Source organism: Ruminococcus sp. 1001713B170207_170306_F1, assembly GCF_015668065.1.
In the GTDB taxonomy this organism is placed as follows: Bacteria; Bacillota; Clostridia; order Lachnospirales; family Lachnospiraceae; genus Blautia_A; species Blautia_A faecis.
The window spans coordinates 1-106,723 of the sequence record NZ_JADPEX010000012.1; the positions used below are offsets into that span (position 1 = coordinate 1).

A 106,723-nucleotide genomic window follows, 5' to 3' on the forward strand; every position below is an offset into this window, starting at 1 on the left:
CTGTTGATGGAAGCATTATACTACATTGGGACATTTTCCTTTATGGTATATTAGGACATTATCATAAATGGTTCATAGCTTTATTGCAAAGATACACTTAGGGGTTGCATAATTTGTAATAATACTGTATATTAATTGTAACGATTCGCGAAATGAGTCTGTTTTTGTAATATTATATGAAAAGAAGATGAATCAATTCAAAGCACCATTGCTTTGTAAAGGAGGAACTATATTATGAAAAAAGCAGCATTAGCCGTTTTGCTTCTGGGCGCAGCACTTTGCATCCCTGGATGTGGATTTGAGGAAGGTGCAGGAGCAAGCGTTACAGTTATACAGGCAACCCCGACCCCTATTCCAACACCAACCCCTGAGGCAACTCCTACACCAGAAGTTACTCCTACTCCAGAACCAGTTGTAGAGCAGACTGCAAGCGGTGTGAATGTAACCAAGCAGGATGGTACATATGTTGCGAATGCAGATATTAACCTTCGTGCAGATGCAAGTGCAGATGCTACCTGGATTGCAGGTGTAACAAGCGGTACACAGCTTACAAGTACAGGTGTATGCGACAATGGCTGGATTGAGGTTTCCTATGAGGGACAGACTGCTTATGTGTCCGGTGATTATGTAAGTGCAGTGGCAGCTGACGGTGCAGCCGCAGATGGAACTGCTGATCAGGCAGCTACAGAAGGAAGTGCAGATGCTGCAGCTGATGAGGCTGTCGCAGGCTGACAGGCTGGAAATTTAAGCGATGAAATGATGAGATGAAAGACGCTATGTAAATGGATGATATTATCGTTTGCATAGCGTTTTTTGAGTACTAAAGAAATTCCCTCCTGCCATGAAATGGTAAGAGGGAGATTTCTGAATATATCAAATCAAATTATTCCGGATAAACCAGTCTGTCTGGCTTGATGTCATACAGCACTTCATCCAGGAACTTCTTAGCCAGATATTTCGCCATTCCAAGGTTCATATCCAGATAATTTCCACAGTCTTTCGGGGAAGCACCAGGAACCTCGCCCTGGAAATCACGGATAAACTCAAAGGTTTCAACCATAAGCGGAACAATATCCTTAGATTCATAATCTCCGTTCAGCAGCAGATAATTGCCGGTACGGCAGCCCATTGGTCCCCAGTAGATCATCTTCGGTCCGAATTCCTTGTGGTTGCGAAGAAAAGTAGCAGCAAGATGCTCAATGGTGTGAAGCTCTGCTGTGTTCATAACAGGCTCCTCATTTGGGGAAGTCATACGAATGTCAAAAGTGGTGATCACACTATTTCCAACCGGATCTTTGCGGGAAACGTAAACGCCTGGCTGAAGTTTGATGTGATCTATTGTGAAACTGGTAATCTTTTCCATAAAAAAGACCTCGCTTTCTGATAAATTCTTTCTTGATTTTAGCAGACAATACAAGCTGTGGCAAGACAAAGAAAAAGAAATTGAACAATCTGTGAAAACAATTGTTTTTTACGTGATTTTCGTTATAATAGAAAAAGATGGCATCAAGAATTGGAGGCATAAAATCATGAAAAAAAGAAAAATTCTGGCAATGCTGATGGTGGCAGCTCTTTCCGCAGGAATGCTGGCAGGCTGTGGTTCAGATAATACGAAAGAGGAAAGCAAGAGCACAGAAGCAGCAGATACTAAAGAGAGCACAGAAGAAAATAAAGACACAGAAGAAACAAAAGAGGAAAGTACAGATGAGAGTGCTGACCAGTCAGAAGGAACGGAGGAAGAAGTTTCCGGCTTTACAGACGGTTCCGGGGATGGAGAAGATACAGATACAGCAGACGATACCAGCACTGTTCTGGATACTTCAGAGCATCTTACCGGTCTTCATCATGCAGAGATTGAGGTGAAGGACTACGGCACCATTAAGGTGGAACTGGATGCGGACACAGCACCTATCAGTGTAACCAACTTTGTGAAACTGGCACAGGAGCATTTCTATGACGGACTTACTTTCCACCGTATTATTGATGGATTTATGATCCAGGGCGGAGATCCGGAAGGAACCGGAAGAGGAGGCTCTGATGAGACTATTAAGGGCGAGTTTTCTGAGAATGGCGTAAAGAACGATATTTCCCATGAGAGAGGTGTGATCTCCATGGCAAGATCCTCAGACCCGGACAGTGCAAGCTCCCAGTTCTTTATCGTACAGTCTGACAGTACCTATCTGGATGGACAGTATGCCGCTTTCGGACATGTGACAGAAGGCATGGACATTGTTGACCAGATCTGCAAGGATGCAAAGCCTACAGATAACAATGGAACTATTTCTGCAGATGAGCAGCCGGTGATGACAAGCGTTACCATTATAGATTGATAAAGTACAGTTTGAGAATATCGAAGATAAAACACCCCTTTGGCAGACACAAATAATTGTAGTCTGTCTAAGGGGTGTTTTTTGAGTAAATACATGGGAAAAAGTTGTTGCTTTTTGTATACAAGTTACAGTTTGACTACAAGTACGGGCATAGGCGGATGATTAGGCCGGTTGTAATATTCTGTTTTAATAACCAGAAATTTCCTGGAATCCAGCACCTTCAGCCATTTCAGCAGTGCATCCCGTTCCTCAAACCCGGAATCTCCGCCGCTGTAGATACACAGCATCAGGATCCCGCCCTTTTTCAAAAGGGACAGGGATACGGTAAGTGCCTGAATACTGGATTCTGCCCTTGTGGCAAGAGTATGATCGCCCTTCGGCAGATAGCCGAAATTGAATACAATGCAGCTTACACTCACAGGCTCTGCGTATTTTCCCATATTTACGTGGGAATCCAGAAATAGTTCATAATTGTGGGGGGCATTTTCTTTTTCGAGCCGCTCTCTGGTATTGGCAAGTGCTATTTCCTGAATATCGAAAGCGAGTACATGCCCTTTTTCCCCACAAAGACGGGAAAGAAGCAGAGTGTCATTTCCGTTTCCCATGGTGGCATCAATGCAAAGGTCTCCTTCTTTTACATGCTCTGAGATAAAGTGGGCGCACCACTGTGTGATCTGGTAGTTCATAATGGTTCCTTTCTTTTGCAGTATCCTTATAATGAAAGTCGAAAACAGATGGCAAAATTTCCCGCAAAGTGGGGCATGCAGGTTGCGGGAAGGATTTTCAAACATGCTCTGGAATAGCTGTTAAAAGTCTAAGGCTATTATAACAGATAAAAAAACAAAGAAAAGATGCATATAAAGGTAAATTATGTATGAAAAGCCGAACATATAAAAAATACATTGCATTCATACGTCTCTTTGCATTATAATAAGCGGTACGGACAAAGATATAAAATAACAGATGAATTTTGTCCAAAAGATTTCAAAGAGAGATGAGGGAAGATAATGTTAGAGGGAAAGACAGTTCTTCTGGGAGTTACTGGAAGTATTGCAGCATATAAGATCGCATATCTTGCAAGTACGCTGAAGAAGCAGCAGGCAGACGTTCATGTGCTAATGACCAGAAATGCCACTAATTTTATTAATCCCATTACTTTTGAGACACTTACCGGGAATAAATGCCTTGTGGATACCTTTGACCGGAATTTTCAGTTCCAGGTAGAGCATGTGTCCATTGCGAAAAAGGCTGACGTTGTGATGATCGCACCGGCAAGTGCCAATGTGATAGGCAAGCTGGCTCATGGAATTGCAGACGATATGCTTACAACCACCATTATGGCATGCAGATGCAAGAAATTTATTTCTCCGGCGATGAACACCAATATGTTCGAGAACCCCATTGTCCAGGATAATCTAAAAACCTTGGAGCATTATGGATACGAAGTAATCGATCCTGCTGTAGGCTATCTTGCATGCGGCGATACCGGAGCGGGAAAAATGCCGGAGCCTGAGACTCTTTTAAACTATATTTTGAGAGAGTGTGCCTGTGAGAAGGATATGAAAGGGCTGAAGGTGCTGGTTACCGCCGGTCCTACCCAGGAGGCAATTGATCCTGTCCGTTATATTACCAACCATTCTTCCGGCAAGATGGGCTATGCCATTGCAAAAATGGCTATGCTGCGCGGAGCAGATGTCACACTGGTAAGTGGACGTACTGCACTTGCACCGCCACCATTTGTGAGAGTGGTTCCAGTGGTAACAGCCAGAGATATGTATGAGGCTGTAACCTCTGTCAGTCAGGAACAGGATATTATCATTAAAGCAGCAGCAGTGGCAGACTATCGTCCGGCCAGTGTGAGCGATGAAAAAATTAAAAAGAAAGACGATGACATGTCCATTGCCCTTGAGAGAACAGATGATATTCTGAAATATCTTGGAGAGCACAAACCGGATGGACAGTTTCTCTGTGGCTTTTCTATGGAAACAGAGAATATGATCGGTAATTCCAGAGTCAAACTTACCAGGAAAAATCTGGATATGGTAGCTGCCAACAATGTAAAAATGGCAGGCGCCGGATTCCAGGGGGACACCAATGTTCTGACTCTGATTACACAGGATGAGGAAGTATCACTCCCGCTAATGAGCAAGGAGGATGCAGCCGTTAAGATCCTGGATAAAATACTGCTTGAGAGAGTTCGCAGATAGTTATTTACAGGCTGTCATTCTGGCAGCATTTATAAATCTTTTGCGAAGCCGCAGGCAGTGGCACTGGTGTTATATTCGCAGATTGTATTTTATAAATCTGGACAGAGGATAACACATTTTTCAGAGTGGCGGGTAAATACCAAAAAAACATGCCCGCTGTTCCATACCGTATTGTATCCCTGAGTCTGAATAGGCTCTAATATAGGGAACGATAACAAGGAGGACAACATGAACAAAAAATTTGCAACATCTCAAATCACCTTACTGGGCCTTATGATCGCAATTCTTCTTCTTATGGCTTACACACCTCTTGGCTACCTGAATATCGGGCCTCTTGCAATCACCTTTAATATTATTCCGGTTGCCATCAGCGCAATTACAATGGGACCTGTAGGCGGAGCCATTGCAGGAGCCGTATTCGGACTTACCAGCTTTGGACAGTGTATCGGCATTGGCGGTACCAGCCTTATGGGTGTTACTTTGTTCGGAATTAATCCATTCCTGGCGTTTGTTCAGAGATTTATTCCAAGACTGGTTGACGGACTTCTTCTTGGATATATTTTCCAGGGAGTCCGCAGGAAATCAAAAAATATTTATCTTTCCTGTGCTGTAACAGGATTTCTTTCTGCATTTTTAAATACTCTGTTTTTTATGGGGTTATTAGTTGGTCTTTTTGGAAATACCGAGTATGTACAGGGACTTATGGGTGGAAAAAACGTGATTCTGTTCATCTGTACATTTGTAGGAATCAACGCAGTATGTGAAATGCTTTCCGCTACCGTTATCACAGGTGCTGTAGGAGCAGCCCTTTACAAGGCAAGGCTTCTTCCGGGAACAGAGAAGAAATCTGAGAAAGTGGTAAAAACAGCAGAAGTTTAAGAAAATTGAAAACAGACAGACTGTTTGCAAAAATGGCCGCTGATTGCGGCTGATGATAGAGAAACCATGGAGGAAAAAATGATTTTAGCAATTGATATTGGAAACACAAATATTGTGGTTGGCTGCATTGATTCAAAGCAAACTTATTTCATTGAGAGACTTTCCACTGTCCGTACAAAAACAGAACTGGAATACGCAGTTGACCTGAAGACAGTTTTGGATTTATATCATATTAAGCGGATTGATATTGAAGGCTGCATTATTTCCTCTGTAGTACCGCAGATTACCAATGCCGTGAAGCTTGCAGCTGAAAAGGTTCTGAAAAAAGAACCTATGGTATTGGGACCAGGTGTAAAAACAGGTCTGAATATCCTGATGGATAATCCCGGACAGCTTGGAGCAGATCTTGTAGCAAATGCAGTTGCAGGAATTCATGAATATTCTCTTCCACTGGCAATTATTGATATGGGAACTGCAAGTACGGTAAGCGTGGTAGATGAGAAGAAGCATTATGTGGGAGGCATGATTTTTCCCGGAATGGGAGTGTCCCTGGATGCCCTTACAGCCCGTGCTTCTCAGCTTAGCGGAATCAGTATTGAAGCACCGAAGCGCATCATTGGAAAAAATACCATTGAATGCATGAAAAGCGGTGTGATTTACAGCAATGCAGCAGCCCTTGACGGAATTGTTGACAGAATTGAAGAAGAGCTTGGTCAGAAAATTACAGTTGTTGCAACTGGTGGTCTTGCACGTAAGATTATCCCACATTGCAAGCGGGAGATTTTGTTGGATGAGGATCTTTTGTTAAAAGGTTTGCTCATTATATATGAGAAGAACAGAAAAGAATTATAAGCTTTCTGAGAAAAAATGAGACAGGTCAGAACTTCACGGTTATGAGGTTCTGGCCTGTTTTGCGGTATATTTTACACGAATTCGGTTGCCATTAGGAACGATGAAAGGCATCTGCAAAATCTTCTGGGACAGGGGCAGTAATACACATGTTTTCTCCTGTAACAGGGTGAGCAAATTCCAGCTGAAAGGAGTGCAGGGGCTGTCTTTTTATAATTCTGTAATCTGGATTGTAGAGAAAGTCTCCTGGCAGCGGATGTCCAATGTACTTCATATGCACACGGATCTGATGAGTGCGTCCGGTTTCCAGATGGAGCTCGATGAGAGAGTAGGAATGATAGGTGGCTAATCGCTCATAGTGTGTGACCGCACTTTCCCCATTTGCGAAATCCACCTGTCTTTCGATGGTGGAATCTGCTACACGCCCGATAGGCGCATCAATAGTTCCCTGCTCTAGTGTGAATCCCTGTACAATTGCCAGATAGGTACGCCGGATCTGACGCTGCTTCATCTGGGCAGAGAGAACTGCTGCGCTATAAGGGTTTTTCGCCAGAATCAGGGCTCCTGTGGTGTCTCTGTCCAGACGGTTGATGCAGCGGTAGACGAACTGCTGTCCTTTTTCTTTAAAATACCAGGCAACTCCATTCGCCAGTGTATTATCATAATTTCCAATGGAAGGGTGCACAGGCATGTCTGCCGCCTTATTTATGACTAAAATATCTTCATCTTCATATAGAATAGAAAGATCCATTTTCACAGGCAGGATATTCTCGGTGTTGTCCGCTTCCGGAATATGTATGTGAAGAGAATCCCCGGCCTGAAGAATTGATTTCCCAAATCCCCGTTCACTATTTAGCTGAATCGCATTTTTATCTGCCTTCATGGAAGATAAAATTCCCCGGGAAAAGCCCTTGCTCCTGAGAAAATCAAGAAGCTGCATTCCTTCCTGCTCTGGCTTTATAGTGTATGTAAGAATTCTGTCCAAGGTGTTCCTCCTAAAATTGTATTAAAATTATGTTGAAACATAAGGATTGTGCGTAATTAAATACTGTATTTTTTTCGCTCAAGGTGTATAATAGCACAGAAAATATTTGCATGGAAGTATCTGAAGCAGTTTTATGAGATATACATCCATGCGACAGGAACTATTTATACATTTAAGGAAAAAGAGAAAACATATGAAACAACAGCAACATCTTTTTACAAACAAAATGCTCCGGGCGCTTCTTGTTCCCATTATTATGGAGCAGCTATTAAATGCCTTGATGGGTACGGTAGATACTATGATGGTCAGCAATGTAGGTTCTGCGGCCATTTCCGCCGTTTCTCTTGTGGACTCTATCAATGTACTGATTATTCAGGCCTTTTCTGCACTGGCAGCAGGAGGTACCATTATCTGTACCCAGTATCTTGGACAGAAGAATCACGAGATGGCGAACAAATCAGCCAGGCAGGCACTTTTTATCATAACAGCCATTTCTGTCTTCATCGTTGTGCTTGGACTTGCTTTCCGTGCACCGCTTCTTAGCTTTATTTTCGGAAAAGTAGACGCGGATGTTATGGAGAATTCTATGGTGTATTTCTTTTATACTGTGCTGTCCTATCCTTTTATTGCACTTTATGATGCCGGAGCATCCATTTTCCGTGCACAGGAAAACACCAGAGGACCGATGGTAATTTCCATTATTTCCAATGTGATGAATATTGTGGGAAATGGAATCCTGATCTGGGTATTTCATATGGGAGTTGCCGGAGCAGCCATTTCCACACTGGTATCCAGAATTTTCTGTGCAGTAGTAGTGCTGTACCAGCTTAGAAAAGACAGGCAGCCAATTGTGGTACGTGATTATCTGAAAATCCGTCCGGATGGAAAAATGATTGGCAGGATTCTTGCCCTTGGCATTCCTTCTGGCATAGAGAACAGCATGTTCCAGCTTGGAAAGCTGGCAATCCAGTCTACAGTCTCTACACTTGGAACCACTGCAATTGCAGCCCAGGCTATGACAAATATGCTGGAGATGTTAAATGGAACAGCTGTAATTGGTGTTGGAATCGGACTTATGACAGTAGTGGGACAGAGTCTTGGAGCCGGAAAAAAAGACGAGGCAGTTTATTATATGAAGAAACTGATGATCTTTTCCGAAGTCTTTCTCATCGCCTGCTGTGCAGTGGTATATGTCCTTGCACGGCCGATTACCATGATTGGTGGAATGGAAGCTAAAAGCGCTGAAATGTGTCTTGATATGATGTTCTGGATCACCATTGTGAAACCAATCGTATGGATGTTTGCGTTTATTCCGGCTTACGGCATGCGTGCGGCAGGAGATGTGAAGTTTTCCATGATTACTTCCTGCATTACTATGTGGACTTTCCGCTTTTGCCTGTGCGTTTATCTGATCCGGGTATGTGGCATGGGACCGATGGCGGTCTGGATCGGAATGTTCACAGACTGGACGGTACGTGCGATCGTGTTCAGTCTGCGGTTTAAGAGTGGAAAATGGATGGAACATAAAGTTGTGTAAAAGGTAACTGCAAAAGATAAGGAAAGCGATCCCCTTTTATTGACTTTTAAATGGCAAAATTATATAATGTAACGGATAAAAACAGGGAAAAGCATGATCAGGAAGCCAGGTGTAATTCCTGCACAAGTCCGTTACTGTACAGTCAGATACTGGTTGCTTTTTCAGAAACAGGATTTCCTGCGGCAACCGGGATAAGACTGATAGGAAAGAAGCTTTGTTGTCAGGACAGGGCTTCTTTTATTTACGTAACAGATGGGGCGGACGTGAAGATTGCCGTCACAATCCCGGAAACCCGCATAGCGGGTTCCTCATAGCTTTGGAGGCAAGAAACATGGAACATAAGACAGGATTGGAAGATTATTATGTGATCCGCGGACAGAAGAAAATGCGTTTTGGCTATACCACAGGTTCCTGCGCGGCAGCAGCTTGCAAGGGCGCCTGCCTGATGCTTCTGGGAAAAGAAAAGTTAACATCTGTACCGCTTATGACTCCCAAGGGAATCCTCCTTGACCTGGAACTGCATGACATTCAGATCAGTGAAAATCAGGTTACCTGTGCAGTGAAAAAAGATGCCGGAGATGATCCAGACACAACAAATGGCATTCTTGTGTATGCTACAGTGTGGAAGACGGATACTGCCGGAATCGTCATAGATGGCGGAGTGGGCGTAGGCAGAGTTACAAGACCCGGGCTCTCCCAGAAAGTAGGAGAAGCGGCGATCAATCCTGTTCCTCGTGCCATGATCCTTCGAGAAGCAGAAGAAGCTGCAGTTTCCCATGACTATGAGGGAGGGCTGAAGGTTGTGATTTCTGTTCCGGAAGGTGTAGAGATCGGCAAGAAGACCTTTAATCCCAGGCTGGGAATCACAGGGGGAATTTCCATTCTTGGAACCTCCGGAATTGTGGAGCCTATGAGTGAAAAAGCTCTTGTAGAAAGCATTCATGTGGAAATGAAGCAGCACTTTACCCAGGGCGAGAAGTACCTTCTTGTGACTCCGGGAAACTATGGGGCAGATTATCTGCGTGAGCACATGACCTTACCTTTCGAACGAAATATTAAGTGCAGCAATTATGTGGGAGAAACCATTGATATGGCTGTGGATATGGGAGTGAAAGGAATCCTGTTTGTCGCCCATATTGGCAAGTTTGTAAAGGTAGCAGCAGGAATTATGAACACCCATTCCCACAGTGCAGATGCCCGTATGGAAGTGCTTGCAGCCAATGCCCTCAGAGTGGGAGCGGATGGAGATACTGCAAGAGATATCCTGAATTGCAATACCACAGATGATGCCCTTGATATTTTGCACGAAAAAGGCCTTTTAGAGCCTGCAATGCAAGAAATTATGGAAAGAATCCAGTTTTATCTGGATCACCGTTCTTATGAACAAATTAAGCTTGGTGCGGTTGTTTTTAACAATGTATATGGATATCTGGGAAAAACAAGAGATGCCGGTGAACTGATTCAGGAAATTCAAAAGCAGGATGAAATGCTTAAACTTCAAATGTAAGCGGGATGATAGAGTGTGCAAATTGCAGGCATGGACAGTATGTTGTAGGGCATTTTTACGAATAAAGATATGTTCAGTTTATGAGAGCAAAAAATAAAAACAGAGTAGTTATGTTTAAAAACTATTTCAGAAAGAGAGATCTATGACAGGAAAATTATATGGCGTAGGAGTTGGCCCAGGGGATCCGGAGCTGATCACTTTAAAGGCCTTAAGACTTACAAAGGAAGCAGATATACTGGCTTTTCCAGGGGAAAACCCAAAAGAATCTGTGGCATACAGGATCATGAAAGGAGCGTACCCGGAAATTGACAGCAAACAGATGATTTCCCTGCCAATGCCCATGATCAAAGACAGAGAAGAACTGAAACGTGTTCATGATGAAGGAGCAAAAATAATTGCAGAATGGCTTGAGAAAGGAAAAAATGTAGTATTTCTCACCCTGGGAGACCCGACCGTATATTCTACATATATTTATGTACACAAACGTGTGGAACAGCTGGGATATGCCACAGAAATCGTCAGCGGCATTACATCCTTTTGTGCAGTCAGTGCCAGATTTAATGAAGGACTGGTGGAAAAATCCCAGCAGCTTCATGTAATCCCTGCCTCCTATCAGATAGAAGAAGCATTGAAGCTTCCCGGAACGAAAGTTTTGATGAAAACCGGCAAAAAAATGCAGGAAGTAAAAGCACAGATCAAAGCATCTGGTAATAAGGCCGAGATGATTGAAAATTGCGGAATGCCAGATGAGAAAATTTATAGAAGTGTGGAAGAAATTCCAGATGATGCAGGTTATTATTCGTTGATCATTGTGAAGGAAAAATAAGATAATGTAAATAAAAAACCAATGTAGGCAAAGTGAAAATTTATTAAAGTAAGAATTATAAAACTTTGCTGCACAATAAAAATTATAGTGAAAAAGGAGAGAAAGCCATGATTCATTTCGTAGGAGCAGGTTCCGGAGCACCGGATCTGATCACCGTAAGGGGAAAGAAATATCTGGAAGAAGCAGACGTAGTTATTTATGCAGGATCTCTGGTAAATCCCAAACTTCTGGAGTATACAAAGGATATTTGTACTATTTATAACAGTGCAAAGATGACACTGGAAGAGGTGCTTTCTGTTATGGAAAAGGCAGAAGCGGCCGGCAAGACAACAGTAAGACTTCACACAGGTGATCCCTGTATTTATGGTGCCATCCGTGAGCAGATGGATGTGCTGGATGAGAAAGGGATTGCTTATGATTACTGTCCTGGTGTCAGTGCATTCTGCGGTGCGGCAAGTGCTTTAAATCTGGAATATACGCTGCCGGATATTTCCCAGAGCGTGATCATCACCCGTATGGAAGGCAGAACTCCGGTTCCGCCAAAGGAAAGCATTCAGTCCTTTGCTGCTCATCAGGCAACTATGGTTGTTTTTCTCAGCACAGGAATGCTGGAAGAACTGAGCAGAAGACTGATCGAAGGCGGTTATACGGCAGATACTCCTGCTGCGATTGTGTATAAGGCAACCTGGGAGGATGAGAAGAAATTTGTGTGCACAGTAGGAACCCTGGCGCAGACTGCGAAGGAGAATCATATTACGAAGACTGCACTTATGATCATTGGAGACTGCGTAAATGCCGCTCATTATGACCGTTCCAAGTTATACGATCCAGGATTTACAACAGAGTTCCGTGAAGCAACGAAATAAGAATAAGGTTATTTGATATGGCAGCTTAGGTTAGAGCCTGTTCCAGATGAAAGGAAAACGGATGAAAATTTCCATGATATGCTACACCCTGACAGGGCAGCAGACAGGAGAGAAACTAAAAAAGGGACTGGAAAAAGAAGGAAATATAGTTTCTCTTTTCACAAAGAGCAAATACATTCCAGATTCTATAAAGGGAAGCTGCGGGAAATGGACGGGAGAACAGTTCGAAAATGCAGACAGTATCATTTTCATTGGAGCAGCCGGAATTGCAGTGCGCAGCATCGCTCCTTTTATACAGAGCAAAAAGAAAGACCCGGCTGTGCTGGTAGTAGATGAATTGGGCAAATTCGTGATATCCCTGTTGTCCGGACATCTTGGCGGGGCAAATGAACTTGCCTGTCTGGCTGCAGACATTTTACAGGCAATCCCTGTAGTCACAACAGCCACAGATCTTGAGGGAAAATTTGCTGTGGATGTGTTTGCAAAGAAAAACAACTGTCACATTTTTCGAATGAAAGAGGCGAAAGAGGTTTCTGCCGCGCTGCTGGCAGGTGAAAAGGTTGGATTCTACAGCGAATTTCCCTGGGAGGGAGAACTGCCAAAGGGACTGATCTGGTGCCGAAAGACTGGCATATCACTTTCAGAAATACAGTATGAGACTGTGGACGGCACACCGCTTCCAGAGGTGGGGATTGCCGTGACCGTACATAAAAGCTGTCATCCCTTTGTCTCAACGACGCACGTAGTTCCACCGGCTGTCGTGCTTGGAATGGGCTGCCGGAAAAATAAAGAATCAGAAGCCGTGGAAAAAGCAGCATTCAGCCGCCTGAAAGAAAATGACATTTATCCGGAGGCAGTTGCAGCTCTTGCAAGCATTGATGTAAAAAAAGAAGAACCCGGGCTTCTGGCTCTTTCAGAAAAGCTGGGAGTTCCTTTCAAAACATTTTCCAGTGAGGAACTTCTGTCTGTGCAGGGTGAATTCACCTCATCCTCTTTTGTGAGTAAGACAGTAGGTGTGGATAATGTGTGTGAACGAAGCGCGGTGAAAGCCGCAGAGAATCATACTGGCATTCATTTTATACAGAGAAAACGGGGCGCAGAGGGCGTGACAACGGCTCTTGTCCTTGGAGATTGGAGGATACGTTTTGAGTAAAGAAAAGAAAATCTATGTGGTAGGAATCGGACCAGGTTCTTATGAAGGAATGACAGGAGCTGCAGCTACAGCTCTTGAAAAAAGTGATGTGATCGTTGGATACACTGTTTATATTGATCTTGTAAAAGACCATTTTCCGGGAAAATCTTTTCTCACTACACCTATGAGAAAGGAAGTAGACCGCTGTGTAATGGCTTTTGATGAGGCTATGAAAGACCAGACAGTTTCCATGATCTGCAGTGGTGATGCGGGAGTTTACGGAATGGCTGGTCTTATGTATGAAATCGGCGCAAACTATCCGGAGGTGGAGCTGGAAGTAGTTGCAGGTGTTACAGCAGCAACCGGAGGAGCAGCAGTGCTTGGTGCTCCATTGATCCATGATTTCTGTCTGATCAGTCTCAGTGATCTGCTCACACCATGGGAAAAGATCGAGAAGCGTCTTCTTCTGGCTTCGGAAGCTGATTTTGTGATTGTTCTTTACAATCCGTCCAGTCACAAGAGACACGATTATCTGAAAAAAGCCTGCGAACTTATGCTTCAACACAAATCTCCGGAAACAGTATGCGGTACCGTGCAGAACATTAACCGCGAGGGTGAAACTGCCAGGGTTATGACTCTGGCTGAATTGAAAGAAACACAGGTAGATATGTTTACCACTGTATTTATCGGAAATTCACAGACCAGAAATATTGATGGAAAAATGGTAACACCAAGAGGATATAAAAATGTCTGATGTTGTTGTTTTTGCAGGCACCACAGAAGGCTGTGAAATCTGCAGCTTTCTGGCAAAAAATAAAGTAAGTGTGCTTGCATGTGTCGCTACCGATTACGGAAGCAAATCATTAAAAGAGGACGAATATCTGAAAATCCACGCTGGCCGCCTGAATGGGACGGAGATGGAAAAGCTTCTGAAAAAACTCAGTCCCGGACTGGTGCTGGATGCTACCCATCCGTATGCTGCCGAGGTAACGGAGAACATTCGTGCTGCCTGCCAAAATACAGGTTTTTCTTACCAGCGAGTATTAAGAGAGGCCGGTGCTTATCAGGATAAGGCTGTTTATGTGGAGAATACAGAGGCAGCAGTGGAATTTCTGGAAGGTACAAAAGGAAATATCCTGCTTACCACAGGCAGCAAGGAGCTTGGAAAATTTACAGCTTTATCTGATGCAGGAGAACGCATTTATGCCCGTGTTCTGTCTTTGCCATCTGTGATGGAAACCTGCAAAGGTTACGGCTTTGAGGGCAAGCATCTGATCGGTATGCAGGGACCCTTTTCCATGGAATTAAACGCAGCCATGCTTCGACAGTATGACTGCAGATATCTTGTGACAAAGGATACAGGAAAAGCAGGTGGTTTTCAGGAGAAAATTGATGCTGCACTTATGTGCGATGTGATTCCTGTTATAATTGGAAGACCGTTGCAGGAAGAGGGCCTTTCTGTGGCAGAATGTAAACATATGCTAACGGAACATTTTGGACTCACCCTGAAACCTCACGTTACACTCCTGGGAATTGGGATGGGAAGTGAGAAAACCCTTACAATTCAGGGAAAAAGGGCAGTTCAAAGAGCTGATCTGATCATTGGGGCCAGGCGTATGGCAGATTCCATCCGGGAGCCGGGACAGCCGGTGGTGTATGAATACCGCAGCGATGTGATTGGAGCTTATATTAAGAGCCATCCGGAATATGAGAATATTGTGATAGCTTTGTCCGGGGATGTGGGATTCTACAGCGGAGCGAAGAAGCTGTTGGATGTGTTGAATGGAAGGAAACCAGAGGGGGGTTTAGCAGATGATTTTGAAGGGCAGGAGCACAGTGAAAAAGAGAATGGCTGTGTCTCCATTGAGATTATCTGCGGAATTTCTTCTGTGGTTTATTTTATGTCCCAGATCGGTTTATCCTGGGATGATGCGAAGATCACCAGCGCCCACGGGAAAAACTGCAATCTGACTTCTCTGATCCGGCACAACAGAAAGGTTTTTTCTATTTTGGGAACGGGAAGTGCGGTGGCAGAGCTGGCACAGAAACTGGTGAAATATCAGATGGGAGAAGTTCTTCTTTATGTGGGAGAGAATCTATCCTATCCGGAGGAACGGATATTTGCGGCAAAAGCCAGTGAACTGGCTTCTTATGAAGGACAGGCTCTGAGTGTGGTCTGTGCTTATAATGAAAACGCCACGCCTGCATTTTCTACCCATGGAATCAGAGATGAAGAATTTATCAGGGGAAAAGCGCCTATGACAAAGGAAGAGGTGCGAAGCGTTTCCCTTTCCAAATTGAAACTTCATCAGGATTCCATCTGTTACGATGTGGGAGCCGGAACCGGATCTGTTTCGGTGGAGATGGCCCTTCGGGCGGATCAGGGACAGGTATTTGCTGTTGAGAAAAAAGCGGATGCAGTGGAACTTCTTTACGAAAATAAACGGAAGTTTGCAGCAGATAATCTGGAAATCATAGAAGGAGAGGCTCCTGAGGTGCTTTGGCAACTGCCGGTTCCTACACATGCGTTTATTGGCGGTTCTTCTGGAAATCTGAAGGAAATCGTCGCCCTGCTTTTACATAAAAACAGGGAAGTGCGGATTGTGATCAATTGCATTACTCTGGAAACAATCAGTGAGGCATTGAATGTATTAAGAGAATATAATTTCCAGGAACAGGATGTAGTGCAGCTTGCAGTTTCCAGATCAAAGGAGCTTGGAAGGTATCACCTGATGATGGGAGAAAATCCTATTTATATCATTACCTGCCAGAGCCCCCGGGCGCAGATATGACAGGTGTGGTTTTCTTAAGAGTGCAGAAAAAGGTTGTTGGCGCGGAAAGAAGAGGAGGACTATCATGAAAAAAAGAATACCCAGGATCTTGCTTGCAGCAGGAGCCAGCGGAAGCGGGAAAACACTTCTCACCTGTGGTCTGCTGCAGGTACTGGTAAACAGAGGAATAAAGACAGTCTCCTTTAAATGCGGACCGGATTATATTGATCCCATGTTCCATACCCAGGTAATTGGTACAAAATCCCGAAATCTGGACACTTTTTTTACAGGAGAGGAGATTACCCGATCTCTTCTTGCAAAAAACAGTGCTGACTGTGAAATTGCAGTGATGGAAGGCGTTATGGGTTTTTACGATGGAGTGGCAGGAACCACTACTTTGGCAAGTGCTTATGATCTGGCGCGAGTTACGGATACGCCGGTTATTCTGATCGTGAACAGCAAGGGAATGAGTGTCTCTCTTGCTGCCTACATAAAAGGCTTTCTGGAATACAAAAAAGACAGCCGCATAAAAGGCGTGATTTTTAACCAGATGTCCCCTATGCTCTATCCCAGAATGAAGAAACTGGTGGAAGAGGAGCTTGGCATCAAAGTACTGGGCTATGTGCCAAGGGTGGAAGATTGTGTGATCGAGAGCCGACACCTGGGACTGATTTTGCCAGAAGAAATCCCGGAACTGAAGGGACGGCTTTTGAAGTTGGCAGAAGTGCTGGAGAACAGTCTGGAAATAGAAGAGATATTAAAACTGGCCAATGAGGCACCAGTGTTGGAATATCCATTGTTGGAAAAGACAGATGAGAGATCCCTATGTCAGCCATCTGGAACCAGTGCAATAGCTGAAAAGGTGAAAAGAGAAGTGGATGTATTGACTGAAATGAGTCAGGTGTGTACCTGGAAAAGCCCAAAGAAGCTTCGGATCGGTCTTGCGAAAGATGAGGCATTCTGCTTCTTTTATGAAGACAATCTGGATCTTCTTCGTTCCATGGGTGCCGAGCTGGTGGCCTTTTCGCCTGTACATGACGGACATTTACCAGAAAATCTGGACGGACTTCTTCTCTATGGTGGATATCCGGAATTAAATGGAAAAGCATTGGAGGAGAATCTTTCTATGCGGCAGGAAATTGCGGCAGCCATAAAGGATGGAATGCCCTGTCTTGCAGAATGCGGTGGGTTCATGTATCTCCACGAAAGCATGGAGGGAATGGATGGGAAATTCTATGAAATGGCAGGCGTTATTCCGGGTAAGGTATGGCGAACACCCAGACTGACCCGGTTTGGCTATATTACTTTGAGGCAGAATAAGGGGATTTCCGATGGAAAACAGGAAACAGCGATTCTTGGGGAGTCAGATCTTGGAGTAAGTCCGGCCCATGAATTTCATTATTTTGATTCGGATAATTGTGGAACTGCATTTCATGCTTCCAAACCGGAAAGCAAACGCGGGTGGGACTGCATGCACGGCTTTGATCATTTGTTAGCTGGCTTTCCTCATTTATATTATTACGCAAATCCGAAAATCCCACAGGCATTTTTAAAAAAGTGTCTGGAGTATAAGGAGTTACAAAAATGATACGATTATTAACTCTTCCAGCAGGTTTTATTCTTGACCTGCTTATAGGAGATCCAAGATGGCTATATCATCCGGTATGTCTTATAGGAAATCTGATCAGCATACTGGAAAAAGGAATACGAAAGGTGTTTCCGAAAACAGATAAGGGTGAGCGGGCAGGAGGCATTCTGGAAGTTGTTCTTGTCTGTTTTATTACCTTTTTTATTCCTTACGTTGTAATCCATCTGCTTTATAAATGGAATTTCTGGCTGGGCTTTGCACTGGAGACTTTCTGGTGCGGACAGCTGCTTGCAACAAAATCATTGAAAGTGGAAAGTATGAAAGTATATGACCGCCTGAAAAACGGAACCATTGAGGAAGCGCGTTATGCCGTTTCCATGATCGTGGGACGTGATACACAGGCACTTTCAGAAATCGGAGTGACGAAGGCAGCTGTGGAAACGGTTGCGGAAAATTCCTCTGACGGAATTATTGCCCCTATGTTTTATATGGCAATCGGTGGAATTCCCCTGATGTTTTTGTACAAGGGCATCAACACTATGGATTCTATGCTTGGATATAAAAACGATAAATATCTGTATTTTGGAAGATGTGCAGCCAGACTTGACGATGTGGCGAATTATATTCCAGCCAGAATTTCCGGTTGGTTGATGGCATTGTCCACAGTATTTGTTGGAATGGATACCAAAAATGCAGTAAAAATATACAGAAGAGACCGCCGCAATCATGCAAGCCCCAATTCTGCCCAGACAGAAGCGGCTATGGCAGGAGCACTGGATGTTCAGCTGGCAGGAAATGCTTATTATTTTGGTAAGCTATATGAAAAACCGACGATCGGGGATCCGATCCGCCCGGTTGAAATCGAGGATATTCCAAGAGCGAATAAGCTGCTTTATGCAACCTGTATTGTGGGAGCAATTTTATTCTTCGGGCTGAGTGTTCTTCTGAAAACTGTGTTATAGCGGATTTTGCTGAAAAAACAGCAACAAATAAAAGATTAAAGTATGTTTTAAAATTGTGACGCACATCTTACAGAAAGCCTTTTTCAAACACGCTTTAGATCATGTAATTACTTGAATGGAGACAACAATGGAAAAACACATACATGGCGGTGATGTGTATCATCATCAGGGGTGCATTGACTTTTCAGCAAACTGCAATCCTCTTGGTACCCCGGAGGGAATCAAAAAAGCGATCATTGAAAGTCTGGAGCATATAAATGACTACCCCCAGGTAGGCTGCACTCCCTTAAAAAAAGCCATTGCAGAATATGAGAATACGAAGCCGGATCAGGTGATCTGCGGAAACGGCGCTGCAGAGGTGATCTTTTCCCTTTGCCGGGCGGTGAATCCAAGACGGGCTCTGGTGCCGGCTCCGACTTTTGCAGAATACCAGCAGGCATTATATAGTGTAGATTGCCAGGTAGAGTTTTTTCTCCTGAATGGGAAAAAGAGGTTTGTGCTGGAGGAAAACTTCTTACAGGCATTGACAGAAGAGATTGACATTATTTTCCTGTGTAATCCCAATAATCCAACCGGGCTTCTGGTGGAAAAACCGTTGCTGGAAAAAATTCTGAAGCGTTGTCAGGAGCTTAATATTCTTATGGCAGTGGATGAATGCTTCCTGGATTTCGTTCCATCACCAGAAAAATATACGCTAAAAGAATATCTGGAAACCTATGACAATCTGTTTCTTCTGAAAGCTTTTACAAAGCGCTATGCTATGGCAGGTGTGAGACTTGGCTATGGTCTTTGCGGAAATAAAGGACTTCTGAGGAAAATGGAAGGTGTATGTCAGCCCTGGAATGTCTCTTCCATGGCACAGGCAGCAGGTCTGGCGGCTTTGCAGGAAAGAGAATATGTAGAAAAGGGAAGACAGGTGACCTTTCAGGAACTGGCATATCTGAAAGAAGAACTGACGGCGCTTGGCTATCCGGTTTATCCTTCTCAGGCGAATTACGTGTTTTTTATAGGTCCGGCGGATTTGTATGAGAAGCTGGAGCAGAAGAAGATCCTGATACGCGATTGCAGTAATTATACCGGGCTTTCCAAAGGATATTACAGGGTGGCGGTGAAGAAACATGAAGAAAATCAGCAGCTTGTCAGGGCATTGAAAGAAATAAATAGAACCAAAGTTGAAAATGTGATTTTATAAAAGGAGGAACACATTTTGGCAAAAGCAATCATGGTGCAGGGGACAATGTCTAATGCCGGAAAAAGCCTTCTGGCAGCAGGCCTTTGCAGAATTTTTAAACAGGACGGGTACCGTGTGGCACCTTTCAAGTCCCAGAATATGGCGTTGAATTCTTTTATCACAAAAGAAGGTCTGGAAATGGGACGTGCCCAGGTGATGCAGGCAGAAGCAGCCGGAATTGCTCCTTCTGTTCTGATGAATCCTGTTCTTTTAAAGCCTACAAACGATGTAGGCTCCCAGGTGATCGTAAACGGTGAGGTTCTGGGAAACATGAGCGCCAGGGATTATTTCAAATATAAGAAAAAACTGGTGCCGGATATTATGAAGGCTTACAATGCTCTTGCAGCAGAAAATGATATTATTGTTATAGAAGGAGCAGGAAGTCCGGCAGAAATCAATCTGAAAAGTGATGATATCGTAAATATGGGTATGGCGAAAATGGCGAAGGCTCCGGTGCTTTTGGTAGGGGATATTGACCGTGGCGGTGTTTTTGCCCAGCTGATCGGAACTGTTATGCTTCTGGAAGAAGACGAGAAGGAGATGGTAAAAGGTCTGATCATCAATAAATTCCGTGGAGACAAAACCATTCTGGATCCTGGGGTGGAAATGCTGGAGGAAAGAAGCGGCATTCCGGTTGTAGGCGTAGCTCCTTATCTGAATATTCAGGTGGAGGATGAGGACAGCCTTACGGAACGTTTTGAGACAAAGCGGACAGTAGACCTGATTGACATTGCGGTGATCCGAGTGCCCAGAATATCTAATTTCACAGATTTTAATCCGTTGGAGAGTATCCAGGGGGTTTCCCTTCGCTATGTGAAAAATCCATCAGAGCTTGGTAATCCGGATATGATCATTCTGCCGGGAACCAAAAATACAATGGAAGATCTTCTGTGGATGAGGGAAAATGGTCTGGAAGCGTTGATCCTGAAGGAGGCTGCGAAAGGAAAGCTGATTTTTGGAATCTGCGGTGGCTATCAGATGATGGGCGAGACTTTAAGCGATCCTCATGGAGTGGAAGCTGGCGGAACGATCAAAGGTATGGGTCTTCTTCCAATGGATACCGTTTTTGCAAAGAAAAAGACCAGAACCAGAGTGGAAGGCTCTTTCGGCCAGCTGACTGGTGCGTTTGCAAAGCTTAGTGATACTGCTCTGGAAGGATATGAGATCCATATGGGTGAGACTGCCCTGAAAGGAGATGCAAAGCCATCTACCAGTATTCAGGATAGCGTAACCGGAGAGAGAAAGTCGGATGGTGCTTATCTTGACAATGTATGTGGAACCTATGTACATGGTGTTTTTGATAAAGAGGCAGTAGCTGAGGCAATCGTACAGATCATTGGAGAAAAGAAAGGTCTGGATGTATCTGGAATGACTGGTATGGATTTCCAGGCGTTTAAGGAAACCCAGTATGATATTCTGGCAGCAGAGCTCCGGAAACATCTGGATATGAAGAAGATATATGAAATCCTGGAAGAGGGGGTACAAATATGAAGGTAGAACTGGAAAATGTAAAACCAATGGACATAGAGAAAAGAAGCTTTGAAATCATCACAGAGGAGCTTGGTGATACTCCTCTGCTCCCGGGAACAGAGCTGGTGGTAAAGAGATGTATTCACACAAGCGCTGATTTTGATTACGCGAAAAATCTTTGTTTTTCCGAAAACGCAGTGGAAAAAGCGATTCAGGCAATTAAAGATGGCGCCTGTATTGTAACCGACACCCAGATGGCAAAAGCAGGAATCAATAAACGCGCCCTTGCAAGGTATGGCGGTGAGGTTTACTGTTTTATGTCAGATGAGGATGTGGCGAAGATTGCGAAAGAAAATGGTTCCACCCGTGCCACAGCCAGCATGGACAAGGCGGCCGGGTTGGATAAAAAGCTGATCTTTGCTATTGGAAATGCACCTACAGCACTGGTTCGCCTTTATGAGCTGATCGAGGAGAAAAAGCTGGATCCGGAGCTGATCATCGGTGTGCCTGTGGGGTTTGTGAATGTAGTGCAGTCCAAGGAACTGATCATGCATACAGAGGTACCGTACATTGTAGCCCGCGGGCGTAAGGGTGGATCAAATATCGCAGCGTGCATCTGTAATGCCTTGCTGTATATGATTGACAACAACCGGGGATAAAAAAACGGCGTATACTCTGTCTGTGGTAAATGGCAAAGTATACGCTGCTTTTACTATAAAAGTCCCGGACGGCAGCTGTGGGAGCGCCATAGGCGCGGAACAGCTGACTTTCATATATGGTGATGTCGCCGAATAGGCGACATATCCGTTTAGTCCAAAACTACAGACTTCAGCAGTTCACAGGCCGGGATGAAATCCTGTACTGGCATGGAAGAGCAGGACATAAGTACCGTCACATCTTTTTCACTTTCTTTTAAAATTTGTAAATTCAGGCTTTTTTCAGAAGCCTGTTTTTTTAATTCATCCCCGCTTTTTTCATAAGGCAAAGTAAGAGCCAGACTGGTACCGGCTGCGCCTACCTGAATCTGACAGCCAGTGCCAAATACCTGACGGACTGAGCTGCGAAGCTGCTTTAATTTGGAGGAATAAAGTCGTTTCAGCCTTCTGGTCTGTGCAGCAAGATGACCGTCCCGGATAAACTGGCACAGTGCAATCTGTTCTGCCTTGGAAGCAGTCTGGTTATAAAATCCGGCTTTCTCTTTATAAGCATTGAGAAGCTCAGGAGGCAGGATCATAAAGCTGATACGGATAGAAGGCAGAAGCAATCTGGAAAATGAACCAATGTAAACTACGCCCTGTCCTCCGGAAAGTCCGAAAAGGGAAGGGGTAGGCTTCTGGAAATAGACAAATTCGTTTTCGAAATCATCTTCGATTACCAGATGATGGCGTTCATCTGCATATTTCAAAAGCTCCAGACGGCGCTTTACCGGCATGATTTCGCCCCACTTTGTCATGTGCGCAGGCGAAACATAGACCACATCACAGTCTTTGTCACGGTAACGGATCTCATATCCATAGTCTCCGAAAACTGTGCTTCCGTGAACGAAAGAAGGGGTTGGAAAGGATACCCGGTGAAATTCCGGATATACTTTATGGATAAGAGGACAGAGAATCTGCAGCAGGCTTTGGAAACTGGCACCTACTACAATGTCATCCGGTGAACAAAGAATGTTCCGCCTCTCACGGATATAATCGGACAAAGTTTCCCGGAAATCCGCTTCCCCCTGGGGTTCGCCGTAGGTCAGCATGCGTTCATTCTGTCGGAGGGCGCTTTTCATGTAACGGCTCCACAGGTCAAAACGAAAGCTTTCTTTATCCACGCCTGAAGATGCCAGGTCATAGCGGTAATGAGTTTCTTTGTGAGTACCCGGCTGGTTGTTTTTATGCTGGTGGGAGGCAATCTCTGTGACATAATAGCCGCTTTGGGCTTTTGCCATAATGTAGCCGTCTGCGGCAAGCTGAAGATAGGCAGTTTCAATAGTAGTGCGGGAAAGTTTCAGCTCCTGGGAACACTTGCGAAGAGAAGGCATTTTGCTTCCGGGTGTCATTTTCCCATCCAGGATCAGTTTCCGGTAGTATTCGTAAACTTCCATATAAAGATGTGTAGTGCGGTTTTGATTCTTTTCAATGTTTAACATAAAACTGTCCCCTCTAAAAAAGTTGAATTTGGATATTTCTGTACATACACTTAGGTGATATTTTATAATATAAACGAAAAATTTACAATAAAAATCAGGAGTGATATATTTGAAAAAAATAGCGGTAATTCAGGATCTGTCAGGGCTTGGAAAATGTTCCCTGACAGCGGCAATTCCGGTGATTTCGGTGATGGGCGTGCAGGCGGTACCGCTGCCAACAGCAGTACTCAGCAACCAGACTGGTTATCCTTCCTATTACTGTGACAATTATACAGAGCACATGGAACAGATCATGGATGAATGGGAGAAACGGGGATTTTCCCCGGATGGAATCTATACAGGATTTCTGGCTGACGAGGAGCAGGCTGATAAGATCCTGGATTTTCTCAGAAGGTTCCGGAAAGAGAAGACCATGGTACTGGTGGATCCGGTTATGGGAGATAATGGCAGTGCTTATGGAATTTATACAGAAGGTCTGCGGGAAAAGATGCTTCAGCTGGTGGGAAACGCCCATGTGATTACGCCCAATCTTACGGAAGCGCTGCTTCTTTTATATGGGAAAGAAGGGATGGAAAAAAGATATGCCAGCCTTTTGGAACTGGATGGAAGGAAAAGGCTGGAACAGATCGGAAAGATTGGGGAGCAGCTGAAAAAAGAATATGGCTTACAGGCAGCTGTGATTACAGGCGTGGAATCCAAGAGGAATGTTTTGGCAGTTCTTCAAGAGGTATCTGTAATTTCAACTCAGAAGTTAAGTAGAACTTCTGAGCAGACAGAAAATCTGGCAGGAAAACCAAATTCAAAGGAAACAAGTCTGCCGCAGATGGGAAACCTTGTGGTGGAAAATGGTCATTTGTCCTGGTGTTTTGCCCCAAAAATAGGCGGCAGTTATTCTGGAACAGGAGACCTGTTTGCCTCGGTGCTTAGTGCCGGTCTGGTGAAAGAGATGTCCATGATGCACTGCGTAGAACTGGCGGTGAATTTTCTGTCCAAGGCAATTGCCCAGACGGTACAGGAAGGAACAGACCGGAATGACGGAGTCTGCTTCGAGGCGTATCTTGGGGAATTATGTAAAAGTTGATAAGAGAATAACAATTGCTGTAAAAGGATAATATCCACTGGCAATGTTACGCAAGGTGCTTTGAGATAGCGAATGATTTCGGAAAAGAAAGTTATAGTGCCGCAAAGTAATGTCTGCGAACCGCAATATAGATGAGAAGGAGAGTGTAATAATGGCAGATATCGTATATTGTTATAATGATGAGGTATATTTTAATCTGACAAATAAGTGTCCTTGCAACTGTACCTTTTGCATCCGCAACAATGGGAATTCGGTAGGAGAGGCAAAAACTTTATGGTTTGACAAGGAAACCACAATGGAGGAGATTTATAAAGCAATTGATGCTTTTGATTTTTCAGGATACAAGGAAGCGGTTTTCTGTGGCTATGGAGAGCCTACTATGGCGCTGGATAAGCTGATCGCCGTCAGTGAGTATATGAGAAGCAAATATCCGGCACATTTGGACCGCGATGGGAAGCCCTGTCCGGGAATCAAGCTTCGTCTGAACACCAACGGTCTTGGAAATCTGATCAATAAGCGCTCTATAGCGAAAGAGGTCTGTCAGGCAGTTGATATTGTTTCCATCAGTTTAAATATGCCAGATGCCAAGTCCTACAACGAAGTGGTACGCCCGGCTTACGGCGAGAAAGCCTTTGATGCCATGCTGAAATTTGCGCAGGATTGCAAAAAATATACAGAAAATGTGAAATTCACGGTTGTAGACTGTATCGAGGAAGAAAACGTTGAGAAAAGCCGTAAAGTGGCAGAGAAGCTTGGAATTCCGCTGAGAGTACGGGAGTATACGGCGGAATAAAATTGAGGAAAAAAAGACATCAATGCAGATGCATCATAAAATCAGTTGGAGACACTTTCAAATGTGCGCTGGATTTATCTATGAGATTTTATGAAAAATGGAAAAATCTGCATTGGTGTCTTTTGATATCTGTAGGTTATTTTTCTGCATTTGCAAAGCATTTGAAATGCCAGGTCTTGGGTCAGACCTATTTTTTTATAAGGTGTTGTAAAATTTCCCGGAACTGGGGTACACAGGCCAGTATATCCGAATTCGCAAGATAAGGCGGCTCTTTATTTTCCCAGTCCGTGATGGTACCGCCTGCTTCTCTTAAAATAACGGTAGCCCCGCTGTAATCCCAGGGCTTCAGATTTTGTTCCAGATAAGCGTGTTGTCTGCCGCAGGCTACATAGCAAAGGTCAAGGGCAGCAGAGCCGGTGCGCCTGAAATCTGCACAGTTCATAAAAATATTGTAAAATACCGGGAACAGGTCCTTTGCCCTGTTTTTTTCATAAGGAGAGGAGCCGAAAGACACCACAGCATCTTTGAATTCCGGCTGGTCGGACGCATGGATAGGAGTTCCGTTCAGATAGGCACCTTCTCCTTTGGCACCGTAGAAGAGTTCCTCTGTAAAGGGATTATAGACCACTCCGAAAGTGATTTCCCCGTTTTCATAAAGTCCCAGAGAAACTGCGCTTAAATGATAATCCCGGATTAAATTGGTGGTTCCGTCAATGGGATCCAGAATCCAGTAAGATTTCCGGGAATTCAGTCCAAGGTTCTCTTTCTCTTCGGCAATCAACCGGATTTCAGGAAATTCTTTTTCAAGGGCTTCCTTCAGGTAATTTTGTACGGCAACATCTACGTTGGTAACGTAATCGGCAGCCCCTTTTTCGGTAACCTTTTCGTGAGTCATTTCCTGGAGAATCAAGGGTTTGGCCTGTTTGACCAGCTCTATGATTCTGGCTTGGTTTTCTTTATTCATGTAAAAATACCTCCTAACGCATGTTAAAAATTTCAACAATTTGTATGATTCAGAGAAAATTTACCATAAACGGAAAGGAAGGGCAAATGAAAAATTAAGCTGTAAAAAACGAAGATCACCTCTGGATATAAAAAGTCCCGCCGGGTTGCGCATTCTTGCCGAAACAAGACTAAGCGTGGCGGGTTCTATTACACATATTTTACTTGGAACGAACCAATCTGTCAATACTTTGAGACAGGTTTGCTAAGATATTTTTTGGCTGTGTCAAACATTGCTAAAGAAATATCTTTACTTTATTTAAAGCGTAAGTTATAATAATTCTGCTTAAAAGAATAAATGTGCCAAGTGCTGAAAAATATATAAAATTTGTACTATTTTCAGAAGAGGGAATCAGGTGAGAATCCTGAACGATCCGGTCACTGTATTCAGTTATGCCACATTCATATCCATTGCATTTTTATGTGAGAAGGGAATGGGGATTTAAGCTGTAAGCCAGGAAACCTGCTTGGTTCATAGAAAGAAACTTCCGTGTAAAGTGCTGTCTTTCGTATCATGTTTTTTTGTGATGCCCGCTTTTTCATGGAAGCGGACTTTTTTCTTTTAAAAACAAAAAAACAAAAGAAAAAATAAGGAGAAAAAGCATGAAAAACATGAAAACAGCAGCAGGAATGTTATGTCTGGCAGGAATTCTCAGCCTGGGAATGGGAACAACTGTATTTGCGGAGGATGGAGACAGCCATTATCCCGTAACAATCACAACCTACAATTATGAGAACGAACCGGTTGAAATGACTTTTGAGAAAGCTCCGGAGAAAGTATTTGCATATGCAAACTCCAATATCGAAGAGCTTCTGGCACTTGGTCTCGGTGATAAGATCGTAGCTGCTTGCGGTCTGGACGGTGATGTGCGTGAGGATTTAAAAGATGAATTTGACAAGATTCAGTATATGGATACCAAGCCATCCAAAGAGGAAGTTGTTGCAATGGAGCCTGATTTTATTGCGGCATGGTATTCTTCTTTCAGTGATGACTGGCTTTCTGATGTAAGCTTCTGGCAGGAGAGAGATGTAAATACATACATGTCCCTGAACAGTGCTGCAAAGGGACCGGCTTCTGAGTTCCCACGTACAATTGAAGACGAATATGAGGATATCCTGAACCTTGGCAAGATCTTTGATTGCGAAGACAAGGCAGAAGAAATCGTTGATCAGATGAAGGGTGAGATTGATAAAGTAAAAGAGCATGTAGAAGGAACAGACCCGTTATCTGTAGCAGTTCTTGAGGATGAGGGAGATTCCTTCCGTGTATATGGAACAGAGACACTTGGCGGAAATATTCCGGAGACACTTGGTGCAGAGCTGAAGCTTGGTGCAGAGAACTCTGAAAACGTTGGTGCAGAGGATCTGATTGCAGCTGATCCGGATGTATTATTCATGATCAACTATGATGGATTTATGACAGCTGATGAGGCAATCGCTGATATTACAGATAACCCTGCATATGCAAGCCTTTCTGCAGTTAAGAACAACAAAGTATTCTCTGTAAACCTGAACGAGGTATACTGCAGCGGTGTCAGAACCTATGATGGAATTATGACATTTGCAAAAGCATTATATCCGGATCTGTACGAATAAAATGAAAAGAAAACCGGATTTTAAAAATGGAATTTTTCATGGAAAGCCGATTTATGTGCTGGCGGTGATATTACTGGCTGTGTTTCTGGTGATATCCATTCTGACTGCAGTTACCATTGGTTCTGTAGATCTTTCCGTGAAAGATGTGTATAGTGTTATTCTGTATAAATTATTTGGAATCGGGGATCCGGAGGTTTATGGTGTAGGAGCCATGTCCGATATTGTATGGTTTATCCGCCTTCCCCGTATTCTTCTTGCAACAGCCGTTGGCATGGGTCTGGCAGTTGCAGGTGTGGTAATGCAGGCCATTGTGAAAAATCCGATTGCAGATCCGTATATTCTGGGTATTTCCTCTGGTGCATCTCTTGGTGCAACAGTGGCAATCTTTCTTGGAGTTGGAGCCGTATTTGGCTCCAACTCTATTGGAATCTGCGCATTTATCGGAGCCTTCCTTATTTCTGTACTGGTACAGATCACTGCAAATATAGGAGGCCGGGCAAATTCGGTCCGACTTCTGCTTGCAGGTACAGCACTTGGAAGTGTGTGCAGTGCATTTTCAAACTTTGTTGTCTATATTGCGGGCGACAGAGATGGAATCCAGACAGTTACTTTCTGGCTGATGGGAAGTCTGGCAGGTGCGAAATGGGAAAATCTGGCTGTGATTATTCCCTGCGTTTTTATAGCAACCCTGTTTTTCTGCACCCAGAGCCGTATTCTCAATATGATGCTGCTTGGAGATGAGGTATCCATCACATTAGGAACTGACCTGCACAGATATCGTCAGGTGTATCTTGTAGTGACAGCACTGTTGATCGGTTTTGTGGTATATTCCGCAGGTATCATTGGATTTGTAGGACTCATTATTCCTCATGTGGTACGAATGTTCTTTGGAACCGATCACAAGAAAATGCTTCCACTGTCAGCACTTAGCGGTTCCATTTTCCTGATCTGGGCAGATGTTGCTTCCAGGATCATTATTCCCAAGAGTGAAGTCCCAATCGGAATCCTGGTATCCATGATCGGAGCACCTTGCTTTATTTATCTGCTGGTACGCAGATCTTATGGATTCGGAGGTGAGAAATCATGAAACTGACAGCTTCTGATATCCATGTGGAGCTTGGCGGAAATGAGATTCTTAAGGGAATTGACGCAGCCATAAAGGAAAAGGAATTTGTAGGAATCATAGGACCAAACGGAAGTGGAAAAAGTACATTGCTGAAATGTATTTACCGTGTACTGAAGCCAGATACCGGTGTGATCATGTTGGATGGAAAACCGCTGAACGAATATAAGGTAAAGGATTCTGCAAAAGCACTGGCAGTGGTGTCCCAGCACAACTACTATAATTTTGAATTTTCCGTACAGGAAATTGTAATGATGGGAAGGGCGCCTCATAAGAAAACCATGGAACGGGATAATGCCGAGGATTATAAGATCGTGGAAGAGTGTCTGGAAAAAGTGGGAATGCTTCCCTATCGGCACCGTGTTTTTTCCAGTCTGTCTGGCGGTGAGCAGCAGCGAATCATTCTGGCAAGAGCTCTGGCGCAAAAAACTGACTGTCTGATCTTGGATGAGCCTACCAACCATCTTGACATCAAATACCAGCTTCAGCTTCTGGATATTGTAAAAAGTCTCGGGATTACCGTAATCGGTGCTTTGCATGATCTGAATATTGCAGCAGCATATTGCGACCGGATCTATGCCATGAAGAACGGTCGTCTGGTGGCTTGCGGAACTCCGGAAGAAGTCATTACAGAAGATTTTATACATATGTTGTATGAAGTAGATGCAACTGTAAAAAAGGATGAATACGGCATGCTGAATGTTACATACCATCCTTTGCATGTGAAAAAATAAAGGAAAAGTGGAGGAAAGCTGAATGAGCGATACAGCAAAAAAAGGAATTCTTGTAGTCAGCTTTGGTACCAGTCATGAAGATACCAGAGCAGTGACCATTGATGCGATTGAAAAAGAAATTGGAGCTGCTTTTACAGATTGTAAAATTTATCGCGCATGGACCAGCAAAATGATTCTCGCCAGAATTGAAAAGAGAGATCATATTCACTATGACAATGTGGCAGAAGCAATGGAGCGTATGAAAAAGGATGGAATTACAGATGTGATCATTCAGCCTACTCATGTAATGAACGGTGTGGAAAATGATCTTATGAAAAAGGATGTTCTGGCGTATGCAGATCATTTTCAGTCTGTGAAATTCGGAGCTCCTCTGCTTACAACAGAAGAAGATAATGAGTATGTGGTGAAAGCGGTTGCAGATGAGTTCCCTGTAATTAAGGATAAGGAAACGGCACTTGTGCTTATGGGGCATGGAACCGAGCACTACGCAAATGCCGTTTATGCCGCACTGGATTACAGGTTCGAGGATATGGGATATGAAAATGTGATCGTAGGAACTGTGGAAGGTTATCCCGAAATCAACCAGGTCATGAAACAGCTTGGAAAATGCGGGGCAAAAAAAGTGGTAATCGCGCCGTTTATGATTGTTGCCGGTGACCATGCGAAAAATGACATGGCAGGAGATAAAGAAGACTCCTGGAAAAATATCATCAGCAAAGCTGGCTATGAAGTGCAGACAGTTCTGAAAGGACTGGGGGAATATGAAAGTATTCGAAAACTCTTTGTGGAACATGCGAGGAAAGCAGTATGATTAAAATTGGGACACTGACCTGCCTTCACTCCAATAATGTGTGTGCCAGAGTGGGATGCCTGAAGGCCTTTCAGAATCGCAGTGACTTTTTTGAGGGATATTCTCCAGACACACTTCTGGGAGCAATGATGACCTGTAATGGATGCAAAAGTGCAAATCCCAAAGAACCGGATGTGGATGAGGGAATTCTGGAAAAAATAGACAGGCTGGTCAGTGAAGAAATTAAGGTGATGCATGTGGGAGCCTGTCGTCTGGACAGGGAGAAAAAAGAGTGCCCAAGAATTGCCAAAATCTGTGAGATGATAGAATCCAGGGGAATCCAGGTGGTAAGAGGAACTCACAGAGAATCCTGAAACAGGATAGAGAAATCGTATAGGAGAAACTTCCAGGCAGATTGTGGAAAATAGTCTGTTTGGAAGCTTTTTTATTGCTGTGTTTTGCCTGGCTTTATTGACAATATACGCAGGAATTAGTAAAATGAGCAGTGGCAGAAAATGATATTTAAGGAGAATTACATAAGATGAGTATTTCTATGATTGGAATAGACCATAGTATGGCTCCCGTAGATATACGAGCCTTGTTTGCATTTACCAGAAAAAATGCAGGGGAGGCTATGGAAAAATTAAAGGAACAGCCGGGAATAGACGGCTGTATTATTCTTTCTACATGCAATCGCCTGGAAGTATGGACAAGTGTGGATGATGGGGCAGAGCTTTCTTTATATAAAGAGCTTTGTAAACTGAAAAACATTAATGATGATCAGTACGAGATATATTTTACAAAGCGTGAAGGCCATGCTGCTGTGGAACATCTGTTTTACCTTGCATCAGGTCTGAAATCCCAGATACTTGGAGAAGATCAGATTCTTACTCAGGTAAAAGATGCATTGGGAATTGCCAGAGAGCATTTTACAACAGATGGAGCCCTTGAAGTGCTTTTCCGAATGGCTGTAACAGCAGGAAAAAAGATTAAAACGGAGGTACCATTTTCTCATGGGAATCCGTCTGTGATCCATCAGGCGATAGAAATGCTTGACAGACAGGGCTATTGCGTACAGGATAAGGTCTGCATGGTGATCGGAAATGGAGAAATGGGAAAGGTTGCAGCCCAGGCTCTTATGGAAGCCGGTGCAGATGTGACTGTAACCGTGCGTCAGTATCGCAGCGGAATGGTGAATATTCCATTTGGATGTAAACGAATTAATTATGGCGAAAGAATGGACTATCTGCCTAAGTGTGATCTTGTAGTCAGTGCTACGGCAAGTCCGAATTTTACTTTGCGTGAGGAACTGTTTGAAAATCTGGAACTGGAAAAAAGTATTGTTCTCATTGATCTGGCAGTTCCAAGAGATATTGAACCAGAGGTGGGCAGGTTTGAAGGTGTGACTTTATATGACATGGACAGCTTCAAAACGGATGAGAAGCCTGCCGAGCTTCAGGAACATCTGGAGGCAGCAGGAAAAATCGTCCGTGAGCAGATGGATGAATTTTTCAAATGGCTGGAAGGGAAAGATCTGATCCCGCGTATACAGGAAATTAAAGAAAACGCAGTAAATGATTTTAATTTAAGAATTATGAAGCCTCTGAAAAACACTCATATGGAAGAGCTGGAAAAAGAGCAGCTGTTGAGTGCAGTGGACCGTGCAATGGAAAAGGTAGTAAACAAAATGCTGTTTGGACTCAGGGACAGCATGAATGAACAGGCATTTCTGGAATGTGTAGCAGGACTGGAGAAAACATATGAAAAATAAGCGCTATTTCCCACTGTATGTGGATCTATCGGATAAGAACATTGTGGTAGTGGGTGGGGGAACCATTGCCACAAGAAGAGTGAAAGCATTATTATTATTTACCAGGAATATTACAGTAATTGCGCCGAAGATGACAGCAGATCTCTGGGAACTGGGCAAGCTGGGAAAAATTCAGATCCAGCCCCGTCCTGTGAAAAAATCGGATTTCTCTATGGCTTATATGGTGCTGGCTGTTACGAATAACAGTGAGCTAAATGAGGAAATTTACCGTACCTGTAAAGAAGAGGGAATTTATGTAAATGTTGCAAGTGATAAGAATTTGTGCGATTTTTACTTTCCCGGAATTTGTCTGAAGGATGATATTGTAGTGGGAATCACGGCCAGCGGTGTCAATCACAAAAAGGCTAAGGCAGTAAGAGAAAAAATGCAGGCACTTCTGGAAGAACTGGAAAAAGATGAGGATAGCTATGAATAAAAAAGTTGTGATCGGAAGCAGGGAAAGCAAGCTTGCCGTACTGCAAAGCCAGATGGTGAAGGATTATATTGTATGCAGGCATCCGCAAATGGATGTGGAAATCCTGACCATGAAGACTACAGGAGACAAAATACTGGACCGTACTCTGGATAAGATTGGAGGAAAAGGCCTTTTTGTAAAGGAACTGGATCGGGCGCTTTTAGAGGGCAGAAGTCAGCTTTCTGTTCATAGCCTGAAGGATATGCCTATGGAAGTCCCGGAGAAGCTCCCCATACTTGCTTTTTCAAAAAGGGAAGACGTAAGAGATGTGCTGGTTCTCCCAAAAGGCTGTGATGTTCTGGATCCTTTGAAGCCTATCGGTTGTTCCAGCCTTCGCAGAAAGCTGCAGCTGAAAGAAATTTACCCGGATATGCAGGTGAAAAGTATTCGTGGAAATCTTCAGACCAGACTGGAAAAGCTGGATAGTGGAGAATATTCTGCGTTAGTTCTTGCAGCCGCCGGTTTGAAACGTCTGGGGCTTGAAAACAGGATCAGCAGGTATTTTGATACAGAAGAAATGATTCCGGCAGCGGGACAGGGAATTCTTGCAGTTCAGGGAATTGATGGTCTGGATTATGAGTTTCTGAAAGGGTATGATGATCTGCAGGCCCATCAGGCTGCAACAGCAGAGAGAGCCTTTGTAAAATATTTAAATGGCGGATGTACCTCTCCGGTAGCTGCCTATGGAGAAATCAAAGATGGTCAGTTGAAACTTACCGGCCTTTACTATGAAGAAAAGACTGGACATTATCTGAAAGGATATAAAACAGGAAATCCTTCAGATGCAGAAAAACTGGGAACTTCTCTTGCAAAAGAACTGCAGGAGCGCTGCAAAGTGGAATACAAAGAGTCTGGCTTGCAGGAAGACAACAAAAAAGAACCGGGAAAAGTCTGGCTGGTGGGAGCTGGTCCTGGAGATGTGGGGCTTTTTACAATGAAAGGTGCCCAGGTTCTGGAACAGGCAGATGTGGTTGTTTATGACAGCCTGGTAGGACAGGGAATCCTGACCAGAATTCCTGCTTCTGCAAAACTGATCAATGTGGGAAAACGTGCCGGCCACCATACTATGTCCCAGGAGAAGATTAACCAGGTTCTTGCTGATGAGGCAAAAAAGGGCAACCGGGTAGTACGACTGAAAGGCGGCGATCCTTTCCTTTTTGGACGAGGAGGAGAGGAACTGGAGCTTCTCACAAAGGAGGGCATTCCTTATGAAGTAGTTCCTGGTGTGACTTCCCCGATTTCCGTACCTGCATACAATGGAATTCCTGTGACACATCGGGATTTCTGTTCGTCTGTTCATGTTATCACCGGACATAAGCGCAAGGGAATGGAGTACGACATTGATTTTGAGGCGCTGGTACATACGAAAGGAACTCTTGTTTTTCTCATGGGAATCACTGCCATGGAGGATATCTGCAGTGGCCTTATGAAAGCTGGAATGGATCCGGATATGCCGGCTGCTGTTTTATCCAAGGGTACTACGGCTGGTCAGCAAAGAGTCGTGGCAACTGTCGCTACATTAAAGACAGCCTCTGATCAGGCGAAAATCCAAACACCGGCCATTATTGTAGTAGGAAAGGTCTGCACTCTGGCAGATGATTTTGCCTGGTATGAGAAATTACCTCTGGCAGGCTGGAAGATTCTTGTCACCCGGCCAAAGGAGAATATTTCCAGAACTGCGGCCCTTCTTCGGGAGAAAGGTGCAGAAGTACTGGAACTTCCATCCATCAGTATTATCCCTCTGGAGGATCAGAGCAGACTGTACCAGGCCTTTTCTCATATCCGCAGCTATGACTGGCTGGTATTTACAAGTCCTGCAGGCGTGGAAGTTTTCTTTAGGCAAATGGAGAAAAAGAAGATCGACCTGCGTTCTCTTGGAAATGCAAAAATCGCGGTGATCGGTGAGGGTACAAAGAAGAAATTTCTGGAAAGAGGAATCTATCCGGATTTCATGCCTTCTGTTTATGATGGAAATACCCTTGGAAAAGAACTTGGCGCTCTTTTAAATGGAACAGAAAAGATTCTGATTCCAAGAGCCTCCCTTGGAAACAAGGAGCTGGCAGAAGAACTGAAAAAAACAGGTGCACAGGTGGATGATGTTCCGACTTATGAGACCGGATATGTAAGCTGTCCTCTTATTAATGAGAAAAAAGAATTTGAAGAGGGAGCCATTGACCTGGCTGTATTTACCAGCGCTTCCACAGTGAAAGGCTTTGTGGAGAGCACCAAAGGACTTGATTATTCCAGGGTTCGTGCTGCATGTATTGGAAAACAGACTCGTGCAGCGGCGGATTCTTATGGAATGCAGACATATATGTCAGAAAAAGCAACCATCGACAGTCTGATCGAACTGGTTGAGACACTGAAGAGGAGTGAAGAAAAATGGAACTGATTAAGAGACCTAGAAGATTAAGGGGCGGTGCGAATTTGCGTAAAATGGTGAGAGAGACCAGAATGGACAAATCTTCTCTTATCTATCCGCTGTTTGTAATGGAAGGAAATGGAATCCAGGAAGAGATCCCTTCCATGGAAGGGCAGTACCGTTACAGCCTGGATCGTCTTCCCTATAAGCTGGAACAGTTGGAAAAAGCAGGAGTAAACAGCATTATGCTTTTTGGAATCCCGGATCATAAGGATGAAGTCGGAAGCGGCGCTTACGCTCAGAATGGTATTGTACAGAAGGCACTTCGGGAAGCAAAGAGCAGATTTCCAGAGATGTATTATGTGACAGATGTGTGCATGTGTGAATATACCTCTCACGGTCACTGCGGCGTTCTTTGCGGCCATGATGTTGACAACGACAAGACATTGGAGCTTCTGGCAAAAACAGCTCTGTCTCATGCGCAGGCTGGCTCTGATATGATCGCGCCTTCCGATATGATGGACGGACGTGTAGCTGCCATCCGTAAAGAACTGGATCTGGGCGGTTATACCAATATTCCAATCATGTCTTATGCGGTGAAATACGCTTCTGCGTTCTATGGCCCGTTCCGTGATGCAGCCGGAAGTGCTCCTGCTTTTGGAGACCGCAAGAGCTATCAGATGGATTTCCACAATAGAAGAGAGGGAATGAAAGAAGCTCTTATGGATATTGAAGAAGGCGCTGATATTATTATGGTGAAGCCTGCCATGTCTTATCTTGATATGGTATCTGAGATCTCCAAGGCTGTGAATGTTCCGGTAGCTGCCTATAGTGTAAGTGGTGAGTATGCCATGGTGAAGGCGGCGGCAAAGATGGGCTGGATCGACGAAGAGCGGATCATTGGAGAAATGGCGGTGGGAGCTTATCGTGCAGGTGCCCAGATTTATATCACTTATTTTGCAGAAGAAATTGCAAAAATGATGGAGGAAGGGAGAATCGGATAATGACAAAGTCTGAGAAGCTTTTTGAGAGAGCGGTAAAAAGAATCCCCGGCGGTGTAAACAGTCCGGTGCGTGCATATGGCGCTATAGGAGAAGCACCGAGATTTATTGAACGTGCAGAAGGCTGCTATATTTATGATGTAGATGGCAACCGCTATATTGATTACATAGATTCCTGGGGACCAATGATCCTGGGACACAATTTTCCTGCAATACGGGAAAGTGTTCTGAAGGCCTGTGAAAAAGGTCTGAGCTTTGGATGCGCTACAGAGATCGAAGTGGAAATGGCTGAATTTATCTGTGACAGAATCCCGCATGTGGATATGATCCGAATGGTCAATTCTGGTACAGAAGCTGTTATGAGTGCAATCCGTGTTGCAAGAGGTTATACGGGGAAAAATAAGATCATCAAATTTGCAGGCTGCTATCATGGACACAGTGATGCCATGCTGGTAAGCGCAGGTTCCGGTGTGATGACAAGTGGTGTGCCGGACAGTGCCGGTGTTCCAAAAGGCTGTACAGAGGATACTATGCTGGCAGCTTACAACGATCTTGGCAGTGTGGAGACTCTTTTTCAGCAGGCAGATGGCCAGGTGGCAGCAGTGATCGTGGAAGCAGTTGGAGCCAACATGGGTGTAGTTCCGCCAAGGGAAGGATTTCTGCAGGGACTTCGCGCTCTTTGCGACCAATACCATGCCCTTCTTATTTTTGATGAGGTGATCACCGGATTCCGACTTGCATTTGGCGGCGCAGCACAGTATTTTGGTGTAACACCGGATCTGGTTACTTATGGAAAAATCATTGGTGCCGGAATGCCGGTAGGTGCATATGGCGGAAGAAGAGATGTGATGGAATTGGTTGCTCCGGCAGGAAAAGTATATCAGGCAGGTACTTTAAGCGGAAATCCGGTAGCTATGGCTGCCGGGCTTACCCAGCTGAAATATTTGTATGACCATCAGGAAATTTACACGGAACTGGAGAAAAAGGGAGAGCTTCTCTACGGTGGAATGGGAAAAATCGTGAAAGAAAAAGGTCTGAATTACCAGATGAATTATGTGGGCTCTCTTGGAAGCCTGTTCTTTACGGGACAGCCTGTTGTAGATTATGTTTCTGCAAAATCTTCTGACACAGTGGCATTTGCAGAATATTTCAAAAAAATGCTGAATATGGGAATTCATATGGCTCCGTCCCAGTTTGAAGCCATGTTCCTGTCAGCGGCTCATACAGATGAAATTATTATGGAAACTCTGGATGCAGTAAAGCTTGTTCTTTGAAAATGTGTGTGGTATAATTTAGACACAATTACATAAAAGAAACCAGAATACGAGTTGCTGTAATAAAATGCGGCTGTAATAAATGAACCGTGGCAGAGGATTTACTGATATAGAGAATGCAGTAATATTCAGAGCTGCACAGTGACCCGCTACGCTGTAAAAAAGATCGGAAGAACAGCGTGAACGGACGGTTTCCAGAAAGAGACTGTAGGAGGCTAGACAAATGGGTAAGAAATATGTGGCTTATGTAGGAACCTATACTCACGGAACCAGCAAGGGAATTCAGGTTTATGACGTGAACCTGGAAGAAGGTACTCTCACAGAGAGAAGTGAAGTGGAAGTAAGTAATGCGTCTTATACCGCGGTATCCAAGAATGGAAAATACCTTTATTCTATCGAGGATGAGGGCGTTGCGGTATTCAAGCGTGATCATAATGGCGATTTGGCACGTATCAACAGCGTGGATATTGATGGCATGAGAGGTTGTTTCCTTGCTACAGACGTAGATGGCAAATATCTTTACGTAGCAGGTTATCACGATGGAAAGGTAACCGTTGTACACACTCATAAGGATGGACGTCTTGGAAGTGTTATGGACGGTGTTTTCCACACTGGTCTTGGAAGTGTTGCAGAGCGTAACTTCCGTCCTCACGTAAACTGTGTACGTCCTACTCCGGATAATAAATATCTCTGCGCAGTAGATAATGGAATTGACCAGATCAAGGTTTACCGGATCAATAAGCGCACAGATAAGCTGGAGCTTGTTGATATTGTCCGCTGCCCGAGAGAGAGCGGACCGCGTATTATCCGTTTCAGCGCAGATGGACGTTATGCATATGTTCTGTTTGAGCTGAGCAATGAGATTAAAGTGTACAGCTACAATGGAGAGGGTGATACTCCGGAGTTTGAGCTGCTTCAAAGTGTTTCCACCCTTGCGAAGAAGGAAGACGGAAGCGTATCTCATAATGCCGCATCAGGTCTTGCTCTTGCACCGGATGGCAAGCATCTATTCTGCACTACAGCAGGTGAGAATACAGTAGGTATGTTTGAGGTAGATGGTGAGACTGGTCTTCTGGATCGTAAATTTGTTCTTCCTGTAAGTGGTGATTATCCGAAAGACCTTGTTATTTTCCCGGATAATCAGCACATTGCCGTTGCCAACCACTCCAGCAACAGCATTACAACCTTCAAGGTTGACTACGAGAAGAACATCATTATGATGAAGGGCAAACCACGTAAGATCGAGACCCCGAACTGTATCAATATCTGGCCGGTACCGGATGGAGAGGATATTGAGGATATAGAGGCCTGATAAATTCTGATTGACAAACAGGAAATGCTGTATTATACTTTTTTGATGTTGTGTTGAGAATTGAATAAAACGACCATTTTGGTGCCTGGTGGAAATTAAAATAAATTCTAGCAGGTCAAACGGGAAACAGGTGAAAATCCTGTGCTATGCCGTAGCTGTAACAGTTGAGTAAGCTTTCGAAACCACTGAATTTTTATCGGGAAGGGAAAGCATTATGATGACACTGGAGCCAGAATACCGGCCAGAATGAAGAACTTTTGCTGCGGGGCACGGTATAGGTTGGTTTTATATAACAGGATTATTATGTCATTAAGCCGCTGCGTTAGCAGCGGCTTTTTCACGCTTTTATTACATGAATTCCCTGATTTGGCAGAAGTTTATGCTATTGGAAAGGATAAACACAAATGGCAGAATTGTTAAAGAATATTCAGTCATATTGGGATATGAGAGCTGGAGGATTTTCAGATGCCAGTATGGAAGAAAGAAAAACAGAACCTGGAGAGAGATGGGAAAATATTTTCAAAAATTCTCTTAAAACGGGATGCCATGTATTAGATGATGGGTGTGGCGCTGGCTTTTTTACCACTTTGCTTGCTTCGATGGGATTTCAGGTGATTGCGGTAGATTATAGCACAAAAATGCTGGAAGAAGTCAGAAGAAATCTGGAGACAGAAGGACTTAAAGCAGAACTTCATCAGATGGATGTGCAAAGCTTAGAATTTGCTGATAATTCCTTCGACGCAGTGGTATCAAGAAACGTATTCTGGAACCTGGAGCATGCAGATAAAGCTTATGAGGAAGCGTACAGGGTTCTAAAAAAAGATGGAATTCTAATTCTGGAAGATGGAAATTATTATCGCCGTTTTTTTAGTGATAAGTATCAGAAAGCCTATGATGAGTTTCAGCGGGGACATGAAAAAGAAGAACAAGGGTGCCATGCGCGACATAATAAAGAAAATGTAGATTTTTCCATTATGGATGAAATTGCAAAGAAATTGCCAATGAGTCAGGTAGATCGACCTGCCTGGGATTTTAATAAACTTGTAGAAACAGGATTTCATAAAATACAGGTGGAAATAGCTGGCAGCCCTTTACCGATGAGTTTTTGTATTGTAGCACAGAAAGGCTGAAAAAGTGAAAAGAGAGATTATAAAACGACTGATTTCACTTGTGATTATTTTGTTTGGGCTGTCTCTGATGACCTTTGGACTTACATATATTTTGCCGTCAAATCCAGCTGAACAGCTGGCAGAATCTATGGGTGCAGGTCATGACCGGGAGGTAATCGCAAAGATTGAAGAAAAATACGGATTAGACAAATCTTTTGGAGAGCAGTATGTGAACTGGCTGAAGGGTGCGTTACATGGCGATTTCGGAATGTCGGTAAAATATGCACAGCCCGTTTCCCAGGTATTAGGAAGAAAACTCCCCAATACGGTTAAACTGGCAGTTGCATCGTTTATTCTGATGATATTAATTTCTTTTCCGTTAGGAATTTTATCAGCAGTATATAAGGATAAAAAGGCTGATTATATTATTCGGTTTATGTCTTTTATTGGAATTTCACTGCCTAGCTTCTGGGTTGGTATGATGATGATCTATTTTTTTGCAGTTAAGATGCACTGGCTGCCTGTGGGGGGATCAGATTCTTTTAAAAGTCTGATCATGCCGTCTGTAACACTTTCGTTAAGCATGAGTGCGTACTACATAAGACGGATCAGGGCGGTAATGGTCGAGCAGATGAATGAGGAATATATAAATGGCTGTCAAGCAAGGGGAATTGGAAGGTTTCGTACAATTTTCTTTCATGTGCTGCCAAATTCCCTGCTTACTGTAGTGACAATGCTCGGCATGTCATTTGGAGGATTACTTGGTGGAACAATGATCGTTGAAACGGTCTTTAGCTGGAATGGAATCGGCAGCGCAGCAGTGGCTGCGATTTCCGGCAGAGATTACCAGCTGATCCAGGGATATGTTATGTGGATGGGATGTATTTATGTACTGGTGAATCTTTTGGTAGATATATCTTACCAGTGGCTTGATCCAAGAATTAGAAGAGGAGCCCTGCAACATGAAGAGTAAGAAAAAATTATGGATTCGTTTTGTGATTATAATGGCATTTGCAGTGCTTTTCTTATTATTTGCATTGTTCGCGGGAAAATTTGCACCTTATGATCCGTTGGAAACACACTATACAGACCTTCTGAAAGCGCCATGCAAACAGTATCTCATGGGAACTGATCAGATGGGAAGGGATATATTTTCGAGAATTCTTTACGGAGGAAAAACATCACTTTTGATCGCATTTGTTGTGACAGCGATCATTTCCGTTGTAGGAATTCTTATCGGGACAATAGCAGGCTTCTGGGGAGGCGCTTTTGATGCTGTTTTAATGCGTTTATCTGACATGCTGATGGCCTTTCCTGGTTCCATTTTTACAATTGCACTTGTAAGCTTTCTTGGTACAGGACTTCCAAATCTGATTTTGGCAATGACCATAACAGGATGGACTTATTATGCAAGAATTAGCCGGTCATTAGTGCTTTCCATAAAAAATAATACATATATAGAGCAGGCAAGACTGGGAGGCGCTAATAATTTCCGGATTATGACAGGTTATATTATTCCAAATGTCATGCCTTCGCTGTTAGTAAATATTACGCAGGATATTGGAAGTAAACTTTTGACCATTGCAGGTCTTTCCCTGCTGGGGCTTGGTTCCCAGCCACCTACACCGGAGTGGGGATATATGCTGTCTGAGGGAAAAGACTATATGTATTCGGCACCCTGGATGCTTATGGCACCTGGTATTGTTATTTTAATAAATGTAATCATATTTAATTTACTTGGAGACAGTATTCAGGATCTGATGAATCCGAAAAGAAAAAATTAAGAATGTTTACTCTTTAAAATAAAGAGTTGAACATAGATTATAGTTTAACAACAGGAGGAGAAATAAAAAATGAGAAAACGGTTAGTATCTTTATTGTTTGCAGGAATTATGGCATGCAGCGTAATAGGAAGCGGTGTTACTACATTTGCAGCCGAAAATGACAGTCACATTAATCTGGCACTTTTCACCTACATCGAAGGCATGGATCCTGCAACAGACTGGTGCGGATGGAATCTTACACGCTGTGGTGTAGGAGAAACTCTTGTGACTGTAAATGAAAATATGGAAATTGTAGGACAGTTAGCTGATGAGTGGGAGCAGGTTGATGATACAACTTATCGTTTTCATATCCGCCAGGGAGTAAAATTCAGCAATGGTACCGAGCTGACACCAGAGATCGTAAAGGATTCTATCCAGAGATCTATTGATAATAACTCTCGTGGAGGAGATCTTAAAATTGCAAACATCGAAGTAGATGGAGAGAATGTAGTATTTACTACAGATGGTGCATACAGTGCTTTTGTTTCACAGCTTACAGAGCCGATGACAGTTATTGTAGACACCACAGCTGATACAAGCAATTATGATACTATGCCAATCTGTACAGGACCTTATGCAGTGTCTGAGTATGTATCTGAAGAGAAGATTGACCTTGTGGCAAATGAGAACTACTGGGATGGAGCACCGGAAATCAAGAGCATTACTGTAAAGAATATCGGAAGTGATACAAAGGTAGATGCAATGCTTTCCGGAGATATTGACCTTGCACAGGGACCGGATGCAACAGCTCTTAATCGTGTGGAAAATAATGACGATATCAACATTGTAAAAGTAACCGGAACAAGAGAGAATGATTTCGAATTAAACTGCCGCGAGGGAAATCCCCTTTCTGATAAGAACCTTCGTCTTGCACTGTCCTATGCAGTAGATCGTGATGTTGTAGCACAGGTAGCAGGAAATGGTTATTCTTCTCCAATCAGCACAGCATTCCCGCCATCTGTAGGATACGATTCTGAAGATGTAAACGGACAGGTTTATGATCTGGATAAGGCAAAAGAATGCCTTGAGGCAGCAGGCTACAGCGATTCTGACGGAGATGGAATTGTGGATAAGGATGGAGAGAATCTGTCCCTTACAATTTCTATTGCCAATGGTTCTTCAACAGCAGTAAGTGAGACTTTACAGGATATGTGGAAGCAGATCGGAGTTGATGTACAGATTGAAATGCTGGAGAATGTAAGTGACAAACGTGCTTCTGGTGATTTCGATATGCTGGTATCTCCAAACTGGCAGACTGTAAATGCTGGTGATGGTCAGAAATATCTTATGAACCGCTGGTCTGATGGAGGAAGTGACAATTACAGCGGATATCACAGTGATGAATTCCAGTCTGTTCTGGATAAACTGGATGCTGCATTTACTCAGGAGGACCGTGTAAGCGCATTTGTAGAAGCCCAGCAGATCCTGGCAGATGATGCCCCGGCAATCTGGATGTATGCAAATGATAACGTGACTCTTGTAAACAGTAAACTTGAGAATGTAACAGTATTCCCAATTGACTATTATCTTGTAACAAACAAGTGGACATTAGCTGAATAATTATGGATATTCTGAATATTGAGAACTGTACGATTCGCTATCAGGAGCAGGAAGCGGCAGTAGAGCATGTTTCTCTTTCTGTAGGAGAGCAGGAAATCGTCAGTATCGTAGGTGAAAGTGGAAGTGGAAAAACAACTTTAATTCGTGCTATTCTCGGAATTTTACCTCCTGGCGGGACAGTGACAGAGGGGAAAATCTTATTTCAGGGAAAAAATATTTTGGAATTAGATGAGACGTCTTTACAAAAGCTCCGGGGAACGGAAATTGCAATGATCTTTCAGGATGTTGGAGCATCATTGGATCCCATACGGATTGTAGAGTCTCAATATCGGGAATCTATTCTGGCGCACAGGAAAATGGCAAAGGCTGACTGTCGGTCACTGGAAAAAGAAATGCTGGCAAAAATGCATCTGACAGATCCGGAACGTGTAATGGTATCTTATCCTTTTGAGCTTTCCGGCGGGATGAAACAGCGTGTTGGAATTGCAATGTCAATGACTGCAAGACCAAGACTTCTTCTTGCAGATGAGCCTACTTCTGCATTGGATGTGACAATTCAGGCAGAAGTGGTACGAGAAATGAAGAAGCTTCGGGAGCAGTATGAAACTGCAATTATTCTTGTGACACATAACATGGGAGTTGCTTCTTACATTTCAGATAAGATCGGTGTGATGTGCAAGGGTGAGCTGGTGGAATTTGGAAAAAGAGATGATGTGATCTTTCATCCGAAGCACGAATACACCAAAAAACTTCTGGCGGCAGTGCCAAGGCTGGAGGGAAAACGATTTGCAAAATGATACGATTCTCCTGGAAGTGAAAAATCTGAATAAGACATTTCCAGTGAAAAAAGAAAAATTATATGCAGTAAGTGATGTTAGTTTTTCCCTCAAAAAAGGTGAATGCCTGGGGATTGTGGGTGAAAGTGGATGCGGGAAAAGTACAGTGGCGAGAATGATTGCCGGTATCATACCTGTTTCGGGTGGAGAAGTACTGCTGGAAGGGGAAGCTTACATGAACCTAAAGGGCAGTGAAAAAAGACGTTTCCGCCGAAACATTCAGATGGTTTTCCAGGATCCTTTAAGTTCATTCAGTCCAAGAATGAAAGTTGGCACTTATCTTATGGAATCCAGGAGAAACTTTGATGGGATCAGTAAAGAAAATGGTCTTAAGGAAGCGCGCAAACTGCTTCTGGAAGTAGGTCTTCCGGAAGATTTTGTGAATCGTTATCCACATGAGCTTTCGGGTGGTCAGCTGCAGCGTGTGGCTATTGCCAGGGCCATTTCTATTCAGCCTAAACTACTGATCTGTGATGAAGCGACAGGTGCACTGGATGTTTCCATACAGAACCAGATTGCGAAGCTGCTGGTAAAGCTGGTGGAAGAAAAGCAGATCAGCTGTCTGTTTATTGGGCATGACCTGGCACTGGTAAGGAGTGTAAGTCAGAGAATCGCAGTTATGTATCTGGGAAGAATTGTGGAAATTCTGGAGAGTGAGACGCTTGCTGCAAAAGCAGTACATCCATATACGAAAATGCTGCTTGGTTCTGTTTTTGATGTATATTGCGATCAGAATGAGGAAATTGCAGCTGCAAAGGGAGAGCCTCCAAGTCCTCTTGAAGTGCAAAAGGGCTGTGCTTTTGCCGGGCGCTGCAACTGGTGCAGGGAGAAATGTAAAGAAGAACTGCCTCTTTTGCAGGAGATTGAGCCAGGACATAAGGTTGCCTGTTTTCAATTTATGAAATAAAATACTGCTCTGAGCAGCAAAAGCTGTCTGGTAGATGCCAGGCAGCTTTTTTGAGGTGGAATAAAGTTAATTCCATGCTCGAAGCAGTTTTGTACCATTTAAGATTTGTTCCAGAAGATATAGAGCACCTGTACATCCAATGTAAGTTTTGGGAATGACATGGATATATCCGGAACCTGGATTGGCAGTTTCAATGCCAAAAATGTTGTCGCTGTAAGTGTTCAATTCTACGATTGTGTTTGCACCAGCAAGAAGGATAACATTATTTACAGAGGCAATATCCTGTTCCAGTGCGTCTTCACAATGAAGCTCATGGAGCTTTTCCTGAATCAGATTTTCCGTGTGGCATTGTAAATAAAGTGGATGGATGACTTTGGGCTTAATGCTTAAATAACCGGAAAGATAATCCACATATCCTCTTAGAACGGATGGTTCGCCTTCCGCGGCATAGCGAAGATCCTTTGGGAAGCCTTTATTTCCCATATTATGTGCAATGAAATAGAAAGCGCGCGAACGGCTTTCTTCAATATAATCTAATGCAGGTTCACAATTTGTTCCAAGCAAAGAGGAAATCCCCCGGACAAATTCTTCGGTGAGGTCAAAACCGATTGGCATTCCTCCGGTCTCGTAAACTGGTATGGGAAAATGGCTGCGGAGATATTCGGCTGTTTTTTTACAACGCTCCGGGCAGAGTATAATATTGGCGTCTGCCTGAGCAATTGTACGAAAATCAGTTATGGGACAATTCATACCAGCTGCTACATGAACAGAGATTCCGCAAAGCTTCAGTAATTTGGTGATTTCCTTTAAACCGCCTTCCGGGAATTTCTCATGTGCATCAAAACCAAAAAGGTTAATAGATGGAATTTTGGAGGCTTTTTTATTGGTGCAAGGTTTATCACATAACAATTCCATCAGGCGAACGGTTGCTTCGTCGTATCCGATCATAGAATTTTCTGATAAGCCAGGGGATTCGATAAAAAGGTGTGGAATTCCAAATTCTTTGCTGATGGCATCCAGTTCCGGCTCCAGTGCTTCGCCGAGGAGAGAAGTACCGGGAGTCTGGATTACTGTGAATAAGTCATAACTTCTTTCTGAAAACAGATCGTTTAATGCGCGATGAAGTTGTTCGGCGGTCCCGAAAATATAATCAGAATAGCGGAGATTGGTAGCTGGTATGCGAGGACTGCCGATGCAAAACTGGCTGCGAAGCAACCGGTCATCCATAGCATCTTCCAGTCGAAGCTCATCACCAAGAGTCCATAGATTGGATCTTCGAATCAAAGAATCAACACCACTAAAGGTATAGTAGGTTTTACAGCCAATAGGACCATTTAGGAGAACCAGGTTGTTTTGGATCCCTTCACATGCAGAGATAACACCCGCAATGTGATCAGGGACAGCGTTTCTCAAATAATGATTTGTCATTTTTCCATCGTCCTTCCAAAGTGTTTTCAAATAAACGGATCCATTTTGCAGCACAATCTGTTCCAGTAAAGAAACCTGTGCTGATATCCCGTGCAAGATTTACGGTGCAGATTTCATCAGGTATGAAAGCCTGTCCCATAAAATCATTCAGGATAATAAGATCTGGCTTTTGTTTTGCAATAGAAGTAAATAATGTATTTTGTGCATTTTCCCAGTCCGCTGAGAATTGATGCTTCCAATCTGCAACGCTGTCTTCTTTACTTCCGATAAGGATAGAATCCAATACATCCAAATCCAGATCATGAGCCAATTCAAGAATCCAATCAATGCTATTGTTCTTTAAGAATAAAATCACTTTTTTCCCTTTATACAAAAGTTTGAGGTTGTTAATAGTTTGGGTGTATTGAATGCGGTTTTCTAAAATTACCTGTTCTGTTTCTTTTTCTTTTCCATAAAGTTTTCCTATTTTGCGAAGCCAGGAGGCTGTTTGGGAAAATCCCCTGGGAAGCTCGTTGCAAAGAAAACGGCAACCATATTTTTCTTCAAATATTTTTTGCAGTTCATGTCCTAGTTTATCATAGCGTGCCATGATCGAATAAGGCGCTTTTAAAAAATTATGGATGTTCTCCATTGATTCTGCGCAGATAAAGCGACAGTTGATTCGGATTCCTATTCTTTTAAATATTTCCTGCAGATTCATAAAAGTACAATCTGTCTGAGAAGAAATTGTATGTTCATAGACAAGATTGATGCAATCAGGTTCTGGCTTTACGTTCGGATCAACAGCTTGAAGAGCAAGCGTTTTGTAGCAAAGTGCCATTCCTTCGTTATAGTCACCGGCTTCGATTCCGTCAGTATGAATAATATACATATCGACACCAAGACTTTTTAATTCTTTTTGAAGTGGAACCAGGTCATCGCCACTCATGCCTGGAATACAGGAAGTGACAGTGATAATATTGCGGATTCCGCGTTTCACCATTTGAAAAGCTTTACGCCGTGTCTGTTCTACACCACCGTATACGGCTTCGTTTATGGTGATATCAGTATTCTCAAACTGTCTTGGAACAAAGGCCGGGTAAAGGATTCCGCGTTCATACAATCCTCTTCGTCCGTAGCTGGTAAAACCGTTAATGGCATACCAGGTGCAGCTTTTGGGAGCATGTCCGAGAATTGCGGCATCTTTGATATGAACCGCCAGATCGATAGCACCACGATAAGCACAGCCATATAGCGGAACTCTGCTAAAAGGATCAGATAAAGCTCTCTTTTTCGTGGCAGAAGGCTGTGCGGGAACAGCAGGAATCACGGGAGCAGATGTATGTTTGGAAATTGTAGTGGTAGTGTGGGATAGTCTTTCCCCACGCATAAAAAGCTCCATCTGCTCTTCAGATAAAGGGGCAGCGGCATAAAGAACAGGTTGCGTTTGTAATTTTTGTGCAAGCTCCAGAAAAATATTAGCTTCGGCACTTTTGGGGGATTTTTCAACCAGAGTCATTGCTTCTTTTTCTGCCTGGGTAAAAAGATTACTTCTGGGAATTTCTGCAAGAATTGGAAGATTGACAGCATTGGTAAAGTCTTCTACATATTTGCGATCATCACCGACTCCGCGGCTGTTATAGATGATCCCGGCAATCTGTCTGCCCTGGGGATTAAGATTCTTTATTCCGCACAGAATGTTATTTGCAGCATAAATAGACATAGATTCCCCACTTGTTACAAGAACTACTGCATCGGCATATTGTTTGCGGACAGGAACCGCAAAACCGCCACAGACAACATCTCCTAATACATCATATATGACCTGGTCATATTTTTCTATGGCGTGGTATTTGTTTAAAAAATCAAATGCAGTCAGAATTCCCCGGCCTGCACAGCCCATTCCTGGTCTGGGACCGCCTGCTTCTATGCAACCAGTGTCAAGAAAACCTGGTATTAATACATCTGCCAGGTTTTGTTCATCTTCAGGAGTGTTTAGAAGATAATCGAGGATAGTTGTGATTTTTTGCCCATGGTGTAGAAGACGGGTTGAGTCGTGCTTGGGATCACATCCTATTTGAAGTACTTTACTGTTGCAGACTGCTAAGGCTGCGGTCAGATTCGCACTTATTGTGGATTTCCCAATCCCTCCCTTTCCATAAACTGCAATTTGCATATTGGTCCTCCTCATTATGAAATTCCAAATTACCTTTGATAATGGCATTGGAGACTGTTATTACTTGCTGGAAAAATTTTTAACGACGTTTTTTTCGTAATCTACAGATAAAAATCCTTCACATAATCCATCCGTGCGCTCATATTAGAAAACATAGCATCTACCAGTGTGATGGCGGCCATGGATTCTACTACTACAACGGCACGGGGGACGATTACCGGATCATGGCGGCCTTTGATCTCAATGGAAATATTTTCCCCTGTGGCGGTTACAGTCTGCTGAGGCTGGGCAATAGACGGAGTCGGTTTGATATGGGCGCGGAGAAAGATTTCGCCGCCGTCGCTGATTCCGCCTAAAATACCTCCTGAATGATTGGAATTTTTCGCAATTTTTCCGTTTTCCATGTGGAAACCGTCATTGTTTTCGGAACCTTTCATTGTGGACACTTTGACTCCGTCACCAATCTCAACTGCTTTTACAGCACCGATAGACATAAGAGACTGGGCAAAGGCGGCATCCAGCTTACCGAAAACCGGATCGCCGATTCCGGCAGGAACACCGTTTATGCGGCATTCGATGACACCTCCTGCACTGTCCTCCTCTTTCATACATTGTTCCAGATACTGGGCTGCCTTTTCTGCGGCTACCATATCGGGCATGTAGAAGGCGTTTTCCCTGATTATTTCCGGATGGTAACTGTGGCAGGAGATTGGTCCGATGGAACTGGTGTATGCTTGTAGGGTAATACCAAGTTCTTTTAGAATCTTTGCGGCAATGGCACCGGCAGCAACCCTGCCAATGGTTTCCCGGCCGGAGGAACGTCCGCCGCCGCGATAATCACGGAAGCCATATTTGCTGTCAAACCCGAAATCTGCGTGTCCGGGACGGTAGGTCTGGGAGATATTTCCATAATCACGGGAACGCTGATCCTTGTTACGTACGATCATGGAAATAGGGGTACCGGTAGTCTGTCCCTCAAAAACACCAGAGAGAATTTCTACTTCATCTCCCTCGCTGCGGGCTGTGGTGTAACGGCTCTGGCCAGGCTTCCTTCTGTCAAGATAAGCCTGTATATCTGCTTCTGTAAGGAAAAGTCCGGCGGGAACTCCGTCTACAACGGCTCCTAATGCCTTGCCATGGGATTCCCCCCAGGTAGTAACCGTAAATTTTCTTCCAAATGTTGACTGACTCATAGGCGTAAAATCCTTTCTGTTTCTGACTGTACCAAAGTAATGTACGAATATATCTTTAAAGACATTATAGCGAAATGCAAAAAATTTGTAAACCGAATCTATTAGAATTGACAAAATTTCCTGTAGAAATTATAATTAAGCGTGTATTTTTGAGGATAGGAGCCCTGTCTGACAGAAAAGTGGGACAGCTGGTTTTTATACAGAAGCAAGAGATTGGAAGGAGTGCAGCTTGTGGTAAGGATTTTTAAGACAATAGAGGGTGCGATCCATGAGATTCAGGAACCACAGGAGGATTGCTGGATTGCAATGACCAATCCCACTGCAACTGAGATCTTTGAGATGTCCGAAAGATTCGGAATCGAAGTAGATGATCTTCGCGCTCCTCTGGATGAGGAAGAGCGTTCTCGTATTGAAGTGGAAGATAATTATACACTGATCCTGGTAGATGTTCCTATGATCGAGGAACGCAATGACAAGGACTGGTATGGCACTATCCCTCTTGGTATTATTGTTACCAAGAAGATGATTTTTACCGTATGTCTGGAGGATACCCAGGTGCTTACCCGGTTTATGGAGGGAAGAGTACGTAATTTCTTTACCTATATGAAAACCAGATTCATTTTGCAGATCCTATACCGCAATGCCACTATGTACTTGCATTATCTGCGTATTATAGATAAGAAAAGTGAACAGGTGGAGGAGAAGCTCCACATGTCCACCCGTAATCAGGAACTGATGGAACTGTTGGAACTGGAGAAATCCCTGGTTTATTTTACTACATCTCTTCGGTCGAACGAGGTAGTACTGGAGAAGCTTCTGAAGGTAGAGAGCATTAAGCAGTACCCGGAGGATACGGATCTTCTGGAAGATGTTATCATTGAGAATAAACAGGCAATCGAGATGGCCAATATATACAGCGGTATCTTAAGCAGCATGATGGGTACTTTTGCCTCGGTTATTTCTAATAACCTGAATGTGGTTATGAAGGTTTTGTCCGTTATCACGATTGTAATGAGTATTCCCACTATTGTGTTCAGTGCATATGGAATGAACCTGAGCCCTTCGGGAATGCCGTTTTCTGCTGACAAATGGGGATTTTTAGTGGTGATATTGCTGTCCATACTGGTGAGTATTGTGGCAGCTGTGATTCTGTCCAAGAAGAAATTTTTCTGAATAGGAGGATTACATGAAATTTATTGATAAGCTGGAACGAAAATTTGGAAGATTTGGTATTCCCAATCTCACAATTTACATGATTGTATGCTATGTGATCGGTTATGCACTGATGATCGTGAATCCAGGCATACTGAACTGGCTGAGCCTGGAACCAGCGTATATTCTGCGGGGACAGGTATGGAGACTGGTAACCTGGGTACTGTATCCACCGAGCACTTCCGGAGTATTATGGTTTGCAATTGCAGTTCTGTTCTTTTATTATCCAATTGGAACTTCTCTGGAGCGGACGATTGGAACTTTTAAATATACGTTGTATATTCTTTCGGGCGTGATATTTACAATTTTGGGAGCGTTTATTCTGTATTTCCTTCTCGGAGGAAATGTTCTGGTAGGAAACGTATTTTCTACTTATTATATCAGTCTGTCCACATTCCTTGCATATGCAATGTGTTATCCGGATATGCAGGTTCTGCTTATGTTTATCATTCCGGTGAAGATGAAGTGGATGGCAATTTTTTATGTGGTGATTGTTGTATATGAAATGATTCAGTATGTTATGGCAGGTGCATGGTATCTGGTGATCCCGATTGTGGCTTCACTGTTGAATTTCATTATTTTTTACTTTGGAACAAAGGATTTCAGCCGGTATAACCCGAAGGAGATCCACAGAAGAAATGAATTCCGCAGAGCAATGGAACCCCAGGGACGTATGAAATCAGGCAGCGGCAGTGTGACCAAGCACAAATGCGCGATTTGCGGACGTACTGAGCTTGATGATCCTAATCTGGAATTTCGTTTTTGTTCCAGATGCAATGGAAATTATGAGTATTGCCAGGATCATCTTTTTACACATACACATGTGAAATGAAATTAATGTAATTGTTAACCGGTAACATCGCATGGCTGCTGTGAACGATGTGGGCAGCAGCCAGCAAATGACTGAAAAGACAGAGGGAAAGACTGCTTATGAAGAGAACAAAAATTATCTGTACTATGGGACCAGCATCCAGTAAGAAAAATACTTTAAGAGCTATGATGCGTGCCGGAATGGATATTGCACGTTTTAATTTTTCCCATGGTTCTCATGAAGAACACAGGGGAAGAGTAGACATGGTCAAAAACCTACGGGAAGAACTGAATATTCCGGTTGCCCTGCTTCTTGATACAAAGGGACCGGAGATCCGTACCAAGCTTCTTAAGGATCATAAGAAGATTACATTGGAGGCTGGAAGCGAATTTACACTTACTACCGGTGATATAGAGGGAGATGAGACCAGAGTCGCCATCACATATGAAAATCTTTACAAAGATGTGAAAAAAGGCGGTAAAATCCTGATTGATGATGGTCTGATCGAACTGGAGATTGAGAATATTAAGAATGGGGATATTGTCTGCCGTGTCTTAAACGGCGGCGAGCTTGGAGAGCGCAAAGGAATCAATGTTCCTTATGTGAAAGTGAAGCTTCCGGGAATTACAGAGCAGGATAAAGATGATATTCTGTTTGGAATTACACAGGAGTTTGACTATATTGCAGCTTCTTTTGTCCGTGATGCAAAAGCGATTAAAGAAATCCGTCAGCTTTTGGATGAAAATGGCGGACATGATATTGGAATCATTGCCAAAATCGAGAATGCCGAAGGCGTTGAAAATATTGATGAGATCATCAAGGCTGCAGATGGTATTATGGTTGCCAGAGGTGATCTTGGTGTGGAGATTCCTCCGAGTGAGGTTCCTTATATCCAGAAAATGATCATCCGCAAGTGCAATGAGAACTATGTTCCGGTTATTACTGCTACCCAGATGCTGGATTCCATGATTCGCAATCCACGTCCTACAAGAGCAGAGGTGGCAGACGTTGCCAATGCTATTTACGACGGTACAGATGCTATTATGCTTTCCGGTGAGACTGCAGCTGGTAAATATCCGCTGGAAGCTCTGAAGATGATGGTGGAGATTGCACAGACCACAGAGCCTCACCTGCATTATGAAGATTATACCCATAACCGCAATATGTGTGGTGAGAGCAGAGTGTCCAGCGCTGTGGGACTGGCAGCAGTGCAGACTGCAAGAGATCTGAAGGCTAAGGCCATTGTGACTCCTACCTTTGGAGGAAGAACAGCCAGACTGATTTCCAATTTCCGGCCGGAAGCTCCTATTTATGCTGTTACTCCCAATGATACGATTCTGCATAGACTTCAGCTTGTATGGGGCGTTACACCGTTGAAAGGATACGAGAAGGATTCCACAGAGCATATTATTTCCCAGGCCATGAGCGTTGTCCGCAGAAAGCGGCTTGCAAAGAAAGGAGACCTGATCGTATTTACGGTTGGAGATCCTGCTACCAATATGACCCGGGAAGGTGCTGTAACAAATATGCTGCATGTGATTGAAGCCAAATAAAGCTGTCACAGGCTCTGACTTGTGACAACAGAAAAATTACTTTTTAAGAGCAGCGAGTGCTGTATTTTACAAACGAGGAGAAACTATTATGAAAAAGACACCTTTTGTAACACTGGAGAAGGTACAGGAAATTGCCGGAAAATATCCTACCCCATTTCATCTTTATGATGAGAAGGGAATCCGGGAGAATGCACAGGCTTTGAAGGAAGCTTTTGCATGGAACAAAGGCTTTAAGGAGTTTTTTGCAGTAAAGGCAACCCCGAACCCATTCCTGATCAAGATTCTGCAGGAATATGGCTGCGGATGTGACTGCTCATCCATGACAGAACTGATGCTTTCCAAAGCTATCGGATGTAAGAAGGGAGACATTATGTTTTCCTCCAACGACACTCCGGATAAAGAGTTTAAATATGCAGATGAGATCGGTGGAATTATCAATCTTGATGACATCACTCATATTGAGAGTGTAGAGAAAGCTGTTGGAAAGATCCCGGAGATCATCAGCTGCCGTTATAATCCTGGCGGAGTGTTCAAAATCAGCAACGATATTATGGATAATCCCGGGGATGCAAAATATGGCATGACTACGGAGCAGATTTTTGATGCATTCCGTATCCTGAAGAGTAAGGGCGCCAGGGAGTTTGGAATTCATGCATTTCTTGCCAGCAATACAGTGACTAATGATTACTACCCGATGCTTGCGAAGGTTATGTTTGAACTTGCTGTGAAGCTTCAGAAGGAGACTGGGGCGCATATTAAATTCATCAATCTTTCCGGTGGTATTGGTATTCCTTATCGCCCGGAGCAGACTCCAAACGATATTCGTGCAATTGGAGAGGGTGTACGCAAGGTATATGAAGAAGTTCTGGTTCCGGAAGGAATGGGAGATGTAGCTATTTATACAGAACTTGGACGCTTCATGATGGGACCTTATGGCTGCCTGGTAACAAAAGCGATTCATGAGAAGCACACTCACAAAGAGTATATCGGTGTGGATTCCTGCGCAGTAAACCTTATGCGGCCGGCTATGTACGGTGCTTATCATCATATTACTGTTCTTGGAAAAGAGGATCAGGTTTGCGATCACCTGTATGATATCACAGGATCTCTTTGCGAGAATAATGATAAGTTTGCAATTGATCGTTATCTTCCGAAGATTGATATGGGAGATTATCTGGTGATTCATGATACTGGCGCACATGGTTTTTCCATGGGATATAATTACAATGGTAAATTGAAATCTGCGGAGATCCTTCTTCACGAAGATGGAAGCTTCGATATGATCCGTCGCGCCGAGACTCCAAGAGATTACTTTGCAACTTTCGACTGCTTCCCGATTTATGAGAAAATGCTGGAGGATGAAGACCGGGCGTAATTACTTATGAGTAAGATAAAAACAGTTTGATGCGTTTGGCTTGCAGACTGTGTAAATGAAAAGAGGAACCGCTGAAATGCTGGCGGATCCTCTTTTGCTATATAGAAAGAATTTCTTTGGAACAGTTGGGGATTGATGGTCAAAAGTATGAACCCACGAGGCAAATGCAGGGCAAATTTTTGACAACACTTGACATTTGTTTAAATTCTGAGCAACAAAAAATCCCGTAAAATCAAGCAATTGACGGGATTTATATAACTTATGAAATATTAAAAAGTGCCGGCAGTGGGACTTGAACCCACACGTAGTTGCCTACAACAGATTTTGAGTCTGCCTCGTCTGCCATTCCGACATGCCGGCGGTTGAACAATTGATATAATAGCACATTATAAAAATAAAGTAAAGATGAAATTATGAAAAGTTTATAAATTTTTGAGGCAGAATATTGATATTCATACATGGAAATGCTAAAGTATTTAACAGTTGACAGAAAATGGAGGAAATGCCAATGAATATTGACCATAAAAAACCAGAAAACCGGCCATTGTACATTTTTGCACTGATAGCGGTTGGGGTGATCCTTTTCCTGAACATATTTGCCATTCCTGCCATGCAGGAACGCTCTGTGGAGAAGACCGACTATAGTACATTCCTCAGCAATGTAGAGCGTGGAAATGTATCCAAGGCAGAGGTGCAGGACGATTATATCTATTATGTAGTCAGAAAGAACGGCGAGGACGTGGTGTGCAAGACTGTACGTATGGATGATCCAGACCTTGTAAGCCGCCTTTATGAAGCCGGAACCAGTATGGAAGCAGTGGAGCCTCAGAAGCAGTCCATCTTTCTCAGTCTGGTGATCGGATATGTGATTCCAATCGTAATCTTTGTTTTCCTTGGAAGATGGCTGAGTAAGAAGATGATGAGCTCTATGGGCGGTGGCCCTGGCGGAGCAATGTCCTTTGGAAAAAGCAATGCCAAAGTATATGTGAAGTCTTCTACAGGAATTAAATTTACAGATGTGGCAGGTGAGGACGAGGCGAAAGAGCTTCTTACAGAAATTGTAGATTATCTTCACAATCCGCAGAAATACACGGAGATTGGAGCATCCATGCCCAAAGGCGCCCTTCTTGTAGGCCCTCCGGGTACAGGTAAGACACTACTTGCCAAGGCAGTTGCAGGAGAAGCAGAAGTACCGTTTTTCTCTATTTCCGGTTCAGAATTTGTGGAAATGTTTGTGGGCATGGGTGCTGCCAAGGTTCGTGATCTGTTTAAGCAGGCAAATGAGAAGGCACCTTGTATTGTATTTATTGATGAGATTGATACCATTGGTAAGAAACGTGACAGCGGAAGTTTCACAGGTGGAAACGATGAACGTGAGCAGACATTAAACCAGCTGCTTACAGAGATGGATGGATTTGACGGCTCCAAGGGAGTTGTGATCCTGGCTGCTACCAACCGTCCGGATTCCCTGGATCCGGCCCTTCTGCGTCCAGGTCGTTTTGACAGACGTATTCCGGTAGAACTTCCGGATCTGAAAGGACGTGAGGAAATCCTGAAAGTCCATGCCAGAAAGATCAAAATCGCAGACAGTGTCCGTTTCGATGAAATTGCCAAGGCAGCAGCCGGCGCTTCCGGTGCAGAGCTTGCCAATGTTGTAAACGAGGCAGCTCTTCGTGCTGTCCGTGACGGCAGGAAGTTTGCTACCCAGGCTGACTTTGAGGAGAGTATTGAGGTAGTTATCGCTGGTTATCAGAAGAAAAACCGGGTGCTTTCCAATAAGGAGAAGTTGATCGTATCCTATCATGAGGTGGGACATGCACTTGTGGCGGCGAAACAGACGGATTCTGCTCCGGTTCACAAGATTACCATTATTCCCCGTACCTCAGGCGCTCTTGGATACACCATGCAGGTGGATGAGCAGGAGCACTTCCTGATGTCAAAGGAAGAATTGGAGAATAAAATTGCTACATTTACTGGTGGACGTGCTGCTGAAGAACTGATTTTCCACAGTATTACAACTGGCGCGTCGAATGATATCGAGCAGGCTACCAAGATTGCCCGAGGCATGATTTCACGCTATGGCATGAGCGATGAGTTCGATATGGTTGCGATGGAAAGTATGAGCAATCAGTATCTGGGTGGTGATTCAAGTCTTAGCTGCTCCTTTGAAACACAGACACTTCTGGACAAAAAGGTAGTAGAGCTGGTACGAAGACAGCATGAGAAGGCCTATAAGATTCTTGAGGATAATATTGAGAAGCTTCATGAACTGGCGAAATATCTGTATGAGCATGAAACAATCACAGGCGAGGAATTTATGAAGATTTTAAATGATCCGTCGAAGTCTCTTACGGCCAGTGCAGAGTAAAAAAAGCATTTTTGTATTATTTGACTGGATTCTGCGGCAATAAAGAGAACCACATTGCCGGATATATAAAATAAGGGACAGCAGAAAAGATCAGATGTCCTTTAAACAGATTTTGGTTATTTCCCTTGTCTGTTTAAAGAGTATCCGGTCAAACATCTGCTGTCTCTTGTGTTTTGAGGGAGATTTGGATATAATAACAAATATGGGCTGCAAAAGGGAGGAGTGTTTCCATGAATTGTCAGACAGCAGAGAGTATGGTAAACCGATACATTGAGCATGATTTATCTGTAGATGAACTGGAGAATTTTCTGGAACATGTGGAGAATTGTCCGTCCTGTTACGACGAGTTGGAAACTTATTTTATTGTTCATGCTGCCATGCAGCAGCTGGATGAGGAGAGCAGAGATTCCACATTGGATCTCCGGGAGCTTCTGGAAGAAGATATTCGTAGATCCAAGCATTATATACTGAAGATGAGATTCCGCCGCGCGCTGAGTGGAATGGGATTCTGTGCGTTGATTGCCGGACTGGGTGGATTTTTGATTTATATTATTATGCAGGTATTATAGGAAACACGGTACAGGAGGCTTATATGTGTGAGAAAATTTTACTGATAGATGGTCACAGTATTTTAAACAGGGCATTTTACGGACTTCCGGATCTGACTAATTCAGAAGGTCTGCATACAGGTGCTGTTTATGGCTTTTTAAATATCCTGTTTAAAGTGCTGGGAGAAGAGAAACCGGAATATCTGGCAGTGGCATTTGACAGAAGTGAGCCGACTTTTCGCCATGCGAAATATCCGGAATACAAAGGTACACGTAAGCCCATGCCGCAGGAACTAAAGGAACAGATCCCGCTTTTGAAAGAGATGCTTGAAAAGATGGGAATCGCCACAGTTTCCCTTGCTGGTTTCGAAGCAGACGATATTCTTGGTACGCTGGCGAAAAATGGTGAAGAAAAAGGCCTGGATGTAATCATTCTTTCCGGTGACCGTGATCTTTTACAGCTGGCGACTAAAAAAACTATGATCCGTCTGCCCAGGACTGCAAAAGGGCAGACTGTTATAGAAGACTATAAGGAAGACCAGGTGCAGGAACGTTATCTGGTTTCCCCTGCCCAGATCATAGAATTAAAGGCTCTTATGGGTGATCCTGCCGACAATATTCCTGGAATTCTAGGTGTGGGAGAGAAGACAGCTATCAGGCTGCTTGTAGAATATGGCTCCATAGAAAATGCTTTTTCACATGTGGAAGAGATTTCACAAAAGCGGGCCAGAGAATCTTTGAGGGAAAATTACCAGATGGCCCAGCTGAGTAAGGAGCTTGCAACTATTTGTACAAACAGCCCCATAGAATTTGAACAGGAGAAATTCCAGTTAGGAAATATTTTTACAAAGGAAGCCTACGAGCTATGCAGAAAATTGGATTTTCGGAATTTTCTGATGAAATTTGATCCGGCTGAAGTGAATGAAAATACAATAGAACAGGATTTTTTCATCTGCAATGATCTGGAGGGCTGTGAGGCACTTTTTGAAAAAGCGGGACAGGCAGAAGCTGTGGGAATAGCGCTTCTCTGGGATAAAGAAGGTGTCTATGGAGCTGGTCTGGCATTAGGGGAAAATGAAATGTATTATGTTCCTGTGGAGGGAATGGTAACAGCAGCTTATTTAAGTGATAAGATCGGGAGGCTGGGGAAGCATACCACAGTTTGTTCCATGGACGTAAAAACCATGCTCAAGCGTGCTGATCTAACACCCGATGCAAACGTATTTGACTGTAGCATTGCAGCTTATCTTCTGAATCCTTTGAAAAGTACTTATACTTATGAAGAGCTTGCAAAAGATTATCTGGATGGGAAGCTTCTTCCGGGAAAAGAAGAGCTTCTGGGAAAAATATCCCTGAAAAAGGCCTGGGAGGAGGATATGCCGGAACTGGAACATCTGGCATGTTATACGGCGTATACCGCTTTTGCCACCAGAGCCCCCCTGAAAGCGAAGCTTCAGGAAACAGGTATGTGGAAGGTATATACAGAGATTGAACTTCCTCTTGTATTTACGTTAGATTCCATGGAAAAATGGGGAATCGAAGTAAAAGGAGAAGAATTGAAAAATTATGGTGAAAAGCTGACTGTCCGCATTCATGAACTGGAAAAGCTGATCTGGCAGCAGGCAGGAGAAGAATTTAATATCAATTCTCCGAAACAGCTGGGTGTGATCCTTTTTGAAAAAATGGCGATTCCAGGAGGAAAGAAAACGAAGACCGGCTACTCTACATCCGCAGATATATTAGAGAAACTGGCATCAGAGAATCCAATCGTAAATGATATTTTGGAATATCGTCAGCTTACAAAGTTGAAATCCACTTATGCAGACGGCCTTGGAGCCGTGATCGAGAAGGATGGAAGGATCCATTCCACTTTTAACCAGACCATAACTGCCACTGGCAGAATCAGCAGTACAGAGCCAAACCTTCAGAATATTCCGGTCCGCATGGAACTTGGAAGACTGATCCGCAAAGTGTTTGTACCGGAAGCTGGATTTGTCTTCCTGGATGCTGATTACTCACAGATTGAGCTGCGTGTTCTTGCTCACATGTCCGGGGATGAGAAGCTGATCAAGGCTTACAGAGAGGCGGAAGATATTCACCGACTGACAGCGTCTCAGGTCTTTCATATTCCGCTTGAGGAGGTCACTCCTCTGCAAAGACGAAATGCCAAGGCGGTGAATTTTGGTATTGTATATGGTATCAGCTCTTTTGGTCTTAGCCAGGATCTTAGCATTACAAGAAAAGAGGCTGCTGCTTATATCCAGAAATATTTTGAGACCTATCCAAGCATAAAGGGATTTCTGGATGGACTTGTGGAGCAGGGAAAAGAAAAAGGCTATGTTTCCACTATGTTTGGCAGAAAAAGGCCGGTTCCGGAACTGAAATCCAGCAATTTTATGCAGAGATCCTTTGGCGAGCGTGTTGCCATGAACTCGCCAATTCAGGGAACTGCTGCAGATATAATCAAAATTGCCATGAATCGTGTGTATAAACGTCTTTTGGATGAGAAACTGAGATCCAGACTGGTGCTTCAGGTCCACGATGAATTGCTGATCGAGACCTGGAAAGATGAAATCCCTCAAGTATCAAGAATTCTGGAAGAGGAAATGAAGGGTGCAGCTAATCTGGCAGTGGAGCTGGAAGTAGATATGCATCAGGGGAATAACTGGTACGAGGCAAAGTAGAAGCAGAACTATGTCTGGAATAAGATTTAGGAAGAAAATAGTTTGTACCTCATAATTACCAGGTGAAATCGAAGCAGTAAGGAATAGGAAAAATGAAGACAATTGGTATTACAGGAGGAGTTGGTGCCGGAAAAAGCACGGTGCTTGCTTATCTTGAGGAAAAATATAATGCTTTTGTTATACAGGCTGACGAAGTGGGACATATTGTGATGGCTCCGGGACAGGAATGTTATCAGCCAGTGATCGATCTGTTTGGGAAAGATGTGATAAAAAACGATAAAACTATTGACCGGAAGAGGGTTTCCGATGTAGTATTTGAGCAACCGGATTTTTTGAGCCGTCTAAATGGGATAATTCATCCGGCTGTAAAAAGATATATCCTGAAAAGCCTGGAGGAACAGAAGAAGGAGGGACGGAAGCTATGCGTTGTGGAAGCCGCACTTTTTCTGGAAGAACATTACCAGGAGTTTTGTGATGAAGTATGGTATATTCATACAGATGAGGAAATCCGCATTCAGCGCCTGATGAAAAACCGAGGCTATACCAGGGAGAAATCTCTTGGAATTATCGGAAATCAGGCCAGCGAAGATTATTTTCGAGCCCATACAGATTTCGTTGTAGAAAATAACGGAAATGTGGAAAAAACCTGGAAGCAGATAGATGAAGGAGTAAGAAGAAATGAGACTTTGTAGCATTGCCAGTGGAAGCAGCGGAAACTGTATTTATGTGGGATCAGAAGAGACCCATGTTCTTGTAGATACAGGAATAAGCGGCAAAAGGATCGAGCAGGGACTGAACCAGCTGGAGCTTACTGGCAGGGACATTGATGCGATTCTGGTCACTCATGAGCATTCTGACCATATCAGCGGTCTGGGGGTGATGGCACGCAGATACCACATTCCGGTTTATACTACAGGTGGAACTGCAGATGCGATCAGCAGAATGAAGAATATGAAGAATCTTCCGGAAGACACTTTTCATGAGATTGTGGAGGATCAGGATTTTCATATCAGGGATCTGACCATTCATCCTTTTTCCATTCCACATGACGCGGCACAGCCGGTAGGATACCGGGTTGAGTGTGAAGATAAGGCAGTTGGAATCGCCACAGATCTTGGGAAATATAACGATTACATAGTAGATAATTTACAAAATCTGGATGCTCTTTTGCTGGAGGCAAATCATGATATCCGTATGCTTCAGGTGGGAAGTTATCCCTATTATCTGAAACAGCGTATCTTAGGCGACAGGGGACATCTTTCCAATGAAAATGCAGGAAAGCTGCTTTGCAGGCTTTTGCATGATGACATGAAAGCTGTTTTTCTTGGACATTTAAGCAAAGAAAACAACTATGAGGCTCTTGCCTATGAGACCGTGTGCTCAGAGGTAACCCTTGGAGATAATCCATATAGATCAAAAGATTTTCAGATTCAGGTTGCGAAACGGGACAGTATTTCAGATGTGGTTGTATTGTAGAAGAGATAATTTACAGTAAAGAAACAAAACTATATTTGAAATACAGGTTCAGTTTTTATATACAGTTCAGGGAAAACTTAAAGCTGTATTTTCCCTGGGACAGTCAAAATGGGCTGCAGACCCAAATACAGGAGGAGTATCATGAAAAAAACAATTATCACAGTAGTAGGAAATGACACCGTTGGTATTATTGCTAAGGTATGTACTTATCTTGCCCGGAATCAGGTTAACATTCTGGATATCTCCCAGACGATTGTACAGGGATATTTTAACATGATGATGGTCGCAGATACCAGCGCTTCAGACAAGGAAATTGCAACTCTTTCCAAAGAACTGGCTGCTCTCGGGGATGAGATCGGCGTAGTGATCCATTGTCAGCATGAGGATATTTTCAACGTAATGCATCGAATTTGAAATGAAAGTCCCATCCATCGGACTTTCATTTAACAAAAATGTCGCCTGTAGGTGATAGATATATCCATAGAAAGGAATACGAATGCTATGATTAGTATATTCGAGGTGAACGAGACCAACAAAATGATCGAGCAGGAGAATCTGGATGTACGTACCATTACTCTTGGAATCAGCCTGCTGGATTGTATTGACAGCGATCTTGAGAAATTAAACGAAAAAATTTATAACAAAATTACCACATATGCCAAAGATCTGGTGGCAACTGGTGAGAAAATATCAGCACAGTACGGAATTCCGATTGTAAACAAACGAATTTCTGTTACACCAATCGGTCTGGTTGGAGGTGCTGCATGCAAAACTACAGATGATTTTGTAACAATAGCCAGGACTCTGGACAAAGCTGCCAAGCAGGTGGGAGTGAACTTTATCGGTGGATATACAGCTCTTGTAAGTAAGGGAATGACACCAGCAGAGGAGCTTCTGATCCGTTCTATTCCGCAGGCGCTTGCCAGTACAGAGCGGGTATGCAGTTCTGTGAATGTTGGTTCCACAAAGACTGGAATCAATATGGATGCCGTGAAGCTTATGGGAGAGATTATTCTGGAAACAGCTCAGGCAACCAAAGAACAGGATTCCCTTGGCTGTGCCAAGCTGGTAGTATTCTGCAATGCACCGGATGACAACCCCTTTATGGCAGGTGCTTTCCACGGTGTTACAGAAGCTGATAGTATTATTAATGTTGGTGTCAGCGGTCCGGGCGTTGTAAAAACCGCTCTGGAGAAAGTAAGAGGAGAGGATTTCGAAACTCTCTGCGAGATGATCAAACGAACTGCATTTAAGGTAACACGTGTTGGTCAGCTGGTTGCCCGGGAGGCTTCCAAGATGCTTGGCGTTCCATTTGGAATTGTGGATCTTTCCCTTGCGCCTACTCCTGCAATCGGTGACAGTGTGGCTGAGATCCTGGAAGAAATCGGTCTTGAAAGAGCCGGCGCACCTGGAACTACAGCAGCTCTTGCCCTGTTAAATGACCAGGTGAAAAAAGGTGGTGTAATGGCTTCCACAGCAGTTGGAGGTTTGAGTGGTGCATTTATTCCGGTCAGCGAGGATCAGGGAATGATTGATGCGGTAACAGCAGGTGCACTTACTATTGAGAAATTAGAGGCCATGACCTGCGTATGCTCTGTGGGGCTTGATATGATCGCAGTACCAGGTGACACGAAGGCATCCACCATTTCCGGCATTATTGCAGATGAAGCAGCAATTGGAATGGTGAACCAGAAGACAACAGCAGTCCGTCTGATCCCTGTTATCGGAAAAGGAGTAGGAGAGACAGTAGAATTCGGCGGTCTTCTTGGCTATGCACCAATTATGCCGGTAAACAATTTCTCCTGTGATGCGTTTGTGGCAAGAGGCGGAAGAATTCCGGCTCCGATCCATAGCTTTAAAAATTAAGGTTACTGGATGAATTTGCACTTGACATTCTTACATCACTGTGCTAAAGTATAAATCAGTTAAACCGATGAGAAAGAGTAGTAAATCAGATGTGACATTTAGTCATTATGAATGGACTGAATAATGACTTACCAGAGAGCGGAGGATGGTGTGATCTTCGTATGAAGCGGCTGATGGAATGGACTTTCGAGGGCGGTCCGAAATTATATTTCAGGAGAGTAGGCGCCGACGGGAACCGAACCCGTTATCAATCAGGAGTGTATGTTTGTACATGAGAAAGTGGACGATTTGTCAATTTGAGTGGCACCGCGATAATAAGATTTTATTACCGTCTCAAAGAACAACAGGGAATGTTGTTTTTTGAAGACGGTTTTTTGATATCCATTTTACCACTCATTCTTTCTCGCAGACAAGATGCAGAAGATCGGCTTAGTTATCTTCTGGAGCCTGTTTGAAAATCATTTCCGTAAAGTGTGACACATATTATGCGGAAAGCCTTTTTTAACACGCTCCCGCCAATTTTAAGAGAGAGAGGAAAAACACTATGAAAAAAAGAATGATCGCAATCGCAGCAGCAACAATGGCAACTATGATGATGACAACACCCGTTCTTGCAGAGGACTACAAGATCGGTATCTGCAATTATGTAGATGACGCATCTCTGAACCAGATCGTAGACAATCTGGAAAGCCGCCTGAAAGAAATCGGCGATGAGAAGGGTGTAAACTTCGATATTTCCTATGACAACTGTAATGCAGATGCCAATGTTATGGAGCAGATTATTTCTGATTTCCAGGCAGACGGTGTAGACCTTATGGTTGGCGTTGCAACACCGGTAGCTATGCGTATGCAGGCAAGCACAGAAGGAACCGACACGCCGGTTGTATTCTCCGCAGTATCGGATCCGGTTGGTGCAGGTCTTGTAGAATCCCTGGAGGCACCTGGCGCAAACCTTACCGGAACAAGCGATTATCTGGATACCGCTTCCATTATGAAACTGATCGAAGCTGTTAATCCGGATACCAAGAAGATCGGACTTTTATATGATATCGGACAGGATTCCTCTACAGCAGCCATCGAGGCAGCAAAAGCTTACATGGATGAGAACGGAATCGAATATGTTGAGCGTACCGGAACCACTACAGATGAAGTTCAGCTTGCAGCAGATGCACTGGTTGCAGATGGTGTTGACGCAGTGTTTACCCCAACTGATAATACCATTATGACAGCAGAGCTTTCCATTTATGAGAAATTTATTGATGCAGGAATTCCGCATTACACAGGAGCTGATTCCTTTGCGTTAAATGGCGCTTTCGCAGGGTATGGTGTTGATTACGCAAATCTTGGAGCAAAAACAGCAGATATGGTTGCAGATATTCTTCTGAATGGTGCTGATCCGGCAACCACTCCTGTAGAAACCTTTGATAATGGTACTGCTACTGTAAACACAGAAACATGCGAAGCACTCGGTCTTGATTTTGAAACTGTCAAAGCTGCTATGGAGCCGCTCTGCACACAGGTAAATGAGATCGTGACAGCAGAGAGCTTTGACGAACTGGAAGCAAATTAACGATTAACCGGAGGAAATGATTGTGACACTGGCTACTGCACTCTCCTTAGGAGAAACTGCCCTGAAACTTGGACTGATCTGTTCCCTGACTGTCCTTGCATTGTTTTTAAGTTATTCCATGCTGAATGTCTGCGACCTTTCTACAGACGGCTGCTTTACATTAGGAGCCGCTGTAGGAGCCGCCGTGGCGGTCAGCGGACATCCTTTTTTATCAATACTGGCAGCAATGCTTGCCGGAATCTGTTCAGGTTTTGTAACCGGATTTTTGCAGACAAAAATGGGAGTAGACAGTCTGCTTGCGGGAATTATTGTGAATACAGGATTGTATTCGATTAACATAGCAGTGATGGGAGGCTCTTCCCTAATCAACATGAACCGTACAGATACGGTGTTTTCCATGATGAAGGATGTTCTGGCAGATACCCCTCTGAAGGGAAGAACAGATATAATTGTTGCGCTGATCGCAGTAGCAGCAGTGGTTGCTTTTCTGGTGGTATTTTTAAAGACACGACTTGGCCTTGCAATCCGTGCTACAGGAAATAATGCAGATATGGTGAAGTCGTCATCTATCAACCCGGTATTTACAACGATTATCGGACTTTGTATTGCAAACTCTTTTACAGCACTGTCCGGATGCCTTCTTTCCCAGTCCCAGAAATCTGTGGACATTAACATTGGTCAGGGAATGGTTACCATTGCGCTCGCATCCCTTCTGATCGGAGGAACAATTCTTGGAAAAGGCGGGATTTTTGTAAGAGCTGTGGGAATGGTATTGGGTTCTTTTGTTTTCCGACTGGTTTATACGGTGGCTTTAAGATTTAATATGCCGGCGTTTATGCTGAAACTGGTATCTTCTGTGATTGTTATTTTGGCAATTTCCGGGCCTTATCTGAAACGACAGTGGCCGCAGCTGAAAAGAAGAATGACGCACAAGAAGGGAGGAATCTGATCCATGTTAAAGCTTTCGCATATTTCCAAAACCTTTAATCCGGGAACAGTAAATGAAAAAGCGGCAATCAGAGATCTGTCTCTGCATCTTGAAAAAGGCGATTTTGCAACAATTATCGGTTCCAATGGAGCTGGTAAGTCTACTATGTTCAATGCCATCTGTGGGGATTTTCTCACAGATTCCGGATCTGTTGTTCTGGATGGAGAGGATATTACATTTCTGCCACAGCATGCCAGGGCAAAAAATATTGGAAGACTGTATCAGGATCCGATGCGGGGAACTGCTCCTGGAATGACGATTCTGGAGAACCTTGCGCTTGCTGCAGGTCAGGGAGGCTGGCTTTCCCGTATTTCCAAAAGTGATAAACAGCGTTTTCGTGAACAGCTTGCACTTCTGGATATTGGTCTTGAAGACCGCATGAACCATCCGGTGGGACTTCTTTCAGGCGGTCAGAGACAGGCACTTACTCTTTTGATGGCAACTATGAATCCACCGAAACTGCTTCTTCTGGATGAGCATACAGCAGCTCTTGATCCGGGAACAGCCGAGAAGGTACTGAACCTGACCAGCAGGATCGTGGAAGAACATCATCTGACCTGTCTGATGATCACCCACAATATGCAGTCTGCACTGGAACTTGGAAATCGTATTCTGATGATGGATTCCGGTGATATTGTTCTGGATATCAAGGAAGAGGAGAAAAAAGGCCTTACTGTGGAAGGGCTGCTTGACAAGTTTAAAGTTGGAGCAGGAAAGAAACTGGATAATGACCGCATTCTTCTTTCTAATGAGTAAGACAAAATGGACAAAAGTGAGCCCTGGCTATTGTACGGAATTGCAGTAGCCGGGGCTCTTTATGCGGTTGAGAATATTATACAATAATAATCTGTTGTCTGTACTCATGAACATAAGAAGCGCTGTTTTTTTGTGCCAGAATGCTTTCGTAAAGATTGGATGCGAAAGTTGTTTTATTTAGTAAATCCATAGCTTGCGGTGCGTTTTCAAGCACTGCGGAAGCATCCGGCAGTTTGGTAAGCAGGGGAATGCTGCCACATTTTTTTATTTTGCCCAGAAGCGCAGAACTGTTTTTTCGAAATCCCAGAACCCGGGCGTAGGGAATCTGCGCTGGCACACTCTGAATATGAAGAAGCATGTGAAGCAGTGCTCTCTGGATCCTGGTTCGTGTGATCTCCTTGGTTTTCAGAAGGCTGGCAAACTGGGAAAAGGTTTCATACTGATCCCGGCAGGAGAGAATCCTTCTGGCAAGAGCGTGGGACATGTCCAGGTATGTGCACAGGCTTTCTTCTGTTTCCTGAAGAAGACAGTAACGATAAAGCGTGTCCAGATCGTTTTCCAGAAGAAAACGATTTCCGGAAATTGCCTGTAAAAATAGTTCCAGGGAATTTGCTGGTAAAAATTTTTTTGCCATATCAGCAAGAAACGCAAAATTCTGTATTGAGGTTTCTGATAATTCAGATAAAAAGCAGTGGGAATGCTCGATATCGGACGAGTCCCTTATGGGTGGAGCATTGAAATCCAAAATAGCATTTCGAATAGCAGAAGCAGAAGGAAAGTGATTTTCAGACAGAGTATTTTCGTGATAATCATTTCCTTCCCGCTTAATGGAAACCGGTGAAATAGAGCTGTTTTCCCGTAGAATAGCTTTACAGTATTCAATTCCCAGAATATTATTGGGGGAAGAGAGCAATTGCTGGTATTTTTCTGATTCGGGAAAAACTGCAGAGAGAGCCATGCTTCTGGCCTTTGGAAAAGTCATTCCGTCTTTCAGATTCCGGCGAAGGGCGTCCTGAAAAGCTTCTGGTTCCTCTGCCAGGATTTTGGCCAGCTCCATAAGCGCATCCGTATCACCGCATTCACTTCCGAAACAAAGTATATCTGTAACCCCAAGTCCATCCAGAAGCTGTACGCCTCCTCTGGCAAATAACTCTGCACTGGCAGAAGAAATGGAAACCGGCAGCTCCAGAACCAGGTCTGCGCCGCTTTGAAGAGCCATTTCTGCACGTACATATTTTGAAAAAAGAGCAGGGGTCCCTCTTTGTACGAAATCACCACTCATGGCGATAACTACATAGTCTATCCTTAGTTTTTCTTTTATATAGTTTATCTGATATTCATGTCCTGTATGGAATGGATTATATTCTGCAATAATTCCGGCTGTTTTCATAAAATTGCACCTCAAAAAATACGTTGTTCTTCCATATTCTAACATTGAAAAGCTTGAAATACAAGGCGGGGTGGCGTATAATGAGGTTAAGTTACTGAATGGGGAATGGATACTTATGCCAGTTCCCAGAGGATTACTGTAACAAATGAAAGGAGCCATTTAATCATGGGATTTATTGATGTAATCAAAGAAAGAGCAAAATCCAGCATTAAGACAATCGTACTGCCAGAGACAGAGGACATGAGAACTCTTGAAGCAGCAGACAAGATTTTAAAAGAAGGAATTGCTAAGCTTGTACTTGTAGGTAATGAGGAGGCAGTTAAGAAGAGCGCAGCTGAAGGCGGCTTCGACATTTCCGGTGCACAGATCGTAGATCCTGCAACATCTGAGAAAACTCAGGGATATATTGACAAATTAGTAGAGTTAAGACAGAAGAAAGGTATGACACCAGAGCAGGCTAAGGAGATTCTTCTGAACCAGTATCTGTATTATGGTGTTATGATGGTTAAGATGGGCGACGCAGACGGAATGGTTTCCGGAGCCTGCCACTCCACAGCTGATACTTTAAGACCATGCCTTCAGATCCTGAAGACAAAACCAGGTACCAAACTTGTCTCCGCATTCTTCCTGATCATTGTTCCAGATTGCGAGTATGGCGCTAACGGCGCCTTTGTATTTGGTGATTCCGGTCTGAACCAGAACCCGAATCCAGAAGAGCTTGCAGCAATCGCAGCTTCTTCTGCTGAATCTTTCAAGCTTCTTGTACAGGAAGAGCCTGTAGTAGCTATGCTTTCCCATTCTACAAAGGGAAGTGCGAAACATGCAGATGTTGATAAAGTTGTTGAGGCTACCAAGATTGCGAAAGAGCAGAATCCGGACCTTGCACTTGACGGAGAGTTCCAGCTGGATGCGGCTATCGTTCCAAGCGTAGGTGCTTCTAAAGCTCCGGGAAGCCCGGTTGCAGGTAAGGCTAACGTTCTTATCTTCCCAGACCTTGATGCAGGAAACATCGGATACAAGCTGGCTCAGCGTCTTGCAAAAGCAGAAGCTTACGGACCTATCACCCAGGGTATCGCAAAACCTGTAAATGACCTGTCCCGTGGATGCTCCGCTGACGATATCGTTGGTGTTGTAGCTATCACATCCGTACAGTGCCAGGCTCAGGACTAATTTCAGATTAGTTTCCAAAGGCTGAATCGTATTGTGATTAAGGGCACATGTCCTTGAAGAGATGCCAAGAATAAAATGTCCGGCATCGGGTAATACATAATCATGTAAACAGGAGAGTAAAAAAATGAATGTATTGGTAATTAACTGCGGTAGTTCTTCTTTAAAATACCAGCTGATCGATTCTGACACAGAGGCAGTTCTTGCAAAGGGACTTTGCGAGAGAATCGGAATTGACGGAAGACTGGTATATCAGAAAGCCGGAAACGACAAAGAGATCACAGAAGCTTCCATGCCGACTCATAAAGAAGCAATCCAGATGGTTCTGGAAGCCCTTACCAATGAGAAAACAGGTGCGATCAAGAGTCTTGCAGAGGTTAATGCAATTGGTCATCGTATCGTACATGGCGGCGAGAAATTTGCTTCTTCTGCAATCATTACAGATGAGATGATCAAAGCAGTAGAAGAGTGCAATGACCTTGCACCACTTCACAATCCGGCTAACCTGATCGGTATCCGTGTATGCTCCGAGCTTATGCCAAATGTACCTCAGGTAGGTGTATTTGATACTGCTTTCCATCAGACAATGCCTGCAAAAGCTTATCTGTACGGACTTCCAATTGAATACTACAAGAACTACAAGGTAAGAAGATACGGTTTCCACGGAACTTCCCACAGCTTTGTATCCAAACGTGCTGTTGAGTTCCTTGGTCTTGACAAAGACAACTCTAAAGTTATCGTTTGCCACCTTGGAAACGGTTCCTCCATCAGCGCTGTTCAGAATGGCAAATGTGTAGATACCACAATGGGTCTTACTCCTCTTGAAGGCGTTGTAATGGGTACACGTTCCGGAAGCATTGATCCGGCTATCGTTGAGTACATTGCAAAGAAAGAGAATCTGGATCTTGCAGGTGTTATGAATGTTCTCAATAAGAAATCCGGTCTTCAGGGTATGTCCGGTGTTTCCAGTGATATGCGTGACCTTAGAGCCGCAGCCGCTGAGGGCAACGAGGATGCTAAGAATGCAATCGAAGTTCTCTGCTATGGTATTGCGAAATATGTAGGTGGATATGTAGCAGCTATGAATGGTGTTGATGCAATCGTATTTACAGCTGGTATCGGCGAGAATGTTGGCATGATTCGTGAGAAAGTCTGCTCTTATCTTGGATTCCTTGGTGTTACAATTGATGCTGAGGCTAACGAGGCTATGGGCGAGGAAGTTGTTATTTCCGGTGCTGACTCTAAGGTAAAGGTTGCAGTTATTCCGACTAACGAGGAGCTTGCAATCTGCCGTGATACGGTAGCACTTGTAAAATAATTAGCTGCAGTGTGATCAGCAGTACATGGGCAAAGTCAGTTGCTGAGAGGCAGGCTGCTTTGCGGTAATACTGCATTACTTTATAAAAATGCATAAATCCTGTCAGAGAATCATACACTCTGGCAGGATTTTATATGCAACAGGAAATTGATTTAATATTCCACCTGAAATTTCGTCAGCTTTTGTTATTTTTTTGAAAAATTATTGTATATAAGGGAAAATTCAAGTTGACAAATAATGACAGGGTATGTATAATTGATTAAGTGTGAATAGGGAGACGATTATGCAGATACATTTATCAGACATTTCATCCAGCGAGGGTAAGAGCCAGCACTACAGTGTTGCTTTTGAGATGGATACCATCACCTTCCAGCAGGGAACCTTTCCAGTACTGGCTAAGGAACCTGTAGAGCTTACGATTACGAATACCGGCGATAGAGTTCTGGAACTGGAGGGAAGCGGTCTTGTGACTGTTGGAATTCCATGTGACAGATGTCTGGAAGAGGTTAGGACCAGGATTCCTTTTGAATTCAAGAGGAAACTTGACATGAAGCTTACGGATGAAGAACGTGTGAATGATCTGGATGAGAGCAGCTATCTCACCGGCTATGACCTGGATGTGGACCGTTTGGTCTATCTTGAGGTACTGATGAGCTGGCCTTTGAAAGTCTTATGTAAAGAAGACTGCAAAGGGATTTGCAGCAGATGCGGGAAGAACCTGAATGATGGTCCCTGCGGATGTGCCGAGGAGCCTAAGGATCCCCGTATGGCAGCTATCAGTGATATATTCAGTAAATTTAAGGAGGTGTAACCGAAATGTCCATCTGCCCAAAGAATAAATCTTCCAAAGCAAGACGCGATAAGAGAAGAGCAAACTGGAAAATGAGCGCTCCGAACCTTGTAAAATGCAGCAAATGCGGCGCACTTATGATGCCACACAGAGTTTGCAAGGCTTGCGGAAGCTATAACAAAAAAGAGATCGTTAAAGTTGAAGACTAATAGCGAATCTTTAAAGAACACCTGAGTTGATTGGGTGTTCTTTTTTTTATGCAGCAAGCAGGATTCTTTCCTGTTGTTTTTTCTATATAATTCATTTATAATATTCACAGAAAATACATTACCTGGAGGAACTACAATGTCTGAATTAAGTGATAAGATCAGATCAGAATTTAAAAAGGCAGATGATGAGCGCGATGCTCTTATGAATACCCCGGAAGACATCGAACGTTGGGATAATATTGTATATGGACATGATGACAGGGAGATGCAGAAGCTGGATGTATACAGACCGAAGCAGGCACAGGGAGAAGACCTCCCGGTCATTATCAGCGTTCATGGAGGAGCCTGGATGTATGGAGACAAAGAAAGGTACCAGTACTATTGTATGAGTCTTGCACAGCGAGGATTTGCAGTTGTAAACTTTACATATCGTCTGGCTCCTGAGAGCAAATTTCCAGCACAGTTAGAGGATGTGAATCTGGTATGCAAGTGGGTGATGAAGCGTGCAGGAAGATTCCATTTTGATACAGAACGTATTTTTGCAGTAGGAGATTCTGCAGGAGCTCATCTTCTGGGACTTTATGCAGCAATCTGCACGAATCCGGCATATGCTGCCAAATATGATTTTGCTGTACCAGAGGGCTTTGCCCTTACTGCAATTGCTTTAAATTGCGGTGTGTACAGGATCCCAAGAGAAGAGTCTGACAATATGACTACGCTGATCATGAAGGAACTTCTCCCGGAAGGTGGTACAGAGGAAGAACTGGAGAGCATTGATGTGCTGAACGGCATTACAGATGTTTATCCTCCTGTATTTTGCATGACTTCCGTGGCAGATCATCAGAAAGCACAGGCACCTGCATTAGTCCAGAAACTGATGGAGAACAATGTGCCCTTTGTATATCGTGTGTTTGGAGATAAGGTTAATAAACTTGGTCACGTGTTCCACTGCGATGTAAAAACAATTGATGCTGCCCAGTGCAATGATGCAGAATGTGATTTTTTCAGGGAGTTTTGTTTCTGATAGTAAGACATTCAGGTAAAATATATTACGGTACAATGCAAAGTATGTTGTTGTGACAAAGGAAACAGTAACACCCATTTTTCACGGAAACCTGCGGTTCGCCACAGGTTTCTTGTATTATACGATAAAATCTTATATGCTTGGGACAAGGGAGAAAATCAATGAAAAAAAGGTTAAAAGGTCTGATAAGTGTTTTTTTCTTTTTGCTTTGCATATTTGCCTGGAAAAGCGTGCAGGAAGTAAGGGCAGCAGAAAATGTAATAAGGGATTTTTCCAGAATTTTCTACATACCTGCCGGAGCAGTTTTGAAAGGCGGAAGCCTGCAGAAGCTGCAGGAAATTTATGACGGCATGAGCTGCATTGCATATACAGAAGACGGGGAAGAACTTTATCTGGATGCAATCTGGGACTATTCCGGAATTGATATTCAGACTGTGGGAGCCTATAAGATTACAGGGACAGTGAGACTTCCGGAAGGATATACAAGCAATGTCGGTCTTCCGGAATGGACAGTATGGATTTCTGTACAGGATTCGGGGCAGCCGGAGATTCAGGTGTATTCCCGAATGATTTCAGCAGGTATTTACTATTTTCCATGGATCACAGAGCAGAATCCAGATATGATGGAAATATGGCTTCAAAGAGAAGGAGAGGACTGGGTAAATGTAAGCAAGGAAGGATATGGATTTGCGGATACCAATGGGATGTACCTTTCCTGCCAGAGTATGATAGCTGAAAATATATATACACTGACAGTTGTTTATAATGAAGGGAAAACTAGAAATCTTAAATACCGCTATCGGTCAGATGGAAGCCTGGAGATACTCAGTTATCAGCCTGGAACGATTGGCGGGACAGTATCAAAAGATACTGTTATCCGTTCTTGCGAGGATATAGACGAAAAAAGTCTGCAGCGCTGTATGGTATATGCGGTGCGGGCGGGGCAGAGTCTGGCAGAAGTACGGACCGAGCTGGAGGAGGCTTTTTGTATTCTAGGGAGCACCTGTGAAGAATATGAGGATACTGCGGCCCATCCGGCTGTTATCATGCCTTCGGTATGGGATTTCAGTCAGGTTGATGTGAATACTCCTGGCGTTTATAAAGTGACGGGAACTTTTGCAGCCCCAGAGGGCTGCACGGTGGATCAGGAGCTTACTGTTCCGAGGGCGTCTGCTTATATTACCGTTCAGCGCCCGGATCAGCCGGAAGTACAGACGTGCTGTGTGGTTGGCGTGGATACTCTGTTTTTTCCTATGATATTAGACTGTTTTACAGATGAACAGCTGGACAATCTGCAGGTATATCTGCTGGAAAATAATAAAGATAAAGAAATAGGAAAAAGTAATTTCTATTTTGACAGAAAGGGGCTGTATCTGAAAAAAAGTGTTCTTAAAGCTGGCAGGGAATATGGAATTTACGTAACCTATCCAGGTGGAAGTACCGGGGTATATACTTTTGTGTATGGTGAAGAGCTGATTTCTAATGAGCACTGGTACAAGCGCAATTATGCAGACAGGGATGGCAAAGAGCTTCCGGATATTGACGATGAAACGGAGCGGGTAACGGATACTTCCGCTATCCTTGTAGGAAACAGGCTGCTGGATCTTATGAAGAATGGTGTAAAGCTGATTCCTTTTGAAGGAGACGGAGTGCTGGTCAGGGTTCCTGTGCAAGTGGTAAAAGACTGGAATATAAAAGCGGAGGATCAGATTGAGACAGACATTTCCTGGGTGGGAAGTGATGTTTCTGTAAAAATTTCCAAAAACGGAAAAGCTATTACAGATATTCCAGGAGCTACCGTGGAGATTCCGTATGCGAACCGTGACTCTCAGACTATGCTGACAGACGAAGAAGGTAACTCCTATACAGGTTCGGTAAATGATGCACAGAATGCTGCAGTGATTCCCATTGATAAAACCGGAGATTATACAGTGGAAGAGCAACCACAAAATCAGACAGAGAATGGTGGAAATATAGAAGAGGATGATTTGGAAGGAGACAGTCCGGAAAATGCGGAGGACTCAGGGGAAGAAAAGCTGTCAGAACAGGGTGAGGAACTTCTTTCGGAAAATGTCAAAAGCCAGAAAGCGAATTCAAATGAGAATCTTAACAGTCAACATAAAAAAACGGCTTCAATTGTTATAATAATTGTAATTTTGTTAATATTGTTATGGAATATACCAATGAGACGCGGTAAAAAGCTCCGAAAGGGGGAACGGGGTGAAGGAGAACAAAGCAAATAAAAAAGGAAGGAAGCTGCTGTGGGGCACTGTAATCATAACCATGATTCTATCCTTTATGTTTTTTTACGTGTTGTATTGTTCAAATAACAAATATATGACAAGAGAGGAAAAGGCCATACATGGACTTTTGTATGCAGATGGCTCCTATGAGAGCTTTCCTGTCTATTATTTGTCCAGAGAATGGGAATATTATCCGGATGCACTTCTTACGCCGGAGGACGATCTGGATAAATATTATTTTCGTTATATTTCTATTGGGGAATATGGTGGAATGGAACTTGGAAACAGTGGGAGAAGTCCGTATGGGAGCGGTACATACCGGTTAAAAATCATGCTTCCCGCTGAGCAGCATACATATGGTTTGTATCTGCCGGAAATTTTTTCAGCATATAATTTGTATGTGGATGGTGTTCTGGTCGGACAGATGGGAAATCCGGACCCGGATTATTATGTGGAACGGACTCAGAACAGATTGTTTACCTTCAGGGCCAATACTTCATTAGAAATTCTGATTGCAGTGACAGATAAAAGCTCTGCTTCGCCGGGAATCCAGAGTGTACCTGTTTTTGGAAATCCTTTAAAAATAAACACCATAAGGGGAATTTCGGTGTTTATCAATTCCTCTGTATTTACCTTGATCATTCTGGTTCTGGCGTTTTCCGTATGGGCATTTTTTAAAACCAGAAGCAGGGCAAATGTACTTTTTGCAGGAGTATGCCTTTGTGTGCTCGGGTATACCTGCTATCCCCTTCTGCATACATACCTGGCGCTAAGAGTACAGCCCTGGTTCTCTGTTGAAATGCTGTTCTATTTTCTCGCTTTTCCGGCAATGCTTTTGCTGGAATATGAGATCACCGGGCAAAAGTATAAGTGGATGGTATGGGGGGTTCTTGCTACAGCTGTGGCAGGTCTTGTGGTTACACTTGCAGGGATTTTTGCAGGGGGAATGGAGACCGCAGCTCTTTCTTATGGTATTTCAGCGGCAACAGAGGTGCTGAAATGGTTTACCGCTGTATGCCTTGTTTTAACTGCGTTTTTCTATACGGAAGGGATGCAGGGCATTTCTCTTCTTGCAGGAACCGTAATTTACGCAGTATCTCTGGCAGCAGACCGCATATGGTCTTTGTATGATCCGATTATTGGCGGCTGGTTTCCGGAATGGGGCGGCGTCATTTTGACAGGTATATTTGGAATGCTTCTCTGGAGAGAACTGACAGAAGGCTATCGGATGCGGCTGATCTATGAAGAACAGTCCAGACAGATGGAATTGCGTCTGCTTATGCAAAAGGAGCATTATGAGAAGTTAACTGATGCGCTGGAAGAGGCAAGCCGTACAAGACATGACTTCAGACAGTATATCCGTACTGCTTCCATTCTGCTGGAACAGGAACATTATGAAGAACTGAAAGAGTATTTTCATCAGTTCGCACAGGAGAGCACCGAAAAAATGCAGACACCAGTATGCTATTGCAAGAACATGTCTGTGGATGCAATCTTACATTACTATGCGTCACAGCTGGAGCAAAAAGGTATAAAGTACAGATATTCAGTAGAGGTTCCAGAGAAAATGAAAATTTCTGATCTGGATATCTGCAGGATTTTTGGGAATCTGATGGAAAATGCGGTGAGAGCAGTGCAAAAAGAAGAGAACGCGGATGAGGCTTATGTAAATTGCATCTGCAAAGTAAAAATGGGAAAACTTCTGATCAATATTGAAAACACCTATGCAGGAGAAGTGCAGAGAAATGGGGCAGCTTTTTATTCCACAAGTCACAGCGGGCAGGGAATTGGAATTGCTTCTGTTTCCAAAACAGCAGAGAAATATGGTGGATATGCCGACTTTTCTGCCAGAAACGGTATATTCCGGGCGAATGTGTTTATTCCACTGGAAGATATGGATTTACGGCTTTCGGACAAAGCCGGCTGACAGGCTGAGAAATTTTGCCGGGTCTTTCTTCCACATAAAAAGTCTGCGCAACCAGTTGTGCAGACTTTTGTATTACGAGAAAAGATAATTCAGATATTCCTTCTTGATTGCGTTAGCTCCCCGTTTACGGATCTGGACGGTTTCCTGGTTGTCCAGAAGAAAGCCCTCCTCCAGTGTTTTGTAAATGCGGTCCATATTCACAAGACAGCCGCGGTAGCAGGAGAGAAAACAGGGGAGATCGTGAATCAGTTCCTCGAATTTCTGGAAAGTCAGGTATGTGCGCAGAACTCCTGCGTCTGTGTGAAGCTGGACAGCATTGTGAAAGGTGTCTGCATATAAAATGCTTTTTACAGGAACACGTAGAAGGGTACGGTCGCAGATCACCTCTATATATCGTGTATCCTGTGCACGCTTGATCTGAATGGAGTCCAATACCTTTGTGAGCTTGTTTGTATCAAGAGGCTTCAGAAGATAATAAGCTGCCTGCACGTCGTAACTGGCAACCGCAAAAGCATCGCTGCTGGTAACAAAAATAAGAGCACAGGAGTCGTCTTTTTCCCGAAGCTGGGCGGCCAAGTCCATACCATTGGCCTGCTTTATGTAGATATCAAGAAAAATCAGGTCATAACTGCCGGGAGAATAGCTGTTCCAGAAGTCTTCAGGTGAAGAGAAGGTATGTAATTGGATAGATATCTGTCTTTGGTCATAATGTTCCCGGGCAGCTTCTGCAAGTGCATCAAGATCCTGCTGCACATCATCAATTATTGCAATGTTCAATGCTGAAATCCTCCAAAAGAATGAAAACCTGCAGTAAATTAAAATGTTGCTGTGAACAGTAACATCAAAATATCACTGAAAGTGTCATTTCATCCCATGTATATTGTTTTTTCAAAATAAATCGGATATAGTAACCTCAAGGTGATGAGGCGTTAGAAAGTATTGTAAGCTTTTTAGGTCCTCTATATAATATCACAAAATATGATAAAAGTGAGGTAGAAAAATGAAAAACTGGAAAAAAGTTATGGCTATGTTGTGTGCCGCAGCAATGGTAACCGGATCTTCTGCTCCTGTATGGGCAGAGGCAGATGCAGCAGAAGATACTGAGGCTGCAGATGATGAGATTACAGAATTAACAATGGACATGCTTGATGAAGCTGCATATGAAGGAACATGGTTATCTTTTGAGCCAGGCTTCGATCTCTATGTACCAAGTAACTGGGACGTTCTGGAAATTTCAGATGAAGATGCTGCAGACGGTGTTATGTTCCAGGCACAGGATCCGGATTCTGAAGAAGGCGTGAACATGGTAGTGACTGCTACAGATGTTGGAACAGAGTATGATCTGCATTCCATGGCTGATGAGTTGGCTACAGAGTATGAAGATGTTGAGAAGGTTTGCATTAACGGACTCTATGCGGTTTCCTTCGAGACTGAAAGTACATACGGAATCGCTTTCCTGGAGGATGCTGAGGGAATGATGTACAATGTTCAGATCGGACCGAAATCTGATGACATTCAGCCTATCGCTGAGACACTTTTCGTTTCTCTGGTCAAGACAGAAGACAATGTGGAAAATGCAGAGGCTGAGACCGATGCGGCAGCTGACGAAGAAGCAGCAAACTAATTGCTATAAATGCAATCAGCAGTAATAACTAATTTAAATGCGAAACGTGAATGTCAGCTGGAAATAAATTTTGAAGCTGGCGCTTAAGAAAACAAAACAGAAGCTATGCAGTATATAGAAAAAGACTGCATGGCTTCTGTTTTTTTGTTTCATCAGATAAATATGCGTTTAACAGTTAGTTGTGTAAAGATTTCTTCAGCTTCGTATTCCATTTCTGTACAATCAACGGATTCATTTTAATCTTTTTACGATCGTAAGTGATCAGTCCGTTGGTTTCTTCTTCAATATCAGAAAGCTGCGTGAAAACAGTTGCAGAGTATCCTTTTTTTACAGAGGGTACAATTGTGTTTTCCATCAATCTGGAGAAGCCGTCGGTAAGCGCCTCATTGGTGGTAAATTTCTTATATCCGTAAATATTTTTGCAGGCACTGTGCTCTGGAAGGCGAAGAGAGTAGCCTCCAAATTCAGATAAAGCAAGTACGCGGTCTGATTCTGGTACTGGAAGTCCCAGAAAATAATAATGGAGACTGTTAATATCACCACAGCCCTGATCAAACCATCCGCTGGCAGAATCTACCAGGCGGGAAGGATCCAGCCGGTGAATAAAATCTGTAACTTTTTTTGTGGAAAATTGTCCCCATCCTTCGTTAAATGGTACCCATGTGACAATGGAAGGATGATTATACAGTGTCCTGACCATATCCCGGATATCGTCAATGTATTCCTGACGGCCGAATTCATCTGTGCGGGAGAGCAGGCGGGCGTGGAGGTCTTTTACTGGAATGCGTATCCAGTTTAATAATGTGGCCAGATAGGTGACAAACCAGTGATGGTAGGAAGAACCGCCGTTAGGCATATCCTGCCATACCAGCATTCCCATGCGGTCACAGTGGAAATACCAGCGGTCTGCTTCGATTTTGCCATGCTTGCGGAGCATGTTAAAGCCAAGATCTTTCATTGCACGAATATCGTAGATGAGAGCTTCGTCGGAAGGTGCTGTATAAAGCCCGTCTGGCCAGTAGCCCTGATCCAGCACGCCGCTCTGAAAATATGGCTGATCGTTCAGGAAAAAGCGTGGATAGCCATCGTCAGCTATCTGTACGTCACATTTGCGGAGCGCGAAATATCCAAGAACCCGGTCTTTGCCATATTCCAGGGAATAGGGGTAAAGCCACGGCTCCTTGGGAGTCCAGGACTTCTGCATATTTTCCGGGATGGGGAGGGTGGCTCCTTTTCCGGGACGGATTGCGGCGGTAGTTATTTCATCCTGGCATAATGTATCGTTAAGTCCGTCTGCTTCGAGAAAAACAGGTGGATAAACCTTACAGATCACATTGGATGAATTCTGCCTGTCAGGTGAAAAAGCCAAAACAGTTCCCTGAGAATCTGTCTGATCCGCTGCAGTGGGACTTATATGGGAAGGAGATGCATTTTCAGTCAAGGATGCGGAGGATACGCGGATGCGCATCCGGACCAGACCATTGTCCCAATCCGGGGTAACACGCACATCTCTTATGTATTCGTTCGGTACGATCTCCATCCATACAGTCTGCCATATCCCGCTCTGGGCAGTATAGAACATACCGCCGCGTTTCAGCTGCTGTTTGCCTCTGGCATGATAGGAGGTGTCACTGAAGTCGTGGACACTTATGAGGATAGAGACTATGAGATCTTCTGTGATAAAGTCTGTAATATCTGTGGTAAATGGAAGGTAGCCGCCCTTGTGATAGCTGACGAACTTTCCGTTAATGTACACGCTGCAGATCTGATCTACAGCTCCAAAATGCAGAAGAAGCCGCTGACTTTCTGTATCCAGGCAGTTCTCTGGCAACTGGATGGTACGGGAATACCATAAGGTTTCATCTGGCAAAAGCTGGCGCTTTACCTGGGAAAGAGGCGCTTCAGGTGAAAAGGGCACCAAAATCTGTCCGTCAAAGGGGAAATATTCGCTTTCGTAAAATTGCCATGGAAGAATGCGGCTGTCAGTAATCAGATAGTCCCACATGCCGTTCAGATTGATCCAGTGACGGCGTACCATATCCGGACGAGGATATTCTTTCAGAGTCTGTCCCCGGGCAGCCGCTTTGCTCCAAATGGTTTCCAGATTTTTCAAATATATGTCCTCCTTAAATTTACGAAAAGTATGAAAAAATAATTATAATGATATGTCTTATTATACACGAAATATGGACGTTTGCAATTGGATTTGTGAAAACCCGTTCCGCAACATTACTGTTCACTGGTAATGTTCCGCGAGGTGTTTTTGCGAACAAAGTTCACAGAAAAACGAGAATCTGAGCGTGAAATCTTGCGGATGCATGAGTTTTGTGTAACGCGAAACGTGTTGCTATGAATGGAGCGAAGAGAAACACGCTTGCAGGGGGTGGAGTGGACAGCATATCGCAACTTACGATTGAAAAAGCAGGTGCGGTATGTTAGGATAAAAAGGATTGATGGAGGGGAAAAAGATGAATAATTCACAAAACAAAAATCTGCTGACAGAGGGGTCTATCTGGAAGAAACTGATGGGATTTGCGTTCCCGCTTTTTCTGGGAAACTTGTTCCAGCAACTGTACAATACAGCAGATTCTCTGATCGTGGGAAACTTTCTGGGAAGTGATGCATTGGCTGCGGTAAGCTCATCCGGCAGTCTTACATTTCTGTTGGTAGGATTTTTTCAGGGTCTTGCTATGGGAGCAGGCGTTATCATAGCGAGATATTTTGGCGCAAGGCAGAAGAAGGAGCTTCACAGGGCGATTCATACCACGGTGGCTTTTGGTATTCTGTGCGGTATACTTCTTACAGCTGGCGGTGTTGTGCTTGCACCGAAGATTCTGATCCTTATGAAAACACCGGCAGATATTTTGCCGAAATCCACCCTGTATTTCCAGGTATATGCCATGGGATCCCTGGGTCTGGTTCTTTATAACAATTTTGTAGGCATTATGCAGGCAGTGGGAGACAGCCGTCATCCATTGTATTACCTGATTTTTTCATCGCTTTTGAATGTAGCTCTGGATATGGTTTTTGTAGGCGGACTTGGAATGGGTGTGGAGGGCGCAGCTCTTGCCACTATCATTTCCCAGTTTATGAGTGCATTTTTGTGCCTGCACCGTCTGATGAAAAAAAGCCCGGAGGAGTATACGGTTTCCCTTAGGGATGTTCGCCTGGACTCCTATATGCTGAAACAGATCGTATCCAACGGTCTTCCTGCTGGCATCCAGAATTCCGTGATCGCCATTGCAAATGTGGTAGTGCAGTCTAATATCAACAGCTTCGGCAAGCTGGCTGTTGCTGGATGCGGGGCATATTCCAAGGTTGAGGGATTTGGTTTTCTGCCTATTACCTGTTTTTCTATGGGACTGACCACATTTATCAGTCAGAATCTGGGCGCAAAGAAATATGACAGGGCAAAAAAAGGAGCCCGTATTGGTATCCTCTGCAGTATTTCGATGGCAGAGATCGTGGGAATTATTGTGTATTTTGCAAGTCCGGTATTTATTGCCGCTTTTAACAATGATCCGAAAGTGATTGCTTTTGGAGTGAAAGAAGCACATATCATTACTCTGTTCTATTTTCTGCTTGCCTTTTCCCATTGCATTGCAGGACTTATGCGTGGAGCGGGAAGAGCTACGGTGCCCATGTTTGTTATGTTGGGCTGCTGGTGCGTGATCCGTGTGACTTATATAACCATCGCTGTGAAGCTGCATCCGGTGATCCAGACTGTATTCTGGGCGTATCCGCTGACCTGGTCATTAAGCTCCATTCTGTTTTTGATTTTTTATCTGAAATCAGACTGGATCCATGGTTTTGAGAAAAAAAGAAACTGACAGAGGCGGAAAATACTGAAATAAATGCCCGTGGATGGTGAAAAAGGAGTTATGGTTTTTATGAATGTACTGAACATTGAACATGTAAGCAAGATTTTTGGAGATAAAAAGATTTTTGATGATATTTCCTATGGAATCCATGATGGGGATAAAATCGGAATCATTGGAATCAATGGAACTGGAAAAAGTACTCTGCTGAAAATCATTGCAGGGGAAGAGGAGACAGATGAGGGACAGGTGATTTCCCAGAATGGCCTTCGTATCACCTATCTGCCTCAGATGCCAGATTTTCCAAAAGGTGCCATTGTACAGGACTATGTGGCTGATGGGAAATGGCAGAAGGACTGGAGCACAGAAAGCGAGGCCAGAAATATTTTGAATAAGCTGGGGATTACAGAACATGATGTCCCTGTGGAGCAGCTTTCTGGTGGACAGAAGAAGCGTGTAGCTCTGGCCAGAACTCTGGTAAACCCTTCTGATGTGCTGATTCTGGATGAGCCTACCAACCATCTGGATAATGAGATGGTAACCTGGCTGGAGGATTACCTGAACCGGTTTAAAGGCGTTGTGATCATGGTTACGCATGACCGTTATTTCCTTGACAAAGTTACCAATAAAATTCTGGAAATCAGTCATGGAAAAGTATATTCCTATGATGCCAATTATTCAGGATTTCTGGAATTAAAAGCACAAAGAGAAGAGATGGAACTGGCTTCCGAGAGGAAGAGACAGAGCATTCTCCGTATGGAGCTGGAATGGGCGAAGCGTGGCTGCCGTGCAAGAAGCACCAAGCAGCGCGCCCGTCTGGAGCGTCTGGAAGCGTTAAAAAATGGCAAGGCGCCTGTTCAGGAGACAGATGTGCAGATGGACTCTGTGGAGACCAGAATGGGGAAAAAGACAGTAGAGCTTCATCACATTTCCAAAAGCTATGGCGATAAGGTGATTCTGGATGATTTTGACTATATTGTGCTGAGAAACCAGAGACTTGGAATTATCGGACCAAATGGATGCGGAAAATCTACTTTGATCCGTATTATTGATGGAATGGTGGAACCGGATTCCGGTACCGTGGAGATCGGGGAGACGATCAGGATCGGTTACTTTGCCCAGGAAGTGCCGGACATGGATGGAAACCAGCGGGTGATTGATTATATCCGTGATGTGGCAGAGTTTATTCCTACCCGTGATGGAAAGATCAGCGCATCTATGATGCTGGAGCGTTTTCTTTTTGATTCTGCAATGCAGTATACACCGGTAGCCAAGCTGTCAGGAGGAGAGAAGAGGCGTCTGTATCTCCTGAAGGTACTGATGGAGGCGCCAAATGTACTTCTTCTGGATGAGCCAAGTAATGATCTGGACATTCCTACACTGACCATTCTTGAAGATTATCTTTCTACATTTTCCGGAATTGTGATCACGGTATCCCACGACCGTTATTTCTTGGATGACGTGGTGGACCGCATTTTTGCCTTTGAAGGGAATGGAAAACTGACCCAGTATGAGGGTGGTTATACAGATTATGCAGAAGCAAAAGCGCGGAAATACGGGGCTGGAAGCAGTGAAATTGGTGCCGGGGCCGGCAGCAGTTTGTCAGATAAAGCGGCTTCCGGAAATAACAGTACAGAGGATGAAGGGAAAAAACCTACCAGAAAAGACTGGAAGCAGGGACAGAAGTCTGAAAAACTGAAATTTACTTATAAAGAAGAACGGGAATATGCTGTTATTGATGAGGATATAGCCAGACTTGAAGAGAAAATTGCCAGGCTGGAGAATGATATGATGGCAAATGCCACCAATTCCGTGAAGCTTCGTGAGATCATGGCAGATAAAGAGGCGGCGGAGAAGCAGCTGGAAGAGAAAATGGATCGCTGGGTGTATCTGAATGATCTGGCGGAGCAGATTGAGGCACAGAAAAATAATGGATAAAGGTGACAGGAAGCTGCATGCTTCGAAAGCCCATAAAGAAGAGGAAAGCTTTCTGAACAGGAGAAAGGAATTATTTCGCAGACTACCAAAAATTGACAGGCTTATGGGAAGGGAACTGACGAAAGAACTGACGGAACAGTATGGGTATCGTGCAGTGCTGGAGGCTGCCAGAAAGGTGGAAGAGCAGCTGCGGGATGCCATGCGTCAGCAGATTTTGGTGGAAGAAAAGCCAGCTGTGTTCCTGGATACATCCGGACTATCAGGACAGAAGGATGGCTTACCGGTAAAGCTGTCTGATCTGAAGGCTTTGCCTGAGACAACATTAGATTATACAGAGTATGTTTTGCAGGAAATGAAGAGACTGCTTGCGCACAGAAGCCAGAGGCAGATGCAGCGGGTGATCAATGCTACCGGTGTGATCCTCCACACAAATCTGGGAAGAGCGCCTTTAGGGGACAGACTTGTGTCTGAGCTTGTACCTTTGATGACCGGATATACCAATCTGGAATTGAATCTGGAAGATGGGAAGAGGGGAAGCAGATATGATCATTTTGCTGAAAATCTCTGCAAGCTGACAGGGGCTGAGGCTGCCATTGCAGTGAATAACAACGCGGCAGCAGTGCTGCTCATGCTGACAGCGCTGGCCTCCGGAGGGGAAACCGTAGTTTCCCGAGGAGAGCTTGTGGAGATTGGCGGGAAGTTCCGGATTCCGGATGTATGCAGTCAGAGTGGAACGATGCTTGTGGAAGTGGGGACTACCAACCGGACTTATCTGGAGGATTACGAAAATGCAGTGACAGAGAATACCGCTGCCTTTCTGAAAGTGCACACCAGCAACTATCAGATTACCGGTTTTACCCATGAAGCAGAGTTTGTAGAGCTTGCAGAAGCGGCACATAACCGCGGAATTCCCCTTTTGGTGGACTTTGGAAGTGGGAGCCTTGTGGACATTGCCTTTTATGGAATCGAGCCTGAAAAGACCGTACAGGAGCTTTTGAAGAAAGGTGCAGATATTGTATCTTTTAGTGGAGATAAACTTCTGGGCGGACCACAGGCAGGAATACTGGCAGGACGTAAAGATTTGATCGAAAAGATTTCCAGGCATCCTCTCATGCGGGCACTGCGAATCGATAAGTTTACAGCTGCCGCGCTGGATAAGACAGTAAGTATTTATCTGGATGAGAGTCAGCTGGAGAAAGAGATTCCGGTTTATGATATGATGAGTCGAAGTGCAGAAGAACTTAAGCGGAATGCATTATGGCTTATGGGTGAACTGTTGGCCGATGCTTCTGAATATGAATTTGCAGTAACCTCTACACGAAATCCTGTTGGCGGTGGTACTACACCTGGAAAAACACTGCCTGGAGCTGCATTGCAGATAAGAAGCCTGAATGGAAAGGGCCTTTCCGCGCAGGAAATCAGTGACTGCTTACGGAAAATGGATACTCCGGTTATTGGTCATATTGTAGACGACTGGGTCTATCTGGAAATGAGAACCATAAGGACTGGCGAAGAATTGGAGATTCTCAGAAAAGAATTGAAATATGATCTGTACAAGAAAAACCCTCAATGATCTTTGAAAATCATTGAGGGTTTTGGAGCATTATGATTCTATTTCCCCATATGCCATGCCAGTCTTACGCTTGCAGAGTGGACTGTTCCTGTGAGCCAGTCGCAGTCATTGGTGATCCAGTCCATGATGCCAAGCTGGCGGGTTTCCCAGGCAACGGTAGCTTCATGGGCTTCCGGTGTTTCTTCAGTCTCCATAGTGGTGTCGATCTCGTCGTAGCCGAAAATATATCCGCCTGCGCTCCAGATGCTGAAGTTGCTGTCAGGACCCGGGTCAATCCTGCCTTCTCTTGCGGCAACCAGTCCGTCATGTCTTGCCTTATATTCTTCCTCGCAATCAGGTTTCAGTCTGGTTATGAACATTCTGTGGCGGATCAGTTCTTTGTTTTCGCGGACAACACCGAAATTGTGGTACATCAGACGCATGTTTTCGCCAGGGGTGGAGATCCAGGTGAAGGTGTGGTCAATTCTGGAGGTGAGAGCCTGGATGCTGGCTTTTTTCTCTTCTGAAAATTCGTTATTTTCGTCTGTTTCGTAATATCCGAAAATCAGGGAATCACAGTTCCAGATGCTGAAATTATGTACCTTTTCCTGATCCAGAAATGCAGTCAGATCTGGCCAGATCTCTCCTAATATCTGGCGGTATTCATTTTTTTTCCCTTTTTTGATTTCCATAGCAAAGCTGTGTCTTTCCATAAGAAAAATCCTCCGTTTTATAAAAATAAGATATTGTGTATATCTGGTTTTTCTGTTTTGAACCTTGTAAAAAATATTAATCTAAGAAAAAGTCAAGTTTACTTCTCACGGAATGTTACCAGTGAACAGTAATAGTTACTGTTCACTGGTAATGTTCCGCGAGGTGTTTTTTGTGAACAAAGTTCACAGAAAACCCGAGAATTGCGGCGCGAAATCATGCTTTGCATGATTTCTGTGCATCGCGAAGCGCGTTACTGTGAACGGAGTGAACAGTAACCAGTAATAAGGATAGCATAATTTCTCAGATAAATCCACCCTTATATTGACATTCAGCATGTACTTATATACAATAAGAGGACTGGCCTGGAGCATGTTTAAAAAAATCATTTCCACAATCTGCACGCCCTGCTTTGCAGTATATTTTGCCTGAATTTGGTCTGCGTAGCCCGCTGCGACGCCCCATCTGGACAAAATTTCCTACAAATTGTGATGCATATCTTGCAGAAAATCTTTTTCAAACACGCTCTAAAAAAGAAGGCGACAGAACAAAAAGGGTTATTGGTCACGGAGTGAACCGTAAACGAAAAGGTTTAATTACAGAAGAGAGGGGATTGTTTTTGGAAAAAGAAGTAAAAGTTCAGGAAAATAAAATGGGTGTGATGCCAGTGGCAAAGCTTCTGCTCACCATGTCTGTACCGATGATGATTTCCATGCTTGTCCAGGCACTTTATAATATTGTGGACAGTATGTTTGTGGCGAAATTAAGTGAGAGTGCACTTACTGCAGTTTCACTTGCGTTTCCGGTGCAGAACCTGATGATCGCAGTGGGAACCGGTACTGGTGTTGGTATCAATGCGCTGGTGTCGCGCTCTCTTGGGGAGAAAAAGCAGGAGTATGCCAACAGTGCTGCAAATAACGGTATTTATCTTGCAATTTTCAGCTTTATTGGATTTGCAATTGTTTGTGGATTTTTTGCACCTGCTTTTTTCAGGGTGCAGACTACGGATCCACAGATCATGGAATATGGTGTGGATTATGTCAGAGTGATCGGAATTATGTCCTTCGGCCTGTTTATCCAGCTGACCTGCGAGAAGCTTCTGCAGTCTACAGGGAAGACGGTGTATTCCATGGCAACACAGCTTCTTGGCGCTATTATCAATATTATTCTGGATCCAATCATGATTTTTGGTTTATTCGGCTTTCCAAGAATGGAAGTAACAGGAGCAGCCCTTGCCACTGTTACAGGACAGATCATTGCAGCAATTGCAGGTGTGATCGTGAATATGAAGCTGAATAAAGAGCTTCATATTTCTCTTGTGAAATATAAGATTTCCGGTGATGTGATCCGCAGCATTTACAGCGTAGGCTTTCCATCTATTATTATGGCGTCTGTTGGTTCTGTTATGACATTCGGAATGAATAAGATCCTGATGGGCTTTACTTCTACTGCAACGGCGGTATTTGGCGTGTATTTCAAGCTGCAGAGCTTTATTTTTATGCCAGTGTTTGGACTGAATAATGGAATGGTTCCCATTGTTGCTTACAACTATGGTGCCAGAAAACCGAAACGTATTACGAAAGCAATTAAGCTGAGTATTATTTACGGAGTATGTATTATGCTTGCTGGTTTCGCTGTATTTCAGCTGTTTCCGGGAAGCTTTCTGGGAATTTTCAGTGCCTCTGATGATATGATGGCAATCGGTATCCCGGCACTTCGTACCATCAGCCTCAGCTTTCTGATCGCAGGATTTTCTGTAGTTGCATCTTCTGTGTTTCAGGCGCTTGGACATGGTTTTTTAAGCCTTGCAGTGTCTGTGCTGCGTCAGCTGGTAGTACTGCTCCCGGCTGCATTTATCCTGTCAAAAGTAGGTGGCCTTGGAGCCTGCTGGTGGTCCTTTCCCATTGCAGAGGTGTTCTCAGGAGTGATCTGCTTTGTGTTTATACGATATGCGTATAAAAAAGAAATTCATCCGCTTTACGAGAAATAAAATAGATAGGAAAACAAGAGCTCTCGGAATTTCGGTCCCGGGGGCTCTTGCTAAAATTAGTAATATTTATTTTTATTCCATATGCACCGTTACATGATACTCTGTCTTTCCGTCCTCAACAGGTACCACATTTCCATTCACATGCTTGCCATCAACCTCCAGGTAAGCTACACCCTTTTCCGCATTATTCGGATTCTTAACGTCGAAGTAATAGGTGGCACCGCGGAAGCGGCGGGTGAGGGTGAAGTCACCGAAGCCCTCCGGAATACACGGATCAATGGAAAGGCCGTCATAGGATGGCTGCACACCCAGGATTGCCTGGGAGAGGTTCACGAAAGTCCATGCGGCTGTTCCGGTAAGCCAGCTGTTCTTTGCTTCACCGTGGCGGGCTGCGTCACGTCCTGCGATCATCTGGGAATAAACATAAGGCTCTGTACGATGGATTTCGCTGATGTTTTCAATATAAGACGGGCAGGTCTTTTTATAAATTTCAAATGCACGGTTTCCTCTTCCGATAACAGTTTCGGCAATGGAAATCCAGGGATTGTTATGGCAGAAGATTCCGGCATTTTCTTTGTATCCTGGCGGGTAGGAAGAAATTTCACCAAGGTTCAGGTAATATCTGGTGTAAGCCGGCTGGTGAAGCATAATACCATATTTGGTATCCAGGCGCTCTTTTACAGAATCAAGAGCTTTTTTTGCCAGACCTTCTTTCACGCCAATGCCAGCAATGATACAGAAGCCCTGCGGTTCAATGAAAATCTGTCCCTCTTCGCATTCGTGGGAACCAACCTTCTGAGAGGTGGCGTCATAAGCACGAAGGAACCATTCTCCATCCCAGCCAGCGTCAAGGACTGCCTGGTACATTTCTTCAACAGCTTTCTGCGCGATAGCAGCGTCTTCCTTTTTTCCAACACGTCTGCAGATCTCTGCAAACTCATTTCCATATTTTACATACATACCTGCAATAAATACAGATTCTGCAACTGGTCCCTCAGATGGTCCTGTGGTCTGGAAGGATTCACCAGGCTCATTGGAAAAGCAGTTCAGGTTCAGACAGTCGTTCCAGTCAGCACGTCCGATGAGAGGAAGCTTGTGTGGTCCAAGATGGGTGCGGCTGTATTCGAAGGAACGGCGGAGATGCTCAAAAAGAGGAGCTGCTTTTTCCATATGGCAGTCAAAAGCAACCATTTCATCCAGAATGGAATAATCTCCAGTTTCCTTTAAGTAAGCGGCCACAGCAGCAATCAGCCACAGCGGGTCATCGTTAAATCCGCTTCCGATATCCAGGTTGCCCTGCTTGGTAAGCGGCTGGTACTGATGATAAGCACTTCCATCTTCGAACTGGGTTGCAGCAATGTCAAGGATTCGTTCTCTTGCACGCTCCGGGATCAGATGTACAAATCCAAGAAGATCCTGGCAGGAATCACGGAAGCCCATTCCACGGCCGGTTCCGGATTCATAGTAAGAAGCGGAACGGGACATGTTGAAGGTTACCATACACTGGTACTGGTTCCAGATATTTGCCATACGGTTTACGTGAGGATCCTTACTCTCTACATGATAGCGGGAGAGAAGATCATTCCAGTAAGTATTCAGGATGGCGAAAGCTTCATTTACCTGTTCAGAAGTTTCGAAATTCTCCATGATCTTCTTGGCCGGCTCTTTTTTGATCACGTTTAAAGCTTCCCATTTGTCATCTTTTGGGTTTTCGCAATAGCCGAGAAGGAAAACATATTCTTTTTCTTCACCAGGTGCCAGAGAAACATTGATCTGCTGGCTGGCAATGGGATACCATCCGCTGGCAACAGAATTGTGGCTCTTGCCTTCCTCTACAACGATTGGAGCATTGTTGCCGCGGCCAAGTCCTAAGAACTCATCACGGCTGGTGTCAAAACCGTCTACAGGAGTATTTACAGTGAAAAAGCTGTAGTGATTGCGTCGTTCGCGGTATTCGGTCTTATGGTAAATGGTGCTGCCGATGATCTCAACTTCACCGGTGCTTAAGTTTCGCTGGTAGTTGGTCATGTCGTCAACAGCATTCCAGAGGCAGAATTCTACATATGAAAATAACGAAATCTCTTTCACTTTATCTGAATTGTTTCGCAGAGTCAGTTTGTTGATCTCGCAGGCTGTGTCAACAGGGACGAATGCAAGAAGATCAGCTGCCAGGCCGTTTTTCTCACCGTGGAAACGGCTGTAGCCAAGTCCATGGCGGCACTCATAAACATCAAGAGGAGTGCGGGTTGGCATTGCACCTGGATTCCATACGGTATCCCCATCTTTGATATAGTAGTATTTTCCGTTGGAATCTACCGGGATGTTATTGTAGCGGTAACGAGTGATACGGAGCAGCTTTGCATCTTTATAGAAGCTGTAGCCGCCGCAGGTGTTGGAAATCAGTGTGAAGAAATCCTGGGAGCCAAGGTAGTTGATCCATGGCAACGGGGTATCTGGTGTTGTAATGACATATTCTTTATTGGCGTCATCAAAATGTCCGAAATTCATAGTGGATCTCCTTTGATAAATTTTATTCTTGCTGAATTCTTTCTAATTGGTTGATTGCTATTCGTGATTTACATCAGGGGATATTAATTTTCGGAGCTGCACAGTGATCTGCTTTCTTATATGCAATAAAGTTTTGCAAATACAATATGTAGTTTCGAAAAGGTCAGCTTGATTGAATTGCGAGATAATTAACGCACGAAAACGAATAAGTTAAGGCAATAAGAAATAAAAGTAAAGAATAATGGTATATATTTGCTCTTAGTATAATAGAAAGACTGATTAAAAGCAACACAAAAATTACAGTAATAATGAAATCTATTATATATTACAAATCAGAGATTTAAAACGCGAAAATTTTCGCGAAAACATTTCGGAAAGAACTCTTATTCACAATTAAATTGTTAAAAACGCAAATATACAAATTGTGCAATAGGTAGAATGACGTGAAAACGCACAAAAATTGCCAGAAACCACTTGATTTTTTGTGCACTAGGGGGTACTATAAGCTCACGAAAACGATTTAGAGATGACAGGAAAGAAAAACAGGAAAGAGTGAGGCAGGCATATGGTTTCCATGAAAGAAATCGCAAAACAATGTAATGTCTCAGTCGCCACTGTCAGTAAAGCATTAAATGGTTACTCCGATATCGGAGAAGAAACAAAAAACTACATATTAAGAACGGCTTCAGAGATGGGATATCTTCCCAACTCATCGGCAAGAGCTTTGAAGACGAAGCGAACCTTTAATCTGGGAGTTTTATTTGTGGACGAGGCCCGAAGCGGTCTCACACATGATTACTTCAACAGAGTACTGGAAAGCTTCAAAAGCACCGCAGAAGCGAAAGGTTATGACATTACTTTTACAAGCGGAAATGTTTCCGGTAAAAGGATGACCTACCTGGAGCACTGCAGATACCGGGGCGTGGACGGAGTGGTAATGGCCTGTGTGGATTTCACCGCAGAAGAGGTTCAGGAGCTTCTCCTTTCAGACATTCCGGTGGTGACCATCGATCATATCTGTGATGGAAGGATATCGGTAGTATCCAACAACATCCAGGGAATGGAAGAACTTGTTACCTATATATATAAGAAGGGACACCGAAAGATCGCTTACATTCATGGAGATGACACATCGGTTACCAAGAATCGTCTTGGAAGCTTTTACCGGACCTTGCAAAGACTGGGGATTGAAGAACCGGATGAATATGTAAAACCGTCTTTTTACAGAGATGCTGATCTGGCAGGTGAGAGAACCGGTGAACTTTTGGATTTGAAAGATCCGCCAACCTGTATTCTCTATCCTGACGATTATGCAGCGATGGGAGGGATAAACGAGATACGGGAAAGAGGACTTCGGATACCGGAAGACATTTCAGTAGCCGGGTACGATGGAATTAATATCGCCCAGGTTCTTGAACCCAAGCTGACAACCCTTTGCCAGGACACAGCGGCAATCGGAAGGATAGCGGCAGAAAGGCTGATTGAGCTGATTGAGCACCCGAAGACAACAGTTATTGAGAAATACACAGTGGATGGAACCCTTTTTAAAGGAGCTTCCGTGAAAACTTTGTATCCATCAAAAAATTTCAAGTAGTTATTAAAAAAATTAAAAGATATAATTAAAGGAGGAAGTAACATGAAGAAAAAAATGGTGAGCGTATTATTAACAGCTTCTATGCTGGCAGGAATGACATTATGTGCAGTCCCGGTTATGGCAGAAGATGCAGAAACACCGGAAAACGAAGTTACCGGTGACGCTTCCGCAGATGATTCCTTTGTAGTATGGGGATGGAACGATGATATCAAGAAGATTCTTGACGGACCATTCAAAGAGGCTTATCCAGATGATTACGAAAGAATCGTTTTTGTAAACACAGGTGGATCTGATTATTATCAGAGCAAACTGGATCCTGTACTTGATGATCCTTCAAATGAGTTATATCCTGACATGATGGGTCTGGAAGTTGACTACGTTCAGAAATATGTAAACAGTGACTGGGTACAGAATGTAGCAGACCTTGGAATCACAGCTGATGATTATGCAAACAGCTATCAGTACAACCTGGATCTTGGATCCGATGTTGATGGCAATGTAAGAGCTCTGTTCTGGCAGGCAACTCCTGGATGCTACGCAGTTCGTGCAGATCTGGCTGAGAAATATCTTGGAACAACAGATCCTGCAGCATTAGCTGAGAAATTCAAAGATCTGGATACCATCGTTGCTACAGCTAAAGAGGTTAACGATGCTTCCGGCGGAAAATGCAAACTGTTCTCTGGCTATGATGAGATCAAACGTAGCCTGACCGGTTCCAGAACTCAGGGCTTCTATGATGAGAACGATAAGATTACAATTGATGACAACATCAAGACATATATGGAAACAGCTAAGACTCTTTATGATGAAGACCTTACCTTCAATACCGATCAGTGGAGCGCTGACTGGAGTGCAAACATGAGTGGTGATGGCGTTGATTCTAACGCAGCACTTGCTTATATGGGATGCCCATGGTTCGTATACTGGAGCTTAAGTGATGCTTGGAAAGGCAACACAATCCTTGTTCCTACCCAGACAAAATGCTATTGGGGCGGCACAGGACTTGCAGCTACAACAGATTGTGCAGATACCGAGCTTGCAGCTAAGATCATGAAATTCTTCACATGTGATGAAGATGGAATGGTTGCAATCAACGCTCTGAACTCTGACTATGTAAACAATACAGCAGCTGTCAGCAAGATCATCGAGGCTGGTACATCCGCAGATGGAAACGGCTATCTGTATCCAGACGCTGGACAGAACTTCATGGAGTTCTTCCTTCCATTAGCAGACGGACTTGACGCTTCTATGGTAACAGCAGAAGATCAGCAGATCCTTTCCCTTATGGATACTCAGACCAAGGCTTATGCTACAGGCGAAAAAGACCTTGATACTGCACTTGCAGATCTGACTGCATCTATCCATGATACATTCTCTTACCTGAGCGCAGAATAATGTGGCTTAAGAGTTTGCAGAGTCAATTATAAGTAAGTAGTGAATGTGCTGCTTCTTCCCAAAAGAAGGAGCAGCACATTCTTATATAAGCGAGCAGCTGCTTTTGCTATAAAAAAGCAGAATGACTGCCAGTGGCAGAGGAGGATGGCGCAGAAGCCCGGAGGGGCAGGTACTCCCGCCAGTGTCAGGCATTCTGCCTGGGAAAAGCAGGCAACTTCAGACAGGAGGCTGTTATGAATAAGAAAAAGAAAAAAATGATCGATTATGGAAGGTATGGCTACTTCTTTATTGCACCGTTTTTTATCACTTATCTGGTGTTCCAGCTGTGGCCACTGATCAATACTTTCTATTATAGTACCTTATCCTACTACAAACGTAACGGGCGTGAATTCATGGAGTTTGCAGGACTTCAGAATTTTGTAAATATCCTTGGTATGGCTGCAGGAGAGAGAGGTTATGTACTCAGCTATCTGAAAAATACCCTTGTAATGTGGGGCTGCAACTTTGTTCCTCAGATTCTGGTTTCCCTTCTTCTGGCTGTATGGCTGACGGATGAGAAGGTTAAGGTAAAAGGAACCGGTGCGATGAAGGTTATCGTTTATCTTCCAAGTGTTATCACTGCAGCTTCTGTTTCTGTATTGTTTAAATCTTTGTTTTCCCAGTACGGACCAATCACCCAGACTTTGAAGGACTGGGGCGTTCTTGGCAAGAACTTCGATTTTATGTCCAGCGTAGCAGGAAGCCGTGGGCTGATCTCCACAATTCTGTGGTGGATGTGGTTTGGTAATACGACCTTGCTTCTGATTTCAGGCGTTCTTGGCATTGACCCGGGACTTTTCGAGGCTGCTGATATTGATGGTGCAACAGGCTGGAAAAAATTCCGCTACATCACTTTACCGCTTTTGAAACCAATTATGTTGTACACATTGGTTACCTCCGCAATCGGTGGTCTTCAGATGTATGATATCCCGGCATTGTTTAACGTTCCGGAAACCGGACTTGTTGGTCTTCCAGATGATAAGACTACTACAATGGCTATGTATATTATGCGTCTGTATAACAGCGATGTTGGAAAGGCAGCAGCCGTTTCCGTAGTACTGTTTATTATCACGTTGGTTGTCAGTCTGATCCTGTTCGCAACTATGAGCGACAGCGAAGACAGACGTATGAAAAAAGAGCAGAAACAGCGTAGAAAGGCAGGTGGAAGATCATGAGTAAAGCCGCAACAGCAGACAGCTACAGCAAGAATATGCTGCATCAGAAAGTCTTCCGTACCATTATTTGTATTTTATTCTGTATCATTGCACTTTTGCCATTTGTTCTTCTGGTTATGAACGCAACAAGAGATTCTGAGTCTATCAAGGCTGGTGTTTCCCTGATTCCGTCCACACACCTGATCGAGAACTGGAAAAACCTGATGATCAAGCAGAACGGTATGCAGATCACTTTGCAGAAAGCAATCATTAACTCTGCAACCATTACAATCCCTGGAACCTTCCTGTCAGTTTACTTTTCATCTCTGACAGCTTATGGTATCCATGTATATGATTTCAAATTCAAAAAATTTGCATGGGCATTTATTATGGCAGTTATGATGGTGCCAAGTCAGATTTCCATCATCGGTTTCTACCGTTTCATGCTGGATCTGAAGCTGATCGATACATACGTTCCGCTGATCATTCCTACCATTGCAGCTCCAACTGTTGTTTTCTTTATGAAACAGTATATGGAAAGTACACTTTCTCTGGAGATGATCGAGGCAGCCAGAATCGACGGTTCAAAAGAGTGGAATACCTTTAACAAAATTATCCTGCCGATTATGAAACCGGCAGTTGCCACACAGGCAATCTTTCAGTTTATTGCACAGTGGAACAACCTGTTTACACCTACCATTTTGCTGACAACAGATTCCAAGAAAACACTTCCTATGTTTGTACAGCTGCTGAGCTCCAACCAGTTCCGTACGGACTATGGTGTAGTTTATGTAGGACTGTTTGTTACCATTATCCCTCTGGTTGTTGTATACCTGGTACTTTCCAAGTACATCGTCGCAGGTGTTGCACTTGGCGGTGTTAAGGGTTGATGGCGTGTATGAAAAGCATTTGATTAAGAAAAATATTAAAAGAGAATAACATGTACAGTCAGGGGAGAAATCTTCTGGCTGTATTTTTGCACTTTTTTTGAAAAATAATTTAGCATCACTGAAATTTATTAAGAATTTTGGTATTTTCAGGTGGCAAACAGAGAATTATATGTTATACTGATTTGGTGTCATTTATAGGAAAAAGCAGCATGTTTTTTGAGAATGGCATAGAGCCTGTTTGAAAAATCATTCACGTAATCTTGCAGAAAGTCTTTTTAAACATGCTTTAGGATAAAATTGGGCGAGGTTATTGTTTTATGGGGTATCAGGAAACAATCACATTTATTTTGGAGATGATTGGAACTATTGCATTTGCAGCGTCAGGTGCACTGGTGGGATCGGAGCAGAAGATGGATATTTTCGGAGTTTCGGTTCTTGGGGTGATCACTGCAGTTGGCGGGGGTATGATTCGTGATGTGACGCTTGGAATTACCCCTCCGGGAGTTTTTCAGAAGCCAGTATATGCGGCTGTAGCAGTGCTTACTTCAGTGCTGGTGTTTTTTCTTCTTTATTTTAAAAGGGAGATGCTGAAAGGAAATGTTACTTATGACAAAGTAATGCTGGTGATGGACTCTGTAGGACTTGGGATATTTACTGTGGTTGGCGTAAATACTGGAATCCGTCAGGGGTTTGCAGACAACACTTTCCTGCTGGTATTTGTGGGAACCATCACCGGTGTTGGCGGAGGATTGCTCCGTGATATGATGGCAGAGGTGCCGCCTTATATTTTTGTAAAGCATATTTATGCATGTGCATCCATTGTGGGAGCTATTGTTTGTGTGTATACGTACCGCTGGTTTGGAGTGGTGTTCTCCTTGATCTTTGGATCTGCAGCGGTGATCCTGATGCGGTATCTGGCTGCACATTACAGGTGGAACCTGCCGAAATTAAAATAAAAGGCAACTATTAGAGGAGTACTTATGATTAAAGCAGAGAATTTATCCTATTCTTTTCCACATAAAGAGTTATATAATAAAATTTCATTTACCCTGGAGGATGATGTGCATTGTGCCTTTATCGGAACCAATGGAACCGGTAAGAGTACACTGGTGAACATGATCCTTCATCCGGATAAATATTTATACGATGGAAAGCTGATCGTGGATGTACCTGGAAGGATTGGATATGTCAGTCAGTTTTACACCATTGAGAGAGAAAAAGAGGTTACGGTATTTGATTACATCAGTGAAGAATTTGTAAGGCTTCAGAATAAGATCAACCAGATCTGCGAGGATATGGCAGTTACAGATCATCTGGAGGAGCTGATGGAGGAATATCAGCAGACTTTAGATGAATTTAATGCCATTGACGGTGACTTTTACGAAAGTAATATTCGCAAGCAGCTGAAAACAGCGGGTCTGGCTGGGTATGAAGATCAGCTTCTTACAAATTTAAGCGGTGGAGAGTTCAAACTGGTGCAGGCCATCCGGGAGATGATGATCAGCCCGAAATTTATTATTATGGATGAGCCAGATGTGTTCCTGGATTTTCAGCACTTAAATGCACTTCGGAATCTGATCAATTCCCATAAGGGAACATTGCTTGTGATCACCCACAACCGCTATCTTCTGAATCATTGCTTCAACAAGATCCTCCATCTGGAAAATACGGAGATGCAGGAATTTGATGGCAATTATGTGGATTATAATTTTGCACTTTTGCAGATGAAAATTGAGCAGCAGGAGCTGGCTGCGGCAGATATGGAGGAAATCGAGCGTAACCGCAAGATTGTAGAGCGTCTTCGAAACAGCGCTACTGCCATTGACAGTGCAACAAGGGGAAGAAGCCTGCATGCGCGAGTTTCCCTTTTGGAACGTCTGGAAGCGAGAAAGACAAAGTCTCCATTTGTGGATATTAAGCAGCCGGAGATCGTATTTCATGCAGATGAGGTTTTTGATGCGGAAGTTTCTGGTGAAAATCCGGAAGAAGCTTTGGAAAGTGAAAGAAAATCCGAGTTGGGAGATGCGAATGCAGAAAATGAAGCTGAGAAGATAGTGTTAAGTGTAGAAGACTATAATGTGACCTTTGACCGTGAGATTATGGAACATGTTTCCTTTGTTCTTCATGCAGGGGATAAGGTTGCAATTGTGGGACCAAACGGTACTGGAAAGACGACCCTTCTTCGTGATGTTATCAAAGGAGAAAACCCGGCAATCCGTCTTGGCGAAAATGTTAAGATGGCATATCTTTCCCAGATGCATGGGGAGGTATTTGATGAGAAGGCCACTGTTCTTAAAAATTTTGAGGATGCAGGCTTTGATACCGATGATCAGGTGATAGCTTACCTGAAAACCTATGGTTTTGAGGAAGAACTGATCTACAGTTCGGTATGTGATCTGTCTGGTGGAGAAAAGAATCTTCTCCAGCTTGCGAAGATTTCCAGAACAGGTGCAGGTCTGCTGCTACTGGATGAGCCAACCAGTCATCTGGACATATATTCCCAACTGGCACTGGAGCAGGCGGTAGAGAAATACAATGGGACAGTTCTCATGGTTTCCCATGATTTTTATACCGTAGCCAACTGCATGGATTATGTGCTTCTCACAGAGGATAAGGGCCTTCGCAAGGTAAGTATGCGAAAATTCCGAAAGATGATTTACGCCGATCACTTTGATAAGGATTACCTGGAATATGAGCAGAAGAAAAAAGAACTGGAGAATCGAATAGCTTTCGCACTTCAGGCTGGCAAGTATGAGGATGCGAAAAAAATTTCACAAGAACTGGAAAAACTTTTGCGGAAATATAATGGATAACAAAATATTTGTATAGGAAGCAGCAGTGACGGACATATGTGCCGGAAACGTATAAGAAAAACAGCCCCCGGAAAAATTCCAGGAGCTGTTTTTAAATAAGGGAAACAAAAATATAGTAAGATGTCAAAATAATTTATTACTCTTCGTGAGTATCCTGCAATGCCAGGTAACCTTCCTCGCCGGTTCTGATCTTGACAACGTTTTCGATGTCGTATACGAAAACTTTTCCATCACCGATCTGACCGGTATGAAGAACTTTCTTGGCGGTTTCGATAACCTTCTGAACAGGAACAAGGCTGACAACAATTTCAATCTTGACTTTCGGAAGCAGGTTCATATCCATCTCAACGCCACGATAGTAAGCAGGAGCCCCTTTCTGGACACCACAGCCAAGAACGTTTGTAATGGTGATTCCGGTTACGCCGATTTCATTCATAGCCTGCATAAACTCTTCCAGCTTGTTCTGACGGGTAATGATAACAACCTTTGTAAGCTTATGAACGCCGTCTGTCGGGAGTTCCGGAATGAATTCAGCTGGAGCAGAAGGTCTGGGAGCAGCGGTAAATTCTCTGGAAGTTCCCATAGGAGTGGGAACAGAAGCAACAGCATCGCGAATAGCAAATCCGTCATAAGCACTTGCAAGACCATGTTCTTTTATATCAAGACCCTGAATCTCCTCTTCAGCAGATACTCGAAGACCCATAGTATGTTTGATAACCTGGAAAATAATTGTCATTGTAACTGCAACCCATGCAATTGTGATAAGCATTCCGGCAAGCTGTACACCAAATCCGTGGAAACCGCCGCCAACAAGAAGACCTTTCCAGCCTGTACCAGCTCCATCGGAGAAAAGACCAACGGCGAGAGTACCAAATGCACCGTTTAAGCCATGGACACCAACAGCACCAACCGGATCATCCACTTTTAATACTTTATCAATAAATTCAATACCAAATACTACGACAAAACCAGCTGCAATACCGATAATAGCAGCAGATGCAGGAGATACAGTATCACATCCTGCAGTAATTGCAACAAGACCTGCAAGAGATCCGTTCAGTGACATGGATACATCTGGTTTTTTATAGCGGATCCATGTGATCATCATAACCGTTACAGTTGCAACTGCAGCAGCAAGGTTTGTGGTAACGAAGATTTTTCCTGCACTTACAATTGCATCGCCTTCCATGGATACAGTGGAAGCACCGTTGAAACCAAACCAACAGAACCAGAGGATAAATACACCAAGTGCACCGACTGTCAGGTTATGACCTGGAATTGCTTTTGATTTTCCACTTTTGGAATATTTTCCGATACGTGGTCCAAGAATGACGGCACCGATAAAGGCGGCCACACCACCTACCATATGTACTGCACAGGAACCTGCGAAATCATGGAAGCCCATCTGACTGATGAAACCGCCGCCCCAGATCCAGTGACCGGAAATCGGATATACTACAAGGCTGATCATAAGACTGTATACACAATACGATGAGAATTTGGTTCGCTCAGCCATAGCACCGGAAACAATTGTAGCGGAAGTAGCACAGAAGACTGTCTGGAAAATCAGGAATGCCCAGAACGGAACTCCGTCAGGAAGCATTGCACTGCCATAATTTGCTTCTGAAGCGATACCGCCGATTCTTCCGAAGAAGCCGTTTCCTGCACCGAACATGATTCCAAATCCAACTAACCAGAAAGCCGGAGTACCGATACAGAAATCCATCAGGTTTTTCATAATAATGTTACCTGCATTTTTAGCTCTGGTGAAACCTGTCTCCACCATAGCAAATCCGGCCTGCATAAAGAAGACCAGCGCGGCACCAACAAGTACCCAGATCGTGTTTACTGCTGAATAATCCATAATAATTTCCTCCCTCTTTTCGCACTTTTCGAAATGTTTCGAAAAACACGTTTTTAATATCAAAAAGCGCGAAAGAGAAAACAAATTTGTTTTTTCTTTCGCGCCTTTACGATTCTGGTATATTGTCTGCGTCTGCAGAAATATTCAGTTGTAAAATTAATATGTAAAACAGGGGATATCCGTATCGTGTGATTAATGGATGAGGAAATCGATAATGAATTATGAAGTAGAGTTTCATAATAGATATCCCCTGTATTTACCTGTGTGAGAAACAAATTCCAAAAACAGGAACAGTTTCTTTCATTTAGAATTCTCCTCTGTAAATCTGATCAGATATAGAAGAGAAGTTTTCCATATGTAGGATATGGAAGCAGATCATCCGGAATGAGAGTTTCAGCTTCATCAGCAGATTTTCTCAGTTCTGCCATGTCCTCAAGTACTTCAGCCTGATACAGTTTTGCATTTTCCAGAACATCATCAGTTGCTTTTGCTTTTGCTGTATCAGCTTTCAGCTTCTCAAGACCTTTTGTCATAGCATCCTGAAGTCCGGACAGCTTGGTGATAAGAGCAGTTTCACTCTCACAGGTGATTCCAGGAACAACAGATGCTTTCAGACTTGCTGTGCTTGCAATTTCTTCAATATAAGACATAACCGATGGAAGAAGGTCTTTCTGAACCATTTCAACCATTGTGTTAGATTCGATGTTGATGGTCTTGGAGTAGTTCTCAAGCCAGATTTCATAACGAGAGTGCAGCTCTTCGCTGGTGAAAATGCTGTGCTTTGTGAACAGGTCGATATTCTTCTGGGCAATCCACATTGGGAGAGCATCCGGGGTAGACTTCAGGTTGTAAAGACCACGTTTTTCAGCCTCCTCAATCCACTCATCTGTATAACCGTTACCGTTGAAGATCACACGTTTGTGTTTCTTAATGGCTCTCTTAATCAGTTCATGAACTGCATGTTCCATATCTTCCGGAGCTACACCATCAAGCTCTTTGGCAAACTGGTCAAGAGCTTCCGCAACAGCTGTATTCAATACAATATTCGGGTTTGCAACAGAAGCAGCAGAACCAAGCATACGGAACTCGAATTTGTTTCCGGTAAATGCAAATGGTGAAGTACGGTTTCTGTCAGTATTGTCTTTTACAAAGTGTGGCAGAACAGTTGCTCCGATATCCATCTGTACAGCGCCTTGAGAAGTAAAGTAAGTATCATTTTCGATAGACTTCAGAACTTCTGTAAGTTCATCACCAAGGAAAATAGATACAACTGCGGGCGGAGCCTCGTTGGCACCAAGTCTGTGATCATTTCCTGCACTTGCAACGGAGATACGAAGAAGATCAGCATATTCATCAACTGCTTTAATAACTGCCATTAAGAAGACAAGAAACTGAATGTTTTCAGATGGTGTTTTTCCAGGATCCAGAAGATTTACGCCATCATCTGTGATCATGGACCAGTTGTTGTGCTTACCACTTCCATTGATTCCCTCAAATGGTTTTTCGTGAAGCAGGCAAACCAGATCATGTTTGTCAGCAACCTTTTTCATGATTTCCATTGTCAGCTGGTTGTGGTCAACGGCTACATTTGTGGTATCAAATACAGGAGCCAGCTCATGCTGTGCAGGAGCAACCTCGTTATGTTTTGTTTTTGCAGGAATGCCAAGCTTCCAGAGTTCTACATCAAGATCATGCATGTAAGCTGCAACCTTTGGCTTCAGAGTTCCAAAGTAGTGATCTTCCATTTCCTGTCCCTTAGGAGCTGGAGCACCAAGTAAGGTACGTCCACAGAATACAAGATCTTTTCTTTCTTTATAAAGCTCCTTTGGAACCAGGAAGTATTCCTGCTCAGGTCCTACTGTTGTGGAAACATGTTTAATTCCCTTGTTTCCAAGAACGTGAAGCATGTTTACGGCTGCTTTATTTAAGGTATCCATAGAGCGAAGGAGAGGAGTCTTTTTGTCAAGTGCCTCACCGCTGTAGGAACAGAATGCTGTAGGAATGTAAAGGGTTCCGTCTTTAATGAAGGCCGGTGATGTTGGATCCCATGCTGTGTATCCTCTTGCTTCAAAAGTGGCACGAAGACCGCCGGATGGAAAACTGGAAGCATCCGGTTCACCTTTTACAAGTTCTTTTCCGGAGAAATCCATGATCACCTGTCCATCGCCTGTTGGGGAAATGAAGCTGTCGTGTTTCTCGGCTGTTACATTTGTCATAGGCTGGAACCAGTGTGTATAATGAGTAGCACCATTTTCGATTGCCCATTCTTTCATGGCTACTGCAACGGAGTTTGCAACATCAAGCTCCAGGTGAGTACCATTTTCGATGGTCTTTTTCAGTGCTTTGTACATGTCCTTAGGTAATTTACTGCGCATAATCCTGTCGTTGAAAACAAGACTTCCATAGATTTCGGGAATATTCTGTGTCATAACGGATACGCTCCTTTCACTTTTCATGTCTTTCTTCATCCTTATTTTTGATAAAAGAAAAAGGCGCCTTGGATACATTTCTGTATTCCAAAGCGCCTTTGCTTTATGTTCTGTAGTATACTCAAAAAAAAACAGATGTCAATAGTTTTTTTGAAAAAAATTCCAAAAAGATTTTGCGGTTGACTGAAAAAAGTTCTTGCTCAAATTAGGATAGGCATACTTGACAAATAGGTTTCTTCCATTATAATTTTTGTTCAGAGCCAAGCAAATTTACAGCTAGAGCCTGTTTGAAAAATCATTCCCGCAATCTGCACGCCCCACTTTGCGGTATATTTTGCTCGAATTCAGTTGCCGTAGCCCGCTACGGCGCCTTCATCCGGACAAAATCTCCCACAAATTGTGACGCACATCTTGCAGAAAGCCTTTCTCAAACACGCTCTAGAGCCTGCATAACGATACGTCCCTGGCTGTAAATTTATTTGGCAATACGCCAAATCGACGAAATGGGATGCATTTTGGAGATTGGATTTGATCATTAAAATAAAACTCAGTACCGAGGAGGAAAACAAATGGCAGAGATTAAAGAAGAGTGTGGTGTCTTCGGAATCTATGACCTGGATGGAAATGATGTGACGTCTTCAATTTACTATGGTCTGACTTCTTTGCAGCACCGTGGTCAGGAAGCCTGTGGCCTGGCAGTATCGGATACTAAGGGACCTATTGGAAATGTTAAGTTTCACAAAGATCTTGGACTGGTAAGCGAGGTGCTTCGCGAGGATACACTCCATAAGATGAGTGGTGATATCGGAATCGGACATGTACGCTATTCCACAACAGGAGCATCCGTTGCAGAGAACGCACAGCCTTTGGTTTTATCTTATGTAAAAGGAAGTCTGGCACTGGCACACAATGGAAACCTTGTTAACACTGGGACACTGAAATGGGAACTGATCCAGAGCGGAGCAGTTTTTCATACCACCACTGACTCAGAAGTGATCGCATTTCATGTAGCCAGAGAGAGGGTACATACCAGCTGTGTAGAGGAGGCAGTTCTGAATACAGCCAGGAAGCTGCAAGGCGCATACGGTCTTGTGATCATGAGTCCCCGTAAGCTGATCGGAGTCCGTGACCCCTATGGCTTAAAGCCTCTCTGCCTTGGAAAAAGGGACAATGCTTACGTGCTGGCTTCTGAGAGCTGTGCACTTACTTCTGTAGGTGCCGAGTTTATCCGTGATATCGAACCTGGTGAGATGATTACGATCAGCCGTAAGGGCGTGAAGTCAGACATGACTCTTGCGGATACGGTGAAAACCCGTGCCCACTGTGTTTTTGAATATATCTATTTTGCAAGACTGGACAGTACCATGGACGGTGTAAAGGTTTATGATGCACGTATCCGTGGCGGTAAATCCCTTGCAAAATCTTATCCTGTGGAGGCAGATCTTGTCACCGGTGTTCCGGAATCCGGTCTTCCTGCTGCCAAAGGATTTTCTGAAGAATCTGGTATTCCATTCGGATTTGCATTTTATAAGAACTCTTATATCGGCAGAACTTTTATCAAACCTACTCAGAAGGAGAGAGAATCCAGCGTTCATCTGAAGCTGAGCGTATTGGATGCTGTTGTAAAAGGAAAACGCATTGTGCTTGTGGACGACTCTATTGTCCGTGGAACCACCATAGCAAACCTGATCCGCATGTTGAAAGAAGCAGGCGCTCTTGAAGTACACGTAAGGATCAGTTCTCCGCCATTTTTACATCCATGCTATTTCGGAACCGATGTGCCAAGTAATGACCAGCTGATCGCGGCGCAGCACTCTACAGAAGAGATCTGTAAGATGATTGGGGCAGATTCCCTTGGTTATATGGAGATTGATTATTTGGAGGGCATGGCAGGTGGACTTCCTATTTGTAAGGCATGCTTTGACGGAAAGTATCCGATGGTAATTCCAGATGAGAATAATTTACAAAATGATTTTGAAATTCATAAGATATAAGAGAAATAATTTTGCCTGTGCAGGTTGTCTCAGAACTTCCACAATAATAAAATAGTGCATAACTACCAATATACCGGTTGCATATTTGTGCAATCGGTATATTTATTTCTGAAATGTTACAAAAAAGTGTGAAAGAAAAAACTTGACAAATATCGAGACTTGGTGCATAATTTGCCTCAATCAAGGGAAAACGTTTTCGAGAGCCTTTGATTTTGATAGAAAAGGAAACTATAATTCCTGTAAAACAGAAAGGGTGATAACGATGTGTCAGAAGCAGATTAAGCTGAATGCGAAGGAAGATGTTCAGGAATTCGTAAGGGCAGCGGGTAAATGTGATTTTGACATAGATGTTTTCTATAACAGAATCATCATTGATGCAAAATCCATTCTGGGAGTTCTGAGCATGGATCTTACAAAGGTTCTTACTGTACAGTGCCATGGCGAGAGCAAGGAATTTAACCGTACATTACAGAAGTTTGCAGTTGCCTGATTAAGTAGTTGCAAACTGGCACCTTTTAAGGTGTCCATAAAATCGTAAAAAACAGATATTGCCGGGAACGACTTGAAATATGAGACAGCATGGCATCCCGACAGCATCTGTTTTTTTTATAACTCAAATTGCTATTTAGTGTGTTGGGAGGGTGAAAAGTTCTTCAGGAGGGACGCATTTGGACAATGTGTATTACTCACTCGCCGGCGCAACGCTCCAGCAAACTAATCGCTAACTGCGACTAATGCGTTCGGGAGAGCCCTCACGCATAAGTCTACGTAAGCGCTGGATTTCGCTTACGCTAAGAACGCGCCTGAAATGGCTCGCTGGAGTAATACACATTGCCCAAATGCTGTGTGTCGGCTGGAAATGAGGTTATTTAGGAACTTTTAACGAGGGGGAGGGGAAGTGATTGGTTTTCCGATACTTTCTTGACAATGATAGATTAGGTAAAACCAATAAAGTTGCGAAGTATCAACCAGCTAAATGGGGTATCGAAGACACATAAAATAATATGTCAAGTTTTTGTTTGCAAAACAACCCTTAAAATGTGCAAATACTTCATAGAAATTGTAAAAGCCGCTAATTTCCGGCAAGTTTCCCATAAATTTTCGTTTCCGATACAGTATAGGGAAACCAGTCACTCACCCTCTCCACCTGTTGAAAGTTCCTACGCACAAATAAGTCCCAGCCAGTACACAGCATTCGGGCAATGGTGATTGCTCTAGCGAGCCATTTCAGGCGCGGTTTTAGCGTAGGCGAAATCCACTGCTTACGGAGACTTAATCGTGAAGGCTCTCCTGAACGATTTAGTCGCAGTTAGCAGTTAGTTCGCTGGAGCGTTGCGCCGGCGAGTGAGCAATCACCATTGTCCGAATGCGTCCGCCTTTAACAACTTTCAACACATTAAATAGCAAAAAAAGTGGATGTCAAGCGTTTTTGAAAATGTCCTAAAATAATTGAAGTATTAGCCCCGGCTTTTTGCTGGGGCTTGTTATATTGAT

The 106,723-nt window shown here is 43.7% G+C and carries 87 protein-coding genes, 1 tRNA gene, 2 pseudogenes and 2 riboswitches; of the genes and pseudogenes, 73 read left to right on the forward strand and 17 right to left on the reverse strand.

The features are described 5' to 3' along the window. Positions 1 to 234 precede the first annotated feature (234 nt). Positions 235 to 732 (forward strand): SH3 domain-containing protein, encoded by a 498-nt coding sequence (locus tag I4V84_RS20130; protein ID WP_173718102.1) that lies wholly within the window; start codon positions 235 to 237, stop codon positions 730 to 732. Positions 733 to 883: 151 nt separating this feature from the next. On the opposite strand, the gene I4V84_RS08825 is transcribed toward I4V84_RS20130, so the two are convergent. Continuing rightward, positions 884 to 1,363 (reverse strand): S-ribosylhomocysteine lyase, encoded by a 480-nt coding sequence (locus I4V84_RS08825; protein WP_118579904.1) that lies wholly within the window; start codon positions 1,361 to 1,363, stop codon positions 884 to 886. Between the two features lie 166 nt (positions 1,364 to 1,529). On the opposite strand from I4V84_RS08825, the gene I4V84_RS08830 reads away from it, so the two are divergent. Continuing rightward, positions 1,530 to 2,330, forward strand: a complete 801-nt coding sequence (locus tag I4V84_RS08830) for a peptidylprolyl isomerase (protein WP_195991659.1) — start codon at positions 1,530 to 1,532, stop codon at positions 2,328 to 2,330. A gap of 125 nt (positions 2,331 to 2,455) precedes the next feature. Here the strand turns inward: I4V84_RS08830 and I4V84_RS08835 are convergent, their stop codons facing one another. Beyond that, complete coding sequence (locus tag I4V84_RS08835; protein WP_207748638.1) at positions 2,456 to 3,016, reverse strand: class I SAM-dependent methyltransferase; 561 nt, start codon at positions 3,014 to 3,016, stop codon at positions 2,456 to 2,458. Positions 3,017 to 3,337: 321 nt separating this feature from the next. Here I4V84_RS08835 and coaBC point away from each other — a divergent pair, with 321 nt between their 5' ends. From coaBC to I4V84_RS08850, 3 genes are all read left to right on the forward strand, one after another. Next, positions 3,338 to 4,537 (forward strand): bifunctional phosphopantothenoylcysteine decarboxylase/phosphopantothenate--cysteine ligase CoaBC, encoded by a 1,200-nt coding sequence (gene coaBC, locus I4V84_RS08840; RefSeq protein WP_195991660.1) that lies wholly within the window; start codon positions 3,338 to 3,340, stop codon positions 4,535 to 4,537. Between the two features lie 228 nt (positions 4,538 to 4,765). Beyond that, a complete protein-coding gene (locus I4V84_RS08845; RefSeq protein ID WP_195991661.1) occupies positions 4,766 to 5,416 on the forward strand; it encodes an ECF transporter S component in 651 nt (216 codons plus the stop codon). A 78-nt stretch (positions 5,417 to 5,494) separates the two neighbouring features. Further along, positions 5,495 to 6,268, forward strand: coding sequence for a type III pantothenate kinase (locus tag I4V84_RS08850; protein ID WP_118579916.1), 774 nt, complete (start codon positions 5,495 to 5,497; stop codon positions 6,266 to 6,268). 91 nt (positions 6,269 to 6,359) lie between these two features. On the opposite strand, the gene I4V84_RS08855 is transcribed toward I4V84_RS08850, so the two are convergent. Beyond that, on the reverse strand, positions 6,360 to 7,250 hold the full coding sequence (locus I4V84_RS08855) for an RluA family pseudouridine synthase (protein WP_195991662.1): 891 nt from the start codon (positions 7,248 to 7,250) through the stop codon (positions 6,360 to 6,362). 193 nt (positions 7,251 to 7,443) lie between these two features. Here I4V84_RS08855 and I4V84_RS08860 point away from each other — a divergent pair, with 193 nt between their 5' ends. From I4V84_RS08860 to I4V84_RS08915, 13 genes are all read left to right on the forward strand, one after another. After that, complete coding sequence (locus tag I4V84_RS08860) at positions 7,444 to 8,787, forward strand: MATE family efflux transporter (RefSeq protein WP_195991663.1); 1,344 nt, start codon at positions 7,444 to 7,446, stop codon at positions 8,785 to 8,787. Between the two features lie 50 nt (positions 8,788 to 8,837). Then, positions 8,838 to 9,101 carry a hypothetical protein gene (locus tag I4V84_RS19615; RefSeq protein WP_173718104.1) on the forward strand — a complete coding sequence of 88 codons (264 nt, stop codon included), beginning with the start codon at positions 8,838 to 8,840 and terminating at the stop codon, positions 9,099 to 9,101. Positions 9,102 to 9,118: 17 nt separating this feature from the next. Next, positions 9,119 to 10,294, forward strand: a complete 1,176-nt coding sequence (gene cbiD, locus I4V84_RS08865) for a cobalt-precorrin-5B (C(1))-methyltransferase CbiD (RefSeq protein ID WP_195991664.1) — start codon at positions 9,119 to 9,121, stop codon at positions 10,292 to 10,294. A gap of 142 nt (positions 10,295 to 10,436) precedes the next feature. Beyond that, positions 10,437 to 11,120 carry a precorrin-2 C(20)-methyltransferase gene (cobI, locus tag I4V84_RS08870; protein WP_173771988.1) on the forward strand — a complete coding sequence of 228 codons (684 nt, stop codon included), beginning with the start codon at positions 10,437 to 10,439 and terminating at the stop codon, positions 11,118 to 11,120. Between the two features lie 107 nt (positions 11,121 to 11,227). Then, positions 11,228 to 11,986, forward strand: coding sequence for a precorrin-4 C(11)-methyltransferase (gene cobM, locus I4V84_RS08875; RefSeq protein ID WP_118579928.1), 759 nt, complete (start codon positions 11,228 to 11,230; stop codon positions 11,984 to 11,986). Positions 11,987 to 12,032: 46 nt separating this feature from the next. Then, entirely contained in the window at positions 12,033 to 13,139 is a 1,107-nt protein-coding gene (locus I4V84_RS08880; RefSeq protein ID WP_243284056.1) for a cobalt-precorrin 5A hydrolase, read from the forward strand. Further along, entirely contained in the window at positions 13,132 to 13,872 is a 741-nt protein-coding gene (gene cobJ, locus I4V84_RS08885; RefSeq protein ID WP_173716581.1) for a precorrin-3B C(17)-methyltransferase, read from the forward strand. The genes I4V84_RS08880 and cobJ overlap by 8 nt, the downstream gene beginning before the upstream one ends. Next, entirely contained in the window at positions 13,865 to 15,910 is a 2,046-nt protein-coding gene (cobK, locus tag I4V84_RS08890) for a precorrin-6A reductase (protein WP_195991665.1), read from the forward strand. The genes cobJ and cobK overlap by 8 nt, the downstream gene beginning before the upstream one ends. 64 nt (positions 15,911 to 15,974) lie before the next feature. Next, entirely contained in the window at positions 15,975 to 17,477 is a 1,503-nt protein-coding gene (locus I4V84_RS08895; protein ID WP_195991666.1) for a cobyrinate a,c-diamide synthase, read from the forward strand. Continuing rightward, positions 17,474 to 18,439: an adenosylcobinamide-phosphate synthase CbiB gene (gene cbiB / locus I4V84_RS08900; protein ID WP_195991668.1), complete on the forward strand. Its 966-nt coding sequence runs from the start codon at positions 17,474 to 17,476 to the stop codon at positions 18,437 to 18,439. Before I4V84_RS08895 ends, cbiB begins: the two co-directional genes overlap by 4 nt. Before the next feature lie 127 nt (positions 18,440 to 18,566). Then, positions 18,567 to 19,631 carry a histidinol-phosphate transaminase gene (locus tag I4V84_RS08905; RefSeq protein WP_195991670.1) on the forward strand — a complete coding sequence of 355 codons (1,065 nt, stop codon included), beginning with the start codon at positions 18,567 to 18,569 and terminating at the stop codon, positions 19,629 to 19,631. Between the two features lie 15 nt (positions 19,632 to 19,646). Beyond that, positions 19,647 to 21,161 carry a cobyric acid synthase gene (locus I4V84_RS08910; protein ID WP_195991672.1) on the forward strand — a complete coding sequence of 505 codons (1,515 nt, stop codon included), beginning with the start codon at positions 19,647 to 19,649 and terminating at the stop codon, positions 21,159 to 21,161. Further along, a complete protein-coding gene (locus I4V84_RS08915; protein WP_195409293.1) occupies positions 21,158 to 21,799 on the forward strand; it encodes a precorrin-8X methylmutase in 642 nt (213 codons plus the stop codon). Before I4V84_RS08910 ends, I4V84_RS08915 begins: the two co-directional genes overlap by 4 nt. 149 nt (positions 21,800 to 21,948) lie before the next feature. Here I4V84_RS08915 and I4V84_RS08920 read toward each other — a convergent pair whose 3' ends face one another. Next, on the reverse strand, positions 21,949 to 23,277 hold the full coding sequence (locus I4V84_RS08920) for a PLP-dependent aminotransferase family protein (RefSeq protein WP_195991674.1): 1,329 nt from the start codon (positions 23,275 to 23,277) through the stop codon (positions 21,949 to 21,951). Positions 23,278 to 23,386: 109 nt separating this feature from the next. Between I4V84_RS08920 and I4V84_RS08925 the strand changes: the two genes are divergently transcribed. Continuing rightward, on the forward strand, positions 23,387 to 24,358 hold the full coding sequence (locus I4V84_RS08925) for a bifunctional hydroxymethylpyrimidine kinase/phosphomethylpyrimidine kinase (protein WP_195991676.1): 972 nt from the start codon (positions 23,387 to 23,389) through the stop codon (positions 24,356 to 24,358). 151 nt (positions 24,359 to 24,509) lie between these two features. Next, positions 24,510 to 25,151 (forward strand): TIGR04100 family radical SAM protein, encoded by a 642-nt coding sequence (locus tag I4V84_RS08930; RefSeq protein WP_195991678.1) that lies wholly within the window; start codon positions 24,510 to 24,512, stop codon positions 25,149 to 25,151. Between the two features lie 187 nt (positions 25,152 to 25,338). Here the strand turns inward: I4V84_RS08930 and I4V84_RS08935 are convergent, their stop codons facing one another. Then, the gene (locus I4V84_RS08935) at positions 25,339 to 26,115 is read right to left on the reverse strand and encodes an inositol monophosphatase family protein (RefSeq protein ID WP_195991680.1); all 777 of its coding nucleotides are present in this window, start codon (positions 26,113 to 26,115) and stop codon (positions 25,339 to 25,341) included. Between the two features lie 326 nt (positions 26,116 to 26,441). Next, positions 26,442 to 26,639, forward strand: a riboswitch (cobalamin riboswitch). A gap of 117 nt (positions 26,640 to 26,756) precedes the next feature. Between I4V84_RS08935 and I4V84_RS08940 the strand changes: the two genes are divergently transcribed. From I4V84_RS08940 to I4V84_RS09020, 17 genes are all read left to right on the forward strand, one after another. Next, positions 26,757 to 27,749: an ABC transporter substrate-binding protein gene (locus I4V84_RS08940; protein WP_195699733.1), complete on the forward strand. Its 993-nt coding sequence runs from the start codon at positions 26,757 to 26,759 to the stop codon at positions 27,747 to 27,749. Position 27,750: 1 nt separating this feature from the next. Beyond that, positions 27,751 to 28,836, forward strand: coding sequence for an iron ABC transporter permease (locus I4V84_RS08945; protein WP_187565993.1), 1,086 nt, complete (start codon positions 27,751 to 27,753; stop codon positions 28,834 to 28,836). Then, positions 28,833 to 29,606, forward strand: coding sequence for an ABC transporter ATP-binding protein (locus tag I4V84_RS08950; RefSeq protein ID WP_118579961.1), 774 nt, complete (start codon positions 28,833 to 28,835; stop codon positions 29,604 to 29,606). Before I4V84_RS08945 ends, I4V84_RS08950 begins: the two co-directional genes overlap by 4 nt. Positions 29,607 to 29,628: 22 nt before the next feature. After that, positions 29,629 to 30,417 (forward strand): sirohydrochlorin cobaltochelatase, encoded by a 789-nt coding sequence (locus I4V84_RS08955; RefSeq protein ID WP_195991682.1) that lies wholly within the window; start codon positions 29,629 to 29,631, stop codon positions 30,415 to 30,417. Then, the gene (locus I4V84_RS08960; protein ID WP_187565995.1) at positions 30,414 to 30,770 is read left to right on the forward strand and encodes a CGGC domain-containing protein; all 357 of its coding nucleotides are present in this window, start codon (positions 30,414 to 30,416) and stop codon (positions 30,768 to 30,770) included. The genes I4V84_RS08955 and I4V84_RS08960 overlap by 4 nt, the downstream gene beginning before the upstream one ends. 167 nt (positions 30,771 to 30,937) lie before the next feature. After that, entirely contained in the window at positions 30,938 to 32,167 is a 1,230-nt protein-coding gene (gene hemA / locus I4V84_RS08965; RefSeq protein WP_195991684.1) for a glutamyl-tRNA reductase, read from the forward strand. Then, the gene (locus I4V84_RS08970; protein WP_118579973.1) at positions 32,157 to 32,642 is read left to right on the forward strand and encodes a bifunctional precorrin-2 dehydrogenase/sirohydrochlorin ferrochelatase; all 486 of its coding nucleotides are present in this window, start codon (positions 32,157 to 32,159) and stop codon (positions 32,640 to 32,642) included. Before hemA ends, I4V84_RS08970 begins: the two co-directional genes overlap by 11 nt. Further along, a complete protein-coding gene (cobA, locus tag I4V84_RS20480; RefSeq protein ID WP_195991686.1) occupies positions 32,635 to 35,073 on the forward strand; it encodes a uroporphyrinogen-III C-methyltransferase in 2,439 nt (812 codons plus the stop codon). The genes I4V84_RS08970 and cobA overlap by 8 nt, the downstream gene beginning before the upstream one ends. Then, complete coding sequence (hemB, locus tag I4V84_RS08980; RefSeq protein ID WP_195991688.1) at positions 35,064 to 36,047, forward strand: porphobilinogen synthase; 984 nt, start codon at positions 35,064 to 35,066, stop codon at positions 36,045 to 36,047. The genes cobA and hemB overlap by 10 nt, the downstream gene beginning before the upstream one ends. Continuing rightward, on the forward strand, positions 36,047 to 37,318 hold the full coding sequence (gene hemL, locus I4V84_RS08985; RefSeq protein WP_173717537.1) for a glutamate-1-semialdehyde 2,1-aminomutase: 1,272 nt from the start codon (positions 36,047 to 36,049) through the stop codon (positions 37,316 to 37,318). The genes hemB and hemL overlap by 1 nt, the downstream gene beginning before the upstream one ends. Before the next feature lie 223 nt (positions 37,319 to 37,541). Next, positions 37,542 to 38,630, forward strand: coding sequence for a lactonase family protein (locus I4V84_RS08990; protein WP_118579985.1), 1,089 nt, complete (start codon positions 37,542 to 37,544; stop codon positions 38,628 to 38,630). 62 nt (positions 38,631 to 38,692) lie between these two features. Then, positions 38,693 to 38,891, forward strand: a riboswitch (cobalamin riboswitch). A gap of 143 nt (positions 38,892 to 39,034) precedes the next feature. Beyond that, on the forward strand, positions 39,035 to 39,760 hold the full coding sequence (locus I4V84_RS08995; protein ID WP_195991690.1) for a class I SAM-dependent methyltransferase: 726 nt from the start codon (positions 39,035 to 39,037) through the stop codon (positions 39,758 to 39,760). A 4-nt stretch (positions 39,761 to 39,764) separates the two neighbouring features. Further along, the gene (nikB, locus tag I4V84_RS20485) at positions 39,765 to 40,712 is read left to right on the forward strand and encodes a nickel ABC transporter permease (RefSeq protein ID WP_118579991.1); all 948 of its coding nucleotides are present in this window, start codon (positions 39,765 to 39,767) and stop codon (positions 40,710 to 40,712) included. Then, the gene (gene nikC / locus I4V84_RS09005) at positions 40,702 to 41,523 is read left to right on the forward strand and encodes a nickel transporter permease (protein WP_118579994.1); all 822 of its coding nucleotides are present in this window, start codon (positions 40,702 to 40,704) and stop codon (positions 41,521 to 41,523) included. The genes nikB and nikC overlap by 11 nt, the downstream gene beginning before the upstream one ends. 69 nt (positions 41,524 to 41,592) lie before the next feature. After that, positions 41,593 to 43,122: an ABC transporter substrate-binding protein gene (locus tag I4V84_RS09010; protein WP_195991693.1), complete on the forward strand. Its 1,530-nt coding sequence runs from the start codon at positions 41,593 to 41,595 to the stop codon at positions 43,120 to 43,122. Positions 43,123 to 43,124: 2 nt separating this feature from the next. Then, a complete protein-coding gene (locus tag I4V84_RS09015) occupies positions 43,125 to 43,919 on the forward strand; it encodes an ABC transporter ATP-binding protein (RefSeq protein ID WP_118579997.1) in 795 nt (264 codons plus the stop codon). Then, on the forward strand, positions 43,909 to 44,865 hold the full coding sequence (locus I4V84_RS09020) for an ABC transporter ATP-binding protein (protein ID WP_118580000.1): 957 nt from the start codon (positions 43,909 to 43,911) through the stop codon (positions 44,863 to 44,865). Before I4V84_RS09015 ends, I4V84_RS09020 begins: the two co-directional genes overlap by 11 nt. A 66-nt stretch (positions 44,866 to 44,931) precedes the next feature. Here the strand turns inward: I4V84_RS09020 and I4V84_RS09025 are convergent, their stop codons facing one another. The 3 genes from I4V84_RS09025 to aroC are packed head-to-tail and all read right to left on the reverse strand — an operon-like array spanning position 44,932 to position 49,641. Then, positions 44,932 to 46,293, reverse strand: a complete 1,362-nt coding sequence (locus I4V84_RS09025; protein ID WP_195991695.1) for a nitrogenase component 1 — start codon at positions 46,291 to 46,293, stop codon at positions 44,932 to 44,934. After that, a complete protein-coding gene (locus I4V84_RS09030; protein ID WP_270431482.1) occupies positions 46,259 to 48,496 on the reverse strand; it encodes a nitrogenase component 1 in 2,238 nt (745 codons plus the stop codon). Before I4V84_RS09030 ends, I4V84_RS09025 begins: the two co-directional genes overlap by 35 nt. A gap of 53 nt (positions 48,497 to 48,549) precedes the next feature. Further along, positions 48,550 to 49,641 carry a chorismate synthase gene (gene aroC / locus I4V84_RS09035; RefSeq protein WP_195991700.1) on the reverse strand — a complete coding sequence of 364 codons (1,092 nt, stop codon included), beginning with the start codon at positions 49,639 to 49,641 and terminating at the stop codon, positions 48,550 to 48,552. Between the two features lie 231 nt (positions 49,642 to 49,872). Between aroC and I4V84_RS09040 the strand changes: the two genes are divergently transcribed. The 4 genes from I4V84_RS09040 to I4V84_RS09055 all read left to right on the forward strand — a co-directional run bounded on the left by I4V84_RS09040 (position 49,873) and on the right by I4V84_RS09055 (position 54,592). Further along, a complete protein-coding gene (locus I4V84_RS09040) occupies positions 49,873 to 50,814 on the forward strand; it encodes a magnesium transporter CorA family protein (RefSeq protein ID WP_148462836.1) in 942 nt (313 codons plus the stop codon). 13 nt (positions 50,815 to 50,827) lie between these two features. Further along, positions 50,828 to 51,685 (forward strand): hypothetical protein, encoded by an 858-nt coding sequence (locus tag I4V84_RS09045; RefSeq protein ID WP_118580009.1) that lies wholly within the window; start codon positions 50,828 to 50,830, stop codon positions 51,683 to 51,685. Positions 51,686 to 51,783: 98 nt separating this feature from the next. Continuing rightward, entirely contained in the window at positions 51,784 to 53,217 is a 1,434-nt protein-coding gene (pyk, locus tag I4V84_RS09050; RefSeq protein WP_173715474.1) for a pyruvate kinase, read from the forward strand. An 88-nt stretch (positions 53,218 to 53,305) separates the two neighbouring features. Next, entirely contained in the window at positions 53,306 to 54,592 is a 1,287-nt protein-coding gene (locus I4V84_RS09055; RefSeq protein ID WP_173735328.1) for a diaminopimelate decarboxylase, read from the forward strand. A gap of 277 nt (positions 54,593 to 54,869) precedes the next feature. Here I4V84_RS09055 and I4V84_RS09060 read toward each other — a convergent pair. Beyond that, positions 54,870 to 54,952: transfer RNA gene (locus I4V84_RS09060), tRNA-Leu, on the reverse strand. Positions 54,953 to 55,100: 148 nt separating this feature from the next. Between I4V84_RS09060 and ftsH the strand changes: the two genes are divergently transcribed. From ftsH to I4V84_RS09110, 11 genes are all read left to right on the forward strand, one after another. Beyond that, a complete protein-coding gene (gene ftsH, locus I4V84_RS09065) occupies positions 55,101 to 56,960 on the forward strand; it encodes an ATP-dependent zinc metalloprotease FtsH (RefSeq protein WP_195991702.1) in 1,860 nt (619 codons plus the stop codon). Between the two features lie 230 nt (positions 56,961 to 57,190). Then, the gene (locus tag I4V84_RS09070) at positions 57,191 to 57,529 is read left to right on the forward strand and encodes a zf-HC2 domain-containing protein (RefSeq protein ID WP_195478222.1); all 339 of its coding nucleotides are present in this window, start codon (positions 57,191 to 57,193) and stop codon (positions 57,527 to 57,529) included. Between the two features lie 23 nt (positions 57,530 to 57,552). Next, positions 57,553 to 60,192, forward strand: a complete 2,640-nt coding sequence (polA, locus tag I4V84_RS09075) for a DNA polymerase I (protein ID WP_195991704.1) — start codon at positions 57,553 to 57,555, stop codon at positions 60,190 to 60,192. A 92-nt stretch (positions 60,193 to 60,284) separates the two neighbouring features. Continuing rightward, positions 60,285 to 60,884, forward strand: a complete 600-nt coding sequence (gene coaE / locus I4V84_RS09080; RefSeq protein WP_118580027.1) for a dephospho-CoA kinase — start codon at positions 60,285 to 60,287, stop codon at positions 60,882 to 60,884. After that, on the forward strand, positions 60,871 to 61,668 hold the full coding sequence (locus I4V84_RS09085; RefSeq protein WP_118580030.1) for an MBL fold metallo-hydrolase: 798 nt from the start codon (positions 60,871 to 60,873) through the stop codon (positions 61,666 to 61,668). Before coaE ends, I4V84_RS09085 begins: the two co-directional genes overlap by 14 nt. Positions 61,669 to 61,809: 141 nt before the next feature. After that, on the forward strand, positions 61,810 to 62,082 hold the full coding sequence (locus I4V84_RS09090; protein ID WP_173715480.1) for an ACT domain-containing protein: 273 nt from the start codon (positions 61,810 to 61,812) through the stop codon (positions 62,080 to 62,082). Positions 62,083 to 62,169: 87 nt separating this feature from the next. Then, on the forward strand, positions 62,170 to 63,534 hold the full coding sequence (locus tag I4V84_RS09095) for a PFL family protein (protein WP_173715481.1): 1,365 nt from the start codon (positions 62,170 to 62,172) through the stop codon (positions 63,532 to 63,534). A gap of 107 nt (positions 63,535 to 63,641) precedes the next feature. Beyond that, the gene (locus I4V84_RS19620; protein WP_207748639.1) at positions 63,642 to 63,809 is read left to right on the forward strand and encodes a hypothetical protein; all 168 of its coding nucleotides are present in this window, start codon (positions 63,642 to 63,644) and stop codon (positions 63,807 to 63,809) included. Between the two features lie 269 nt (positions 63,810 to 64,078). Next, complete coding sequence (locus I4V84_RS09100; RefSeq protein WP_195991707.1) at positions 64,079 to 65,104, forward strand: ABC transporter substrate-binding protein; 1,026 nt, start codon at positions 64,079 to 64,081, stop codon at positions 65,102 to 65,104. A 16-nt stretch (positions 65,105 to 65,120) separates the two neighbouring features. Further along, complete coding sequence (locus I4V84_RS09105; RefSeq protein WP_173769730.1) at positions 65,121 to 66,053, forward strand: ABC transporter permease; 933 nt, start codon at positions 65,121 to 65,123, stop codon at positions 66,051 to 66,053. A 3-nt stretch (positions 66,054 to 66,056) separates the two neighbouring features. Beyond that, positions 66,057 to 66,848: an ATP-binding cassette domain-containing protein gene (locus tag I4V84_RS09110; protein ID WP_195991709.1), complete on the forward strand. Its 792-nt coding sequence runs from the start codon at positions 66,057 to 66,059 to the stop codon at positions 66,846 to 66,848. 76 nt (positions 66,849 to 66,924) lie between these two features. On the opposite strand, the gene I4V84_RS09115 is transcribed toward I4V84_RS09110, so the two are convergent. Further along, positions 66,925 to 68,238, reverse strand: a complete 1,314-nt coding sequence (locus I4V84_RS09115; RefSeq protein WP_195991711.1) for a nucleotidyltransferase family protein — start codon at positions 68,236 to 68,238, stop codon at positions 66,925 to 66,927. Positions 68,239 to 68,403: 165 nt separating this feature from the next. On the opposite strand from I4V84_RS09115, the gene pta reads away from it, so the two are divergent. From pta to I4V84_RS20490, 7 genes are all read left to right on the forward strand, one after another. Further along, complete coding sequence (gene pta, locus I4V84_RS09120) at positions 68,404 to 69,408, forward strand: phosphate acetyltransferase (RefSeq protein ID WP_117853900.1); 1,005 nt, start codon at positions 68,404 to 68,406, stop codon at positions 69,406 to 69,408. 124 nt (positions 69,409 to 69,532) lie between these two features. Then, positions 69,533 to 70,723, forward strand: a complete 1,191-nt coding sequence (locus tag I4V84_RS09125; protein ID WP_195991713.1) for an acetate kinase — start codon at positions 69,533 to 69,535, stop codon at positions 70,721 to 70,723. Positions 70,724 to 71,006: 283 nt separating this feature from the next. Next, positions 71,007 to 71,534 (forward strand): DUF177 domain-containing protein, encoded by a 528-nt coding sequence (locus I4V84_RS09130; RefSeq protein ID WP_118580053.1) that lies wholly within the window; start codon positions 71,007 to 71,009, stop codon positions 71,532 to 71,534. A gap of 5 nt (positions 71,535 to 71,539) precedes the next feature. Then, positions 71,540 to 71,722, forward strand: coding sequence for a 50S ribosomal protein L32 (gene rpmF, locus I4V84_RS09135; protein WP_077610953.1), 183 nt, complete (start codon positions 71,540 to 71,542; stop codon positions 71,720 to 71,722). 136 nt (positions 71,723 to 71,858) lie between these two features. Further along, entirely contained in the window at positions 71,859 to 72,746 is an 888-nt protein-coding gene (locus tag I4V84_RS09140; protein ID WP_195991715.1) for an alpha/beta hydrolase, read from the forward strand. A 161-nt stretch (positions 72,747 to 72,907) separates the two neighbouring features. After that, positions 72,908 to 74,989, forward strand: a complete 2,082-nt coding sequence (locus I4V84_RS09145) for a hypothetical protein (RefSeq protein WP_195991717.1) — start codon at positions 72,908 to 72,910, stop codon at positions 74,987 to 74,989. Further along, entirely contained in the window at positions 74,967 to 76,916 is a 1,950-nt protein-coding gene (locus I4V84_RS20490) for a GHKL domain-containing protein (RefSeq protein ID WP_187565707.1), read from the forward strand. The genes I4V84_RS09145 and I4V84_RS20490 overlap by 23 nt, the downstream gene beginning before the upstream one ends. A 72-nt stretch (positions 76,917 to 76,988) precedes the next feature. Here I4V84_RS20490 and I4V84_RS09155 read toward each other — a convergent pair whose 3' ends face one another. After that, positions 76,989 to 77,693, reverse strand: a complete 705-nt coding sequence (locus I4V84_RS09155; protein WP_187565706.1) for a LytTR family DNA-binding domain-containing protein — start codon at positions 77,691 to 77,693, stop codon at positions 76,989 to 76,991. A 223-nt stretch (positions 77,694 to 77,916) separates the two neighbouring features. On the opposite strand from I4V84_RS09155, the gene I4V84_RS09160 reads away from it, so the two are divergent. Next, a complete protein-coding gene (locus I4V84_RS09160) occupies positions 77,917 to 78,540 on the forward strand; it encodes a hypothetical protein (protein WP_195991719.1) in 624 nt (207 codons plus the stop codon). A gap of 175 nt (positions 78,541 to 78,715) precedes the next feature. Here the strand turns inward: I4V84_RS09160 and I4V84_RS09165 are convergent, their stop codons facing one another. Continuing rightward, complete coding sequence (locus I4V84_RS09165; RefSeq protein ID WP_243284057.1) at positions 78,716 to 80,653, reverse strand: sugar-binding domain-containing protein; 1,938 nt, start codon at positions 80,651 to 80,653, stop codon at positions 78,716 to 78,718. A gap of 355 nt (positions 80,654 to 81,008) precedes the next feature. Here I4V84_RS09165 and I4V84_RS09170 point away from each other — a divergent pair, with 355 nt between their 5' ends. From I4V84_RS09170 to selA, 3 genes are read left to right on the forward strand one after another with little or no spacing between them, the layout of a single operon-like run. Then, complete coding sequence (locus tag I4V84_RS09170) at positions 81,009 to 82,370, forward strand: MATE family efflux transporter (RefSeq protein WP_195991721.1); 1,362 nt, start codon at positions 81,009 to 81,011, stop codon at positions 82,368 to 82,370. A 60-nt stretch (positions 82,371 to 82,430) separates the two neighbouring features. Next, positions 82,431 to 84,296, forward strand: a complete 1,866-nt coding sequence (locus tag I4V84_RS09175; RefSeq protein ID WP_195590701.1) for an ABC-F family ATP-binding cassette domain-containing protein — start codon at positions 82,431 to 82,433, stop codon at positions 84,294 to 84,296. Beyond that, entirely contained in the window at positions 84,289 to 85,869 is a 1,581-nt protein-coding gene (gene selA / locus I4V84_RS09180; protein WP_195991722.1) for an L-seryl-tRNA(Sec) selenium transferase, read from the forward strand. The genes I4V84_RS09175 and selA overlap by 8 nt, the downstream gene beginning before the upstream one ends. 38 nt (positions 85,870 to 85,907) lie before the next feature. Here the strand turns inward: selA and I4V84_RS09185 are convergent, their stop codons facing one another. Beyond that, on the reverse strand, positions 85,908 to 86,561 hold the full coding sequence (locus I4V84_RS09185; RefSeq protein ID WP_173769734.1) for an L-rhamnose mutarotase: 654 nt from the start codon (positions 86,559 to 86,561) through the stop codon (positions 85,908 to 85,910). Between the two features lie 650 nt (positions 86,562 to 87,211). Between I4V84_RS09185 and I4V84_RS09190 the strand changes: the two genes are divergently transcribed. Then, the gene (locus tag I4V84_RS09190) at positions 87,212 to 88,549 is read left to right on the forward strand and encodes an MATE family efflux transporter (RefSeq protein ID WP_195991738.1); all 1,338 of its coding nucleotides are present in this window, start codon (positions 87,212 to 87,214) and stop codon (positions 88,547 to 88,549) included. A gap of 72 nt (positions 88,550 to 88,621) precedes the next feature. Here I4V84_RS09190 and I4V84_RS09195 read toward each other — a convergent pair whose 3' ends face one another. Continuing rightward, positions 88,622 to 91,057 carry a glycosyl transferase gene (locus I4V84_RS09195; RefSeq protein WP_195991724.1) on the reverse strand — a complete coding sequence of 812 codons (2,436 nt, stop codon included), beginning with the start codon at positions 91,055 to 91,057 and terminating at the stop codon, positions 88,622 to 88,624. A gap of 574 nt (positions 91,058 to 91,631) precedes the next feature. Here I4V84_RS09195 and I4V84_RS09200 point away from each other — a divergent pair. The 6 genes from I4V84_RS09200 to I4V84_RS09225 all read left to right on the forward strand — a co-directional run bounded on the left by I4V84_RS09200 (position 91,632) and on the right by I4V84_RS09225 (position 98,942). Further along, positions 91,632 to 92,651 carry a LacI family DNA-binding transcriptional regulator gene (locus tag I4V84_RS09200; RefSeq protein ID WP_330382729.1) on the forward strand — a complete coding sequence of 340 codons (1,020 nt, stop codon included), beginning with the start codon at positions 91,632 to 91,634 and terminating at the stop codon, positions 92,649 to 92,651. Between the two features lie 42 nt (positions 92,652 to 92,693). Next, a complete protein-coding gene (locus I4V84_RS09205; RefSeq protein ID WP_148462812.1) occupies positions 92,694 to 94,046 on the forward strand; it encodes a hypothetical protein in 1,353 nt (450 codons plus the stop codon). 233 nt (positions 94,047 to 94,279) lie between these two features. Further along, a complete protein-coding gene (locus tag I4V84_RS09210; RefSeq protein ID WP_118580131.1) occupies positions 94,280 to 95,260 on the forward strand; it encodes a sugar ABC transporter permease in 981 nt (326 codons plus the stop codon). After that, a complete protein-coding gene (locus tag I4V84_RS09215; RefSeq protein ID WP_226814790.1) occupies positions 95,257 to 96,129 on the forward strand; it encodes a carbohydrate ABC transporter permease in 873 nt (290 codons plus the stop codon). The genes I4V84_RS09210 and I4V84_RS09215 overlap by 4 nt, the downstream gene beginning before the upstream one ends. Before the next feature lie 317 nt (positions 96,130 to 96,446). Next, positions 96,447 to 97,085, forward strand: a complete 639-nt coding sequence (locus I4V84_RS09220; protein WP_173715597.1) for a TRIC cation channel family protein — start codon at positions 96,447 to 96,449, stop codon at positions 97,083 to 97,085. A 24-nt stretch (positions 97,086 to 97,109) separates the two neighbouring features. Then, positions 97,110 to 98,942 (forward strand): ABC-F family ATP-binding cassette domain-containing protein, encoded by a 1,833-nt coding sequence (locus I4V84_RS09225; protein ID WP_195991726.1) that lies wholly within the window; start codon positions 97,110 to 97,112, stop codon positions 98,940 to 98,942. Between the two features lie 136 nt (positions 98,943 to 99,078). Here I4V84_RS09225 and I4V84_RS09230 read toward each other — a convergent pair whose 3' ends face one another. The 3 genes and pseudogenes from I4V84_RS09230 to I4V84_RS20495 all read right to left on the reverse strand — a co-directional run bounded on the left by I4V84_RS09230 (position 99,079) and on the right by I4V84_RS20495 (position 103,633). Next, positions 99,079 to 100,806, reverse strand: coding sequence for an ammonium transporter (locus I4V84_RS09230; protein WP_195991728.1), 1,728 nt, complete (start codon positions 100,804 to 100,806; stop codon positions 99,079 to 99,081). A 329-nt stretch (positions 100,807 to 101,135) separates the two neighbouring features. Then, positions 101,136 to 103,235 (reverse strand): glutamine synthetase III, encoded by a 2,100-nt coding sequence (locus I4V84_RS09235; protein ID WP_195991740.1) that lies wholly within the window; start codon positions 103,233 to 103,235, stop codon positions 101,136 to 101,138. Positions 103,236 to 103,489: 254 nt separating this feature from the next. Next, positions 103,490 to 103,633, reverse strand: a pseudogene (locus I4V84_RS20495) (DUF6783 domain-containing protein). Between I4V84_RS20495 and I4V84_RS20500 the strand changes: the two are divergent. The 3 genes and pseudogenes from I4V84_RS20500 to I4V84_RS09245 form a co-directional block, all read left to right on the forward strand. Then, positions 103,583 to 103,708 (forward strand): annotated as a pseudogene (locus I4V84_RS20500) (DUF6783 domain-containing protein); the annotation flags it as partial. The pseudogenes I4V84_RS20495 and I4V84_RS20500 overlap by 51 nt on opposite strands. Positions 103,709 to 103,804: 96 nt before the next feature. Then, positions 103,805 to 105,229, forward strand: a complete 1,425-nt coding sequence (gene purF / locus I4V84_RS09240) for an amidophosphoribosyltransferase (protein ID WP_173715499.1) — start codon at positions 103,805 to 103,807, stop codon at positions 105,227 to 105,229. Between the two features lie 262 nt (positions 105,230 to 105,491). After that, entirely contained in the window at positions 105,492 to 105,719 is a 228-nt protein-coding gene (locus tag I4V84_RS09245; protein ID WP_195991730.1) for an HPr family phosphocarrier protein, read from the forward strand. Positions 105,720 to 106,723: the final 1,004 nt, after the last annotated feature.

Excerpts from the sequence above, each read along its gene's own strand:
- I4V84_RS08835 (WP_207748638.1), bottom strand. The coding sequence starts at position 3,016 with ATGAACTACCAGATCACACAGTGGTGCGCCCACTTTATCTCAGAGCAT.
- I4V84_RS08930 (WP_195991678.1), top strand. The coding sequence starts at position 24,510 with ATGGCAGATATCGTATATTGTTATAATGATGAGGTATATTTTAATCTG.
- I4V84_RS08915 (WP_195409293.1), top strand. The coding sequence starts at position 21,158 with ATGAAGGTAGAACTGGAAAATGTAAAACCAATGGACATAGAGAAAAGA.
- I4V84_RS09110 (WP_195991709.1), top strand. The coding sequence starts at position 66,057 with ATGTTAAAGCTTTCGCATATTTCCAAAACCTTTAATCCGGGAACAGTA.
- nikC (WP_118579994.1), top strand. The coding sequence starts at position 40,702 with ATGAAGAGTAAGAAAAAATTATGGATTCGTTTTGTGATTATAATGGCA.
- pyk (WP_173715474.1), top strand. The coding sequence starts at position 51,784 with ATGAAGAGAACAAAAATTATCTGTACTATGGGACCAGCATCCAGTAAG.
- cobK (WP_195991665.1), top strand. The coding sequence starts at position 13,865 with ATGTCTGATGTTGTTGTTTTTGCAGGCACCACAGAAGGCTGTGAAATC.
- rpmF (WP_077610953.1), top strand. The coding sequence starts at position 71,540 with ATGTCCATCTGCCCAAAGAATAAATCTTCCAAAGCAAGACGCGATAAG.
- hemL (WP_173717537.1), top strand. The coding sequence starts at position 36,047 with ATGACAAAGTCTGAGAAGCTTTTTGAGAGAGCGGTAAAAAGAATCCCC.
- I4V84_RS09185 (WP_173769734.1), bottom strand. The coding sequence starts at position 86,561 with ATGGAAAGACACAGCTTTGCTATGGAAATCAAAAAAGGGAAAAAAAAT.
- I4V84_RS08960 (WP_187565995.1), top strand. The coding sequence starts at position 30,414 with ATGATTAAAATTGGGACACTGACCTGCCTTCACTCCAATAATGTGTGT.
- I4V84_RS09200 (WP_330382729.1), top strand. The coding sequence starts at position 91,632 with ATGAAAGAAATCGCAAAACAATGTAATGTCTCAGTCGCCACTGTCAGT.
- I4V84_RS08830 (WP_195991659.1), top strand. The coding sequence starts at position 1,530 with ATGAAAAAAAGAAAAATTCTGGCAATGCTGATGGTGGCAGCTCTTTCC.
- I4V84_RS19615 (WP_173718104.1), top strand. The coding sequence starts at position 8,838 with ATGGCAAAATTATATAATGTAACGGATAAAAACAGGGAAAAGCATGAT.
- selA (WP_195991722.1), top strand. The coding sequence starts at position 84,289 with ATGGATAAAGGTGACAGGAAGCTGCATGCTTCGAAAGCCCATAAAGAA.
- aroC (WP_195991700.1), bottom strand. The coding sequence starts at position 49,641 with ATGAGTCAGTCAACATTTGGAAGAAAATTTACGGTTACTACCTGGGGG.
- I4V84_RS09145 (WP_195991717.1), top strand. The coding sequence starts at position 72,908 with ATGAAAAAAAGGTTAAAAGGTCTGATAAGTGTTTTTTTCTTTTTGCTT.
- I4V84_RS09215 (WP_226814790.1), top strand. The coding sequence starts at position 95,257 with ATGAGTAAAGCCGCAACAGCAGACAGCTACAGCAAGAATATGCTGCAT.
- cbiD (WP_195991664.1), top strand. The coding sequence starts at position 9,119 with ATGGAACATAAGACAGGATTGGAAGATTATTATGTGATCCGCGGACAG.
- hemB (WP_195991688.1), top strand. The coding sequence starts at position 35,064 with ATGGAACTGATTAAGAGACCTAGAAGATTAAGGGGCGGTGCGAATTTG.
- I4V84_RS09175 (WP_195590701.1), top strand. The coding sequence starts at position 82,431 with ATGAATGTACTGAACATTGAACATGTAAGCAAGATTTTTGGAGATAAA.
- I4V84_RS09245 (WP_195991730.1), top strand. The coding sequence starts at position 105,492 with ATGTGTCAGAAGCAGATTAAGCTGAATGCGAAGGAAGATGTTCAGGAA.
- I4V84_RS09230 (WP_195991728.1), bottom strand. The coding sequence starts at position 100,806 with ATGGATTATTCAGCAGTAAACACGATCTGGGTACTTGTTGGTGCCGCG.
- I4V84_RS09090 (WP_173715480.1), top strand. The coding sequence starts at position 61,810 with ATGAAAAAAACAATTATCACAGTAGTAGGAAATGACACCGTTGGTATT.
- I4V84_RS09225 (WP_195991726.1), top strand. The coding sequence starts at position 97,110 with ATGATTAAAGCAGAGAATTTATCCTATTCTTTTCCACATAAAGAGTTA.
- I4V84_RS08995 (WP_195991690.1), top strand. The coding sequence starts at position 39,035 with ATGGCAGAATTGTTAAAGAATATTCAGTCATATTGGGATATGAGAGCT.
- I4V84_RS09205 (WP_148462812.1), top strand. The coding sequence starts at position 92,694 with ATGAAGAAAAAAATGGTGAGCGTATTATTAACAGCTTCTATGCTGGCA.
- I4V84_RS09025 (WP_195991695.1), bottom strand. The coding sequence starts at position 46,293 with ATGACAAATCATTATTTGAGAAACGCTGTCCCTGATCACATTGCGGGT.
- ftsH (WP_195991702.1), top strand. The coding sequence starts at position 55,101 with ATGAATATTGACCATAAAAAACCAGAAAACCGGCCATTGTACATTTTT.
- I4V84_RS08880 (WP_243284056.1), top strand. The coding sequence starts at position 12,033 with ATGAAAGGAAAACGGATGAAAATTTCCATGATATGCTACACCCTGACA.
- hemA (WP_195991684.1), top strand. The coding sequence starts at position 30,938 with ATGAGTATTTCTATGATTGGAATAGACCATAGTATGGCTCCCGTAGAT.
- I4V84_RS08935 (WP_195991680.1), bottom strand. The coding sequence starts at position 26,115 with ATGAATAAAGAAAACCAAGCCAGAATCATAGAGCTGGTCAAACAGGCC.
- I4V84_RS09125 (WP_195991713.1), top strand. The coding sequence starts at position 69,533 with ATGAATGTATTGGTAATTAACTGCGGTAGTTCTTCTTTAAAATACCAG.
- I4V84_RS09195 (WP_195991724.1), bottom strand. The coding sequence starts at position 91,057 with ATGAATTTCGGACATTTTGATGACGCCAATAAAGAATATGTCATTACA.
- I4V84_RS09030 (WP_270431482.1), bottom strand. The coding sequence starts at position 48,496 with ATGCCATTATCAAAGGTAATTTGGAATTTCATAATGAGGAGGACCAAT.
- cbiB (WP_195991668.1), top strand. The coding sequence starts at position 17,474 with ATGATACGATTATTAACTCTTCCAGCAGGTTTTATTCTTGACCTGCTT.
- I4V84_RS08850 (WP_118579916.1), top strand. The coding sequence starts at position 5,495 with ATGATTTTAGCAATTGATATTGGAAACACAAATATTGTGGTTGGCTGC.
- I4V84_RS09190 (WP_195991738.1), top strand. The coding sequence starts at position 87,212 with ATGGGTGTGATGCCAGTGGCAAAGCTTCTGCTCACCATGTCTGTACCG.
- I4V84_RS09220 (WP_173715597.1), top strand. The coding sequence starts at position 96,447 with ATGGGGTATCAGGAAACAATCACATTTATTTTGGAGATGATTGGAACT.
- purF (WP_173715499.1), top strand. The coding sequence starts at position 103,805 with ATGGCAGAGATTAAAGAAGAGTGTGGTGTCTTCGGAATCTATGACCTG.
- I4V84_RS08955 (WP_195991682.1), top strand. The coding sequence starts at position 29,629 with ATGAGCGATACAGCAAAAAAAGGAATTCTTGTAGTCAGCTTTGGTACC.
- I4V84_RS09070 (WP_195478222.1), top strand. The coding sequence starts at position 57,191 with ATGAATTGTCAGACAGCAGAGAGTATGGTAAACCGATACATTGAGCAT.
- I4V84_RS08860 (WP_195991663.1), top strand. The coding sequence starts at position 7,444 with ATGAAACAACAGCAACATCTTTTTACAAACAAAATGCTCCGGGCGCTT.
- I4V84_RS09015 (WP_118579997.1), top strand. The coding sequence starts at position 43,125 with ATGGATATTCTGAATATTGAGAACTGTACGATTCGCTATCAGGAGCAG.
- I4V84_RS09085 (WP_118580030.1), top strand. The coding sequence starts at position 60,871 with ATGAGACTTTGTAGCATTGCCAGTGGAAGCAGCGGAAACTGTATTTAT.
- cobI (WP_173771988.1), top strand. The coding sequence starts at position 10,437 with ATGACAGGAAAATTATATGGCGTAGGAGTTGGCCCAGGGGATCCGGAG.
- I4V84_RS08920 (WP_195991674.1), bottom strand. The coding sequence starts at position 23,277 with ATGTTAAACATTGAAAAGAATCAAAACCGCACTACACATCTTTATATG.
- polA (WP_195991704.1), top strand. The coding sequence starts at position 57,553 with ATGTGTGAGAAAATTTTACTGATAGATGGTCACAGTATTTTAAACAGG.
- I4V84_RS09045 (WP_118580009.1), top strand. The coding sequence starts at position 50,828 with ATGAAATTTATTGATAAGCTGGAACGAAAATTTGGAAGATTTGGTATT.
- cobM (WP_118579928.1), top strand. The coding sequence starts at position 11,228 with ATGATTCATTTCGTAGGAGCAGGTTCCGGAGCACCGGATCTGATCACC.
- I4V84_RS09235 (WP_195991740.1), bottom strand. The coding sequence starts at position 103,235 with ATGACACAGAATATTCCCGAAATCTATGGAAGTCTTGTTTTCAACGAC.
- I4V84_RS09095 (WP_173715481.1), top strand. The coding sequence starts at position 62,170 with ATGATTAGTATATTCGAGGTGAACGAGACCAACAAAATGATCGAGCAG.
- I4V84_RS09010 (WP_195991693.1), top strand. The coding sequence starts at position 41,593 with ATGAGAAAACGGTTAGTATCTTTATTGTTTGCAGGAATTATGGCATGC.
- I4V84_RS08950 (WP_118579961.1), top strand. The coding sequence starts at position 28,833 with ATGAAACTGACAGCTTCTGATATCCATGTGGAGCTTGGCGGAAATGAG.
- I4V84_RS19620 (WP_207748639.1), top strand. The coding sequence starts at position 63,642 with ATGAATGGACTGAATAATGACTTACCAGAGAGCGGAGGATGGTGTGAT.
- I4V84_RS09130 (WP_118580053.1), top strand. The coding sequence starts at position 71,007 with ATGCAGATACATTTATCAGACATTTCATCCAGCGAGGGTAAGAGCCAG.
- I4V84_RS08905 (WP_195991670.1), top strand. The coding sequence starts at position 18,567 with ATGGAAAAACACATACATGGCGGTGATGTGTATCATCATCAGGGGTGC.
- I4V84_RS08945 (WP_187565993.1), top strand. The coding sequence starts at position 27,751 with ATGAAAAGAAAACCGGATTTTAAAAATGGAATTTTTCATGGAAAGCCG.
- I4V84_RS09160 (WP_195991719.1), top strand. The coding sequence starts at position 77,917 with ATGAAAAACTGGAAAAAAGTTATGGCTATGTTGTGTGCCGCAGCAATG.
- I4V84_RS09210 (WP_118580131.1), top strand. The coding sequence starts at position 94,280 with ATGAATAAGAAAAAGAAAAAAATGATCGATTATGGAAGGTATGGCTAC.
- I4V84_RS08940 (WP_195699733.1), top strand. The coding sequence starts at position 26,757 with ATGAAAAACATGAAAACAGCAGCAGGAATGTTATGTCTGGCAGGAATT.
- pta (WP_117853900.1), top strand. The coding sequence starts at position 68,404 with ATGGGATTTATTGATGTAATCAAAGAAAGAGCAAAATCCAGCATTAAG.
- cobA (WP_195991686.1), top strand. The coding sequence starts at position 32,635 with ATGAATAAAAAAGTTGTGATCGGAAGCAGGGAAAGCAAGCTTGCCGTA.
- I4V84_RS09055 (WP_173735328.1), top strand. The coding sequence starts at position 53,306 with ATGAAAAAGACACCTTTTGTAACACTGGAGAAGGTACAGGAAATTGCC.
- I4V84_RS09100 (WP_195991707.1), top strand. The coding sequence starts at position 64,079 with ATGAAAAAAAGAATGATCGCAATCGCAGCAGCAACAATGGCAACTATG.
- I4V84_RS09140 (WP_195991715.1), top strand. The coding sequence starts at position 71,859 with ATGTCTGAATTAAGTGATAAGATCAGATCAGAATTTAAAAAGGCAGAT.
- I4V84_RS09105 (WP_173769730.1), top strand. The coding sequence starts at position 65,121 with ATGATTGTGACACTGGCTACTGCACTCTCCTTAGGAGAAACTGCCCTG.
- I4V84_RS08895 (WP_195991666.1), top strand. The coding sequence starts at position 15,975 with ATGAAAAAAAGAATACCCAGGATCTTGCTTGCAGCAGGAGCCAGCGGA.
- I4V84_RS08970 (WP_118579973.1), top strand. The coding sequence starts at position 32,157 with ATGAAAAATAAGCGCTATTTCCCACTGTATGTGGATCTATCGGATAAG.
- I4V84_RS08845 (WP_195991661.1), top strand. The coding sequence starts at position 4,766 with ATGAACAAAAAATTTGCAACATCTCAAATCACCTTACTGGGCCTTATG.
- I4V84_RS09115 (WP_195991711.1), bottom strand. The coding sequence starts at position 68,238 with ATGAAAACAGCCGGAATTATTGCAGAATATAATCCATTCCATACAGGA.
- I4V84_RS20130 (WP_173718102.1), top strand. The coding sequence starts at position 235 with ATGAAAAAAGCAGCATTAGCCGTTTTGCTTCTGGGCGCAGCACTTTGC.
- coaE (WP_118580027.1), top strand. The coding sequence starts at position 60,285 with ATGAAGACAATTGGTATTACAGGAGGAGTTGGTGCCGGAAAAAGCACG.
- I4V84_RS08825 (WP_118579904.1), bottom strand. The coding sequence starts at position 1,363 with ATGGAAAAGATTACCAGTTTCACAATAGATCACATCAAACTTCAGCCA.
- I4V84_RS08990 (WP_118579985.1), top strand. The coding sequence starts at position 37,542 with ATGGGTAAGAAATATGTGGCTTATGTAGGAACCTATACTCACGGAACC.
- I4V84_RS09170 (WP_195991721.1), top strand. The coding sequence starts at position 81,009 with ATGAATAATTCACAAAACAAAAATCTGCTGACAGAGGGGTCTATCTGG.
- coaBC (WP_195991660.1), top strand. The coding sequence starts at position 3,338 with ATGTTAGAGGGAAAGACAGTTCTTCTGGGAGTTACTGGAAGTATTGCA.